General features: G+C 60.4%; 98 protein-coding genes and 1 tRNA gene (2 of these 99 running past the window's edge). 45 read left to right on the top strand and 54 right to left on the bottom strand.

The genetic code is table 11. From position 1 onward, the window contains the following. From RLW41_RS07020 to RLW41_RS07010, 3 genes are all read left to right on the top strand, one after another. A tRNA-Leu gene (locus RLW41_RS07020) sits at window positions 1–26 on the top strand (it extends 61 nt beyond the left edge of the window). 240 nt (window positions 27–266) lie between these two features. Then, window positions 267–1,127 carry a DMT family transporter gene (locus tag RLW41_RS07015; protein ID WP_414464041.1) on the top strand — a complete coding sequence of 287 codons (861 nt, stop codon included), beginning with the start codon at window positions 267–269 and terminating at the stop codon, window positions 1,125–1,127. 131 nt (window positions 1,128–1,258) lie between these two features. Next, window positions 1,259–3,094: a methyltransferase domain-containing protein gene (locus RLW41_RS07010; RefSeq protein WP_414464040.1), complete on the top strand. Its 1,836-nt coding sequence runs from the start codon at window positions 1,259–1,261 to the stop codon at window positions 3,092–3,094. 15 nt (window positions 3,095–3,109) lie between these two features. On the opposite strand, the gene RLW41_RS07005 is transcribed toward RLW41_RS07010, so the two are convergent. Beyond that, window positions 3,110–3,970: a DMT family transporter gene (locus RLW41_RS07005; protein WP_414464039.1), complete on the bottom strand. Its 861-nt coding sequence runs from the start codon at window positions 3,968–3,970 to the stop codon at window positions 3,110–3,112. A gap of 111 nt (window positions 3,971–4,081) precedes the next feature. Between RLW41_RS07005 and RLW41_RS07000 the strand changes: the two genes are divergently transcribed. The 3 genes from RLW41_RS07000 (at window position 4,082) to RLW41_RS06990 (ending at window position 10,121) form a co-directional block, all read left to right on the top strand. Continuing rightward, entirely contained in the window at window positions 4,082–5,503 is a 1,422-nt protein-coding gene (locus tag RLW41_RS07000) for a PLP-dependent aminotransferase family protein (protein ID WP_414464038.1), read from the top strand. Between the two features lie 273 nt (window positions 5,504–5,776). Continuing rightward, window positions 5,777–6,973 carry an efflux RND transporter periplasmic adaptor subunit gene (locus tag RLW41_RS06995; protein ID WP_414464037.1) on the top strand — a complete coding sequence of 399 codons (1,197 nt, stop codon included), beginning with the start codon at window positions 5,777–5,779 and terminating at the stop codon, window positions 6,971–6,973. Between the two features lies 1 nt (window position 6,974). Then, window positions 6,975–10,121 carry a multidrug efflux RND transporter permease subunit gene (locus tag RLW41_RS06990; RefSeq protein WP_414464036.1) on the top strand — a complete coding sequence of 1,049 codons (3,147 nt, stop codon included), beginning with the start codon at window positions 6,975–6,977 and terminating at the stop codon, window positions 10,119–10,121. Between the two features lie 9 nt (window positions 10,122–10,130). On the opposite strand, the gene RLW41_RS06985 is transcribed toward RLW41_RS06990, so the two are convergent. The 3 genes from RLW41_RS06985 to RLW41_RS06975 form a co-directional block, all read right to left on the bottom strand. Further along, on the bottom strand, window positions 10,131–11,036 hold the full coding sequence (locus tag RLW41_RS06985; protein WP_414464035.1) for a MipA/OmpV family protein: 906 nt from the start codon (window positions 11,034–11,036) through the stop codon (window positions 10,131–10,133). Window positions 11,037–11,238: 202 nt separating this feature from the next. Beyond that, the gene (locus RLW41_RS06980; protein WP_414464034.1) at window positions 11,239–12,498 is read right to left on the bottom strand and encodes an MFS transporter; all 1,260 of its coding nucleotides are present in this window, start codon (window positions 12,496–12,498) and stop codon (window positions 11,239–11,241) included. Between the two features lie 57 nt (window positions 12,499–12,555). Next, window positions 12,556–13,131: a PRC-barrel domain-containing protein gene (locus tag RLW41_RS06975; protein ID WP_409561174.1), complete on the bottom strand. Its 576-nt coding sequence runs from the start codon at window positions 13,129–13,131 to the stop codon at window positions 12,556–12,558. Window positions 13,132–13,375: 244 nt separating this feature from the next. On the opposite strand from RLW41_RS06975, the gene RLW41_RS06970 reads away from it, so the two are divergent. Beyond that, window positions 13,376–14,224, top strand: coding sequence for a fumarylacetoacetate hydrolase family protein (locus RLW41_RS06970; protein WP_414464033.1), 849 nt, complete (start codon window positions 13,376–13,378; stop codon window positions 14,222–14,224). Between the two features lie 235 nt (window positions 14,225–14,459). Here RLW41_RS06970 and RLW41_RS06965 read toward each other — a convergent pair whose 3' ends face one another. Further along, the gene (locus tag RLW41_RS06965) at window positions 14,460–17,804 is read right to left on the bottom strand and encodes a hypothetical protein (RefSeq protein ID WP_414464032.1); all 3,345 of its coding nucleotides are present in this window, start codon (window positions 17,802–17,804) and stop codon (window positions 14,460–14,462) included. Between the two features lie 300 nt (window positions 17,805–18,104). Here RLW41_RS06965 and RLW41_RS06960 point away from each other — a divergent pair, with 300 nt between their 5' ends. The 6 genes from RLW41_RS06960 to RLW41_RS06935 all read left to right on the top strand — a co-directional run bounded on the left by RLW41_RS06960 (window position 18,105) and on the right by RLW41_RS06935 (window position 24,029). Then, window positions 18,105–18,599, top strand: coding sequence for a Fur family transcriptional regulator (locus tag RLW41_RS06960; protein WP_013949693.1), 495 nt, complete (start codon window positions 18,105–18,107; stop codon window positions 18,597–18,599). 139 nt (window positions 18,600–18,738) lie between these two features. After that, window positions 18,739–19,509 carry an ATP-binding cassette domain-containing protein gene (locus tag RLW41_RS06955; RefSeq protein WP_414464031.1) on the top strand — a complete coding sequence of 257 codons (771 nt, stop codon included), beginning with the start codon at window positions 18,739–18,741 and terminating at the stop codon, window positions 19,507–19,509. Next, the gene (locus RLW41_RS06950) at window positions 19,510–20,313 is read left to right on the top strand and encodes a metal ABC transporter permease (protein WP_414464030.1); all 804 of its coding nucleotides are present in this window, start codon (window positions 19,510–19,512) and stop codon (window positions 20,311–20,313) included. Window positions 20,314–20,359: 46 nt separating this feature from the next. Next, entirely contained in the window at window positions 20,360–21,625 is a 1,266-nt protein-coding gene (gene ispG, locus RLW41_RS06945; RefSeq protein WP_013949690.1) for a flavodoxin-dependent (E)-4-hydroxy-3-methylbut-2-enyl-diphosphate synthase, read from the top strand. Between the two features lie 216 nt (window positions 21,626–21,841). Then, window positions 21,842–23,164 (top strand): flavin-containing monooxygenase, encoded by a 1,323-nt coding sequence (locus RLW41_RS06940; RefSeq protein ID WP_414464029.1) that lies wholly within the window; start codon window positions 21,842–21,844, stop codon window positions 23,162–23,164. 199 nt (window positions 23,165–23,363) lie between these two features. Beyond that, entirely contained in the window at window positions 23,364–24,029 is a 666-nt protein-coding gene (locus tag RLW41_RS06935) for an outer membrane protein (protein ID WP_013949688.1), read from the top strand. Between the two features lie 20 nt (window positions 24,030–24,049). Here the strand turns inward: RLW41_RS06935 and RLW41_RS06930 are convergent, their stop codons facing one another. Beyond that, window positions 24,050–24,955, bottom strand: coding sequence for a polyprenyl synthetase family protein (locus RLW41_RS06930; protein ID WP_414464028.1), 906 nt, complete (start codon window positions 24,953–24,955; stop codon window positions 24,050–24,052). A gap of 607 nt (window positions 24,956–25,562) precedes the next feature. Here RLW41_RS06930 and mtgA point away from each other — a divergent pair. From mtgA to RLW41_RS06910, 4 genes are all read left to right on the top strand, one after another. Beyond that, window positions 25,563–26,303: a monofunctional biosynthetic peptidoglycan transglycosylase gene (mtgA, locus tag RLW41_RS06925; RefSeq protein ID WP_409563311.1), complete on the top strand. Its 741-nt coding sequence runs from the start codon at window positions 25,563–25,565 to the stop codon at window positions 26,301–26,303. Between the two features lie 185 nt (window positions 26,304–26,488). Next, complete coding sequence (gene rpmF / locus RLW41_RS06920; RefSeq protein WP_013949685.1) at window positions 26,489–26,674, top strand: 50S ribosomal protein L32; 186 nt, start codon at window positions 26,489–26,491, stop codon at window positions 26,672–26,674. Window positions 26,675–26,868: 194 nt separating this feature from the next. After that, complete coding sequence (locus RLW41_RS06915) at window positions 26,869–27,282, top strand: hypothetical protein (protein WP_409561167.1); 414 nt, start codon at window positions 26,869–26,871, stop codon at window positions 27,280–27,282. 256 nt (window positions 27,283–27,538) lie between these two features. Beyond that, window positions 27,539–29,242, top strand: a complete 1,704-nt coding sequence (locus tag RLW41_RS06910) for an EAL domain-containing protein (RefSeq protein ID WP_414464027.1) — start codon at window positions 27,539–27,541, stop codon at window positions 29,240–29,242. A 28-nt stretch (window positions 29,243–29,270) separates the two neighbouring features. Here the strand turns inward: RLW41_RS06910 and phaR are convergent, their stop codons facing one another. Further along, a complete protein-coding gene (gene phaR / locus RLW41_RS06905; RefSeq protein ID WP_409561165.1) occupies window positions 29,271–29,912 on the bottom strand; it encodes a polyhydroxyalkanoate synthesis repressor PhaR in 642 nt (213 codons plus the stop codon). 278 nt (window positions 29,913–30,190) lie between these two features. Between phaR and RLW41_RS06900 the strand changes: the two genes are divergently transcribed. Then, complete coding sequence (locus tag RLW41_RS06900) at window positions 30,191–31,381, top strand: acetyl-CoA C-acetyltransferase (protein ID WP_409561164.1); 1,191 nt, start codon at window positions 30,191–30,193, stop codon at window positions 31,379–31,381. A 90-nt stretch (window positions 31,382–31,471) separates the two neighbouring features. Further along, entirely contained in the window at window positions 31,472–32,200 is a 729-nt protein-coding gene (gene phbB / locus RLW41_RS06895) for an acetoacetyl-CoA reductase (RefSeq protein WP_013949680.1), read from the top strand. Between the two features lie 361 nt (window positions 32,201–32,561). Here phbB and RLW41_RS06890 read toward each other — a convergent pair whose 3' ends face one another. The 3 genes from RLW41_RS06890 to gloB all read right to left on the bottom strand — a co-directional run bounded on the left by RLW41_RS06890 (window position 32,562) and on the right by gloB (window position 36,107). Then, the gene (locus RLW41_RS06890) at window positions 32,562–34,652 is read right to left on the bottom strand and encodes an NYN domain-containing protein (RefSeq protein WP_414464026.1); all 2,091 of its coding nucleotides are present in this window, start codon (window positions 34,650–34,652) and stop codon (window positions 32,562–32,564) included. A 207-nt stretch (window positions 34,653–34,859) separates the two neighbouring features. Continuing rightward, the gene (locus RLW41_RS06885; protein WP_414464025.1) at window positions 34,860–35,309 is read right to left on the bottom strand and encodes a cupin domain-containing protein; all 450 of its coding nucleotides are present in this window, start codon (window positions 35,307–35,309) and stop codon (window positions 34,860–34,862) included. 27 nt (window positions 35,310–35,336) lie between these two features. Beyond that, window positions 35,337–36,107, bottom strand: a complete 771-nt coding sequence (gene gloB, locus RLW41_RS06880; protein ID WP_414464024.1) for a hydroxyacylglutathione hydrolase — start codon at window positions 36,105–36,107, stop codon at window positions 35,337–35,339. A gap of 155 nt (window positions 36,108–36,262) precedes the next feature. Here gloB and RLW41_RS06875 point away from each other — a divergent pair, with 155 nt between their 5' ends. Beyond that, window positions 36,263–37,006 (top strand): methyltransferase domain-containing protein, encoded by a 744-nt coding sequence (locus tag RLW41_RS06875; protein ID WP_414464023.1) that lies wholly within the window; start codon window positions 36,263–36,265, stop codon window positions 37,004–37,006. Here the strand turns inward: RLW41_RS06875 and metW are convergent. Together metW and metX are read right to left on the bottom strand one after the other, a co-directional pair. Beyond that, on the bottom strand, window positions 36,999–37,670 hold the full coding sequence (gene metW / locus RLW41_RS06870; protein WP_414464022.1) for a methionine biosynthesis protein MetW: 672 nt from the start codon (window positions 37,668–37,670) through the stop codon (window positions 36,999–37,001). The two genes, RLW41_RS06875 and metW, sit on opposite strands and share 8 nt — an antisense overlap. After that, window positions 37,667–38,872: a homoserine O-acetyltransferase MetX gene (metX, locus tag RLW41_RS06865; protein ID WP_414464021.1), complete on the bottom strand. Its 1,206-nt coding sequence runs from the start codon at window positions 38,870–38,872 to the stop codon at window positions 37,667–37,669. The genes metW and metX overlap by 4 nt, the downstream gene beginning before the upstream one ends. A gap of 149 nt (window positions 38,873–39,021) precedes the next feature. Here metX and hisC point away from each other — a divergent pair, with 149 nt between their 5' ends. Next, a complete protein-coding gene (gene hisC / locus RLW41_RS06860; RefSeq protein ID WP_409561157.1) occupies window positions 39,022–40,125 on the top strand; it encodes a histidinol-phosphate transaminase in 1,104 nt (367 codons plus the stop codon). Beyond that, entirely contained in the window at window positions 40,125–41,081 is a 957-nt protein-coding gene (locus RLW41_RS06855; protein ID WP_414464020.1) for a prephenate/arogenate dehydrogenase family protein, read from the top strand. The genes hisC and RLW41_RS06855 overlap by 1 nt, the downstream gene beginning before the upstream one ends. A 24-nt stretch (window positions 41,082–41,105) precedes the next feature. On the opposite strand, the gene RLW41_RS06850 is transcribed toward RLW41_RS06855, so the two are convergent. From RLW41_RS06850 to ftsE, 8 genes are all read right to left on the bottom strand, one after another. Continuing rightward, window positions 41,106–41,528: a hypothetical protein gene (locus RLW41_RS06850; RefSeq protein WP_013949671.1), complete on the bottom strand. Its 423-nt coding sequence runs from the start codon at window positions 41,526–41,528 to the stop codon at window positions 41,106–41,108. A gap of 283 nt (window positions 41,529–41,811) precedes the next feature. After that, on the bottom strand, window positions 41,812–44,184 hold the full coding sequence (locus RLW41_RS06845) for an adenosylcobalamin-dependent ribonucleoside-diphosphate reductase (RefSeq protein ID WP_414464019.1): 2,373 nt from the start codon (window positions 44,182–44,184) through the stop codon (window positions 41,812–41,814). Between the two features lie 161 nt (window positions 44,185–44,345). Continuing rightward, complete coding sequence (locus RLW41_RS06840; protein WP_414464018.1) at window positions 44,346–44,564, bottom strand: hypothetical protein; 219 nt, start codon at window positions 44,562–44,564, stop codon at window positions 44,346–44,348. A 201-nt stretch (window positions 44,565–44,765) separates the two neighbouring features. After that, window positions 44,766–45,068: a hypothetical protein gene (locus RLW41_RS06835; RefSeq protein WP_013949667.1), complete on the bottom strand. Its 303-nt coding sequence runs from the start codon at window positions 45,066–45,068 to the stop codon at window positions 44,766–44,768. A 147-nt stretch (window positions 45,069–45,215) separates the two neighbouring features. Continuing rightward, window positions 45,216–46,016 carry a lysophospholipid acyltransferase family protein gene (locus RLW41_RS06830; RefSeq protein WP_414464017.1) on the bottom strand — a complete coding sequence of 267 codons (801 nt, stop codon included), beginning with the start codon at window positions 46,014–46,016 and terminating at the stop codon, window positions 45,216–45,218. After that, window positions 46,009–46,653, bottom strand: coding sequence for a YdcF family protein (locus RLW41_RS06825; RefSeq protein ID WP_013949665.1), 645 nt, complete (start codon window positions 46,651–46,653; stop codon window positions 46,009–46,011). The genes RLW41_RS06830 and RLW41_RS06825 overlap by 8 nt, the downstream gene beginning before the upstream one ends. A gap of 164 nt (window positions 46,654–46,817) precedes the next feature. Beyond that, on the bottom strand, window positions 46,818–47,924 hold the full coding sequence (locus RLW41_RS06820) for a cell division protein FtsX (protein ID WP_414464016.1): 1,107 nt from the start codon (window positions 47,922–47,924) through the stop codon (window positions 46,818–46,820). Then, entirely contained in the window at window positions 47,908–48,564 is a 657-nt protein-coding gene (gene ftsE / locus RLW41_RS06815) for a cell division ATP-binding protein FtsE (protein ID WP_013949663.1), read from the bottom strand. The genes RLW41_RS06820 and ftsE overlap by 17 nt, the downstream gene beginning before the upstream one ends. 166 nt (window positions 48,565–48,730) lie before the next feature. On the opposite strand from ftsE, the gene hpt reads away from it, so the two are divergent. After that, window positions 48,731–49,273: a hypoxanthine phosphoribosyltransferase gene (gene hpt / locus RLW41_RS06810; RefSeq protein ID WP_029671142.1), complete on the top strand. Its 543-nt coding sequence runs from the start codon at window positions 48,731–48,733 to the stop codon at window positions 49,271–49,273. Window positions 49,274–49,311: 38 nt separating this feature from the next. After that, a complete protein-coding gene (locus tag RLW41_RS06805; RefSeq protein WP_414464015.1) occupies window positions 49,312–49,674 on the top strand; it encodes a response regulator in 363 nt (120 codons plus the stop codon). On the opposite strand, the gene RLW41_RS06800 is transcribed toward RLW41_RS06805, so the two are convergent. The 5 genes from RLW41_RS06800 to mobA form a co-directional block, all read right to left on the bottom strand. Further along, window positions 49,643–51,205: a permease gene (locus tag RLW41_RS06800; RefSeq protein ID WP_414464014.1), complete on the bottom strand. Its 1,563-nt coding sequence runs from the start codon at window positions 51,203–51,205 to the stop codon at window positions 49,643–49,645. The two genes, RLW41_RS06805 and RLW41_RS06800, sit on opposite strands and share 32 nt — an antisense overlap. Beyond that, window positions 51,202–51,951 (bottom strand): ABC transporter ATP-binding protein, encoded by a 750-nt coding sequence (locus RLW41_RS06795; RefSeq protein ID WP_414464013.1) that lies wholly within the window; start codon window positions 51,949–51,951, stop codon window positions 51,202–51,204. The genes RLW41_RS06800 and RLW41_RS06795 overlap by 4 nt, the downstream gene beginning before the upstream one ends. Before the next feature lie 114 nt (window positions 51,952–52,065). Next, on the bottom strand, window positions 52,066–53,091 hold the full coding sequence (gene moaA, locus RLW41_RS06790; protein WP_409561149.1) for a GTP 3',8-cyclase MoaA: 1,026 nt from the start codon (window positions 53,089–53,091) through the stop codon (window positions 52,066–52,068). A gap of 243 nt (window positions 53,092–53,334) precedes the next feature. Continuing rightward, window positions 53,335–53,895 carry a molybdopterin-guanine dinucleotide biosynthesis protein B gene (mobB, locus tag RLW41_RS06785; RefSeq protein ID WP_013949657.1) on the bottom strand — a complete coding sequence of 187 codons (561 nt, stop codon included), beginning with the start codon at window positions 53,893–53,895 and terminating at the stop codon, window positions 53,335–53,337. Further along, window positions 53,892–54,524: a molybdenum cofactor guanylyltransferase MobA gene (gene mobA, locus RLW41_RS06780; RefSeq protein ID WP_414464012.1), complete on the bottom strand. Its 633-nt coding sequence runs from the start codon at window positions 54,522–54,524 to the stop codon at window positions 53,892–53,894. The genes mobB and mobA overlap by 4 nt, the downstream gene beginning before the upstream one ends. Before the next feature lie 155 nt (window positions 54,525–54,679). Between mobA and RLW41_RS06775 the strand changes: the two genes are divergently transcribed. Further along, the gene (locus tag RLW41_RS06775; RefSeq protein WP_414464011.1) at window positions 54,680–56,230 is read left to right on the top strand and encodes a P-loop NTPase; all 1,551 of its coding nucleotides are present in this window, start codon (window positions 54,680–54,682) and stop codon (window positions 56,228–56,230) included. Between the two features lie 99 nt (window positions 56,231–56,329). On the opposite strand, the gene RLW41_RS06770 is transcribed toward RLW41_RS06775, so the two are convergent. Together RLW41_RS06770 and RLW41_RS06765 are read right to left on the bottom strand one after the other, a co-directional pair. After that, complete coding sequence (locus tag RLW41_RS06770; RefSeq protein ID WP_414464010.1) at window positions 56,330–57,346, bottom strand: S1C family serine protease; 1,017 nt, start codon at window positions 57,344–57,346, stop codon at window positions 56,330–56,332. Between the two features lie 231 nt (window positions 57,347–57,577). Beyond that, window positions 57,578–59,521 carry an acyl CoA:acetate/3-ketoacid CoA transferase gene (locus tag RLW41_RS06765; protein WP_414464009.1) on the bottom strand — a complete coding sequence of 648 codons (1,944 nt, stop codon included), beginning with the start codon at window positions 59,519–59,521 and terminating at the stop codon, window positions 57,578–57,580. A gap of 286 nt (window positions 59,522–59,807) precedes the next feature. On the opposite strand from RLW41_RS06765, the gene RLW41_RS06760 reads away from it, so the two are divergent. Then, window positions 59,808–61,259, top strand: a complete 1,452-nt coding sequence (locus tag RLW41_RS06760) for a DHA2 family efflux MFS transporter permease subunit (RefSeq protein WP_409561144.1) — start codon at window positions 59,808–59,810, stop codon at window positions 61,257–61,259. A 21-nt stretch (window positions 61,260–61,280) separates the two neighbouring features. Here the strand turns inward: RLW41_RS06760 and RLW41_RS06755 are convergent, their stop codons facing one another. The 3 genes from RLW41_RS06755 to RLW41_RS06745 form a co-directional block, all read right to left on the bottom strand. Further along, window positions 61,281–61,865, bottom strand: a complete 585-nt coding sequence (locus RLW41_RS06755; protein ID WP_414464008.1) for a hypothetical protein — start codon at window positions 61,863–61,865, stop codon at window positions 61,281–61,283. Window positions 61,866–62,357: 492 nt separating this feature from the next. Next, on the bottom strand, window positions 62,358–62,867 hold the full coding sequence (locus RLW41_RS06750; RefSeq protein WP_414464572.1) for an S-adenosylmethionine decarboxylase family protein: 510 nt from the start codon (window positions 62,865–62,867) through the stop codon (window positions 62,358–62,360). Between the two features lie 293 nt (window positions 62,868–63,160). Beyond that, window positions 63,161–65,497 (bottom strand): AsmA family protein, encoded by a 2,337-nt coding sequence (locus RLW41_RS06745; protein ID WP_414464007.1) that lies wholly within the window; start codon window positions 65,495–65,497, stop codon window positions 63,161–63,163. A 301-nt stretch (window positions 65,498–65,798) separates the two neighbouring features. Between RLW41_RS06745 and RLW41_RS06740 the strand changes: the two genes are divergently transcribed. Then, on the top strand, window positions 65,799–66,518 hold the full coding sequence (locus RLW41_RS06740) for a thermonuclease family protein (protein WP_414464006.1): 720 nt from the start codon (window positions 65,799–65,801) through the stop codon (window positions 66,516–66,518). A gap of 65 nt (window positions 66,519–66,583) precedes the next feature. Here the strand turns inward: RLW41_RS06740 and RLW41_RS06735 are convergent, their stop codons facing one another. Further along, a complete protein-coding gene (locus RLW41_RS06735) occupies window positions 66,584–68,389 on the bottom strand; it encodes an OmpA family protein (RefSeq protein WP_409561140.1) in 1,806 nt (601 codons plus the stop codon). Window positions 68,390–69,013: 624 nt separating this feature from the next. On the opposite strand from RLW41_RS06735, the gene RLW41_RS06730 reads away from it, so the two are divergent. The 4 genes from RLW41_RS06730 (at window position 69,014) to RLW41_RS06715 (ending at window position 71,283) form a co-directional block, all read left to right on the top strand. Then, a complete protein-coding gene (locus RLW41_RS06730; RefSeq protein WP_409561139.1) occupies window positions 69,014–69,601 on the top strand; it encodes an HdeD family acid-resistance protein in 588 nt (195 codons plus the stop codon). A 163-nt stretch (window positions 69,602–69,764) separates the two neighbouring features. Beyond that, window positions 69,765–70,004 carry a lipoyl domain-containing protein gene (locus RLW41_RS06725; protein WP_013949644.1) on the top strand — a complete coding sequence of 80 codons (240 nt, stop codon included), beginning with the start codon at window positions 69,765–69,767 and terminating at the stop codon, window positions 70,002–70,004. Between the two features lie 13 nt (window positions 70,005–70,017). Beyond that, window positions 70,018–70,779 carry an enoyl-ACP reductase FabI gene (gene fabI / locus RLW41_RS06720; RefSeq protein ID WP_414464005.1) on the top strand — a complete coding sequence of 254 codons (762 nt, stop codon included), beginning with the start codon at window positions 70,018–70,020 and terminating at the stop codon, window positions 70,777–70,779. 15 nt (window positions 70,780–70,794) lie between these two features. Then, window positions 70,795–71,283 carry a MaoC/PaaZ C-terminal domain-containing protein gene (locus RLW41_RS06715; RefSeq protein ID WP_414464004.1) on the top strand — a complete coding sequence of 163 codons (489 nt, stop codon included), beginning with the start codon at window positions 70,795–70,797 and terminating at the stop codon, window positions 71,281–71,283. 3 nt (window positions 71,284–71,286) lie between these two features. Here the strand turns inward: RLW41_RS06715 and RLW41_RS06710 are convergent, their stop codons facing one another. The 4 genes from RLW41_RS06710 to RLW41_RS06695 form a co-directional block, all read right to left on the bottom strand. Beyond that, window positions 71,287–72,270: a zinc-dependent alcohol dehydrogenase family protein gene (locus RLW41_RS06710; protein WP_414464003.1), complete on the bottom strand. Its 984-nt coding sequence runs from the start codon at window positions 72,268–72,270 to the stop codon at window positions 71,287–71,289. 95 nt (window positions 72,271–72,365) lie between these two features. Next, a complete protein-coding gene (locus RLW41_RS06705; RefSeq protein WP_414464002.1) occupies window positions 72,366–73,094 on the bottom strand; it encodes a CBS domain-containing protein in 729 nt (242 codons plus the stop codon). Between the two features lie 10 nt (window positions 73,095–73,104). After that, on the bottom strand, window positions 73,105–73,518 hold the full coding sequence (locus RLW41_RS06700; RefSeq protein WP_409561134.1) for a phasin family protein: 414 nt from the start codon (window positions 73,516–73,518) through the stop codon (window positions 73,105–73,107). A 96-nt stretch (window positions 73,519–73,614) separates the two neighbouring features. Further along, window positions 73,615–75,507 carry a PHA/PHB synthase family protein gene (locus tag RLW41_RS06695; protein WP_414464001.1) on the bottom strand — a complete coding sequence of 631 codons (1,893 nt, stop codon included), beginning with the start codon at window positions 75,505–75,507 and terminating at the stop codon, window positions 73,615–73,617. Between the two features lie 125 nt (window positions 75,508–75,632). On the opposite strand from RLW41_RS06695, the gene RLW41_RS06690 reads away from it, so the two are divergent. Beyond that, entirely contained in the window at window positions 75,633–78,368 is a 2,736-nt protein-coding gene (locus RLW41_RS06690) for a bifunctional acetate--CoA ligase family protein/GNAT family N-acetyltransferase (protein WP_414464000.1), read from the top strand. Here the strand turns inward: RLW41_RS06690 and RLW41_RS06685 are convergent. Both RLW41_RS06685 and RLW41_RS06680 read right to left on the bottom strand, forming a co-directional pair. After that, the gene (locus RLW41_RS06685) at window positions 78,365–78,754 is read right to left on the bottom strand and encodes a host attachment protein (protein WP_414463999.1); all 390 of its coding nucleotides are present in this window, start codon (window positions 78,752–78,754) and stop codon (window positions 78,365–78,367) included. The two genes, RLW41_RS06690 and RLW41_RS06685, sit on opposite strands and share 4 nt — an antisense overlap. A gap of 63 nt (window positions 78,755–78,817) precedes the next feature. Next, a complete protein-coding gene (locus RLW41_RS06680) occupies window positions 78,818–79,384 on the bottom strand; it encodes a hypothetical protein (protein ID WP_414463998.1) in 567 nt (188 codons plus the stop codon). A gap of 182 nt (window positions 79,385–79,566) precedes the next feature. Between RLW41_RS06680 and RLW41_RS06675 the strand changes: the two genes are divergently transcribed. Next, window positions 79,567–81,459 carry a PAS domain S-box protein gene (locus tag RLW41_RS06675; protein WP_409561129.1) on the top strand — a complete coding sequence of 631 codons (1,893 nt, stop codon included), beginning with the start codon at window positions 79,567–79,569 and terminating at the stop codon, window positions 81,457–81,459. Between the two features lie 9 nt (window positions 81,460–81,468). Here the strand turns inward: RLW41_RS06675 and RLW41_RS06670 are convergent, their stop codons facing one another. Next, window positions 81,469–82,188 (bottom strand): response regulator, encoded by a 720-nt coding sequence (locus RLW41_RS06670; RefSeq protein WP_409561128.1) that lies wholly within the window; start codon window positions 82,186–82,188, stop codon window positions 81,469–81,471. A 205-nt stretch (window positions 82,189–82,393) separates the two neighbouring features. Continuing rightward, a complete protein-coding gene (gene mgtA / locus RLW41_RS06665; RefSeq protein ID WP_414463997.1) occupies window positions 82,394–84,988 on the bottom strand; it encodes a magnesium-translocating P-type ATPase in 2,595 nt (864 codons plus the stop codon). Window positions 84,989–85,337: 349 nt separating this feature from the next. On the opposite strand from mgtA, the gene RLW41_RS06660 reads away from it, so the two are divergent. Further along, window positions 85,338–85,586 (top strand): hypothetical protein, encoded by a 249-nt coding sequence (locus RLW41_RS06660; protein ID WP_414463996.1) that lies wholly within the window; start codon window positions 85,338–85,340, stop codon window positions 85,584–85,586. Between the two features lie 122 nt (window positions 85,587–85,708). After that, window positions 85,709–86,524 carry an outer membrane protein gene (locus tag RLW41_RS06655; RefSeq protein ID WP_414463995.1) on the top strand — a complete coding sequence of 272 codons (816 nt, stop codon included), beginning with the start codon at window positions 85,709–85,711 and terminating at the stop codon, window positions 86,522–86,524. A 229-nt stretch (window positions 86,525–86,753) separates the two neighbouring features. On the opposite strand, the gene RLW41_RS06650 is transcribed toward RLW41_RS06655, so the two are convergent. Then, window positions 86,754–86,969, bottom strand: coding sequence for a hypothetical protein (locus tag RLW41_RS06650; RefSeq protein ID WP_013949628.1), 216 nt, complete (start codon window positions 86,967–86,969; stop codon window positions 86,754–86,756). Between the two features lie 216 nt (window positions 86,970–87,185). Beyond that, window positions 87,186–87,656: an NUDIX domain-containing protein gene (locus RLW41_RS06645; RefSeq protein ID WP_414463994.1), complete on the bottom strand. Its 471-nt coding sequence runs from the start codon at window positions 87,654–87,656 to the stop codon at window positions 87,186–87,188. Window positions 87,657–87,686: 30 nt separating this feature from the next. Here RLW41_RS06645 and RLW41_RS06640 point away from each other — a divergent pair, with 30 nt between their 5' ends. The 6 genes from RLW41_RS06640 (at window position 87,687) to RLW41_RS06615 (ending at window position 94,745) form a co-directional block, all read left to right on the top strand. After that, window positions 87,687–88,094, top strand: coding sequence for an NUDIX domain-containing protein (locus RLW41_RS06640; protein ID WP_409561123.1), 408 nt, complete (start codon window positions 87,687–87,689; stop codon window positions 88,092–88,094). Window positions 88,095–88,105: 11 nt separating this feature from the next. After that, the gene (locus tag RLW41_RS06635; protein WP_414463993.1) at window positions 88,106–89,053 is read left to right on the top strand and encodes a DnaJ C-terminal domain-containing protein; all 948 of its coding nucleotides are present in this window, start codon (window positions 88,106–88,108) and stop codon (window positions 89,051–89,053) included. 3 nt (window positions 89,054–89,056) lie between these two features. Further along, window positions 89,057–89,413, top strand: coding sequence for a chaperone modulator CbpM (locus RLW41_RS06630; RefSeq protein ID WP_414463992.1), 357 nt, complete (start codon window positions 89,057–89,059; stop codon window positions 89,411–89,413). Between the two features lie 30 nt (window positions 89,414–89,443). Beyond that, window positions 89,444–90,364, top strand: coding sequence for a PfkB family carbohydrate kinase (locus tag RLW41_RS06625; RefSeq protein ID WP_414463991.1), 921 nt, complete (start codon window positions 89,444–89,446; stop codon window positions 90,362–90,364). Between the two features lie 2,519 nt (window positions 90,365–92,883). Continuing rightward, a complete protein-coding gene (locus RLW41_RS06620; RefSeq protein ID WP_414463990.1) occupies window positions 92,884–93,090 on the top strand; it encodes a hypothetical protein in 207 nt (68 codons plus the stop codon). A 281-nt stretch (window positions 93,091–93,371) separates the two neighbouring features. Then, entirely contained in the window at window positions 93,372–94,745 is a 1,374-nt protein-coding gene (locus RLW41_RS06615; RefSeq protein ID WP_414463989.1) for an FAD-dependent oxidoreductase, read from the top strand. 31 nt (window positions 94,746–94,776) lie between these two features. On the opposite strand, the gene RLW41_RS06610 is transcribed toward RLW41_RS06615, so the two are convergent. The 5 genes from RLW41_RS06610 to RLW41_RS06590 form a co-directional block, all read right to left on the bottom strand. Beyond that, a complete protein-coding gene (locus RLW41_RS06610) occupies window positions 94,777–96,741 on the bottom strand; it encodes a hypothetical protein (RefSeq protein WP_414463988.1) in 1,965 nt (654 codons plus the stop codon). Window positions 96,742–96,871: 130 nt separating this feature from the next. Beyond that, window positions 96,872–97,540 carry a sulfite oxidase-like oxidoreductase gene (locus RLW41_RS06605; RefSeq protein ID WP_414463987.1) on the bottom strand — a complete coding sequence of 223 codons (669 nt, stop codon included), beginning with the start codon at window positions 97,538–97,540 and terminating at the stop codon, window positions 96,872–96,874. 6 nt (window positions 97,541–97,546) lie between these two features. After that, window positions 97,547–98,560 (bottom strand): LLM class flavin-dependent oxidoreductase, encoded by a 1,014-nt coding sequence (locus RLW41_RS06600; protein ID WP_414463986.1) that lies wholly within the window; start codon window positions 98,558–98,560, stop codon window positions 97,547–97,549. A 65-nt stretch (window positions 98,561–98,625) separates the two neighbouring features. Beyond that, window positions 98,626–99,993 (bottom strand): NAD(P)/FAD-dependent oxidoreductase, encoded by a 1,368-nt coding sequence (locus RLW41_RS06595; protein WP_414463985.1) that lies wholly within the window; start codon window positions 99,991–99,993, stop codon window positions 98,626–98,628. Window positions 99,994–100,110: 117 nt separating this feature from the next. Beyond that, the gene (locus RLW41_RS06590) at window positions 100,111–100,395 is read right to left on the bottom strand and encodes a hypothetical protein (RefSeq protein WP_409561112.1); all 285 of its coding nucleotides are present in this window, start codon (window positions 100,393–100,395) and stop codon (window positions 100,111–100,113) included. A gap of 568 nt (window positions 100,396–100,963) precedes the next feature. On the opposite strand from RLW41_RS06590, the gene RLW41_RS06585 reads away from it, so the two are divergent. From RLW41_RS06585 to RLW41_RS06575, 3 genes are all read left to right on the top strand, one after another. After that, the gene (locus RLW41_RS06585; RefSeq protein WP_414463984.1) at window positions 100,964–102,598 is read left to right on the top strand and encodes an MASE1 domain-containing protein; all 1,635 of its coding nucleotides are present in this window, start codon (window positions 100,964–100,966) and stop codon (window positions 102,596–102,598) included. Further along, window positions 102,595–103,209, top strand: coding sequence for a response regulator transcription factor (locus RLW41_RS06580; protein ID WP_409561110.1), 615 nt, complete (start codon window positions 102,595–102,597; stop codon window positions 103,207–103,209). Before RLW41_RS06585 ends, RLW41_RS06580 begins: the two co-directional genes overlap by 4 nt. 306 nt (window positions 103,210–103,515) lie before the next feature. Continuing rightward, window positions 103,516–105,003: an amino acid permease gene (locus RLW41_RS06575; protein ID WP_414463983.1), complete on the top strand. Its 1,488-nt coding sequence runs from the start codon at window positions 103,516–103,518 to the stop codon at window positions 105,001–105,003. A 76-nt stretch (window positions 105,004–105,079) separates the two neighbouring features. Here RLW41_RS06575 and RLW41_RS06570 read toward each other — a convergent pair whose 3' ends face one another. The 4 genes from RLW41_RS06570 to RLW41_RS06555 form a co-directional block, all read right to left on the bottom strand. After that, window positions 105,080–106,504, bottom strand: coding sequence for an FGGY family carbohydrate kinase (locus RLW41_RS06570; protein ID WP_414463982.1), 1,425 nt, complete (start codon window positions 106,502–106,504; stop codon window positions 105,080–105,082). Next, entirely contained in the window at window positions 106,495–107,769 is a 1,275-nt protein-coding gene (locus RLW41_RS06565) for an NAD(P)/FAD-dependent oxidoreductase (RefSeq protein WP_414463981.1), read from the bottom strand. Before RLW41_RS06565 ends, RLW41_RS06570 begins: the two co-directional genes overlap by 10 nt. Further along, window positions 107,769–109,148, bottom strand: coding sequence for an NAD(P)/FAD-dependent oxidoreductase (locus tag RLW41_RS06560; RefSeq protein WP_414463980.1), 1,380 nt, complete (start codon window positions 109,146–109,148; stop codon window positions 107,769–107,771). The genes RLW41_RS06565 and RLW41_RS06560 overlap by 1 nt, the downstream gene beginning before the upstream one ends. A 92-nt stretch (window positions 109,149–109,240) precedes the next feature. Further along, complete coding sequence (locus RLW41_RS06555) at window positions 109,241–110,824, bottom strand: amino acid permease (protein ID WP_409561105.1); 1,584 nt, start codon at window positions 110,822–110,824, stop codon at window positions 109,241–109,243. A gap of 133 nt (window positions 110,825–110,957) precedes the next feature. Here RLW41_RS06555 and RLW41_RS06550 point away from each other — a divergent pair, with 133 nt between their 5' ends. Further along, a complete protein-coding gene (locus RLW41_RS06550) occupies window positions 110,958–111,731 on the top strand; it encodes a DeoR/GlpR family DNA-binding transcription regulator (RefSeq protein WP_414463979.1) in 774 nt (257 codons plus the stop codon). A 22-nt stretch (window positions 111,732–111,753) separates the two neighbouring features. Here RLW41_RS06550 and RLW41_RS06545 read toward each other — a convergent pair whose 3' ends face one another. The 4 genes from RLW41_RS06545 to RLW41_RS06530 form a co-directional block, all read right to left on the bottom strand. Continuing rightward, on the bottom strand, window positions 111,754–112,842 hold the full coding sequence (locus RLW41_RS06545) for an ABC transporter ATP-binding protein (protein WP_414463978.1): 1,089 nt from the start codon (window positions 112,840–112,842) through the stop codon (window positions 111,754–111,756). Next, window positions 112,832–113,449 carry a cupin domain-containing protein gene (locus RLW41_RS06540; protein ID WP_409563308.1) on the bottom strand — a complete coding sequence of 206 codons (618 nt, stop codon included), beginning with the start codon at window positions 113,447–113,449 and terminating at the stop codon, window positions 112,832–112,834. Before RLW41_RS06540 ends, RLW41_RS06545 begins: the two co-directional genes overlap by 11 nt. A 66-nt stretch (window positions 113,450–113,515) precedes the next feature. Then, window positions 113,516–114,580 (bottom strand): ABC transporter substrate-binding protein, encoded by a 1,065-nt coding sequence (locus RLW41_RS06535; protein ID WP_414463977.1) that lies wholly within the window; start codon window positions 114,578–114,580, stop codon window positions 113,516–113,518. A gap of 41 nt (window positions 114,581–114,621) precedes the next feature. Beyond that, window positions 114,622–115,343, bottom strand: partial view of an ABC transporter permease gene (locus RLW41_RS06530; protein WP_409561101.1) — the 3' portion only. It continues 103 nt past the right edge of the window; only the last 722 of its 825 coding nucleotides appear in the window; its start codon lies off the right edge, out of view; its stop codon occupies window positions 114,622–114,624.

Here is a 115,343-nt window from a genome sequence, read left to right as displayed (position 1 = left end):
GGGTTCGAGTCCCTCCGTCCGCACCAAATCCATCTGCGATGCAAACAGCAGACATGATGCGATGACCATGTTGTCCTGCGACTGACGCATTAGGACACTGCCCATCAACTCCCCGTTGACACTTGGGGGCGCTCCCGCGTCAACGACGTGTGCGCTTCGCAACTCGTAAGCACCCAAGCTCTGGTTCGCGTCGCCTTTGGGATAGTTTTGGTCCATCGGCGGAGCAAAGTGGATCCGGTTAGCCCGCTTAGCGAAAGAGGATCACAATGGCGAGCCGAACCTATGGAATGTTGCTCGTTATCTTGTCAGCTATTCTTTGGAGCACTGCCGGTGCCTTCGTGAGGATGGCAAACCTTGATTCGTGGACGCTTATTGGGTGGCGGTCCCTGTTTGCATTCGTGACGCTCGCCGGGTTTGCAGCCTACGAGCATCAGAATAATTTGATAAAAGCCGTAACGGGGGTGGGGTCTTCTGGAGTTGTTGCGATCACGCTCTCTGTTCTGTCAACGATCGCATACATCTTCGCATTGAACCTGACGACCGTTGCCAACGTCATGATTGTGTATGCGACGTTGCCATTCATCGCTGCACTCATCAGCTATGTCTGGATCAGCGAACGGGTGACCGTGCGTCTGCTCGGCGCGGGGATCACGGCCTTTATTGGCATCGCCATTATGGCCGGGTCAGCGGCAACGGCGAAAGATATCCTCGGTATCATCGCAGCTTTCGTCATGACGGCAACCTTTGCTTCGCAGATCGTTCACGCGAAAGTTTACCCCAAGCTTGACTTGAACGTTGTCATGGCATTGGCGGCTGGAGCGTGCGCCCTGATTGCCATTCCCTTCATGAATCCTGGGCTTCCATCGCCGAGGGCCCTTCTGGCCTGCGCTTTGTATGGTGGCTTGACGTCCGGGCTTGCTTACGTTCTAGCGCTCAACGGTGGTCGCTACATTACCGCCGGCGAATCCGGATTCATTCAAATGCTCGACGTCGTGCTCGGCCCAGTGCTGGTCTGGATTTTCTTTGCAGAGCAGCCCGAAAATGCCGTGCTGGCCGGGGGTGCCATCGTGCTCTCGGCGGTTGTTTGGTATCTTGCGCCCGCCGTCCGCGCACCGGCCATGCCGTAATGCTGAGTGCCGGGAAGGTAACGTCGTGAGGGTTCGAGTCCCTCCGTCCGCACCATTTTGTCGAATTGACAACGACCGCGGGTATGCACGCTGGTACCCGACCCGCATTTCTAAACAGAGTCGTAAGCGCCTTGCGAAAGCGTGAATCGATAGCCCAGCTTGCCGAACACGCTCTGCGCTTGGCGCAGGTCGGCGAATTCGAAGGCGCCGCCGCATTTTTCGAGCAAGCCATCGCGCTCGACGCTTGCAATCTCGATCTGCGATACAACCTCGCCGTGGTTGAAGAAAACTTGGGCCACATCGGTAAGGCCGCGTCGCTGCTCATTGAGGTGTTGCAACGCAAACCAGCGAGCCCGTTCGCGGCGGCTTCGCAGTTGTCGCGGCTGTTCACCCGCTATCGCGTCGACGACGGTGCCGTTTTGACGGCCGCCGGCTTGAGCACCGCGCTGCAAACCCGCGACATCGCGCTTCAGCCGCTCACCGAGGCGGGCCTGCAATGGCTGTCGACGCAGAACGCAGATTGGCGTGATGGCATTCGTCGTATTGCAAGCGGCGAAATGAGTGAGCTGGAAGTGGGCCGCGCGATCCTCGGTAAGCTACGCCACCTCGACCGCGCAGAACATGAAATGCTTTGCCTCTGCCTGCGCGAGGGCATCGTCAAGAGCATCGACAGCGAACGCCTGCTCACCGGCGTGCGCGCAGCGATCTTGCTCGATAGTGGCCGCACGTTGTTCGACGACCGCGATCATTTCAATCTTGCGCTGGCACTGGTGGTTCAAGGCTGGAACAACGACTTTGCCTGGGCCGAAACCTCGCAAGAGACGGACGCACTTTCCGCCTTGAAGATCGAGCGCACCGCGCTTCTAGCGGCCGACATGCCGACGACGCGCGCGTTCCTGTGCGCGGCCCTGTATCGACCGCTGGAGGAGATCGTGTCGCCGCCGCTCGGCGTGGACGATATGCGCGCCTTGAAGCCAAAAAGTTTCCGAGAAACGCTCAGCACACAAATTCTCGAACGCGCTGACAGAGACGCTGCCGCCAAGTCGATCCCGGCAGTCGGAGCGCTTTCCGATGCGACCTCGCTGAAGGTTGCGCGCCAGTACGAAGCCTCGCCCTATCCGCGCTGGAAAACGGTTCAGCGTTCCGCGCCCGGCGCGCTGCAACGCTACCTCGGCCGCTTGATGCCTGCAGATTGCTTTGCGTTCATGGACAAGGAATGTGACGTCCTGATTGCGGGCTGCGGCACCGGGCAACAGGCTTTGATGTCGGCGACGGCGCATGGCCCCAAGGCGCGGCTGCTCGCCATCGATATCTCGCGGGCGAGCCTCGCCTACGCCAGCGTCATGGCCGCGCGAGAGAAGATCACCAACGTCTCGTTCCTCCAGGCCGACATTCTCGATGTTGCACGCCTGGAACGTCGCTTCGATCTCATCTATTGCGTCGGTGTCCTGCACCACATGGCTGACTGGCGTGCAGGCTGGCGCGCATTGCTGTCGTGCTTGAAACCGTCGGGCCTAATGAACGTCGGGCTCTACAGCGCGACGGCGCGGCGAGGCCTTCGCGACTTGCGCGACGATAAGGATTATCCCGGCGCGGGTTGTACGGATTCCGCCGCGCGCATCTACCGCCGGTCGCTACTGCTGCGTGATGATGAAACTCCGGCGAGCTACGTCAAGCAAAGCCGCGATTTCTATGCGCTCAACACATTCCGCGATCTCGTCCTGCACGAAAGCGAAGCGACCGTGACGATCGAGGAGATAGCACAGTTCCTCGATGATGAAGGCCTTGTGTTTCGCGGTTTCGCATTGGACGTGAACGTGCTGCAGGAATTCACAACTCTGTTTCCCGCCGCCGCCCCCGCCGGCACACTTGCCGACTGGGCGGCTTTCGAGCGGCTGAAACCCCACACGTTCGACGGCATGTACTACTTCTGGGTCGAACGTCAGGACAAACCCGCTGCCGGATAAGGGAATTACGTCACGTCATGCAAAGCGCCTGGCGAACATGACGCAAACCACGACCACGCCCGTCGCCGCGATCATTGTCCAGGCGACGGGCTCGTGCAGCACAAGCCCTGCGAACGCGAGGCCGAGAAACGGCTGCAGCAACTGCAGCTGACCGACGCTTGCAGTGCCCCCGATTGCCAGTCCGCGATACCAGAAGACAAAACCGATAAGCATGCTGAAGACCGAGACATAGGCCAAGCCCATCCACGCGGCCGATCCAATGTCGGCCCACGACGACGGCAGCGTCGCAATGGCGATCAGCAACATTGCCGGCGCGGCAAAGACCAGCGCCCATGATATGACCTGCCATCCGCCGTACTGGCGAGCGAGTTTGGCGCCTTCGGCGTAGCCCAAGCCGCAAACGGTGATCGCGCTGATCATCAGAATATCACCGACCGGCGACGCATTTCCCTCGTGACCGAAGGCGAAGCCAGCAACCGTCGCGCTTCCCACGATTGAGAAGAGCCAGAACAAGGGCTTTGGTCGCTCGCCCCCGCGCACGACAGCGAAGATCGCAGTCGCAAGCGGCAAGAGACCGATAAACACGATCGAATGCGCCGACGTGATGTGTTGGAGCGCGATCGCTGTCAGCAACGGAAAGCCGATGACGACGCCCGCTGCCACGATGCCGAGCGGCAGAAGCTCGCTGCGGTCGGGCTTTTTCTGCCGCAGAGCGATCAGCAGCATCGCCGCCAGCAGGGCAGCGATGACGGCGCGGGCGGACGTCAAAAACAGCGGAGAAAATCCAGAAACGGCGACGCGCGTCGCCGGCAGGGACCCGCTGAAAATGATCACGCCGATCAGGCCGCTGATCCATCCGTCGGCCGAGGATTTCATATCGCCTCCCATAGTGCTGAAGGCCGATAGACTTAGATGGGGCTGACTGGCGCGCCCAGACACAATGCAGTACAATTTCAAGAAACTGTACTGATACAAAAAGCCATACACATGAAGAAGCCGAAAAATCCCGGCGCAAGCCGCACCGATGCCGTCATGCACGAGATCCGGGCCAAAGTCGCAAAACGCACTTTGGCGGTCGGAGACCGATTGCCGTCCGTCCGCCGGTTCGCGGCGTCAATGGGTGTCTCACCGTCGACCGTTGTCGAAGCCTACGACCGGCTGGCGGCCGAGGGCCTGATCCGGGCGCGGAGAGGTTCCGGCTTCTACGTGTCGGGAACGGCGCTGCCGCCGCTCGCCTTCAAGGAATCCGGCCCCAAGCTCGATCGCGCCGTCGATCCGTTTTGGGTTTCGCGTCAATCTCTCGAAGCGGATGCACGCGTCCTGAAGCCGGGCTGCGGTTGGCTACCGTCAGATTGGATGCCGGGCGAGGACTTGCGTCGGGCCTTTCGCAAGTTCGCACGCGCCGACGATCATCTGCTGACCGAATACGGCAGCACGCGTGGAGCGATAAATTTGCGCCGCCATCTGCTCGCGCGATTCGCAGAAGACGCGCTTGAATTGATGCCGGATCAGCTTCTGCTGACGGCATCGGGCACGCAGGCGATTGATCTGATTTGCCGCTTCCTGCTGCGTCCGGGCGATACGGCTTTGATTGACGATCCCTGCTACTTCAATTTTCGGGCGCTTTTGCGCGTGCATCAGGTGAAGATCGTCGGCGTACCCTATACGCCGTCGGGTCCAGACGTTGCACGTTTTGAAGCTATCCTCGCTTCCGAACGGCCGCGCCTCTACATCACCAACTCCGCGCTGCATAATCCGACCGGTGCAACGATGTCATTGCAAACCGCCCATCGCCTGTTGAGCGCAGCAGAGGCGCACGACCTGACGATCGTCGAGGATGACATTTTCGCCGATCTCGAACCCGACCCGTCTCCGCGCCTCGCCGCGTTGGACGGCTTGAGACGTGTCATTCGTATCGGCAGTTTTTCGAAAACACTTTCGGCGTCGCTACGCTGCGGGTACATCGCCACGCGGCCCGATTGGATCGAAGATCTCGTGGATCTCCAGGTCGCGACCAGTTTTGGCGGCCCGAGCCCCGTCGCAACCGAAGTGCTGGCCGACGTGCTCACCGGCGGCGGCTATCGCAAGCACATGGATGAGCTTCGAGCGAAGCTGGCAAGGTTGCGCCGCCGGACGGCGGATAAACTACGTGATTTGAACATCGAGCCGTGGGTGATGCCCCGCGGCGGCTTTCACCTCTGGTGCAAGCTGCCCAATGCGCGGGATTCCGCGGCTGTCGCGCGAGCGGCGCTTAAGGAAGACGTTGTGCTCGCTCCAGGAAACGTTTTCAGCGTATCGGATAATGCGTCGGAATTTCTGCGCATCAACGTCGCACAATCGACCGATACGCGGGTATGGGACGTTATGCGCCGCGCCATCGACGCCGGAAATCACGGGGCGGCAGAATGATATTTCCGAATGTCGCGTGCCCGATTACCCTCGCGACGCTGTTGCTAAAGAATTTTCAAATACGCACGCAAATCATACGCGTCATTCACTGTGGGAAAGAGTTCCGCTTGTATAAGCGATAGTCTGGGCCTCGGGCTGTCCCTTGCCACTTTGTAACGCGATTTGTCGGACAGGCAGCGACGGAACTGCCTTTCTGAACCGTCGTTAATCGGGGGCGACGACCGGCCTCGGATACTTTGCATAGAAACGCATTAGGAAACGGACGTGTCGCGGATGCGTGCCAAAAATTTTGTCCTGCCGATAATCATCGCGCTCGTTGCGGGCGCGGGTTATGCGGCGTGGATGCGCGAGCATCCTGCCAGCGCCGAAAAGAAGAAGCCGGAAGAAGCCGTTCCCGCCACCGTCGCGACCGCGGAACGAAAAGACTTTCCCGTTTACTATGACAGCTTAGGCAACGTGCAGGCGTGGAATACCGTGACCGTGCGTTCGCGAGTCGATGGCGAGATCGACAAGGTTGCGTTCCAAGAAGGCCAGTTCGTCAAGGCCGGAGATCTTCTGATCCAAATCGATCCGCGGCCGTTTCAAGCGACGCTCGATCAGGCCGTCGCTAAAAAGGCTCAGGACGAAGCCGACCTCGTCAATCTAAAACGCGATCTCGATCGTTTCGTGAATGCGGGACCGTTGGCGTCAACGCAACAGCAGATCGACACGCAGCGCTCGGCCGTGAAGCAGCAGGAAGCATTGATCGCTGCCGACGCCGGCGCCATCGACGACGCCAAAGTGCAGCTCATATATACGACGATCCGCGCGCCGATCTCGGGCCGCATGGGGTTTCGCCTCGTCGATCAAGGCAACATCATCCACGCGACCGACACCGGCGGCGTTGCGACCATCGTGCAGATCGAGCCGATTGCCGTGATCTTCACGGAGCCTGAGCAAAAGCTTTTGAGCATCCTCGATCAGTTGAAGAACGGAGCGCTGCAGGTCGCAGCCTATACTCCGGATGGTAAGCGCGAACTGGGCAAGGGCAAGTTGTCGCTCGTCGACAATCAGGTCGACATGACGACGGGCACGATCAAGCTCAAGGGAAAATTCGCCAACGCCGATCATGTGCTTTGGCCCGGCCTCTCGGTGTCGACGCGATTGCTCATCCGAACGGAAAAGAACGTCGTCGTCATTCCCGATGCAGCCGTCCAGCGCGGCCCTGAAAAATTGTTCGCCTACGTTGTGCGTCCCGACCATCGGATTGAGATGCGCAAGCTTGTGGTCGGTGAGATCCAGAATGGCGAAGCCGTTATCAAAAGTGGCGTCGAACCCGGCGAGCGCGTCGTCACATCCGGTTACTATCGCCTTGCGCCCGGAACGCTCGTTGACTTGACTGAGCAGAACGATCGCAAGGAAAAGGCCGCCCACGCCACTGCGTCAGATATGACCGCGCGCCCGAAGCGCTCATCCGGCGAGGCCGAGTAACATGGACAGCGGCGGCATTTCAGGTCCGTTCATTCGCTACCCGATCGCGACGTCGCTGATCATGGTCGGCATTCTTTTCGTCGGCGTGATCGCATTTATGAATCTGCCGGTCGCGCCGTTGCCGCAGATCGATTTTCCGACCATTCAGGTTTCGGCCAATCTTCCCGGAGCAAGCCCCGAGACGATGGCATCGAACGTCGCGCAGCCGCTTGAACGGCAATTCGCGCAGATTCCCGGCGTGACGCAAACGACGTCGACCAGCGGCCTCGGCGTCACGACCATCGTCGTGCAGTTCGATCTCGATCGCGATATCGACGGCGCGGCCAACGACATTCAGTCCGCGATAAACGCCGCTGGCGGGCAGTTGCCGCAAGACCTTCCGCAGCCGCCGATTTATCGCAAGGTCAATCCCGCCGACAGCCCGATCCTGCTGCTTTCCGCCACCTCCGACGCCATGCCGCTGACCGAGGTTGACGACAACGCCGATACGAAACTCGCGCAGCAAATCAGCCAGATCAACGGCGTCGGTCAGGTCGTGATCGGTGGCGAGCAAAAGCCTTCGATCCGCGTTCAGCTCGACCCCGCGAAGCTTTATGCCCGCGGGCTGACGCTCGAAGATGTGCGAACGCCGCTCTCGATCACCACGGTGAACAGCCCGAAGGGCTCAGTCCAATCCGCCAATCGCGGCTATACAATCTACACCAACGATCAGCTGACCGACGCGAAGTCCTGGGACGACGTCATCATCGCCTACCGCAACGGCGCCCCGATCCGCATCAAGGACGTCGGCAAGGCAATCGTTGGGCCGGAAAATGATCAGGAAGCGGCGTGGGCCAACAACAAGCGCGGTGTCTTCCTGATTATCTTCAAGGAGCCGGGCGCCAATGTCATCGAGACAGTCGATCGCATCAAGGCTGAGCTGCCGCGGCTTCAGGCGGCAATGCCCAAGGCGCTCAAGGTGCATATTCTGAGCGATCGCACTCAGACGATCCGCGCGTCCATCGAGGATGTCGAATTCACACTGCTGCTCTCGGTGGCGCTCGTTGTTGCCGTTATTTTTGTTTTCCTGCGCAGTCTCTGGGCGACGATCATTCCAAGCGTGACGGTACCGCTGGCGCTGTTCGGTGCCTGCGCGCTGATGTATGTCTTGGGCTATAGTCTCGATAACTTGTCGCTCATGGCCTTGACGATCGCCGTCGGCTTCGTCGTCGATGATGCCATCGTCGTTCTCGAAAACATCGTGCGCTACGTCGAAGACGGCGAAAAGCCGTTCGATGCGGCGATGAAGGGGGCGCGTGAAATCGGCTTCACCGTCGTCTCGATCAGCATTTCGCTCGTCGCCGTCTTCATCCCGTTGCTGATGATGGGCGGCATTATCGGCCGCCTGTTCCGCGAATTTGCGGTCACCGTCACAATGACGATTGCCGTCTCGGGCTTCGTCGCGCTGACGCTGACGCCGATGATGGCCTCGCGCTTCCTGAAAAGCGAAAAGGACGTGCAGCGCGGACGCCTTTACAAACTGAGCGAACGTGGCTTTGACGCGCTGCTCAATGGCTACGGCCGCGGCCTCGATTTCGTTCTTCGCCATCAGTTCCTGACGCTGATGACATTCTTCGCGACGTTGGGGTTGACCGCTTATCTCTTCGTCACCATCCCGAAAGGCTTCTTCCCGCAGCAGGATACCGGCCTCATTATCGGCATCTCCGAGGCGGCCGAAGACACCTCATTCGACGCCATGATGAAGTATCAGGAGGAAGTCGGCAAAGTTGTTTCCAGCGATCCGGCTGTCGCGACAGTGGCAATGGCAATCGGCGCCGGCGGAACGACGCCCGCGCTCAACAGCGGCCGCGTCTATATCACCTTGAAACCCAAGTCCGAGCGCGATGCGTCGGCATTCCAGGTCATCCGCCGTTTGCAGCCGAAGCTCGCAAAGCTCGAAGGCGTTCGCCTCTTCATGCAGGCGGCGCAGGATGTGAATGTCGGCGGCCGCGCGTCGCGCACGCAATTCCAGTACACGCTTGAGGACGCCGACACTAACGAGCTTAACACCTGGGCGCCGCGAATCCTCGAAAAACTGAAGACGCTGCCGACGCTCCGCGACGTCGCGACCGATCAGCAGATGGCAGGCACGACGCTGAAGGTCGAAGTCAATCGCGATCAGGCCTCGCGTTACGGCCTGACGCCCGACGAGGTCGATGCGACGCTTTATGATGCGTTCGGCCAGCGGCAGGTCGCGCAGTACTTCACCCAGCAGAACAGCTATCACGTCATCATGGAAGCATCGCCCGAGGTGCAGGCCGACCCCCACAGCCTCGACAAGCTTTACATCCACTCGCCGACGACCGGCGGCCTCATCCCGCTCGGAACGATCGCTTCGTGGACGACACGGAAGACCGAACCGCTGTCGATCTCGCATCAGGGGCAGTTTCCGGCGGTAACGATCAGCTTCAATCTCGCGCCCGGCGCTTCGCTCGGCACGGCGACCAACCAGATCAGGGCCGCAGAGCGCGAGCTGCGCCTGCCGGCCTCGATGCAGACGACATTCCAGGGCAACGCTCAAGCCTTCCAGGCATCACTGACGACGATCCCGCTGTTGATCGCGGCAGCACTTTTCGTCGTCTATCTGATCCTCGGTATCCTCTACGAGAGCTACATTCACCCGATCACTATCCTGTCCACGTTGCCATCGGCGGGTGCGGGTGCGCTCATCACCTTGATGCTATTCGGCTTCGACTTCAGCCTGGTCGCCATGATCGGCGTTATTCTGTTGATCGGCATCGTCAAGAAGAACGGCATCATGCTCGTCGACTTCGCCATTCACGCCGAGCGCAACGAGCACCTGTCGCCGGTCGAAGCCATCCGCAAGGCGGCGCTGCTGCGATTCCGCCCGATCATGATGACGACACTTGCGGCGCTGCTCGGCGGCGTCCCGCTGATGATCGGTGCTGGAACAGGCGCTGAAATCCGCCAGCCGCTTGGCTATGCGATGGTCGGTGGTCTTGCGATCAGCCAGATCCTGACGCTCTTCACGACGCCTGTTATTTTTCTGTACATGGATCGGTTGTCGAACTGGCTGACGAAATCGGCGGAGGACTCTAAGGCGCCGAGTGACAAGGCGGGTCCTGCGAACGCCGCGCCCTCGCCATAACCGAAGCCGCTAATGGCTCCAGACGAACCTATACTTCGCGCCGAACGAAACGGTGAACTGATCCGGCGATCCCGCTTCGCTGACCAGGGGCGAATCCCCGGCGCTGCCGACCAGCCGCTCGTATTCGAACGACGCCATCGTCGAGAACTGTTCGGTCCATTTGTATTCGCCGTAAAGGCCGGCCCCAGCCGAGCGCACGCCCGCAGACGCTTCGTATTTCGAAAGGTGGGCGCTTTCCGCCTGCGCCGCATTCAAACCGTAGTAGGCATTCATGTAGTCGCTGTCTGCGATCGACAGTCGCGGACCGGCGGCGACCGTCCATTGCGTGGTCGGATGCCACACAAAATCCGAGCTCAGATCGAAAACCCAGCCTTCAGCACCATAGACGGCGTTGCGCGCTTCCAGGCGGGTGCGGAGCCATTCCGCCGGCCAATATTCGACGAAAGCGCCGATCTCAAGCGAAAGGTCAACGCCCGTGTTGCCGATCTCTTTCAGGCCGCGATCGCGCGTATTGCCGAAGTCCCAGCGGATCTGACCGACGGGACCGGCGCGGAAATTATCGGTCGAGAACAGTTCGTAATCGATGCCGTCGTTCGGCAGGCTCAGCCATTCCTTATCGCCGACCCGATGAAAGTCGACGATGGGCGAGCCGCCCAGATCGTAATGGCTTGAACCGGAAAACTCCGGCGAGATATTTCCCCAGGCGCCGAGCGTCACAACCCAGTCGGACGATGCCGTTGCGATGGTCGGATTGGCGATTGAGTTGTCGAACGGGCCGTCGGCGACCGCCGCATGCGGAGCAATGCAGGAGACCACCGCCGCCAAGAAACCGCTGCAGGCAACGGACACCCGACGCTGAACGCGTGATGCCGCTAGGCCATCCAAAGCAACGGACTTGCCCCGATTATGGGCCATAAAACACTCCAACAGCGCCCATCGGGATATGGTGTGCGCGCCCTATTGGGAAAATTAAAGAACCATAAATTCGTAAAAAAGATGTTCTGACGACCGCGAGACGGCGGCGATGACACAGATCAAGAAGCAGGAAACGGCGGCTAACAACTTGAGCCATCGCGAAATTCCGTCCGTCCAATGAGGATGATCCCCTGGTTGCGGCTCAACGCGCGATAGGGCTTTCATGTTCCTTATTTTCTGCAGTCCGCGTTTCAGGCAGCAGCAGCACAACTGCCAGGAAAGCCGCCAGTCCGATGCACGCCAGCGTCAGGAAGGCCGTCGATGCTCCGAAATCGTAGGCGATGATACCCGCCAGCGTCGTGCTGATCGACGCGCCGACGCCCATCGCGATGCCGACAAATCCGAGCGCCAGATTGAAGTTCCCCGACGTTCGCGTGACGTCCGCGACGGCGCCCGAAACCAGCACGCCGAGTGCCGCCGCTGAGATGCCGTCGAGGCATTGGATCGCCACCATGACGACCGGGTCCGAACTCGATGCCAGCAGCGCGGCGCGTATGGGCAGCGCCGCGAAGCCCAGCATTAGCAACGGCCGCCGCCCATGCCGGTCGCCATAGCGCCCGATCCATGGCGAGATCATCGCCACGACGAATTGCGGAACGATGATGCACAACGCGACAAGGATCGTCGCGGCGTCGCTCGCACGCTGCGTGATGAGGTTGGCGACAAGCGGCATGATCGACGCATTGGAAAGGTGAAACAGCGATACCGTTCCGGCCAGGATCAGCAGCGGCCGGTTCGACGCCAGCGTCCGTACCGCGTCGAGAATATCGTAATGCGCTTTGGGCTTCGGCGTCACTTCCTCGCGATGAAAGTCGGCGGGCGAGATCAGATAAAGCGAAAGCACCGCCGGAACAGTCATCGCCGCCGCGACGAAGAACACAGCCTGGCTCGAAAGATAATAACCGCACGCGCCCATGCTCGCCGCCGCGATCATGCTGCCGAGCGACGCAAACCGCGCGTTTCGCCCGAGCCGCTCGCCGATCAGGTTATGCCCGACGAGCCCCAGGCTGATCGCCGCGAGCGCAGGCCCGGTCACGACGCTCGCGAGAGAATGAAAGACTTGCGCGAAGAAGACCGCAGTAAACTGCGGCCAGATCGCAATCGAAAACGCCGCCGCGCCGATCATCAGTGTCGAGGTGGCGGCAAGTGTCCGTTCCCTTCCCATCGCATCGACAAGTGCGCCGCCGGGCACCTGTCCGATGAGCGCGATGATGCTGCCGACCGTCAACACAAGGCCAATGTCGGCGCTCGTCCATTTTTCCGACGTCAGATAGACGGTGAGAAACGGGCCGAACCCGACCTGGGCATCGGCGAGGAAAAACGCAAAGCCGTCGACGCCGAGTTGGCTCCTGCCTGTCGGCCTGATACCCGCGCGCCGCCAAAACCGAGCGATGCCGCGCATGGCGTCAGTCCGGCGCGCAAAGCAGATGAATGTGACCCCCCGCGCTGACGGCCCTCATCATTTGACCGGAGCAGAAGTGGTAGACGGTCCTGAAGGTTGTGGCGGCCCGGGCTGCGCCGAGGGCGCCGGCTGTGCAGGGGGAGCAGAAGCGCCGACGATCACCACCGGCTCGCCCTGATGGTATTCGGGCGTCACGCGCAGTTCGTCCCGCGTCATGCTGAGCGTGATGCCCTTGGGCGAAAACTGCAGCGTTCTCCATGCAACCGCTATCTTCCGCGATCCTACGCCTAGGAAGCCGCCGAAATCGATCACCGCCGCCCGCACCTCGCCGCTGTGGCTGACGAGAATATCGGTTATCTGCCCGAGCTTCTCGCCCTTCGCACTCGTCACGTCCTTGCCAAGCAGGCTTTCGACTTTGTTGTCATCGACTACGACGGCGGGCATATCGCCGGGCGTCTGCTCGTCGGGCTTCTTGCCCGCATCGGCAGGGGCTGTCGCGTGCTGGTCCGGCGGGGCGGTGGACGGCGGCTGCGCTTCAGGAGATGCCGTGTCCGCGCGCGCTACGCCCGCTGCGGCCAATGCGAACATTGCCGCAAGCATCAAGGAAACACGCGCCGTAACCATAACACGCATCGGAAGGTCCCCATTCCATGCTGAAACGCGAGGCATTGCAGCCCCGCGCTCGATTTGCCCACACTCGGCGGCCAAGAGGAAACCGCTGAGCATGGCGCAAGTTCCGCCTTCGCTAACTTCACAAAGCGCAAAGCCGCGGACGCATGGTCGCTGGACCCGTGGCGACATGATTGGCAGGCCGGACTTTTTCTGCTTAGAAGCTGCCCCGGCGCCGCAAGGCGATGCTTTCTGGAGATATTCGCAAATGAAACTCGTTCGCTTTGGCGCCCCAGGTGCCGAAAGACCCGGCATTCTCGACACCAATGGCGAAATTCGCAATCTCTCGGAAGTCATCCCGGATTTTTCCGGCGAATATCTCTCGCCCGCATCGCTCGATGAAATTCGCAAGCTCAATCTCGCGTCCCTCCCGCTCGCACCGAAAGACGCACGCCTCGGCCCGCCGGTTGCCGACACGCACAACTTCATTGCCATCGGCCTCAACTTTGCCGACCACGCCAAAGAGACGGGGCAAGAGATTCCGACCGAGCCGATCCTGTTCAATAAGGCGACGACGTCGATCTGCGGCCCGGACGACGATGTGATGATCCCGCGCAATTCGCGCCATCTCGATTGGGAGGTCGAGATTGCGTTCGTCATCGGCACGCGTGCCCGTTACGTCGATGTGCAGGATTGGGCAAAATACATCGCGGGCTATTGCATCTGTAACGACGTTTCGGAGCGCCGCTTCCAGTCGAAGCGCGGCGGCCAGTGGGTGAAGGGCAAATCCGCCGAGACGTTCGGGCCGATCGGTCCGTGGCTCGTGACCCCCGACGAGATCACCGATCTCGACAACCTGACGATGACGCTCGACGTCAACGGTGAGCGCAAGCAGACCGGCTCGACCTCGACGATGATTTTCCGCATCCCGATGCTGCTCGCTTACATCACCGAATTCATGGTGCTTGAACCCGGTGATATCGTCACAACCGGCACGCCACCCGGCGTCGGCACGGCCCGCAATCCGAAAGAGTTCCTCAAAGCTGGCGACGTCATGGAATTGAAAATCGACGGCCTCGGCACGCAGCGCCAGAAAGTCGTCGAGTTCAAGCTCTGACGTTCAACAATTTTTTGCATCGACATCGCGGCGCCGGGCGGGCCCAGCCAACTCTCATCTCACCTGCTGATGCTTGCCCGGGTGCCGACCTTCGTCGGCATGACGGTGTTGAAGAACTTCGGTCGACGCCAACCACCGCACCGCGGCGAGCCCGCCCCACAACCGTCATCCCGGCGCAGGCCGGGATCCAGTCAAGCGTCCCCCGCGGATTCCCAACGAGGCCCCACGCCTGAGCTCACGCGTCGTCGTCGGGCTCGCCATCGCGGTCGGACGGCCGATGGAAGTTTCGGAAATCAGAGCCCGTCCGCATCGCGAGCCGCTGGCGAATTTCGTCCCACGACCGCGGATTGTCGAGATCCAATCGCCCGAGCGCTTCGCGCACGAACTTCAGCTGATCCTTGAGATCCTGCTCGCCGTGCGCGAGGCCGTCGTCCGGCTGTGCCGCGGTCTCGAGTTCGTCGATCAGATATGTGACGAGACTCATCTCGGGAAACAGCATGTAGAGCGAAAGGTCGTCGCGCACAGCCCCATCGATCCCTTCAAGGATCGACAGCTTGCGCTCGTCACCGCCGGTTTCGCTGCGGAGTCTCGAATAGGCTTCGCTCAAGAGCCGGTCTTGCTCGTTTTGGAAATCGCGCAAGAGGAAGCCGAGATTTTCATTTTTCTTGCTGTGCGCATTGAGCGCTTTCCACGCTTCCCGGATAGCATCGCGCGACTGCGGCTGACTGAACCGGTTATCGACAATGTCGGACCGTAGGTGAATGGCTTCGAGCAGCACTTCGCGGAAATGCGCCGCAAGCTCCTGCTTTTCTTCGCGCGTCAGAGGCAACAAGCCCGGCAGGGCAGGCGGCTCGCGGCGCCGTTCAATCTCGGGGACGCTGCCTTTGGGCTGTGGCGGCAATTCCGGCTTCGCTTCGCGCAAGATCCCGGCGTCAATGGCCGGACGCTCTTGAACGCCCTCGAACCGCGCCCGATCTCGCGCATAGGCTGCGCTTTCCGGTGCCGTCGCGCGGATGGTCAGCAGCGTCTCATAAAGCGCCGGGCGGATGTAATAGCGGTCGTCGATCTTGACGTCGGGCGCTACGGCCTTCACCGCCGCCCCCGCATTCATCACGCGGCGGACGACACGCGAGTCGTAGTCGTTGGTGATCTCCGACAGCGTCACCATCGACGTGAAGCCTTCCGTCTCCCGGATCGGCTCCAGCGTGTTCAGTACGATTTCGGAATGCTCGCGCGGATGCGGCGCCAGCGCGGCCGATACAAGCTGGTCGAGCCGCGCCTTGTCTTTCGCGGAAGCGTCGGTCTTGAACTGCTTGTCGCAGATCGACGAGAGATATTCGCGCAACTCGCTGCGCACGCGGTACCGCTCAGGGTTATGGCTGATCGTCTCGACCGCGCCGATATCGGCGCCCGCCGTCAGCACCATGCGCACGCGATCGGCCTGCGAGCGTTCCATCGCGCTCAGATCGGCGAGCGCCGAAAAGCCGTCTTGATTGGTGATCGGCCGTAGCGATGTCAGCGTCAGCCACGCCGTCTCATGCGGATGCGCGCCGAGCGCAGCGTTGATCGTTGCTTCAAGCTGCGCGCCGGATCGCGATCGATAGCTCGGAATATCCGACAGCGGCGAGCGCACGGCATTGGCGCCGAACAAGCCCGACATGAAAATCAAGCCGTCGAGCCCGATCGCGATCGCCAGCGCCAGGTAGGCGAGGTGGTTGCCGTCCTGGAATGCATTGAGCGTGACGACGAAGCGGTGCGCCTTGTCATCGCGCGAAAGCTCGATGCGGTTGATTTCGGTCCGCAGCGCATCGGTGTCGTGGCTCGGCAGCGCGCTATCGGACAGGCAGCGCCGCGCGAACGCGAACAGCGCGTCGGTCGACGTGTTGGCGTTGAGCTTGTCGCCGCCCGCGCAGGTGTTCTCGAAAACCTTTGTGCCCGCCTGCAGCGCGAACAGCGTGCCTGCCGCATCGGCCGTCGTCTTCGGATCGCAGTCGATGCCGGAGACGAGCGACTTTGTTTCTGGCGTCGCCTGCATCGCCGTATAGATGTCGCCGCACATCTGCTGCACGCTGTTGAGATGCGCGACCGTCGGATCGGCGCGAAACTCTGACCGGATGCGCTCGAACAACGGCAGGATCCGCGTCGGATCGACCTTCGGTCCGGCATCCGTTTGCACGCTGTCCTGGGCGAGCTTGATCCGCTGCTCCGCCGTCTGGGCTTCGCCCTTGTACTTGGCGAGATCGCCGTCAAGCGTTGCAAGCTCGGTGTCGATGGACGATAGCCGCGTTTCGACCGTGCTCAGACGTTTCTGCGCATTCGCCATGCGCTCTTGCGCGATTTGCGCCGCGCCTTGCAGTGTGGAGAGTTCCGCCATGCGCTGGCGATAAAGCGGTCCGCGTCCGGCCTTGCCGCTGCCTTCCACGCCCTTGTCTTCGGCCAACGCCTCGACGCGCTTGGCATCGACGTCTTTCAGCTTCTGGTCGTAGTCGGCTTTCTTGGTCTGATAATCAGCCGCCAGTTCGGGGCGCTGCGCCGCAAGGCTCGCTTTTTCGTCCGTCAGCGAAACCTTGCGATTGGCGAGGCCCGCTTGCCCTGCCTGCGCCGACGCCATCCGCTCCTGCTGCTCTTGCACGGCACGGCGACGCTCTTCGATCTGATCGTTGACGAACTTTTCGATCACGGCCTGCGATTGCGTCGCGGCCTGTGTGATCTTCTCAAGCTGCGCGTCGTAATCTTTCCACGCTTGCGTCTTGAACAGCTCATCAGCCAATGCCGCGTGCCGGGCCGCGATCGCCTGTTCGATATCGGTGATGATGCCTGAGACTTGGTTCTGCGCGCGCAGTTCGGCTGCGCGCACGCGCTCCGACTGCGGGAAGATCGATGTGAAGAAACTATCGAACGAGAAGAACACGCTCGTCGCCATGCAGGCGAGGAACATCAGCCACAGCATCGAATTGCGCAGTATGATGCGCACGACCTGGATGTAAGGGCGGACGATGTCGCTCGCCGCATAGAGCGCAAACAGCGCCACGAGCAAAAGCCCGGCCCCGAACATCAGGAACTTGTTGCCTGCCGTCGACCAGTCGATGTCGGACAGGCCAGTCGCCTGCCGGCCGTCGCCGCTTCCCGACCACTGCAGAAACAACACGAAACAGGTGAGGAACAGCAAAAGCCCGATGAAGGTGCCGATCCACGGCTGCGCCCCCGAGCTTGCGAGTGCTGATTGTCCCGGTCGCGATTGCCGGTTCATCCCCGTGGCGAAACTCTCGCCGATCAGCCACGCGACGATCAGCATGATGCCCTGGATGCCGAACGTCACCATGCCGGAGAGCAGGGGCTCGCCGGTGAAATTGTACATGCCTTCCCATGTGCGCCAGCCCGCCGCGGCAGAAAGCACGAGGCCGGTCGTACCGAGTAAGGCTAGGCGCCAATTGGAAAAAATCGTTTCTTCGATGGCGGTCCTCAGCCGTCGCGCAATCCGGCTGCGCAGCAGGAGGGTGAGGGTGCAGGCAATGACAACGGCAATACCGATCGGACGGGCATTCTCCGCCAGTCTGTCGATCAAAAACTTGACGTCCATCCTGAAGTCGTTCCCAGCCAGTGCGCCCGTCGAATCGCCGGCCGCGTTGGTTAAAATTGCGCGCCCCAGCGGGCTGATTGGCGGCGACATTAAGACGAAATGTGCTCATCGGATGAACTTCTTTTGAGAATCTCACCCATTCCGCCAGCCATCGGCGCATTTTACCTTGGTCGCGCCGCACGGGGATAAAATAAGGCATGCGGCCCTTGAACCGGATGGTCCGCCATCCCGACATGTTATATCGTCCGGAGAGGCATCAGTTCCACGGTTTGCCCTTCGGCCGGGCTCCAGAGGATGACCATGATAGCGAACGCAGCCGACGAGCAGAGGGCAAGGGACCGCTTGAAGACATCTCTTGAGCAGGCGACCGCGATTTTCGCTGAAAAGAATATCCGGTTCACCGACCTTCGCCGTAAGGTTTTCGAGGAGATCGCCTCGACCCAGGCCAGCGTCGGTGCTTACGAGGTCCTCGACCGGCTGGCCAAGAAGGGCACGCGCCTCGCCCCGATCTCGGTGTACCGCGCCCTTGATGCGCTGCTTGAAGCGGGCGTCGTCCATCGGCTTGAAAGCAAAAACGCTTATTTCGCCTGCCGGCGCATGGACAAGCCGCGCACCGGCCGGCCGCCGATCTTTCTGAGCTGCGAAAAGTGCGGCGCCGTGCAAGAGGTCGACGGCGACGAGATCTTCCGCGCCATCGACACGGCTGCGGCCAACACCGAATTTGAGACCCGCGTCCGCTTCGTCGAAGTCTCGGGCACGTGCCGCGAATGCGCCGCCGCCCGCCGCACGGCCTGACACGGAGACTGCCGTTTTGTCAGCTTTGGACGACGCACGAGGGAAGGCCCTCACGGAGGAGGCCGCAGCGTGTAGTTGCGGCCACCATCACGAGCACGCGCCTTTACAGGAAAAGGCTCGGCCCTTCGATAAGACAGCGTTGATCTCGGCACGCGGGCTGGCGATGACCCGCGGCAGCCGCGAGGTGCTCTGGAATATCGACCTCGATGTTCACCGCGGCGAGATCGTCACGCTTATCGGCCCCAACGGCGCGGGCAAAACGACACTCGTCCGGCTCCTGCTCGGCATCGAACGGCCGACCCGCGGCCACATCGAGAAGCCGGCTTCAACCCGCATTGGCTACGTCCCGCAACGCTTCGATGTTGATTCCACAATCCCGATGTCGGTCGCCTCGTTCCTGGCGCTCGGCGCGAACGTCACGACCGACGAGATCAAGCGCGCCTTGGAAGAGACGGGCGCTGCTCGCACGCTCGATCAGCAGCTTTCGAAGCTGTCCGGAGGCGAAACCCAACGCGTGCTGATCGCTCGCGCGCTGTTACGCCGTCCCGATCTTCTCATTCTCGATGAACCGGCCAGCGGCGTCGATTTCACCGGTGAAGCCGATCTCTACGACATGATCGGTCGCTTGCGTGACCGCCACAATCTGGGCGTCCTGCTCGTCTCTCACGACCTCCATGTTGTCATGGCGAAGAGCGATCGCGTCATTTGCCTCAACGGCCACGTCTGCTGTTCCGGCAAACCCGAGGATGTGTCCCAACACGCGTCATACGTCCGCATCTTCGGACCGCACGCCGCAACAGCGCTCGGTGTATATCGCCACCACCACGATCATCAGCATGGCTTGACCGGCGAAACCGAGCCGCTCATCGAACCGGCGACGCAAACGCCAATGCCGGGGCGAGGCACCTGAGTGATCGCTGGACTTGATCCTTTCATTTGGCGCGCCTTCTTCGCGGCAGTCGGCTTGGCTGTCATCGCGGCGCCGCTCGGCTGCATCGTCGTCTGGCGGCGCATGTCCTATGTCGGTGAAACGCTATCGCAGGCGAGCTTGCTCGGCGTGGCGCTGGGGCTCGCCGCCAACATCAATCTGACGCTCGCCGTCGTCATCGCCGCAGTCGCCGCTGCGGGCGTGCTGACGCTGCTCGGACGGCAGAAAACGGTGCCGCTCGATTCCGCGCTCGGCCTCACGCACCACGCGACGCTGGCGCTCGGCATCGCCGCGATCTCGCTCGTCAAGGGTCCGGGCATCGACCTGATGAGCTACCTCTTCGGCGACGTCTTCGCGGTCACGTCCGGCGATCTCGTCTGGATTTACGTCGGCGGCGGCGCCGTCATGGCCGTAACGCTCTATCTATGGAAGCCGCTCGTCCGCCTGTCGCTGCACGAGGACCTCGCGACCGCCGAGGGCATCAACCCGCGCGTCTCCCGCGCTGCCTTCGACCTCTTGCTGGCCATCGTCATAGCGGTCGCCATGAAAATCGTCGGCGTTCTGCTCGTCATGGCGTTTCTTGTCGTTCCGGCCGTGGCCGCCCGGCCACTATCCACAACCCCGGAGCGGATGGCCGTCCTGGCCGCCGCAATCGCGATTTTGGGCGTAATTCTGGGCCTTTGGCTGTCATTATCGAGCGACGTTCCCGGCGGCCCTTCAATCGTCATAGCGCTGTGCACAATCGCGGCCATATCGCTTCTGGCGGGAAGCGCGAGAGGGCGCTAGAACTCGGGGCCCCAGGAGCGGGACCAGGGACGGGAAAGGCAATTCGATGTTGCATAGCGACAGCATCACGATGAAACCGCGCCACAAGACCACAGCGGTGACGGTCGGCGGCGTGCAGGTCGGCGGCGGAGCGCCGGTCGTCGTGCAATCGATGACCAACACCGATACGGCGGACGTCGCCTCCACGGTGAAGCAGGTCGCAGACTTGGCGCGCGCCGGTTCGGAGCTTGTCCGCATCACGGTCGATCGCGACGAAGCCGCCAAAGCCGTCCCGCACATTCGCGATCAGCTGCGCAAGCGCGGCGTCAACGTTCCGCTCGTGGGTGATTTCCATTATATCGGCCACAAGCTTCTGGGCGAAAATCCGGACTGCGCCGAAGCCCTCGACAAGTACCGCATCAATCCCGGCAACGTCGGCTTCAAGGACAAGAAAGACAAGCAGTTCGGCGCCATTATCGACATGGCGATGACGTACAACAAACCGGTCCGCATCGGCGTCAACTGGGGCTCGCTCGACGCTGAACTGCTGACGCATTTGATGGACGAGAACGCCAAGTCCGCCGAGCCGAAACCCGCACGCAGCGTCATGCACGAAGCCATGGTGCAGTCGGCGTTGATGTCCGCGCAGCGTGCCGAGGAAATGGGCCTCAACGCCAACAAGATCATCGTTTCCGGCAAGGTCTCCTCGATCCAGGATCTCTTGGCCGTCTATGCCATGCTCGCCGACCGCTGCCGCTACGCGCTGCACCTGGGGCTGACAGAAGCCGGCATGGGCTCGAAGGGCATCGTTGCGTCTTCCGCTGCGCTGGGCATTCTCTTGCAGCAAGGCATCGGCGATACCATCCGCTTCTCGCTGACGCCCGAGCCCGGCGGCGACCGTACACAGGAAGTCCGCGCCGCGCAGGAGCTGCTGCAGACGATGGGTCTGCGCTCGTTTGTGCCGGTTGTCGCGGCATGCCCCGGCTGCGGCCGCACGACATCGACCGTATTCCAGGAACTGGCGCGCGACATCCAGGATATGATCCGCGATCGTATGCCCGACTGGAAGACCCAGTATCCCGGCGTCGAAACGCTGAACTTCGCCGTGATGGGCTGCATCGTGAACGGTCCCGGCGAGAGCAAGCACGCCGACGTCGGCATCTCCCTGCCGGGCACGGGAGAAAGTCCCGCCGCCCCAGTATTCATCGACGGAAAAAAGGCCATGACGCTCCGCGGTCCCAATATCGCCGGAGATTTCAAGGCCATCGTCGAGGACTACATTTCCCGCCGTTTCGGCGCAGGCGCCGTTGCTGGCGGAGAGGCTGCCGAATAGCTGCCCTTCCGATTAAGCAAGAAAGCGGCTATTTCTTAAGTAATTCTTGGAAAATCGCCTCCTAAGTGCGGCGTTTGCGACGTTGCTGCGCTCGCATTGCGGTCGGTCAATGATGTATCGAAGCGGACGATTACGACCGCTTCCCAGGGACCCTCCGCCTTGCGGACGCGTTGCTGATGGATGCATGAGCATCCGCCATCAAGGATATTTCAGAGAATGAGCGAAGGTATAAGCACGCTCGAGCGTCACATCATCATTGGCGCAGGCCCCGTGGGTTTGGCGATGGCCGCCGCCTTGAAGCACCGCGGCATTCCCTTCGATCTGATCGATGCCGCGCCAGGCGTGGGCGGCAACTGGCTACACGGCGTTTATCGCAATGCGCACATCGTTTCGTCCAAAAAGGCGACGGAATATACCGACTACCCGATGCCGGATGATTTTCCGGATTTTCCGTCGGCCGACCAGATGCTCAGCTATCTGACCAATTTTGCGAAGGATCGCGGACTTTACGCCAACGCCGAATTCAACAAGCAGGTCGTTCACGCCGCGCCGGACGACGCCGGTCATTGGACCGTGAAGTTCGCCGACGGTGAGGAGCGGACGTACAAGGGCGTCATCGTCTGCAACGGCCACCATTGGGATAAGCGCTATCCGACGTTCCAGGGCACCTACACAGGCGAGCTGCTGCACTCGAAGGATTATGTCGCTCCGCACCAGTTCGACGACAAGCGTGTGCTTGTCATCGGCGGCGGCAACTCTGGTGTCGATATGGCTGTCGATGCCGGGCGCTTTGGCAAATCGTGCGATATCAGTTTGCAGTCAGGCTATTGGTATTTGCCTAAAACGTTTCTCGGTCGTCCTCTGACGGACCTTCCGATCTGGGGCCTGCCGATCTTCCTGCAGCGCGCGATCTTGAAATCGATCATCGCCATCAGCATCGGCGACTATCGTCGTTACGGTTTGCAGCAGCCCAAACACAAAATTTTCGAGCGTCATCCCGCGTTCGGAACGGATCTGTTGAATGCCATTCGCTTGGGTCGCGTGAAGCCGCGTCCGGCTATCGATCACGTCGATGGCGACACGGTCACATTCGTCGATGGCACGACCGGCACCTACGACATGATCGTTGCGGCAACGGGCTTCAACACCACGTTCCCGTTTCTGCCCGAAGGCCTCGTCGATGTGAAGAATAACGTCGTGCAAGTTTACGGCGGCGCATTTCCGCCAGGATTGCGCGGTCTTTATCTCGTCGGTTGGGCGCAGGCGCGCAACGGTTTCGGTCGATTGATCACGCCGCTCTCTGAACTTTATGCACGTATGATCGCCTTACAGGACGAGCTTCAGCTTCCGCTGGGTACACTCATGGAGAGTTCATTCACGCAGAAACTGCCGACGTCCCATCTCGTCGATCCCGAGAAATCCCGGCGCGAAATTAGGCTCGCATACTGGATATTACCGCTTCTTAAACTGCGGGATAAGCGGATGGCTCGTAAAGAAAAGATCAATGCAGATAAAAGTGGATTAGCGGCGCGAGTCTAATTGCGTTTAATCAACGCGTTATTAGTATCCACCCGTTAATAGGGCATTTCAGAAATACCTAGGCCATTCGTGGCCGCTAGTTGATGCATACCAGCGTATCGGTTTGCGCATCGAAATTGTCCAACTGGAACCCCAAATGGGTTGTTGGCGTTAGTGCGTACGATTGGGCCGCTGGGCCTACTGTGACGGGGTTCTAAAAATGAAATCGCAAATCGCTAAGTCCCTCCTGGGCGGAGCTGTGCTCGCGTTGACTGCAAGCGGAAGCGCTTGGGCAGCCGATCTCGGTCCTTACCAGCCATACAATCCGCCTGCGGCTCCAGTTGTTCAGTACAGTGAGCCTTCGATCTGGCAGGGCGCTTACATCGGTATCAACGGCGGCTACGGCTGGTCGAACTCGACTTTCACGAAGCCCGAAGGCGGCTTTGGCGGTGGTCAGATCGGCTATAACTGGCAGCGTGGCAATTTCGTCTTCGGCTTTGAAGGCGATTTCCAGGGTGCGGATATCAGCGGCAGCGCGTTCGATCAGTTCGGTGACACGGCGCATAGCAGTGTGAACTGGTTTTCGACCGTGCGCGGACGTCTCGGATACGCGAGCGGACCGTTCCTGGTTTATGGCACGGCCGGTCTCGCCGTTGCGGACTTCGATACCAACGTCAATCTCGCAGGCATCGGAAACTTCCGCGACAACGACACGAAGGCTGGCTATGCAGCCGGCGGCGGTGTCGAGTGGGCGTTTGCTCCGAACTGGAGCATGAAGGCCGAGTATCTCTACATGGGCTTCGGCGACGATACGCTATCGAGCGGCGATCGCATAAACAACGACTTCCAGACCGTTCGCGTCGGCTTGAACTACAAGTTCTGGTAACGCGCCGATCTCGCCTCTCGCTAGCTGTCGCGGCGGCCCATAAGCCGCGCAGCGTCGGCGAGAGGCTCTGCCTTTTCTCCGAACACGTTGAGGGCTGCGATAGCTGCCGCGATCGAACGGTCGAGGTGGCTACGCGCCTCTTTGATTCCGAGCATGCCGATAAGCGTTGCTTTACCGGCGGCGGCATCCTTGCCGGTAGCTTTGCCCGTGTCGGCGCTTGAGCCTTCCGCATCGAGCAGATCGTCGCTGATCTGGAACGCAGCACCCAGGTGCTCGCCGTACGTCTTCAGCGCCGCGCGTTCCTCCGGCTTCGCACCACCGACGACGGCACCCATCTCGCACGCCGCCGTAATCAGCGCGCCGGTCTTCATCGCTTGCAATCGCATGATGCTTTCGATCGTCGGCGTCGGCTGATTGCTGAGTTTCCCCGCTTCGAGATCAAGCTGCTGGCCGCCGACCATGCCGATCGCGCCTGAGGCGACGGCAAGAATGTGCACGAGATCGGCTCTGATACTCGGATTGCTGTTGCTCTCCGGCCGCGCAACCAGCTCAAAAGCAAATGCCTGCAGCGCATCGCCAACGAGAATTGCGGTCCAGTCGTCGTACGCCTTCCACACCGTCGGGCGGCCGCGCCGAAGCTCGTCGTTGTCCATCGACGGCAGATCGTCGTGCACTAGAGAATAGCAATGGATGCATTCGATGGCCCCTGCCGCGGGAAGTGCCGCTTCCTCGGTCGCGCCGAATAGCGCAGCGCTGTGGAAAACCAGGAAGGGCCGGAAGCGTTTGCCGCCGCCCAGGACGGCATGGCGGATAGCATCGGCGAGGCGTGCAGGGGTGCCCTCGCTTTCCTGTCGGGCGAGAGCAGAGGTTAAATAGGCTTCGACGACTGTTGCGGAGTTGCCAAGCTGGACAAGAAACTGTGACACTGCCTTATGCTCTCCCCCGAGAATCCGACCACTGCTCAAACATGGCCATGGTTCGGCGATATGTGGCACGCGGTTAGCACAACGTGATCGATTGAAGCAAAGCATGGATCGGCCGGACGAGACATCGGGGTTATCTGCCGCGCCGCCTATGAACGTGCCGCAAAGGGCTCCCTCCCGGCCGGCGGAGGCCGAAATGTCGCTGCAGCCGCCGCGGCCACTGCCTGCGCGCGCCTTTCAGCCTGAGCCGAGCACATCGCCCGCGCCTGCTCCCGCGATGCCTGCAGGCAGCCATGCGCATGCTGCGGCTGGCACGCTCTCGGCAGACGCTATCTTTTCCGAGATTGACGCTGAAGCCTCGTCACGATCGCTCTCGGCAATCGAAGCGGCGGCCGCGGAGGCGCTCCGCGAAATCAAGCCCCACAAGCCCCTCGATATCGCCGAACTCGTGCTGCCGTCGCCCACAGCTGCCGCGAGCACCGATCTCGGCCATATGATCCCGCAGCGCATGTTCGAGCCGCATTTCCTGACGCCCCCTCAGGCAGCTTCGGGCGGCCTTCGCATCGACACGGCGACGCGCTCCGAACCGCTAAGGGCAGACGACGCGGGAATAGAGCCCCCCACCGCCGTAGATCGGCCTCCACAGCCTTCTGGAAGCATTTGGGGGCTCTTGAAGCGCGGATTGAAGCTGCTGGTCTGGATCGCCATCGGCTGGCTGGCGCTCGTTCTGGCGCTGATCGTGGCTTATCGTTTCGTCAATCCTCCGGCCTCGATGCTGATGCTGCAGCATTGGCTCACCGGCCAGCCCGTGGTCCAGGAATGGGTGCCGTTCGGTCAGATTTCGCCGAACATCGTTCGTGCCGTCATACTCAGTGAAGATGCTCGCTTCTGCCAGCATCCCGGAGTCGATCTCGAAGCCATCGAGGAAGCGATAGAAAACACGGATGGCCGCGCGCGGGGCGGCAGCACGATATCGATGCAGGTCGTGAAAAACCTGTTTCTGTGGCCGTCCAAGAGTTACGTCCGCAAGGCCATCGAGCTGCCGCTGACCTATCTAACGGAGGTGATCTGGTCGAAGCGCCGGATCATGGAAATTTACCTCAATATCGCCCAGTGGGGGCCGGGCATTTTCGGCATCGGCGCGGCGGCCGAACATCATTTCGATAAGCCAGCCCGAAGCCTGTCGGTCCGGGACGCGGCACGCTTGGCCGTGTCGCTGCCTAACCCATTGGAGCGAAACGCCGGCCGGCCGGGGCCGGGGCTTCAGCGCCTTGCCAATGCAATCCAAGTCCGGATGCGGCTCGCCCCATCGGGTCAGTTCGCTTGCGTCCTGCCCAGAAGGCCCTATTAAGATGGCTTCGCAGGGGACTGGCTTTTCTCCTCTAACTTGCGTATAAGCCCCGCCCGAGGTACTGAGCGCGCCCAGAACAAGGCGCCGCCGGTTCATCCAGCAATTAAGACGTTCGGCATTTCCGCCGCATGTTCGGCGGCCCGCCCGCATTTGTGGGGTGGGATGTCACTTTTGGAGCAACACTGATGGCAGTTCCACGCAAAAAAACGTCCCCGATGAAGCGGGGGCAGCGCCGTTCGCACGACGCCCTGACCGCCCGGGCTTACGTGGAAGACAAGGATAGCGGCGAACGCCGCCGTCCGCACCACATCGACCTCAAGTCGGGCAAGTACCGCGGCCGCCAGATTCTGCCGCCAGCCAACGAAGAGTAAGTCGTTTCAGCGACGAAAAGGGTTGTGTAGCGCCGGAGCCGAGGTTCCGGCGTGTGTTGCCTTGCGCCGGCCACCGTCGCTTGGCAAACGAGGCGGAGCGTGCCTATAAACCCCGGCCGCGCCCGAGAGTCTGGCTTGCAAAGTCCGGTCTGAGCGAGCTGGCCACGGGGTGATTGAAATCTCAGGAGAGCTTCATGTCGATCAGAGCCCTTCCGCTCTTGGTTCTCGCCTTCCTCCTTTACAACGCGGTCGTAATGACGATGGGACCCGAAGTTCTGACGGATCCCAATCACTACATTTTCCGGATCCATCTCCTGAGCGGCGGCGATTGGAAATTCGGTTGGGGTGACCTCATCCTGCTCGTGACGCTCATCCTGCTTTTCATCGAGATCGTGAAGTCCACCTTCACGACCACCTCGACGTTGATTGATCATGCTTTGTCGATGATCGTCTTTATGGCCGTCGGTGCGGAATTCCTGCTCGTTGCCCAGGCCGCGACGTCGGTGTTCTTCCTGATCCTCGTCGCAACACTGATCGACGTGATCGGCGGTTACACGATCGGCATCCGCGTCGCTCGCCGCGATCTCAACATCGGCGCCGACCACTAAGTTTTAGCAATCCGACGATGACGGCGGTACGGAAGGCGGCCCATGCACCCGCCTTCGGTCTGCCGCGCGCCAATGGCGGCCAGGTGTTCACGGCTCATTAACGAAACCGGAATAATTTCCCGATCGTTTCGGCACCTTCCATCTTCGACGAAAGTTGGAAGGCCTGCTGTGAGTAAACCGAGAACACGCCGTGGTTTCCGCGCCGAGTCCAGATGAATATCCTGCCGGCCTGACCTCAGACGCTCGGGCGCAATCGATGTCCGATGTGCCGGATACATTGACCGAAACGGAGGGGCTCGATCTCGTCGGCATCCTGTCGTCGATCGAGGAGACGGCCTACGTCTGGGATCTGACCACCGGCCGCGTCGAGTGGGAAAGCAATGCGTCTGACATCCTCGGCGTCAGAGACATGAGCAAGATCGCCACGGGTGCCGCCTATCACGCTCTGATTGCACCCGAGCATCTGAATTCCCGCCTGGAAGCTTTGTCACGCAGCGTCGGCGCCGACCGCGTACGCGGCGTGCCCTACCGTCTGCAATACCGGCTGCGTCCAAACGGCCAGCGTAGCGAACATGAGATCCGCGTGGAAGATCAGGGCCGCTGGTGGCCGGGCGCCGACGGCCACGCGGCGCGTGCGCGTGGCGTCATTCGCGTCATCTCCGAGGAATACCTCGAACAGCAGCGCCGGCTCGTTCGCGATGATCTCGACGAATTGACTGGTCAGCTCAACCGCACGCGCCTGACCGAAGCATTGGGTGCTATCCTCGCCCGCGCCGAGCGGCACTATCAGCCGTGCGCGTTCCTGATGATCTCGGTCAACAATCTGGCCGTTATCAACGAAACGTTCGGTATCGAGATCGGCGACCAGGTCATCGCCGAGGTTGGCCGCCGTATTCGCGAAAAGCTGCGCGGCGGCGACGTCATCGGGCGGTATTCGTCCAACAAGTTCGGGATCATTATGCTCGGCTGCGGACAAGGCGCGCTTCGCATTGCCGCCGACCGCTTCATCAAAGCCGTTCGCGAGACCACGATCAGAACCTCAGTCGCCCAATTGTCGGCGACGATCTCTCTGGGCGGCGTCATCATCCCCGACCAAGCGAAGTCGGTGCAGGACACGGTGAACTTCGCGCTGCGCGCCCTCGATGTCGCCAAATCGAAACGCTTCGATTGCTTTATCGCGCACGAGCCGTCGCCGTCGGCCGAAGGCAACCGCATGCGGAACAAATCGATCGCCGAGGGCGTCATTGCCGCGCTCGACGACAACCGCATGCGTCTCGTCCTGCAGCCGATGATTTCGACAAAAACCGGTAAGGCCGAAATCTACGAAGCATTGCTGCGCATGGAGCGTCCCGATGGCAGCCTCGTCTCGGCCGGCGAATTCGTGCCGATCGCCGAGCATCTCGGGCTCTCGCGTTTGATCGACCGCCGGACATTGGAGCTGACGGTCGATCTGCTGAAGCGGCACCGCGAACTGACGCTGTCCGTGAATGTCTCCGGCCTGACCTGTTCCGATCTCGAATGGGTGACGGCGCTGCGCCGTCTGACCCGAGATCGCCCCGACGTGTTGCCGCGGATGATCGTCGAGATCACGGAAACCGTTGCCCTTGAAGAACTCGATCAATCGGTGAATTTCGTCGATACGTTGAACGAGTTGGGCTGCCGCGTCGCCATCGACGATTTCGGCGCCGGTTACACGTCATTTAAGAATTTGAAGCGGCTCAACGTCGACATGGTCAAGATCGACGGCGCCTTCGTCAAAAACCTTGCCGACGACACCAGCGATCAGATCTTCGTCAAGACGATGATCGAACTCGCTAACACGTTCGGTATGGAGACGGTTGCCGAGTGGGTGGGAGACGAGCGCTCTGCCCGTTTTCTGAAGAGCGCCGGAATAACCTACATGCAAGGTTATTATTACGGCATGCCATTCGACAGCACCGACTACGTCGAAGCCGCCTGACGGTCTCGCCGCGCATTATCGCAGTCGCTTAGGGACGCGACTGCGAGAGCTTCTCGATCTTCTGCTGCATGGCTGAAAGCTGCGACTTGAGTTCGTCGAGCTCGTTGCGGTCTCCAGGAGATTCCGTCGTCGCGGCTGGTGCGGAAGACGGCTGACCTTCGCCAGGCTTGCCGCTGCCGGGCGACCCGAACGACGCCCACATCGACATGGCCTGCTCGAACATCGCCATGTTTTGGCGAGCCTGCTGCTGATAGAACTCGAAGGCCGCGGCCGGATTGGAAAACGCCGATGCGAACTGCTCGCGGAACCGCGATTGCTCTTTCACCAGATGCTCGAGGCTGAACTGCAGGTAGCTCGGCACCATCCGCGCGATGCTATCGTCGTAAAAACGAATGAGCTGGCGGAGGAACGGAATCGGCAGCAACGCCTGTCCGCCTTCGCGGCTTTCCTGCTCAACGATGATCTGCGTCAGAACGGCGTGAGTCAGATCATCGCCGTTCTTGGCATCGTAAACAACGAAGTCCCGATCGCCGCGAACCATCTTCGCGAGATCTTCGAGCGTCACGTAGGTGCTCGTCTCGGTGTTATAGAGCCGCCTGTTGGCGTACTTCTTAATAACGACCGCTTCTTTTTTAGGCGCCTGCGTTTGAGGATCTGGGTTGGTCAACATCGCGTTCGCGTTCTCTATCGACGGCTTATCAGCGGGTTGCTGCACTGCGGCAGCGTACCACACCCTGGGGGCCCTTCGCCAGACGTTTCTGTCACTCCTTTGGGCGGGCCTGAGCCAGCGCAATTGGGCAGTCTAGGCAAGAGGTCGCAATTGCTGAATATGGCCGCTCACTGCAAACTGTTTTCGTCTTCAGATTGACGCCGTAAAAACTGGCGCAGCAGCAAGGCTTTCGATAAATCTTCACGAAAAAGATTACTCTGCCCAGGGAGGGGCCGCAAATGAGCCAAGACGCTTCGACGATCGTTATTGCGGGTGCCGCGCGTACACCCGTCGGTTCCTTCAACGGAGCGCTGGCCTCGCTGCCGGCGTCGAAGCTTGGAGAAATTGCTATCAAAGCCGCGCTCCAGCGCGCGAACGTGCCGGCGGGCGACGTTTCCGAAGTGATCCTCGGTCAGGTTTTGACCGCCGCTCAGGGCCAGGGCCCGGCGCGTCAGGCGTCGGTTGGCGCTGGCATCCCGGTTGATTCCCCGGCTTGGGGCATCAATCAGATTTGCGGCTCGGGCCTGCGCGCCGTCGCTCTCGGCATGCAGCAGATCCAGACCGGCGCAGCGTCGATCGTCGTCGCGGGCGGACAGGAAAGCATGAGCCAGTCGACCCACGCCGCGCACATGCGCGACGGCACCAAGATGGGCGACATGAAATTGATCGACACGATGGTGAAGGACGGCCTCTGGGACGCCTTCAACAACTATCACATGGGCACGACGGCCGAGAACGTCGCGCGCCAGTGGCAGATTACGCGTGAAGAGCAGGACAAATTCGCCGTCGCCTCGCAGAACAAAGCTGAAGCCGCGCGCAAGGCCGGCAAGTTCAAGGACGAGATCATCCCCGTCACCATTAAGGGCCGCAAGGGCGACACGGTCGTCGAGCAGGACGAATACATCAAGGACGGCGTCACCTACGATAGCGTCGCCAAGCTGCGTCCGGCCTTCGATCCGAAAGAAGGCACCGTTACGGCCGCCAACGCGTCCGGCATCAACGACGGTGCTGCGGTCGTCGTGCTGATGAGCGCCGAGGAAGCGAAGAAGCGCGGGATCAAGCCGCTCGCTCGCATCGTCTCGTGGGCGACGACCGGTGTCGATCCGTCGATCATGGGCACCGGCCCGATCTCGGCGTCGAAGAAGGCGCTGGAGAAGGCCGGTTGGTCGATCAACGATCTCGACCTGATCGAAGCCAACGAAGCGTTCGCCGCGCAGGCGATTGCCGTGAACAAGGGCCTTGGCTGGGATACCGACAAGGTCAACGTCAACGGCGGCGCAATTGCCATCGGCCATCCGATCGGCGCTTCGGGTGCGCGCATCCTGAACACGCTCGTCTATGAGATGCAGCGCCGCGATGCCAAGAAGGGTCTCGCCACGCTGTGCATCGGCGGTGGCATGGGCGTCGCCATGTGCGTCGCCCGCGACTAAGCCTGATCAAATCCATCGCGCAGCCGCTTGTGTTCAAGCGGCTGCGTTTCCATCGACACCCACAATCAGAAAATCTAGGGAGAGACTGCTATGGCACGGGTTGCCCTCGTCACGGGAGGCACGCGCGGCATTGGCCACGCGATTTCGATCGCTCTGAAGAGCGCCGGTTATCGGGTGGCAGCGAGCTATGCTGGTAACGATCAGGCTGCACAAGCCTTTCAGATCGAAACCGGCATTCCCGTCTACAAGTTCGATGTCGGCAACTACGAAGCAACGGAGAAGGCCGTCGCGCAGATCGCGAAAGATGTCGGCCCCATCGACGTGCTCGTGAACAACGCTGGCATCACGCGTGACGTCATGTTCCACAAAATGACGAAGCAGCAGTGGGACGACGTCATCGGCACCAACCTGAACGGTCTTTTCAACGTCACGCGTCAGGTCTGGGAAGGCATGCGCGCGCGCAAGTTCGGCCGCGTCATCAACATTTCATCCATCAACGGCCAGAAAGGCCAAATGGGCCAAGTGAACTATTCGGCGTCGAAGGCAGGCGACATCGGCTTCACCAAGGCGCTCGCTCAGGAAGGCGCCCGCGCGGGCATTACGGTCAATGTTATCTGCCCCGGTTATATCGCGACCGAAATGGTCAAGGCTGTGCCGCAGGAAGTCCTGGAGAAAAGCATTCTTCCGCAGATTCCCGTCGGCCGTTTGGGCGAGCCGAACGAGATCGCGCGCTGCGTCGTGTTCCTGGCGTCCGACGATGCCGGCTTCATCACCGGCTCGACGCTGACAGCCAACGGCGGCCAGTACCTCGCGAGCTAATTCTCGTAGCTGCCCAAAAATACTCAGAGCGTACCACTTCGTCATGGCCGGGCGGTTTTGCGCCCGGCCATGATTTTTAAGAGCCGTCGTTTGCAAAGGGCTGTCGTCCCCGTCATCTTGACAAACTCGGGCATGAATTGAGGGAAAGCTGCTCCATTTCCCGTCGTCCCGGCGCAGGCCGAGAGCCAGCCAAGTTTCCAGCGTGCGCTGATCATTGCCGAGCACTGACCCTGTCGGCGCGACCGACGTACTTGATTGCAGCGAGCGTAAAAGAAAAAGGCCCTGGCAGGATGTCCTGCCAGAGCCTTTTTTCGTATCGGAGTTAAATCGGGCCGTTAGTCGCGGAAGCGCGCCCGCGGCGTTAGCCGCGAAACCTGGAACGCACGATACGCGGAAATTCATCTTCGCTTTCGCCCTGCTGCTGAGCGTAAGCGTTCGCCCCGCGCGGATCGACGCCACGCTGCTCGGGCATGTTCTGGCGGCTTCCTTCGACGTTCCACCAGCGCTCGCCGCCGGCCCCCGGCGCCCCCGGAAGCTGCCCGGACATCGGCTGTTGGGGAGCCGGAGCCGCTGGCCGCCCGCCGCCATAAGCCTGTTGTTGCTGACGTGCGGTCTGCTGCGGTTGGGCGTGCTGTTGTTGCTGCGGCGCCGAAAACCACGCTTCGATCAGATCGAGCTCATCGGCCGATAGACTGAGGCCCTGGCTGCGGCAGCGCGCGACAACGAAGTTCCGGAAGCGGCTTGCAAACAAGCCCGCTGACGTTCCCTGCTCGAACCACGGATCGCTCTCGCTCACCACGTCGTAGATGAAGCGCAGGTCGTCTCGCTTGATGTCGAGGCCGAACTCGCGCGCCCGCTGTGTGATGTTGACGAGCGTCTGCGCACCCTGCAGCCCGTTCGTCGAAATCTCTTGCGACATGACGTCGAAGAGCACGCGATATTCGGCAGGCGCCAGCGCCGGGGCCTGACACGCTTCGTGAATGCGCGCGATGGACTGCTGGATTTGCGTCGCCTGGTCGGCATTGCGCGGCGCAGCCGTCACGGGCGGCGGCGGTGCTGGCTGCTGAGCCTGAGCACGCGGCAACTCCCGCCTCGGCTCGGGCTGGTACGTCGGTGCCGGAGCTTGCGACACCGGCCGCTGCGGCATCAACGGGGCAGCCGCCTGCTGAGGAGCGGGGCGTGGTGCAGCCATCGGCGGCGCCGGAGGCGCCGAGGTCCGGTCGATGTAGCGCTGCTGCGGCGCGGGCGCCTGATAAGGGGTGAGCTGCAAGGCCGGAGCGGGTGCAGGAGCCGGCTGAGGCGCTGCAATTCGCGCTGCCGGCGCGAGTGCTGTCGGTTGCGGCTGGGCCTCTATGCGAGCGGGCTCTGGTGCGTATTCGCGGCGTTGAGGCTGTTGCGGCTGTGCCTCGATCCGGGAGGGTTCCGGCGTGTATTCGCGCCGCGGTGGTTGAGCCTGAACCTGCGACGGCTCGGCGCGAACCGGCTCTGGCGCATACTCGCGGCGCGGCGCCGGCTGTGGCTCGGCTGCCGGTGCTGCCAACTGCGGAGCAATAAGCCCGGTTGCCGAGATATGCCGGTTTGCGTCGAACACCGTATAGGGAGGTGTATCGCTCAAATGGATGTCGTCCGGCAGGTCGGCGAGCAGCAGATCGCGGAACGATCCATAGTTGCCCCAGTTCGTTCCGACCGTCTTGTCGCGACCGATGATGCGCACGGCGCGATCCGCAAGCGTTTCCAGCGGCACGGCCTGCGGCGCACTGCGCACGAAATCAACGACCTCAGCCAGGATCGCTTTGCGTGCAGCCTCGACGTCGATGGCCGGTGCAGGCGCCGGAATTTCCCGTGCAGTCTCGCCAGAGATGGCCCGGTTGCTCGTCAGCAGCGCGATGAGATCCGACTCGCGAATTTCGCCGTCGCTGATCGCCGTGTAGGGCTGCGCCGTATGATCGTTCGCGAAGACCACCGTTCGCCGCGCATGCGCACGCAGGCGATGCAGCAACGGCGTGAAATCCGCGTCGCCCGACAGGATGATGAACTCGTCGAAATACGTGTCGTGATTGAGAATATCGCGCACGTCCATCACGATGCGGATGTCGGCGGAGTTCTTGAGCTGAGCGGTCAGCGGCGGGCAGTCGATCACCTCGAAGCCCGAGCGCAGGAAATGGTGACGGATAAACGGAAACGAATTCATGTCCGTCGAATTGTCGTGCGTGTTTCGGCGCGGCACTGGATTGCCGTAGCAGCGGTTCATCACGATCCGGCGTTCGCCCGACAACGCAAATCCGTTCGTCGCGGTGATCAGCTCACCGGACACAATGCCTTGCAGCCACACGCCGCTGTCTTTGGCGAAGCGCTTTGCAGCATCTTCGTTCTTTCGCTTCAGCGACAGATAGATGTTGTCGTAATCGACGAACACCGTTGTAAGGACGGGCCCTAAGGACTCGCGTTTCATGGACTGCAACCCCCGTGAATCGGAACTTGATTCGCAGTCACTATTTGACGAGTCGAAGGCCCCCCACAAGAAGCGGCAGCCCGCTCCTGCACCAAAGAGACAATTAACCCGTGGATGGAGGTCGAGCGCGCCACGCGCTAGGCTAATTGCTCTGGGGATGGCGTGTGGAGATCGTTGAAACGCGTTTGGCTGTTGCCATTGCGCCGCTTAATCGACAGATGGACGCGACACGGGTGAGAAATCCGGAGCCGTCAACGTGAAGCCCTCGAACGTGAAAGCGGGCGCCACCGTGCAGCCGACGAGCGTCCATTTTCCGAGGCTGCGCGCTTGTTGCCAATGCCCTGCGGGAACAATCGCCTGTGGCCGCTCGCCGTCCGCGAGATTGCTGCCAAGATGGACCTTTTCGATCGGCCCGCCCGTTGGCGAGATTTCAAGCAACAATGGCGCACCGGCATAGAAATGCCAGCCTTCGGCTGCGTCCACCGCATGCCAATGCGAACGTTCTCCGGCTTTGAGTAGAAAGTAGATCGCCGTTGATGCCGAGCGCTTTCCCGGCTTGGCCTTGTCTCGAAAGGTTTCGCGGAAATGCCCGCCCTCGGGATGCGGAGAAAGCTCGAGCAGCGCAATGACGTCATCGCCGGAAAGGTCGGGGTTCATTGCGGTCTTCTCCCGAATGCGCGGGCCCTAGGCTTTATTTTTCAACTGCCGGATGCGCGAGAAAACCTCCCAGTCGGGAGCACCGAGCATTCCGAGCCGCGCCTGAATTGGGCGCGATTGCGGCCTGAGGAATGGGTTCGTTGCCATTTCGAGCCCGATTGTCGTGGGCAGCGTCGGCTTGCCACTTGCGCGCAAGGCTTCGACTTCCGCCGCTCTGACTTTCAGCGCCTCGTTTTCCGGTTCGATCGTCAGCGCAAAGCGGGCATTGTTCAGCGTGTATTCGTGCCCACAGTAGATGTTGGTCTCGCCGGGAAGGGCTGCAATTTTCGACAGCGATTCCCACATCATCCTCGGGTCGCCCTCGAAGATCTTGCCGCAACCGAGCGAGAACAGCGTGTCGCCGGTGAAGACAATTCCGTCGTTGGGGAAATAGTAGGTGATGTGGCCGAGCGTATGCCCAGGCGTTTCGAGCACTTGGATCGGATGACCGGCGAAAGACAATTCGCTTTTCGCAGTGACGCCTTGCGTCAAGCCCGGAATTCGGTCGGCCTCGGCCTCCGGCCCCGTGACGGGCATGCCGTAGAAAGCTTTCAGCTCTTCGATGCCGCCTGTGTGGTCGGTATGATGATGCGTGATGTAGAGGTGATTGAGCCGCCAGCCGCGCTCAGCCAATGCGGCTTTGATGGCAGCCGCGCTCGGCGCGTCGATTGCTGCTGTTTCACCGGTTTCCGGCTCATGCAGAATGACGCAGTAATTGTCCGTGAGACACGGCAGAAGAACGATATCAAGGGCTCCCATGGCGGGGGACTTTGGTTGGCTCGGAACGCCCTGTCAAACGCAGCGAAACGACGCAGTGAAAATCCGTTTGTTGCGTGTCCGGACTGTCTCTCGATGGTCGGATCGTCTAGAGAGGGTCCGATGCTCAGATTTGATCGAATTACTTAAGCGCCAAGATGCCTCTCGACGCCAAAACCTTGAGAGATTTCTACCGGACCCCGCTCGGGCGGGTTGCGCGGCGCCAGCTGACCTTGGCCATCCGGGAAAGATGGAAACGGGTTAACGGCCTCGCGATCGCGGGCGCCGGCTTTGCATCGCCGTTTCTTGGCACGTTTCGCACCGAAGCCCAGAGCCTTGCCTGCCTGATGCCCGCGCGCCAGGGCGCCATCGTGTGGCCGCGCTCGGGCCATTGTCATTCGGTGCTCGTCGGCGACAACCAGTGGCCGCTCCCTGATAATTCGATTGATCGGTTGCTGGCGGTCCATTGCCTGGAACAATCCGAACGGCCCGGCCCGCTGCTACGGGAAATCTGGCGGGTGCTGAAGCCTGACGGCCGCGCGCTGTTCGTCGTCCCCAACCGCCGCGGACTCTGGTCGCGTATGGACCGCACGCCCTTCGGTTACGGACTGCCGTTCAGTCGTGGCCAGCTCGAAACGCAATTGACGGATGCGCTCTTCACGCCCGTCGATTGGGGAGAATCGCTCTACTTCCCGCCGGTCAACCAACGTCTGATGCTACGCATGGCGCCTGCGCTGGAGCGCTTCGGCCCGAGTATGTCCATCGGCGTTGCCGGCGTCATACTGGTTGAAGCGACGAAAGAAGTGATGGCGCCGGTCGGCAGCGGCAAACGTGTCGCGCAGCCCGCGATCCTGAAGCCCGCCGACACGCGAACGACCGCCGGTATTCGCCCTTTCAGGTGAGTGTCGCCGCCGCTTCCGGCTTCGGACCACGCAGCAGGAACACAGCCTTTTCCCCAAACAGGTTTTGCATCGACAGCGACCAACGGATCGGAAGCCGCGCACCATAAGCGTTGAAGGCAACGGCCTGCTCGACGTCAGCGTTCACCAACGCACAGAGATCGGCAAAATCGCGGATCGTGCACAGATGCGCGTTTGGCGTCAGATACCAGGCGTCCGGCAGATTGTCGTTGACGGGCATGCGGCCGGTGAACAGCAGCTTCGTGCGCACCTGCCAGTGCCCGAAATTCGGGAACGACACGATGGCCCGCCGTCCGATGCGCAGCAGATTTTCGAGCACCGTCTTCGGTTGCCGTGTCGCCTGGATCGTCAGCGAAAGAATGGCGTAGTCGAACGCCTGATCCGGATAGTTATCGAGATCGCGGTCGGCGTCGCCCTGGATGACGGAAAGACCGCGCGCCACGCAGGCATTGACCTTATCGCGCTGCAATTCCACGCCACGACCGTCGACGCCTTTGCGCTCGGTCAGAAGCTGCAAAAGTTCGCCGTCGCCGCAACCCACATCGAGCACGCGCGAACCCGCTTCGACCATCTCGGTAATGAGAACGTGGTCGAGGCGCGGTGATTTCGGAGCGCCGACGATTTTGCCAAGATCCGGGGCATTCATCGCGACACCTCTTTCGGCGCGCTAAGGCCGCGCTTTACCGCGGCGGCATTGAGAAAACCGCGGATCGTCGCGAAGAACGTCGGCTCTTCGAGCAGGAACGCGTCATGCCCCTTGTCGCTCTCGATCTCGACGAACGACACGTTGGCGGCAACGGCGTTCAAGGCTTGCACGATCTCGCGGCTTTCCTTCGTCGGGTAAAGCCAGTCGGATGTGAACGAGACGACGCAAAAGCGCGTTTTGGTGCCGCGAAACGCATTCGCCAAAGTGCCGCCCGCGCTTTCGCGCATGTCGAAATAGTCCATCGCGCGCGTGATGTAGAGATAACTGTTGGCGTCGAAGCGATCAACGAACGTCGAGCCCTGATGCCGCAAATAGCTCTCGACCTGGAAGTCAGCGCTGAACGAAAACGTTTTCTCCGAGCGGTCTTGCAGAGAGCGGCCGAACTTGCGGTGCAAGGCCTCTTCCGAAAGATACGTGATGTGCGCAGCCATGCGCGCGACCGCGAGGCCGTTCTTCGGCACCGTGCCCGAGGCGTAATAGTTGCCGCTCTTCCATTCCGGGTCCGCCATCACGGCCTGCCGCCCGACCTCATGGAACGCGATGTTCTGCGACGAGTGCCAGGCGGCCGTTGCGATAGGCGCAGCTGCGAACACGCGATCCTTGTAGCGCGATGCCCATTCTAGCACCTGCATGCCGCCCATCGAGCCGCCGATAACAGCAAAGAGCTGATCGATGCCCAAAGAGTCGATGAGCCGGGCCTGAGCCTCCACCATGTCGCCAATGGTGATGACCGGAAAGTTCAAGCCATAGGGCTCGCCGGTTTTGGGATTGATCGAGGCCGGGCCGGTCGAGCCCATGCAGCCGCCGAGAATGTTCGAGCAGATGACAAAGAACCTGTCTGTGTCGATCGGCTTGCCCGGCCCGACAAGCGATTCCCACCAGCCGGGCTTGCCCGTGATCGGATGCTTGCTTGCGACGTACTGGTCGGCCGTCAGCGCATGGCAGAGCAGAATGGCATTTGATTTTGCGGCGTTGAGTTCGCCGTAAGTCTCATATGCAATTGAAAACGGGGCTAAATCTTGCTGACACGCCAGCCGCAACGGCGCGCTCGCGTCAAAGCGCGCGACCGGGCTCGAAGGCGAATGCACCTCCGAATAGCGCCGCGCAGCCGGAGCGATGAGATCTGGTGGAGCTGCGGTCATGGCTGCGAAAGAAGTCCCGGTGTTAAGGGCGTCGAAAGCGGTCTGGCTGAGCGGCCGATAAAGTCAACTTTAAACTTTGATTTCAAGTGGTGAAGCCCCTATCAATGCGCCCGAAATCCCCAGTTTCGGTCAACAATTTGAGATCTTATATGGTGGCGACTGCTCCAATTGCACGTTCGGGCATACTCGATATCGCAGCCTACGTGCCGGGCGAAAGCAAGGTGCCGGGCGGCCTGACCCCTGCCAAACTGTCGTCCAACGAGACGCCGCTCGGCCCGAGCCCCGCCGCGATCGAGGCCTTCAAGGCCGCTGCCGGCGAACTGGAGCGTTATCCCGACGGTCAGGCAACCCGCCTGCGCGAAGCCATCGCACGCCGCTACGGCCTCGATATGGCGCGCATCGTCTGCGGATCAGGGTCTGATGAGCTGCTGGGTCTTTTGGCGCGTGGCTATCTCGGCCCCGGCGACGAGGCGATTTACACCGCCCACGGATTTCTCGTCTATCGCATCGCCATTCTGACCAACGGCGCGACGCCTGTCGTCGTGCCCGAGCGCGACCTGAAAACCGATGTCGACGCTATTCTCGCTGCCGTCACGCCCAAGACGCGCATGGTCTTCCTCGCCAATCCGAACAATCCGACCGGAACCTACATTCCGATCGAAGAGGTGCGTCGACTGCGCGCTGGGCTGCGCGGCGACATCGTGCTCGTGCTTGACGCGGCGTACAGCGAATACGTCAGCCGCAACGACTACGAGGCTGGTATCGAACTTGTCGCGACCACCCCGAACACGGTGATGACGCGCACGTTCTCGAAAATTTATGGCCTCGCCGCGCTACGCATTGGCTGGGCTTATTGTCCGCCGGAAATCGCCGACGTGCTTAATCGCATCCGCGGCCCCTTCAATCTGTCGTCGCCCGCCATTGCAGCAGGCGCTGTCGCGATCGAAGACGTCGCACACATGGAGCGCGCCAAGCACCACAACGACGTCTGGCTACCATGGGTCGAAGGCGAGTTGAGAAAGCTCGGCCTCACCGTCACGCCGAGCGTCGCCAACTTCGTGCTGATGCATTTCCCCGAAGGCAGCGACAAGACCGCGGCAGGCGCCGATGAATTCTTGAAATCGCAAGGCGTCATCGTCCGCAAGGTGGGCGCCTACGGTTTCCCGAATGCGCTCCGCATGACGATCGGCTCCGAGAGCGACAACAAACGCGCTGTCGATGCGCTCGCGCGCTACATGAAGGGCGCTGCCTGATGGCATCCGGAGACAGTGAGACAAAGCCGATGTTCAAGCGCCTGGCGCTCATCGGTATCGGGTTGATCGGCTCCTCCATCAGCCACGCTGCGCGCCGTGCCGGGCTCGTGGGCGAGATCGTCTGCAGCGCGCTAACGCCTGAAGAACGCGAGCGGGCAGAGGCGCTGGGCCTTGTTACGAAGGCCTACGCCGATCCCGTTGAGGCCGTCAGAGATGCCGATCTCGTCATTCTGTGTACGCCGGTCGGCGCCTTCAAGGCTGTCGCCGAGGTGATCGGTCCGCACCTGGAGAAGGGTGCGATCGTCTCAGACGTCGGCTCGGTCAAAGGCGCGGCTATGCGTGACATCGCGCCGAGCATGCCCGATGGCGTGCATTTCATCGCCGGCCATCCGATTGCAGGAACCGAGCAGTCGGGTCCAGACGCGGGCTTTGCCGAACTGTTCGACGGTCGCTGGTGTATCCTGACGCCCGGTCCGGATGCCGACCCGGCCGCGCTCGCAAAGCTTGAAACGTTCTGGCGCAAGCTTGGCTCTAATGTCGAGCTGATGACGCCCGAGCACCACGACATGGTGCTGGCGATCACCAGTCACGTGCCGCACCTCATCGCCTACAATATCGTCAATACGGCAGCGCATCTGGAGCGCGTGACGGACAGCGAGGTCATCAAGTTCTCGGCGGCCGGTTTCCGTGACTTCACGCGCATTGCCGCATCGGATCCGGTGATGTGGCGCGACGTCTTTTTGAACAACAAAGAGGCTGTGCTCGAGATGCTCGGCCGCTTTTCGGAAGACCTCGTCGCGCTTCAGCGTGCAATCCGTTTCGGCGATGGGCCGACGCTGGAGAAGACATTCGCCAACGCCCGAGCCATTCGCCGTGGTATCATTCAGGCTGGCCAGGATACGGCACAGCCCGATTTCGGTAGAAATGCAGCGCGTACCGGCAAGGGATCGGCTTGAGGCCGATCCAAGCGTAATCGTGGCTTACGCCGAGTGCGGCGTGTTCATGAATTGCGCGGTGATGAGATCGGCTTCGACGGCCGCCGCTTCCTGATTGGACGACGCGAGCAGATGCACGTGGACCTCATCGGCGCCGAGCGCTGCCGCATGCTGACGGATCTCGGCCAGGTTCTCCGACGGGCAGTTGTTCGACAACCGGCCGATGGCGAGAACGGCGCGCGTCGAGCGATCGTTGCGGCGCACGAGGATGTAGTTGGCGTCTTCGAGCGTCGGGCAATCGAACAAGCTGTAGACCGTGTGGACGTAACGCTTGCCTGACGCGCCGGTCCAGAAGTGGAACCGCGGCGGCTGCTCCGGATACGTCCCGCTGATGCTCACCTGCTGCGCTTCGTCACCGCTCTGACGACGCGCCCGGAAATCGGCAAGCTGAATAATTTCGGCACTCATTACGCATGACCCCTGATCGGCGACTGTCGCCGAATATTGCTCTTGAGACGGTGATACCCCGCATCCCCGTGAAAAATGGTGAACTTTGGTTCGAAAATTTGACGTGCTCGCCCTGATCGCGCCTCGATGGTCAATGAGGTGTTGAGAACAGGAAGAATTGCAAACACTCTGCCTGAGCAGAGAGGCGTTTCGCGCGCAATTCTGAATAGGCGTTAGCGAATACGCAGCGCACCATTCCGGTGCGCGCAAAAAAGTCGTTCCGACATCGTTAATTCTGACGGCTTTAGCCGCAGCGCGAATAATCGCAATTCGTGCACGTCCAGCAGCCCTCGATATGGCGAAGAGCCCGCTCGCCGCACTTCGGGCAAATTCGCGCCGCCGCCACGGGTGATGCCGTGCCGTCATGCGCCGCTGTCTGCGGCCCGCTGCCCAATCGTTCGATGGCCGCAACGGGTAGGTGCACAGGCTTGGTGTCGCTGCCTTCCGCATTTTCGCGCGTGAGGAAACCGATGTGCAGCATATGCTGTTCGATGACGTTACCGATGGCAGCCAGCAGGCTAGGCACGTAGCGGCCACCCATCCAGCGCCCGCCTTCGGGATCGAACACCGCTTTTAACTCTTCAGCAACGAACGAAACATCGCCGCCGCGGCGGAATACGGCGCTAACCATGCGCGTCAGCGCCACCGTCCAGGCGTAGTGTTCGAGGTTCTTCGTATTGATGAAGATCTCAAACGGCCGCCGTCGCCCGTCGCGAACGATATCGTTGATCGTGACATAGAGCGCATGCGCGCTCGCCGGCCATTTGATCTTGTACGTTATGCCTTCGAGCGCTGCGTCGCGTTCGAGTGGCTTCGTCATGTAGACGACGTCACCGAATTTCGCCGGGTCTTCCGAAGCACTGACGCTGGAGGTCGGCGCGGGTTTCGCATCGTTTGCCCCTTCCGCTTTGGACAGCACCGCGCCCGTGACTGCATTCGGCCGATAGGTCGTGCAACCCTTGAGGCCAAGCGCAAACGCTTCCGCATAGATATCCCGGAAGTCTTCGAAGGATATGGCTTCAGGCGTGTTGATCGTCTTCGAGATGGCGCTGTCGACGTAGGGCTGCATCTCTGCCTGCATCGCCACGTGTTCGGCGGGCGACAATGTTTCAGTCGTGACGAACGCATGCGTCAGTGGCGCATTCTCGCCGAACTGGGCGCGGAACTTCCGGTAAGCAAAATCCTCAACGGTTTCTTCGTTCGCCGTCGCACCATCGCCGAGGATGCGCCGCCGGTAGACGAAATCGAACACCGGTTCGATGCCGCTCGAAACATTGCCCGCGAGCAGCGAGATCGTGCCGGTCGGCGCGATCGAGGTCAGGCAGCCGTTGCGGATGCCGTTGGCCGCAATCGCCGCGCGCACATCCTTGCCGAGACGCTCGACATTGGGCCGGGCGAGAAAAGCGCTGGCGTCGTACAGCGGAAACACGCCTTTCTCAGCAGCCAGCGCTGCACTGGCGCGATAGGCGGCATTCTGGATAATCGCCATCCATTCGGCCGCCTTCTCGCGAGCAGCCAAGCTGCCATACGAAAGGCCGAGGAAGATCAGCGCATCTGCAAGCCCCGTGATGCCGAGGCCGATGCGCCGTTTCGCGCGCGCCTCTTGCGCCTGGGCTTCGAGCGGATAGCGCGAGATGTCGATAACGTTGTCGAGAAAGCGAACGGCGGTTGCAACGCGGGCTTCGAGCTTTTGGTAATTGACGTGCGCTTCCGGCGAGAATGGTTTCTCCACGAAACGGGCAAGATTGATCGAACCGAGAAGGCACGCCCCATAAGGCGGCAGCGGCTGCTCACCGCACGGGTTCGTCGCCGAGATCGTCTCGCAATAAGCAAGATTGTTGGCCGCGTTTATCCGGTCGATGAAAATGACGCCGGGCTCTGCGTAATCGTACGTCGCCCGCATGATCTTGTCCCAGAGGCCCTTGGCGTCGATCGTCTTGTAGACCTTGCCTTCGAACACGAGTTCCCAAGGCGAGCCGCGTTTCACGGCCTCCATGAAGGCATCGGTCACAAGAACCGAAAGATTGAAATTCCTGAGCCGCAGCGGATCGGATTTCGCTGCGACGAAAGCTTCGATGTCGGGATGATCGCAGCGTAGTGTCGCCATCATCGCGCCGCGGCGCTGGCCCGCCGACATGATCGTGCGGCACATGGCGTCCCAGACGTCCATAAAGCTGATCGGTCCCGACGCGTCTGCGCCGATGCTTTTGACGGTTGCGCCGCGGGGACGAAGCGTCGAGAAATCATGCCCGATGCCGCCACCGGCCTGCATCGTCAGCGCGGCTTCTTTAACGCTTTCGAAAATGCCGGAAAGATCATCAGGGATTGCGCCGAGAACGAAGCAATTGAAGAGTGTAACGTTGCGGTCCGTACCGGCCCCGGCCAGGATGCGACCGGCCGGCTGAAAGCCGAAATCGGCCATCGCATCGTAAAAGGCAGCGCCCCACTTCGCTTGCGTGGCTTCGTCGGTTTCCGCCGATGCTGCAGCCTTGGCCACGCGCCGGAAGGTGTCTTCGATCGTCTCATCGCCAGCCGCTGTCGGCGACCCGGCAAAGCGGTACTTGCGCCGCCAAATGGCGTCGGAAATCGCGGGCAGAGCTGATAAAATCGCAGACATCGGGGACACCGGGATATAGGCGTTGCCAACCAATCTTCAATGCATGTTCACTATATGTTCCAGAGCTTGGCAAGTCAATCGCTCAAATAAAATAACCGCGGCCGAAGACAGCCGCGGTCCCATCTTTGGAATCGTTGCGCGCCCAACGAGGCGAGCCGACCTTAGTCTTTCATTTTGCGGTAGACGATGGCGCCGACGCTGATGAGCAAGGCGACAGCCGTGAGGCTAGCCGGCCCATCGATCTCGGGCGCAGGAGCCGGACCACCGCCTCCCCCGCCACCGTCGCCAAAGCACCACGGACCAATGCAGAAGGCGAACGCGCTGTTAGCCCAGAGCATCGCGACAGCAAACGTCGCGAGAGCTGCTTTGATTTTCAACATACGCACTCCTCAAAAATAAAACTCCCCGCCAGACCATTAGAAAGCATTTGCTTCCAATTGTAATGGTTAGCGGAAAAACAATTGGTCGTATGGTAACCACCGCCTTCGATGGGCCTGGAATTTGCGGTCAACGGCAATTGAAAAAGCCCGCCGATCTGGCGGGCTTTGCGGCGAGCGTTTATCTCGGGAAGGCTGATCGCCTCAAAGTTTGCAGAGCGTCGCTTCGCCGTAGCACGAATAGCCGATCGCCTCCGAGTTGCACTTATAGTGGCGGGGACCGAACGAATATCCCGGCGTACCGTTGCCCGAAACCCAGGTGAAGTAAATGTTCCAGTCGGTCGCTTGCAGAAGCGCGGCATCGACCTGGAAATGTGCAAGCCCTTCCGTGAGCGCAACGCCCTGGGCGGCTTTCTTGAAACACTGCTTGGCTTCGGCCGGAGCGGCGGCCATAGCGACGCCTCCGACGGCAAGAATGGCCCACATCAACCGGGCGGAAGTACGCATTGGATGGCTCCATGATTGCTGAAACGATCAGACGTAAGATCTGCCACAGCGATGCGAACACCGCGCATAACAAAGCGCAACCACACCGACGATTTTCACCGCGTTGCGGCATAGGCACATCAGGCGGTTGGATAAAATGTGGAAAACCTATGCGGCTTGAGCCGAATTCTGCGTCTTCGCCAGGGGCGGCGGCGAGGGACTGCGTGCCGCTTCCTCAATAAGTCGCATGCTCGCGGTTTCGATGGCCGTCTCGATTTTTTTGCGAAACTCCGCGCGTGGTAATCCCGGTGGCAGCGGCGGCAGGAATTCCACGACGATGGTGCCCGGATAGCGCCAAAGACTGCGGCGCGGCCAGAACAGCCCGGAATTGAGCGCCAGCGGCACGGTGACGACGCCGAGTGCTTCATAAAGAGCTACGTAGCCGGGCTTATAGTCGGGCGGTGCACCCGGAATGGTCCGTGTCCCCTCCGGGAAAATCACGACCTCGCGGCCGATGCTGATCCGCTGCCGGGCGTCCCGGATTAGGGCTTTGAGCGCCGCCGAGGCTTTCTCGCGCTTAACTAGGATGTGCTCGAACTTGATGCAAAACCAGCCGTAGAACGGAATCCACTTCAACTCGTCTTTCAACACGATCGCCGGATCGCGAAAGAGCGAGATGAGCCCGAACGTGTCCCATGCCGATTGATGCTTTGAAATGACGAGGCAGCCTGTCTTCGGCAGATTTTCATGTCCACGAACTTCGAGTTTCGTGCCGCAGATGAGGCGCAACAGCCAGACGCAGGTGCGCCCGTGAACTTCGAGACCTTTCATCGCCCATGGCCTTGGCCCGATGAGCAACCACGAGCCGAGCACGAGATAGAGCGCCGTCACGACGTAGAACACGACGAAATAGACCAGCGATCTGACGATAACCAAAGCGCCCGGCCCGGCTGCTACTGAATTAGCCATCGGCGCGCTTATCCGGCATGATCGCAACAGACCGCCCGTCGCTCCAGTTCATGATCCTCTGCGCGGTAAGGCGGGCGACGGCGGGAAGAAACTTTAAATATTCCGAAATGAGCACGCGCGTCGTGGTCGGATGCAGCCACCAGGCGGTTTCCGGAAACCGCCGCGGCGTTACTGCATAGGGAAGCAGCGTCACGCCCGGCATGGCGAGCGCCAGCTCGGCGAGACTACGGGGCATGTGGTAGCGTGACGTCACGATGATCAATCTCGTATAGCCGTTCGAGTTGGCCCAGGTTCGGGTTTCGTCGGCGTTGCCGACCGTGTCGAGCGCTTCATAGCCGAGATCGACGCAACAATTGAAGATCTGCTTATCGATACCGAGCAGCCGCTGCATCTCTTCGCGGCTGACCTTGCGGTTGACGCCGGAAATCAGCATCCGCTTGGCGCGGCCCTCGCTCATAAGCTTGGCGCCGGCCTCGATGCGATTGTCGCCGCCCGTCAGCACCACGATGCCGTCGGCCTTGTCCCAGCCCGTTGCGTCGTCACGCGTTACGGAAACCGCAAACAGCACGAACCCGAACACGAGCGCAGCCGTGCCGAGCGCCAGCATCAAAACGAAGGCCTTAGAAATCCTTGTCATGGTTGGAATGCTGGTTCGATCTCGCGCGCCCGCCTGCTGCTTGCCAAGGCGTCGGACTCTAGCCGATTTCGGACCGGATAGGCAGCCGTCTCCTCCGGCTGAGCCTGACGCTGTGCCAAGCAAATCACGGTAGTTCCCCCTGCAGATGTCTTATCGGACGGCGGCTAGTGCTTGCCGTTCAGGATGCGATAGACGCCGACGCGCGACGTCACCATGCATAGCCCCGCAATGGTGACGACGACAAACCCCAAAATGACGTAACCGAGCGCGTCGAGAGCGCCGGTCCCCATCAGCCTTTGCATCTCGACGGCGCTGACGGCCCCCCCGCCGAGCAGCTCCGTGATGGCCGGCATGCTCATGAAGACGAGCATGGCGAACGCGGCCCCGACGATGCCGGCCTTGATGCCGAGACGCAGGAAGTGCTTCTCGAATTCGCGGGCAATGAACTTGTCGGTGGCGCCGACGAAGTGCAGCACTTCGACGATTTCCCGGTTGGACGCCATGGCGCTGCGCGTTGCCGAGACGATGATCGCCGTCGTCGCCGCGCCGACGAGCGCCAGGATTGCCAGGCCGCCGAGCGCAAACGACCGCGTCACTGCCCGAATCTGTTGCTGCCAACGGCGATGGTCGTCGAGCGATGCGCCCTTGAAAGTCTTACCAAGGTCGTCGCTGATCTGACGGAAATCGGGCGGATCGGTGCGGTCGATCTCAACGGCGATCAGCCGCGGCACCGGCAACGCCTTGAGCGCATCCGAAGAGCCGAGCCACGGCTGCAGCAGGGCCGCCGACTGATCGAGGCTCAAGGGATTGACGTTGGCGATCCCTCGCTGCTTGCGCAGGAAGGTAACGACGTCGGAAACCGTTCGGTCGATATTGCCGGTCTCTTGCGGCACAACTTGCACCGTTACCTCGCTCGCGATGTCGCTGAGCCAGGCGTCGGACGATTCCTTGATCATCCAGACGGCGCCCGCGGTGAGACAGGCGAGAAAACACATGATCGCAATGACGAGCGTCAGCGAGCGTCCCGTGACCGAGCCGGGCGGGACGACCGGTGCCGTGACCTTCATTTTGCGTCCACGGTCGCGATCGCGGGACGGCGGCTTGAGATCGTGCGGCGTGTCTTCCGGAGTGATTGTGCGGTCAGCATGGAAAGCCGGATAACCGCCCGTATGTGCGGGCAGCCCCGTCACCGGTTCGTCATAAGGATCGTAGCCCGGCAGCGGCATCGCTGGGTCGGCCCGTCCGGTGAAGCGGCTAGATGATCCGGACATGGCCCTTATGCACCTCGATACGCGGCGCCTTGAACTGCCGCATGAGCTGATGATCGTGCGTCGCAATGACGACGGAGGTTCCAAGCCGGTTGAGTTCGACGAAGAGGCGCAGCAGACGTCGCGCCATTTGCGGGTCGACGTTGCCCGTCGGCTCGTCCGCCAGCAGCACCTCGGGCTTGCCGATAACGGCCCGCGCGATGGCGGCCCGCTGTTTCTCACCGCCTGACAGCACGGACGGGTTCGCATACATCCTGTCGCCGAGGCCCACCCACTGCAAAAGGTCTGTCACATCTTCCCGGTAGTCGGAGGGTTTCTTACCGATCACCTGCAGCGGCAACGCGACGTTCTCCCACACCGTCAAATGGTCTAAGAGGCGGAAATCCTGGAAAACGATGCCGATACGCCGCCGCATCTCGGCGCGCATCTGCGACTTCACCCGGGTGACGTCCTCGCTGAACATGCGCAGCTCGCCGCGCGTTGGATGCAACGACATAAACATCAGGCGCAGGAGAGAGGTCTTCCCCGCTCCCGATTCACCATGCAGAAAGTGGAAGGATCCGGGCCGCAGATGAAACGTCACATCTGACAGCACCTCTGGCCCGCCCTCGTATTTCAGTCCGACATTCGTCAAGCGAATCAAGAGGTACTCGCCTTGATAGTGGATATTTTGGGCTCTTTACGGGTCCCCGCGTCTATAGACACCTCGAAGACACAATGATCAATCGATTACGATTGTGGCGTGGTCGTGTACACAGGAACCTTTCCGGTCAGTGGACCCCGGCCGCCGCGAGTTGCAGGATAACGACATGCGCGATTTAGACATCTCTCCGACCATCGAAACGATCTTTTCAGCCGAGGATATTCAGGTCCGCCTGCGCGTGCTCGCCGCCGAGATCGCGGCCAAACAGCCGGAAAATCTGCTGGTCGTTCCGATCCTCAAGGGCAGTTTCGTTTTCGCCGCCGATCTGATCCGGGCGCTCCACGCTGCCGGACTGGCGCCTGAGGTCGATTTCTTGACGCTGTCCAGTTATCGCAAAAGCCGGGTTTCCTCCGGCCAGGTCTCCATCCTGCGTGACCTCGACCTCGACGTTGAGAACCGCCACGTCATCCTGATCGATGATGTGCTCGATTCCGGCCGCACGCTTGCTTTTGCGAAGGATTTGATCGCCGCTCGAGGCGCCAATCTCATTCAAACCTGCGTTTTGCTCGACAAGAAGGCCCCTCGCGCCGTATCGATCGAGCCGGACTATTGCGCTTTCGAGTGTCCCGACGTGTTCGTGGTCGGGTACGGCATGGACGTCGCGCATCGCTATCGTGAGTTGCCTTTCGTCGGCCGCATTGTCGACTAGGGCTACGCGCACCTGGTTCGGGAGAGGGAAGGGGCGGCATGGCAACGATCCTGCTTGCTGACGACGATGCGGCTGTGCGGGACCTCGTTCGCCGCGCGCTGACGTCCGACGGTCATAAGGTGCAAGTCACGCAAGACGGTCTGGAGGCGCTCGATATTCTCGGAGCCTCGGCGTCGGGCATCGATATCCTGATCTCCGACGTCGATATGCCTCAGCTCGATGGCATATCGCTGGCCGAACAGGCATTGGCGCTGAAACCGAGCCTCGCCATCGTCCTGATGTCTGGCTTCTCCGATCAGCTGGAACGCGCCGCACGCCTGCGCGCACGCAAGCTGCTGTCGATCACGAAGCCGTTCACGCTCGATCAGATCAAGCAGATCGTCCGGACGGTCCTGAGCTGAGAAGTCTGTCGCCCTGCGGCTTGACCAGTCGCGTCAGCCAAAGTGTCGCCAGCGCGAGCATAACAAACGCCAGGGCGAACCACGACGAAGCCGCAGCAAGGCCCGCGGCTGCCGCCCAGAACACCGACGAAAACGCTTCCGAAAACGTCGCGATCTTGGTTGCCGTCTGACGGCGGCGGAACTGGGCGCGCCGAGCTGTGCTCTTGAACCAGAGCTGGATGACGATTGCCGAAACGCTGGCTGCCGTGATGGCTGCCGCCGTCGCAACGGCGCCGGATAGCGACAGATACGCCATGCCGAGAACGAACGGCACCGCGACGCAGCCGATGACGAGGAGGACCGCTTCGATTTTGGCGCGGATCGCCGTGGTCGAAATAACTGGCGCTGTCGCGATGAGGTCAGGCGCGTCTTCGCCCGAGATGGTCAGCCACGCGAGGCCACCCGAAAGCTGGCCGAACGCCATGACCAGGACCGGCGCCAGAATGACCGCGCCGTGCGTGTCTGTGCCCATGTCGCGCCAAAGAAGAAGCGCCGGGGGAATGAGATAGAGGACCTGCATCAGCGTCTGCGATAACAGCCAAGGATCGCGCGCCAGCAGAATGAGTTCCTTGCGCCGAAGGGCGCTGACGCTCGAAGCGGCGCGGAATGACTTTCGGCTTGATCGGCGTTCGCTCTGATCCGTGCTGACGCCTGAAGCCGCAATCGCGTTCGCGCTGAATTGCGGCGAGAAAACAATGATGACGAGCGCCAGGAATGCGGCCCCCGCCGCGATGATGGCAACCGCAGCGTTGACGTCTCCGAGCGCGGCCCTGGCCGGCATCCAGATGAGATTGTCGAGCGCGGGAGCGGCGCGGCTCACGGCCTCGGAGTTCAGCACTGAGAAGCGCGATAACCGGCCGTAGGCGAAAACAGCCGCCGCCTGCAAGCCGATCAAAAGCGTCGCGCCGACGACCGCTGCAATGATCTGCGCGATGAAGCGCGTCTTTTGCGCTCCTGCAACTCGAAAAAGGCCGAGCGTGACGAGCACGGCGAGGCCTGTGGCGAAGGCGCTCAATCCGGCGATCACGGCATAAGCCGAAAGCCACCGCGGACCGTCGATCCAGGCGGCAACGTTGATCGCAGGCGCAATCATCGCTGCCGTCATGATCGCACCGGTGATCGCGATCGAACATATGCGCACAGCAAACAGGTTTCGCGACGATGCGGGCGACGACAAAATAAGATCAAGATCGGAGCGCGCATAAAATGCTCGCGTCACCTGCTCGACCGCCTGCGACAGCATCATCGAAAACGTCAATAGGATCGACGCCGTCAGCGTAATGAGCGTGCCCTTGCCGGCGAGATCGGCACCCGTGAGCACGCGCGACAGAACGATATAAGCAAGCCCGTGCAAGGCTGCGATGATAACGCCGACGCCGGCAAGCAGCGTGCGTTCGCGCCGGGTCCGGCCTCCTGCGAGCATCTGCGCGATGTCCCGCCACGCCAATCTGAATTCGTGGCGTGCGAACCATGAGACGCTTGCGACGGTCATGCGGCTGCGCTCTCGTCGGCGACGAGTGTCAGGAAAATATCTTCTAGGTTGCTGTCTTGGCGCCCGGCGCGCGCCCGCAACTCATCGAGTGTTCCTTCCGCGACGAGACGGCCGCGCGCGATCACGCCGATCCGTTCGGCCATGCGCTCGGCGACTTCGAGGATGTGCGTCGTCATCACGACGGTCGCGCCGTTGGCGACATGCTCTTTGAGCACGGTCTTGACCCTGCGCGCCGAGCCCGCATCGAGCCCGGTCAACGGTTCGTCAAGAATGATCAGGCTCGGCTCGTGAATGAGTGCGCCTGCGAGCGCCACCTTCTGGCGCATGCCTTTCGAAAGCCCCTGGCAGCGCATGCGTGCCTGCGTTTCAAGATCCAAGAGGTCGATCAGATGCTCGGCGCGGTCGGCTGCCTTGGCTTCGTCCATGCCCCAGAGCCCGGCGACGAATTCGAGATATTCGATCGGGTCGAGCTTGTCGTAGACCAGCGGCTCGTCCGGCACCCAGGCGGTGACGGCTTTCGCCGCGACCGGATCGTTGAGTGCGTCGAGGCCGACGATCTTGATCGACCCCCCATCCGGCCGCAGCAGTCCCGCCACCATGCGCAGCGTCGTCGTCTTGCCGGCGCCATTGGGGCCGAGAAGGGCGTAGAATTCGCCGCGCCTGATGGAAAGCGAAAGGTCGTCGACCGCCTTATGCGTGAATGACTTGGTCAAACCGCGGATTTCGAGTGCAGCAGCTTCGCTCATCGTCGATACGCACAACTTTAACGATCGGTAAAACCGGACCTACCGCTTTGGACGCTAAAGCAATGTGATTGAGTAAGAGTGAAGGCAGACCGGGGCGCGGCGACGCAGCCGGACTTAGCCGCCCGTGACGCTCATGTGCCGGCTGACGGCGGGCTGTTTGGTGCGCCGGTCGATGATGAAGTCGTGGCCACGCGGTTTGCGCGAGATCGCTTCGACAATCGCCGCATCAAGCAGGGTATCGTCAGAAGAAGCTCGTAGCGGTGCTCGGAGATCGGCGTCGTCTTCCTGACCGAGACACATGTAGAGTTGGCCGGTGCACGTCAGGCGCACGCGATTGCAGCTTTCGCAGAAATTGTGCGTCAGCGGCGTAATGAAGCCCAGACGGCCGCCGGTTTCCTTCACCGTCACGTAACGCGCCGGGCCGCCGGTGCGATACGGATTGTCTTCCAGTGTCAGCCGGTCCATGAGCCGCGCACGGACGAGCGACAACGGCAGATACTGATGCGTGCGGTCTTCGCCGATGTCGCCGAGCGGCATCGTCTCGATCAGCGTCAGGTCGGCGCCGCGGCCATGCGCGAAGCGAATGAGGTCTTCGATCTCATCTTCATTGATGCCCTTCAGCGCCACGGCATTGAACTTCACCTGGATGCCTGCGGCCTCCGCCGCATCGACACCGCGCAGCACGGTCGAAAGATCGCCCCAACGCGTGACCGTCCTGAACTTCTCAGGATCGAGCGTGTCGAGTGAGACGTTGATCCGGCGGACGCCAGCGGAATAAAGATCGGTGGCATGCTTTTCGAGTTGGCTGCCATTCGTCGTTAACGTCAGCTCATCGAGCGCACCGCTCTCGAGATGGCGGCCGAGCGACCGGAACAGCCACAAGATGTTGCGCCGCACAAGAGGTTCGCCGCCGGTAATCCGGAGCTTGCGCACGCCGCGCCGGACGAAGGCCGCGCAAACCCGGTCGAGTTCTTCGAGCGACAGCAGATCCTTCTTTGGAAGGAATGTCATATGCTCGGTCATGCAATAGACGCAGCGAAAATCGCAGCGGTCTGTCACCGAGACGCGCAAATACTCGATCGACCGCCCAAAGGGGTCGACGAGGGGCGTTTCGGCGTTCTGGGCGGTTGCGCCCTGCATGAACATTCTCCCGTAAAGGCCTTGAGTTCGTATATCGTGCCTTAGCCCGTCAAGGACAAGCGAAGCTCTCGCGTCACATTTTCCCGTATTGTAGAAAAAAATCGGCTGAGGGGAGGAAAAATCGATGAAAAGTCCGGCGGGTTATTTCGTATTGGGGGCGGTTGTGGCCTCGGTATTTTGGCTCATCGCCTTGACGGTGCTGGGAGACCAGCTCCTCAACGTCTTTTCCCACTTCAGCGGCCACTAGGCCAGCTGGCGGACGGGGTTGAACGGCCCCACGGTCCTGACGATCAGGGCCGCGATATTATCGATATCGTTAAGATCGAACACCGGCTTGCCGTGCGCATCGACCTCGTGATCCGCCGCGATGGCGACGACCAGTGGATCGGTCGTCGATAACAGCTTTTCGGCCGCGACCGCCGCCCTCCGAACCTCGATTTTAGGGATGTGCGCCGACTTGTAGCCCTCGACCAGGATAATGTCCGCCGGACGCAGCCGCGCGGCAATTTCTTCGAGCGTCGGCTCGCCGGCCCGGTCGATTTCCTCGATGAAAGCCACGCGAGAGCCCGAGACGATCGCGGTTTCAGCAGCGCCTGCCGAACGATGTCGTTCGGTGTCGCTCCCCGGTGCGTCGATATCGAATTTGTGGTGTGTGTGCTTGATCGTTGCCACCCGCAGCCCTTCGCCGGAAAAATGCGTGGCGAGCTTTTCGATCAGTGTTGTCTTGCCGGAATTCGACCAGCCGGCAATCCCGAACAGCGGCAGAGTGGCGTGCGAGAGAAAGGCTTTGCCCAAAACGGTCATCCTTTTTTTTGCGCGAGCACACGGGCAGCATCGAGATCGTCACGAGTATTGACGTTGAAGAACGGATCGATCTCATCGCCATCACTGTCGCGCATCGGAAAGGTCACTGCAACAGCATCGAGATCGGCCGCCAGCCGGTTGATGCTCAACGCCCGCCGGGCAAGGGCATTGGCTACGTCAGACCGTCTTTTCAGGGGCCATAGCCCGATGGTCGGATGACGCCGCCCCGCCGATTCAGCAATTGCAACGCTCTGGTCCTCATGACGGGCCGCGTCGAGGCGGGTGATGAGGTCGTCGGGCAGGAACGGGACGTCCGATGGCACAGTCGCGATTAGGGTAATGCCCGGCGCATGCACCTTGGCCCAATTCATGGCCGCAAGGATGCCGCTCAACGGCCCAAGCTCCGGGCTTTCATCATCGGTGATCGTTTCGACCCCGAAGTCGGCGAATCGCTGCGCATCGCCGTTGATGCTTAAGACCAGCCGCCCGACCTGCGGCCGAAACCGCGAAATCACGCGCGCAAGGATGGATTTCCCGTCAATCTCGGCAAGCGTCTTGTCGCCACCGCCGAAGCGCCGCGACCGTCCGCCCGCCAGGATGACGCCAAGAATGTGATCACTCGCCACCATGCGACACGATTAGGCTGGCTTCGCAGGCACCGCAACCCGCCGAATTTCGGGCTTTGCTTGCGATCAGACGCGCGAGGCGCTTCCCACCGGCCGCGGCGCGACTTATATCGCCCAGATAAAATGCGCCGTCGCTTCGGCGCCTCCGGGAGACGCTCATGCCAGTCGATAAGACACAGGTGCTCAATGCCCTGCGTCGGGTCAAAGGCCCAGATCTTGAAAGCAACATCGTTGACCTCGGCCTCGTGTCCGAGATCTTCATCAAGGACGATCATCCGTATTTTTCGATCACGATTCCGGCGAGCCGCGCGGAAGAGCTGGAGCAGCTTCGCCTTGCTGCTGAGAAGGTCGTCTCCGAGATCGGCGGCGTCTCGGGCGTCACCGCCGTCCTGACCGCCGATGCCCCTGCGGGCCAATCGAGGGAAACGCGCGTTGCTGGCGGCCCGGTGAAAGCCGTATCGGGTCCGCGGCCCGAGCACCCGCGCGTCCAGGCGGCGCGTGCGAAAGGCGCAACAGGGGATGGCGCCGGCCCGCGCCAGGCCGCAGCCGCGGCTCAGGCAGCTCCTAAGGCGCAGGCCATTCCAGGCGTTAAGCACGTCGTCGCGGTGGCGTCCGGCAAGGGCGGCGTCGGCAAATCGACGGTCGCCGTCAATCTCGCGCTCGGGCTGCAGGCGATTGGTTTGAAAGTCGGCATCGTCGACGCCGATATCTACGGTCCATCGCAACCGCGCCTGCTTGGCATCACTGGCAAGCCCAAGGTCGCAAACGGCAAGACCATCACGCCGCTCGAAGGCTGGGGCCTGAAAGTCATGTCGATGGGCTTCCTCGTTGACGAAGGCACCCCTGTCGTCTGGCGCGGACCTATGGTCGTCTCGGCGTTGAGCCAGATGCTGCGCGAAACCGATTGGGCCGGCACGACCGGCGATCTTGATGTGCTCATCATCGACATGCCGCCTGGCACCGGCGACGTGCAATTGACGATTTCACAAAGCGTGCCGCTGTCTGGCGCCGTTGTTGTTTCCACGCCGCAAGACCTGGCATTGATCGACGCCCGTAAGGGTATCGCCATGTTCAAGCGCGTCGAGGTCCCGATCCTCGGCATCGTCGAGAACATGAGCTTCTTCCTCTGTCCGAAGTGCGGCGAGCGGTCCGACGTCTTCGGCCACGGCGGCGCGCACGACGAGGCAAAGAAGCTCGGCGTCCCCTTCCTCGGTGAAGTACCCCTGCACATGGAAATCCGCGAGACGTCCGACAGCGGCAAGCCCGTCACGGTCGCCGCGCCGGAAAGCCAATACGCAGCGATTTTCCGTGACATCGCCGCACGCACATGGAGCGAGGTCGAGCGCGCCAAAGGTACGCTGACGCCGCCGCCCGTGCTCGAAATTATCGATGGCGGTAAGGTGTTGAAAGCCGCCTTCCCGGACGGCCGCACGTTCGAATTGCCCGCCGAATTCCTTCGCGTCGTCAGCCCGTCGGCGGAAGTGCAGGGCCATTCGCCGTCGCAGCGCATCACCGTCCCGCGCAAGAAGAACGTCAAGCTCACCGGCATGAATGCCGTCGGGAACTACGCGACGCGCCTCGCCTTCGATGATGGCCACAACACGGGCCTTTATACGTGGGGCTATCTCCACCTGATCGGCCGCGAGAAGGACCAGCGCTGGGGCCAATACCTCGAAGAACTCTCCGCCAAAGGACTGACGCGGGAATAAGCAATGCGCAGGCGGCCGGCTCGATGAAGGAGAGTCGCCTGCGCCAGCAAAAGCTACGGCCGGCTCGACGATGGAAAACCGCCCGCGCCAACAAAAAAACTAGCTCCGCTCCTCCGGAACGATCGCGTACTCCAGCTTCTCGCCGGAGCGAAGCACCGTCGCGATCACCTTCTGATTGATGTGCTTCGCGTCAAGCACGCGCGACACGTCATCGACACCCGCAATCGCCACGCCGTCGAGCGCAATCATGATGTCGCCCGCCTTCAGCCCCGCTGCGTCTGCCGGTCCATTCGCCTGCACGCTGCGAATGCCGATGGCTCCGGTTTGCGTCAGATGCAGCGCGTGACGAATGCGCTGTGGCAGCACGACATGTTCTGCCACGATGCCCATCACGCCCCGCCGCACGCGACCGTGACTGAGGATCTGCGTCAGCACATATTCGGCCGTGTTCGACGCAACGGCGAAGCAAAGCGCCTGCGCGCCCATGATCGTCGCCGTGTTGATGCCGATGACATGCCCAAACGAATTCACCAGCGGGCCTCCGGAGTTGCCGGGGTTCAGCGCCGCGTCGGTCTGGATAACATCGTCGATCAGGCGGCCGTTCTCCGCGCGCAGCGACCGCCCGACCGCGCTGATGATGCCGGCCGTCACTGTCGATTGAAAACCGAGCGGATTGCCGATTGCAATCGCGATCTGACCGGGGCGCAACTTCTTGGAGTCCGCGAGCTTTGCGAACTTCAATCGCTCCGTCGTCTCGGCCCGCAGCACGGCGATATCCGTATCGGGATCGCGTCCGACGAGGCTCGCACCGAAATGCTGACCATCGCCCTGCGCGAGCGTGATCGATTGTGCGCCGTCGATGACGTGGTTGTTCGTGAGGATGAGCCCGTCCGGCGAAACGATGACGCCGCTGCCGGAGCCCTGTCCGCTACGCCCACCGCGCGTGCTTTTCACCTGTACATGCACGACGGCAGGCGACACCGTATCGATGACGTCGACGACCGCGTTGCTGTAAGCGTCCATGAGCGCTGTGTCATCGCGGGCCACGCTTTCGGCCTGCGCAGGTTGGCGCTCGACGCCTGAGTCATCGAAGACTCGGAAAATGGTGTGTTCCATGATGCACCTGATGAGGATGAAGTCGCGGATAGATGGCGACTGTCATTAATCACATCAAGTCCCACGCGGAACGGCGGCACCGCAGGCAGCCGTCATCCCGGCGTAGGCCGGGAGCCATGCAAGTATCACCATGAACGGTATGGAGAATCGTCGAATGGCCGCCTTCGCGGCCATAACGGAAGTTGAAGCAAGCCGGCTCGACGAAGGAGAGCCGCCCGCGCCACCCAAAAACTATTCCGCGGCTTGGCGCTCGAGCGACTCGAAAGCCGCATCCGCGTTCTCGAACACGTGCGTATTGAGCCCGCGCCGACGCAACGCGTCTTGCAGCTTTTGCCGCGTGACCGCGCTCGTCGCATAGCGCGCGGAACGCGCGTAGTGGTTTTTGGTGACGTAGGCCACCATGTCAGCGTAATCGTCGTACAGGTCTTCGGCGATACGGCAACCATCCTGGTTGATCATCGCGTCGACGCGTTTGCCCGTTGCTTGGCAAGCCTCGACGATCGCCTTCTTGAGATCGGTGACGTCGGCTTTCTTGCGCACGCTCCACGCCCGCAGATCGATATTCAGGATGTTGCGGCCCGCATCATAGCTAATGCGATCTTTCAGATGCTGGTTCAAAAGGTCTGCCAGCAGATCCATCGGCTGATCGAGGAAGATCCGCGGGTTCATCGTCACCGGTTTGTGGATGTGCGGCTTGAACGCCATGTTGGGGAGAATGTCGCGCTCGATATCGATGCCGGGCGCCACTTCGATCAATTCAAGGCCGTGCTCGGTGAGTTGGAACACGCACCGCTCGGTGACGTAGATGACGGGCTGGCTTTTCTGCGCCGCGTATTTGCCTGAGAACGTCACCTGCTCGACCTGCTTTACGAATTTCTTCGCGCGGCCTTCCTGCAGGATGCGAACTTTGCCGTCTTCGATTGCAACTTTAAGACCGCCGGCTGTGAACGTGCCAGCAAACACCACAGCGCGCGCGTTCTGCGAAATGTCGATGAAGCCGCCGCAGCCGTTGAGCTTGCCGCCGAATTTGCTGGTGTTGACGTTGCCGATGCTGTCGCATTCCGCCATGCCGAGGCAGGTGAGGTCCAAGCCGCCGCCATGATAGAAGTCGAACATCTGGTTCTGGTCGAGGATCGAATGCGCATTCGCCGATGAGCCGAAGCTAGATCCGCCCGCCAGGACGCCGCCGACGGCACCCGCTTCCGTCGTCATGACGAGGTACGGCGTCACCTTTTCTTCGTTGGCGACGTTCGCAACGCCGTCCGGCGCGCCAACGCCAAGATTGATGACGCCATTCGGCGGCAGTTCAAAGGATGCACGTCGCGCGATGATCTTGCGCTCGTCCAGGTCCATCGTCGGCAGGCTGTCGACGGTCACACGCACCTCGCCAGCGAGACCCGGATCATACATCACGCCATAGTTCATGCGGTGCATTTCCGGCGGATCGGCGATGACAACGCAGTCGACGAGAATGCCTGGAACCTTCACGTCCTTCGGCTTGATCGAACCTTCCGCGACGATGCGCTCGACCTGCGCGATGACGATGCCGCCGTTGTTGTGCGCCGCCATGGCTTGCGCCAGGACGTCAAGCGTTAGCGCCTCGCGCTCCATGCTCAAGTTTCCGAGCGGATCGGCGCTCGTCGCGCGGATGAGGGCGACGTTGATCGGCGTGGCTTTGTAGAACAGCCATTCCTTGCCATCGACTTCGACGAGCTTGACGAGGTCTTCTTTTGTCTTGGTGTTGACTTTGCCGCCGCCGAGCCGCGGATCGACGTACGTGTGCAGACCGACGCGCGTGAAGAGGCCGGGGCTGCCCGACGCGCAGCTGCGATAGAGTTTTGAGATCACGCCTTGCGGCAGGTTGTAGCCCTGAATTTTGTCGTCCTGCGCCGCCTGTGCAACTTTCGGCATCCGTCCGAAGTTGGCGGCGATCACGCGTTTCAAAAGACCGTCGTGGTGCAGGCGTCCGGTGCCGAGGCCTTTGCTGTCGCCGGCGCCGGCGCACATGATCAACGTCAGGTCGCGCGGCGCACCGGTCTCGACGAACCGCTTCTCCAGCGCCGCGTGCAACGCTTCCGGAATGCAGCTCTGGACAAATCCCGTTGTCGTGACGACGGCGTTATCGCCGATCCGGGCGATGGCTTCATCAGCCGACATGACCTTGTTGGTAACCATGCGATGCGTTTCCCCAAGTCACAGCCTTGGATCAAGGAGGGCTTCGTCCGGCCCTCGCGAAACCCGCGCTGTTGTTTGTTTTATGTCGAACACCAGATTATGCGCCTGGCCGATGATCGCGCATAGCTTAGCTCTGTTAGGTCCGCACCACTCAACGGGGTAATGGCAGCCTATCCGAGGGTCAGCGGTGGTATATGCCGCACCCAATTTGCAATCGAGATCTGCATAAGTCGCGCGCCGGATTGCGACAGCGTTAATCGTTTGTACGCTTGCTAGACAACCCATCATGACTGAACTTTTTCGACGCAATTTCATACCTCTGGTCGTTGCGACAGGTCTCTTCATGGAGAACCTGGACGCGACCGTGCTTGCCACGTCGTTGCCGGCGATCGCCAAAGATCTCAATTCCAACCCCATTCACCTCAAACTCGCCGTCACCACGTATTTGCTGGCGTTGGCGGTTTTCATTCCGGCATCGGGCTGGATGGCCGACCGCTTCGGAGCGAAAAACGTCTTCCGCGCGGCTATGGTCGTGTTCTCCGTCGGCTCTATTGCCTGTGGATTGTCGTCGGATCTGGGTTCGCTCGTTGTCGCGCGCGTTGTGCAAGGCATCGGCGGCGCGATGATGGCGCCGGTCGGCAGGCTTATTGTGCTCCGCACAATTCCAAAGACCGATATGATCAATGCGATTGCGTGGCTCACGGTTCCGGCGCTCGTCGGTCCGGTGCTCGGTCCACCGCTTGGCGGCTTCCTCACGACCTACTTTAGCTGGCGCTGGATCTTCTGGATCAACATCCCAGTCGCGCTAGTCGGTATCGTGTTGGTCACGCGCCTGATTCCAGACACGCGCGAAAGCACCCCCAGCACCTTCGATATGCGCGGCTTCTTCCTGATCGGCCCCGGTTTGTCGCTGTTCCTGACGGGCGTCACCCTGATGGGGCTTGGCCTTCTCGATCGCGATCTGGTGGTTTTGATCACGCTCTCAGGCGCCGTGCTGCTGGGGCTCTACGTCTGGCACGCATTCCGCGTTCCCCAGCCGATCATCGACCTTCGTTTGCTTGCGATCCCAACGTATCGCGCGGGCGTGGTCGGCGGCTTCTTGTTTCGCACGGGGCTTGGCGCTGGACCGTTCCTACTGCCGCTGCTCTTTCAGACAGGCTTCGGTATGACCGCGTTTCAGTCTGGCCTGATGACCTTCGCGACCGGCATCGGCGCCATGTTCATGAAGACACAGGCGGCGGCTATCATCCGGCGTTACGGCTTCAAGCGCGTACTGCTCGCGAACGCAGTCATCTCGAGCCTGTTTGCCGCGCTGCCGTCGCTGTTTGTTTCAAGCACGCCCGCGCTGCTGATCGTCGGGCTGTTTCTCGTCGGGGGCCTATCGCGCTCCCTGCAGTTCACGAGCGTCAACACGCTGGCCTATGCCGACGTGCCGCCCGAGCGCCTGAGCCGCGCCACGAGTTTCGCCGCAGCCTTGCAAGAATTGTCGGGTTCGGTCGGCGTCACCATTGCTGCGATGGGACTTCAGGGCATGCAGTATCTGCGCGGCGGGAGTGCCATCGACGCGGCGCATTTTCCGCCCGTCTTCATCCTGATCGGCTTGGTGTCGCTGTCTTCGATTCTATTCTTCTCCCGGCTCTCACGCGGAGCGGGCGCATCGCTTCTGCCGACAGAAGCCATGAAAGCCGCCGAGCCCGCCAAGGAAGTCGCGCGCCAGCGCGAAGGGCATATGACTTAGACCGAAACAAACCATTGTCCGCTAAGCCAATCGTACTTTCTTAAGGGCCGCATTTAGGAGCACGGGTACAGCTTGCTTTATGCTCTGTAAGGCTTGCCTGCCGCTTCCTGGTTGAGACGAACCGTCTTGAAAATACGCGAGAAGGCCGTGATCGACGCGATCTAACTGATAAGCCGATGTCACGGGCGATAGAGAAGATGGGACTTTAGCCGGCTCGCAGAAAATTAGTATATTTTGCCTATACCAGCTTGCAACACGGGGATCTTGGAAGATAGCGGGGCGAATGCAATCAATCGCAACGTATCCGTGCGTAGCAAACTTCGACGCCCAATAGCTCTGCCATTGCTCATTGATATGATTGAGTCCGCCTTGCAGCGGTATTGCAGCCGAGAACAAAACGACCGGCGCAGCATTTACGATTGATTCAACGAATTCGTCAGCACTGCTCTCAGGTAGGTGCTCAGCAACTTCCAGGGAAATCGCCAAATCATATTTGCGCGAAAGCGAAAAGGAGCGTGACAAATCGGTGGGCGTAAAATGCTCGGCCGGAATTTGTAGCATCTCGGCGCTCACATAATCGCCATCGAGCCCTTGGTAGTCGCTCACGCCGTGCTGTGACAACGTCTTTAGCCACCCCCCGACACCCACATCCGATATCGACCGCCGAGTTCACCTTAAACAAACTAAGCACGATCGGAATGACGACCTCAGCCGAAGATAATGAACCTGCCTGCTGATTAGTATAAAACTTTGGCGAATATAGAGTTTCCATTTGAACAAATCCTCAGCGCAAACGGGTCTAAAACGCAAATTCACATTTAGTTGCCGACAGCTTGGAAAGTTGTCTCGCTAACGAAGCACAAAACAGCATTTCGAGCATACTTGATCTTAATTAGGATTATAGTGGACCATCCGCGTACGCCAAAAGCCGCGATCGAGACGTACCCGATCGCGGCAACCTATTGCTGGTAGAGTGTCAGTTTCAGCGAAGTCGGCAGCACCGACAGCCCGCTTCCGCGCTTGGCGGCCGGCTCCACGCAGGGGAGTCGCCAAGCGCAATCAACAAGCAGTCGCTCGGCGCAAAGACAAGAGTCCTTCTTAAGCCGCCTTCGCTTGGGCCTTCTGGCGCTGCGCGGGCCGTACGACTCGTACGGTCGGCATTTCAACGACCGAAGCCGCGCGCTTGCGCTGGATGACAGCCTCGCGCGCTCCGAAAGCGCCCGCGAGCGCGAGCAGCGCCTTTGACGGCGTCAGCCCATCGCATCCGCGCGCATCGACAGCGGCAAAGCCGGTCCGCGAGCAAGCCTGCAAGGACAGGTGCCCGGAGCTCAAGACCGCGACACCCGACACGTCGCCGCCAGCGGCGCGGTCAAGGTGGAGGCTCTTGAGCTTGAGGCCCAAGTTCTCGACGGCACGCTTCATCGCACGCTCGGCCGACTTGACGTCGCCGAGGCGCATGGCGCCATGGAGATCGATAAAGATCGTAGTCCCTGCACTAGGTACGCTTAGCTCAGCAATCGGACTCACAATTGAGTCCTCGACTTCCGCGTTGAACTCAGCGCGCGCGTGATCTTCCTCTTGGGCGGTGCTTGAACGAGTCAAGTCCATCCCCAATTGGAAGAGGGTGTCATTAAAGGCCATGTGACCCTCCCCAACCAGCAGATAGGTTTGACCCGCCCGCTCCTTACCTCATTGGTTCTGGGAAACCTCGACCATGTTGGCAGGTGGACAGACGAGAGAGCGTGCATATGAGGCCAATGCCCCCCCTACGCAAGAGCTTTTTGTGCCCTGCGCCAATTTTTTTTAGCCGTGGAGCGCCAGCGGCTTAACAACCGGTTTTGTGACGCCTCGCTCGATGGCTTTTACTGTCATCGAAGCGAAACTCAGCCGTGAAATTTCTGCTAATTTTGATCGTCTGCCTTGCCGAATAATTGGTTCAGCAGCTTCTTGGCTTTCTTCTTCGTCTTTTCGGTCTGCGGATCCTCGTCGCCCTTCTTTCCAAAAAGAGAGTCGACGATTTCGTCTGAATTCTTCCCTTTGAGTTTTTTACCGATGTTCTTGATGGCATCCATCGTCTTGTTCGGGTCGGCGAGCACCCCGTTGAGATCGGGATGATAGCTCGGATGATCCCAGGACCCGGTAATCCTTACCGGGACCTCAATGCCGGAGGCCTGTGCATTGCCGCCTTGGCCTTCGAGTGACGCGATGAGCTTCGGCTTCACGGTATAGTCGACGGTTCGTTGCGGCATGTGGATGACGCCGCTGCCGGTCGCTCGCAAAAGCGGACTGACAAGCTGCAGATCTTGGTTCTGCGCGACGCCATTCGTAACCGTAAACGTCGCGGCCAGCGCGCTGAAATCCGTTTTCTCCGTCGGCGACGTCCTAAGCGCCCCGAGGTTGCCCTGCGACAGTCCGCGCAGCGCGCCGGGCAGATTGAAGCCGACGATGGCGCCGTTCGAGAACTGGAACCCGGCGTTGCCGTTCAGGCTCTCGATCAATTGCAGCTGGCTGGCACCGTTCGCCGCGAGCTGCAGCTTGACGTTGGCGTTGCCCGACACCCAGCCGAAGTTGGCGGCATCCTTCAGGAACGGCAGCGCCGACACGCTGTCGAGATTGAAATTGGCGCCGATGTTTGCCGTATCGGCCGAACCGTTGAGCGTCAGCACGCCGCGACCATGGCCTTCGTAGAGTGCAACGTCGTTGAATGACGCCTGCATCGCCCGATTGTTGACCGTGACATCGACCGATGACTGCCCGATCGAAATATTCTTGAAATGCAGCTTGCCGACGGAAAGCCGCGCTTTACCGTCTGCAATGCCTAAGAGCGTAAGGTTGAGGCGCTCGCTTGACCAGCCGGCGCGCTGTTCGACGCCGTAAACCTTGGTGCCTTGCTTCTGCAGAAGCTTCTGAATCTCGTCGGGGCCGGCGGTAGGCGCGGCCGCCGGTCCCGGATGGGCCGGAGCATTCGCACTTTCAGTCGCCAGCGCGCCGACGACGGCGTTCGTTAGATACTTATTGAGATCGAGCGCGGAAATCGCAAGGTTCGCTTCAACGAATGGCCTCGCACCGCCCGTCGTCACCTTGATCGTGCCTTTCGCCGTTTCGCCGTCGAGCGCGAACGTCGCGTTCGAAAACTCAGTGACGTTGTCGGCCGTCTGCAGCTTGCCTTCGATTGACAGCGGCCCGAAGCCGGTGACGGGGGGCAGTCTGGAACCGAACCATTCGGCAAGCTGGCGAGCGGAATCCGCCTTGGCCGAAACTTGGCCGTCGAGAATCGCGCCATCCTGAACGGTCAGGTCGCCGCTATAGGAGGCATGGATCAGCCCGTTCGAGGTCGAGAATGTGAGATGTGCGGGTGCGTTCATCAGCAAGCCACGCACGTTTTCGATTTTGCCATCGAAATCGAGACGCTGGTCGCGCCAGACGAGATTGCCGTTTGCAACAAGCGGACTTTCCAGCGACGGCAAGCCGAGCTTCACGTTGATGCCTGACACCTGGGATTTGCGCCCAGTTCGGTCGTCGCTGAAGCGGATCGTTCCATCCTCGATGCGGACGTTATCGAGCTGCACATTCGAGACGGATGGAATGGCAACCGAATTGCCCTCGACCTCAGCGACGGCGACATCGAAAGCGCCTGCGTCGCGCAGTGTCCCCGCCCTCTGCAACTCGGCGACCTGCGTCGGCGCGCGATTGGTTGCGAATTTCCAGTTGTTCCGTCCGTTTTTGTCGACGTGAAAGTCGAACACCGGTTGGCGAAGCGTCACGGCATTGATTTTCGGCCGCTGCTGCAGAAGCGACATTGGCTCAACGCTCACCTGAAGCGCTTCGGCATGAAGCAGCGTGCCGTCCATTCCTGCAGGCGCCGACAACGACACTTCATGCAGCGACACGCCGAGTTCGGGGAAGAACGCAAATGTCGCCGGTCCAGCAATCACGAGGTCGCGGCCGGTTCGCGCTTTTACCTGTTCGGTGATTTTTTGCCGGATGAAGTCGCTCGGCGGATTGAGCACGAGATAGCCGACGCCAGCCCCACCGACGAACAGGACGACGAGAAGGAAATAGACGACGCCCATGAGCAAGCCACTGCGCCGGCGTGGCGGCGGCTTGCGCGGGCTCCCCGGCGGCGGTGGTCCGCGGCGCGGTCCTGAACCGAGGGGCGCGCGCTCGAACGCCGGCCGCTGGGCTGCAAACGGCGGCAGCGGCGGCGGAGCGGGCGGCTGCGGATATTGGGAAGTCATTCAAGTCCTCGTTGTCGTCGGCCTCGGGCGCCGCGCGCAAAGCACGCGAAATATCGCGGCGAATTATGTCACTTGCGGGCCGCTGGCTGCGGCGCAGGGTCTGTCGTCATTGTGCGCGATTCCCCACCGCGATGTCGAAGTCGCGCCCTTCATTCCATCGACACGCTGCGAAGTCCAACGGCCGAGGCGGAACGCTCCCGTCTCATGAGCATCCTCGCGCGGTTGTATCGACTCGTGAAACAGCAAGAAATCACCATAACGACGCCCATGTTGCGACACCGCCGAGCGCGATGTTCGCCAAATGTTCATTAAATCGCCTGTCCGGCACCCCTCGCGTACGAGCGTTGGCGTTGCGACGCTCGTTATCGCACTGTTTCCGCTCGTCGTGCATGCGTTGCCCGGCGACGACGGCCAACCCGCGATCATCTCGGGTATCGGCCATGTCGTCGATGGTGACACGCTCGATGTTGGCGCGACCCGCATCCGTCTCGAAGGCATCGACGCGCCTGAAATAGCGCAGACGTGCCAAACAGCATCGGGTGAGACGTGGAACTGCGGCGTTGCCGCCGCCGCGATGCTGCGCAAGCTCGCCGAACATCGGGACTTGATGTGCGAACGCAAAGGCACCGATCGTTATCGGCGCGTGCTCGCGACCTGCTTTGCGGATGGCGTCGATATCGATGAGGCCATGGTCCGCGTCGGACTTGCCTGGGCGTTCGTCCGCTACTCGAAAAGATACGTCGCCGTCGAAACGGAGGCGCGGAGCGCCAGGGTCGGCGTTTGGCAAGGTGCCGCGGAAGCACCTTGGGATTTCCGCCACAACGAATGGCAGGTCGCCGAAACGAGCGCGCCCAAAGGCTGCGCGATCAAGGGCAACGTCTCATCCCGCGGCCGCATCTTTCATATGCCGTGGGATCCTTGGTACGACCGGGTCAAGATGGAACCCGGCAAAGGCAAGCGTTGGTTCTGTTCTGAGCAGGAAGCCATCGAAGCGGGATGGCGGCCAGCCTCGGCGAATTAGCAACGGCGCGTCCAAAAGAAATCCCGCCGCTTTGCAGCGGCGGGAGCAGTGATCGTCGAGAACCTTTAGTTACGTCCGGGCGGTGGGCCATCGTAACCCTGGTCATCGGGACCGCCATCGTCCGGTCCGCCATCACCAGGACCGCCAGGGCCGTCGTCATATTGGCCAGAGCCCTGCGGCGGCGGAGGAGGCGCGCCAGCGTTTCCGCGAGCCAGAAGCGGCGTGATCCGGCGAACGGCGACACGACGATTGAGCCGCTCGGGAGCCTGGGTCGGCACCTTCAGATATTCTTCGCCATAGCCTTGCGTCGTCAGGTTCTCAAAGGGGATCTGGAACTGCTGCGTCAGCACTTCCGCAACGGATTCCGCGCGCCGGTCGGAGAGCGAAAGGTTGTCCTCCGGCGAGCCGACAGCATCCGTATAGCCTTCGATCATGAACACCTCATCGGGATGCCGATGGATGATCCGGAGCATGGCGCGCGCGATCCGGTCGAGCTTACCGTACTCGCTCGGATTGACCTCCCACGAGCCGAAATCGAACGTGATGTCGTCGAGGTCCACGCGGCGCATGCGGTCGCGAAGCGCAGCCGTCGCCCGGATTTCATCGAGGGTATATCCCCCACGGAAATCTTCGACCGGCGGTGCGCTCAGTGCCTCGTAAACGTCTTCGTCGCTCGCGCGTTCGTAATCGACGATGTACTCGTCGCGCGGAATGGTGACACGCGGCGGCGGCACGTCGAGCACCGAATTCAGGATGGCGGCCCCAGCAACGACGCCGACACCGATGCCGATTCCGGCCGCGAGATTTCTGCCGAAGTTGTCATGACGGCGGCGACGATTGTCGATGATGATGAAGTCGCGCCCGTCGGGTCCACGGCGATACCGGCGAATGAGCTGGCCGTTGGCATCCGTCTCCGAATAGATCTTATAACCGCCTGGGCGGTCGATCACGGCGACGTTCGTACCGCCTTTTCCGCGTTCGAAGCGGGCGTTCGGCGCGACACGCCGCAACCGCTCGGTATCGTCGTGTTGAATGAAGACGCGATTGTTCTCGCGGTAGATCCGGCGCTTACCCGGCTCTTCGATAACGACGCCTTTGCCGCCATCGAATTTCACCTCTTTGCGTTGGCCGCGCATCGCCTCGAAACGCCGCTTGGCTTCGGCTGCCGTTTGCGGTCGCTTGTTCGGCGCAGCGAAATTGGGCGTTACCGGCCTGTTCGGTTGTCCCGGATTGACCACCGGCGCGGGCTGCGTGCCCGGAGTGACGCGCTTCCAGCCCTGCTGGTTCTGCGGCTTGTTCGGCTGGCCTGGATTGACGACGGGTGCAGGCTGCGTGCCCGGCGTGACGCGCTTCCAGCCTTGCTGGTTCTGCGGCTTCTGCGGCGGCGCATTGTTCGGTGCTTTGTTTGGGCCGCCGAACTGGTTGTTGAAGTTCTGCTGGCCCGCGTTCTGATGCTTGGGGCGCTGTTGTGGCTGCTGCTGCGGTACCACCGCCTTATTCACGACCGGTGGCTGTGGCGGCTTCGGCTTGACGAACGCATTCGGATTTCCTCCAGCGCCGCCATTTCCGAAGTTCTTCTGCTGCGCGTTTGGCTGTTTCTGCTGCTGGCCGAATGCCGGGTTGCCGTGCTTCTCCGGACGCCCACCTTGCTGGCCGAAATTCTTCGGTTGCCCCTGAGGCTTTCCGGGTTGCCCCTGCGGCTTGCCCTGCTGCCATTGATTCTGGCCGCCGTTGCCTTCCTTTTCGTGCCTCTTGATTTTATCTTCTTTGTTAGGCGGCCGCTGATCGTCCGCCATGACGACTGCGGGCGTGACCGTCAGTGCCGTTAGAAGCGACGCAGCGGCGAGAGCAGCGTGTCGGCTGGAGTTCATGGCATTTCCTCGAATTTTGTCGCGTCCTGGTCGAACGCTGCGAATCGATTTCCGTTTAGTCGTTAGTACGTCGGCGTCGCGCTTTCACGGCAATTGTGCCGTCGGCAATCTATTCTCGAAGCCCAGGCGGATAAGGGCAGCCGTATGAAGCGAACGTGAATAGGTTGCGGCCAAATCATGGCGAATAAAAATCGGCAGCGGTTGGCGGCTTTAGCCGTCGCTAAAATCAGAGTGCGGATTAATGCACGGCGCGTAACTCGCTCACGGCTTCGACAAAAGCGGGCGATGGCCACGCCGACCACGGCTCGCTCGGTCCGGATTGGAGGGGGCTTGAGAAGGCATGAGAACGAACGCGACGCGCTGCTCGCGGGCATGCTTTGAAGCAGCAAAGCTGCGTCCGGCCTCTACAACTTTTCTTTCGCACCGTTTAACGATCATTAACGCCGTTCTTGCGCATCTGTGCGGTGCAGTGCGTTGCGGCGGATCAACGCCAAGTGCGGATTTTAATGTGCTCGGTCGTAAGACATTCACGACTTTGCACGCTTGGTACGGCACCAAGTCGCGAACTGTCGTAAGATTAGTGCCCGTGCTTGCTGCGTTACCCGCCCAGACAGGAGCTTGAAAATGTCATTCGATCCATCAGACGTCCGCCGTATGAGGCAGGCGCTCGTAACGTCGCTTCACGAGAATTGGAAAATGTTCCTTATCGAAGGGATTGTTCTCGTCGTTCTCGGCACGGCAGCGATCATAGTGCCGCCGATCGCGACCCTCACAGTCACGTTCTTTATCGGCTGGCTCCTTCTCTTCAGCGGAATCGCCGGCCTCTTTACGACATTTTCCATGCGCCCCATGCCAGGCTTCTGGTGGTCGTTGCTCTCGGCCATCATTGGCATCGGTGCCGGTCTCATTTTGCTCTTTTCGCCCGCCACAGGCGCCGTTTCGCTGACGATTGTGCTCGTCGCCTTCTTTATCCTTGAAGGCATCGCGTCAGTTATGTTCGCGCTCGAACATCGCAACGAGCTTCCCGGTGCCTGGGTCATGATGTTGTTGAGCGGCATCGTCGATCTGGTGCTCGGCGCCATGATCTTCTTCGGCCTGCCGTCATCGGCGGCATGGGCGATCGGTCTGCTCGTCGGCATCAACATGATCTTTGGCGGCTTCGCCCTGATCGCGATGGCGCTGCAGGCTCGCAAGATCGAGCCGGTCGCGTAACGCGGACAAATTCAGAAAAATATATTGTGCTTTTTCGCTGCATCGTCTTTCGCGATGCAGCGAATTTTTTTGACCAAGATCATTATAATTGTACGCAGGTGCAGCAAGAGTGCGCCCGCCCGGCGAAAAACAACATCATCGCCGAGGGGCAATCGGAGCTGACATGTCTGACATCAAAATTGACGAAGCCCTGTGGGCCTCAAGCATCTTCCCGGAAGGCACGCTCGTGCGCTGGCTTGTCCCCGACGGCGCAAGCGTCGCGGCCGGACACGGCATCGCGGTCGTCCGCATCGAGGATGCCCTGCACGAGATTACTGCGCCCTCGGATGGTCGTATCACCATCGTAGCCGGCGAAAATAGTGTCGTCGATCCAGGCGCTTTGATCGCAACTCTGTCCGAGTGAGGTGAGACACCGCATGTCGCTCACTGGAAAAAAGGGCCTTGTCGTCGGCATCGCCAACGAACACAGCATCGCCTACGGGTGCGCGAAAGCTTTTCGTAACGCCGGCGCCGATCTCGCAATCACCTATCTGAATGCCAAGGCCGAACCTTACGTTTGCCCGCTCGCCGAAGAGCTCAAAAGCCCGATTATCGTCCCTTGTGACGTGCGCGACCCCGGCCAGCTCGAAGCGGTGTTCGCGCGCATCGAAAAAGAGTGGGGCAAGCTCGACTTCCTGCTGCACTCCATCGCCTTTGCGCCGAAGGATGATCTCCACAGCCGCGTCGTCGATTGCTCGCAGGCCGGGTTCTCACTCGCGATGGACGTTTCCTGCCACTCCTTCATTCGCATGGCGCATCTCGCCGAGCCTCTGATGAAGGACGGCGGCTGTCTGCTGACCGTCACCTTCTACGGCTCGGAAAAGGTCGTCGACGAATACAATCTGATGGGGCCGGTGAAGGCCGCGCTCGAATCCTCGGTGCGTTATATGGCGGCCGAGCTTGGCAAAAAGAACATTCGCGTTCACGCCCTGTCGCCGGGACCGCTGAAAACCCGTGCTGCGTCCGGTATTGATCGCTTCGATGAGCTGCTGGATCGTACGCGCGAGCGCATGCCCGACCATCAACTCGTCTCGATCGACGATGTCGGCAACGTCGCTGCGTTCCTGGCGGACGATAACGCCAAAGCGCTCACCGGCAATCTCGAATACATCGACGGCGGCTATCACATTCTCGGATAGCGCCAAGGAGACTTCATGGAGACGTTGACCAATCGCACTTTCGACGAACTCAAGGTCGGCGATAGCGCCAGCCTCGTGCGGATGTTGACCCACCGCGATATCGAGCTGTTCGCTGCGGTGTCCGGAGACGTCAACCCCGCGCACGTCGACCCCGAATTCGCGAAGAGCGATATTTTTCATGGCGTCGTGGTGCACGGTATGCTCGGTGCGGCATTGATCTCGACGGTGTTGGGTACGAAGCTGCCTGGCCCTGGCACGATCTATCTCGACCAGACGCTGCAGTTTCGGCATCCGGTGCGCGTCGGCGATACCATAACGGTCACTCTGACGGTCGCCGATAAAAATGCGAAGAGCCACCGCGTCAATCTCGATTGTAAGGTGGTCAATCAGAAGGGCGACGAGGTTATCACCGGTGTCGCGACCGTCATGGCCCCGACTGAAAAGATCTCGCGCCCACGTGTCGCGCTCCCCCAAGTCGAGGTTCTAGACGGCCCGGCGCAATAAGCATCAGGGAACAAGAACGGCGGCGCCGGAGAAACGTCCGGCCCGCAAGTCGGCAAGCGCTTCATTGGCGCGGGCGAGTGGATAGACGGTCGTCGTCGTATGGACTCCAGCCTTCGGCGCAATGTCGAGAAACTCGTGCGCATCCTGGCGCGTGAGATTGGCCACCGACCGGATCTCCCGCTCTTCCCATAGAATATCGTAGGGAAACTGCGGAACGTCGCTCATGTGAATCCCGCCGCAGACGACGCGGCCGCCTTTGCGGACCGCCTTGAGTGCCGCTGGAACGAGGCTGCCGACAGGCGCAAAAATAATTGCGGCGTCCAGTTTGTTGGGCGGCACATCGTCTGAGCTGCCGGCCCATACCGCACCGAGCGAGCGCGCGAAGTCCTGCGCTTGGTTGTCGCCCGCTCTCGTGAATGCGTAAACCTCGCGTCCCTGCCAGATGATGACCTGCGCGATGATGTGCGCCGCCGCGCCGAATCCATAGAGTCCGATACGCTTGCCGTCGCCTGCCATGCGTAACGACCGCCAGCCGATCAGGCCCGCGCACATCAGCGGCGCTGCGGCAACGGGATCGCTGAAACCCGGCATCGCAAAGGCGAAGTCCGCATCGGCGATCACATGCGTGGCAAATCCGCCGTCACGCGTGTAACCGGTGAAAAGCGGAAAGTCGCACAGGTTCTCGCGCTCTGCGAGGCAATAGGGACAGTGCCCGCACGTATGGCCGAGCCACGGCACGCCGACACGCTCGCCGATTTTGTGGTCGTGAACGTCTGCGCCAAGTGCATCGACGATGCCGACGATCTCGTGCCCTGGAATAACGGGATGCTTGGGATCGGGAAGATCGCCATCGATGACGTGCAGGTCCGTCCTGCAAACCGCACATGCTTCGACTCGAACGCGGATCTCGCCTTTTCCGGGTTGCGGGTCAGGTCTTTCTTCGAGGGTCAGAGGCTCTCCGACGGCTCGGAAGACCATGGCTTTCATTAGCGAACTATCTTTCGGAAACGAATGAGCGATGATCGCAATTCTAGCGCGACCATCGCATGGGCATCAATCGCGCGGCACGCGGTCAACTCGATTTACGCGCGAGCCAGAGATGCCTTTTCGTCCGGCGAGTAGACGACTGTGCCGGACATCGGATCGACCCAGGACAGGTGATTGCGCACCTGTTTGACGCCGGGAACGTTCTCAGTGGCGACAACGGCCGCTTCGTCCTGTCGATAGGCTGTATAACAGCCCCAGAGATCGACGACGCCATCCTTGACGGTGACGTTCAGAAATTCGTTTGCAGCCCAGGGCAGGGTTCCGAGCGCCGTGATGACATTTTTGCGGATGTCTGTATCGCTGTCGTCGACGCTCGTATTGCGCACGAGGCCCGACAACGTCTGCAGCAAGTTCGCGCGGCTCAGAATGCCGACAACCGTGCCGTCTTTCACGACCGGCACGCGCTTGATCCGGTTCTTCTCCATGATATGGATGACTTCGCTGAGCTCCATATCGGGCGAAACACTGATCGGATCGCCAGTCATCACCTCTGAGACCTTGCGGCCGTGCGTGCGAATGTATTCGTTGGCAAGCGTCTCCGAGCCCGTCAGCAAATCGCGCCAGAACGAGCGCTTCACTTCCGTGCCGGTCTCGGCCCGGCGAAGACAATCGCCTTCGGTGACGACGCCGACGAGTTTGCCATCGTCGGAAACGACCGGCAGGCCGCTTATCCTGTGATCGAGCATCAGCTTGATCATCTCGGTGAGCGTTGCATCGGGGCGAATGGAGATGACCTTCGTCGTCATTACGTCGCTGGCTTTCATGACGCTTCTCCTACGCAGTGCCGGCCGGGTGAGACGCACATTTACCGGAACAACTGCAATCTTTCGAGGTAAATGTACCCGCGCCGTCGAACGCCGTCCGCGTGGCAGTCCACGTCAAATCGGCAAGCTGATTGAACTCAGACGAATAATCTTTCGACGCCTGTTGCCAGAACTCGGCAGCGGCGGCCACCACATCGTCTGCTGTCTTGCAGCCCGCGACTTGCTGCGGAAATCTCATGTCCTTCATCCAGCGGGAACCGAGAAAATGCAGCCAGCTTTGCGCCACTTGGCCACCGAGCTGAAGCGCGGGCCCTCCCCAGAAGGCCATATAGGCCGTCATCGGATTGAAGGCGTTGAGCATCGGCGCGATGCCGGGTGCCGGAACCTGTGTGTTCATGTCGTTTCTGGCAGGTCGATCAAGCATGCTCTTCACTCCTATGCTTGCGCCGTGAAATGATGGATTTTCGTCCTCGGCCATTCCAGCGCTTTGACGAAGGTCAAGACAGGAAACGCCTGGACATCACCTTTGCAGTACGTATGTGCCAGGGGCCGGGCACAGAGGCTTCAACCCATTCTCCAGCGAGCCCATCGATGGCGGATCGACTATTCCGGTCGACATGCGGGCCAGCCATTCGGCCCAGGCGGTCCACCACGATCCCTCTGTCTTCGGCGTCGTTGCAAACCATGTGTCGGGATCGACGAACTTGTCGTTTGCGAGCTTGGTCGCCATCCGGTAGCTGCGGTGCGGTGTGCCGGGCGGCGAGACGATGCCGGCATTGTGGCCCCCGCTTGTCAGCAGGAACGTCACGCTGGTATCGCTCAAGATGTTGAATTTATAAACCGACCGCCACGGTGCGACGTGGTCGGTCTCGGTGCCGATCGCGAAAATCGGCACACGGAGATCGGTCAGCGCAATGGTGCGGCCGTCGACCTTGAAACGTCCCTCGGCAAAATCGTTGTTGAGGAACAGCGATCGCAGATATTCCGAATGCATCCGGTACGGCATTCGCGTCGCGTCAGAATTCCACGCGAGCAGATCGAAAACCGGCTGCCGCTCGCCGAGCAGATAATCGTTGACGACGTGCGACCAGATCAGATCGTTCGATCGCAGCAACTGAAAAGCGCCAGCCATTTGCGCGCTATCGAGAAAGCCCTGCTCGGCCATCATGTCTTCGAGCAGCGTGATCTGGCTCTCGTCGATAAAGAGCGTCAATTCGCCGGCCTCGCGAAAATCGGCTTGCGCGGCGAGCAGCGTCAGGGTCGCGAGGCGATCGTCATTCTCGTTGGCCATGGCGGAAGCTGCAATGGAAAGCAGCGTGCCGCCGAGGCAATAACCCGTCGCATGGATTTTGCGATCGCCGACGATCCGTGTGATCGCATCGATTGCAGCCATCACGCCAAGGCGCCGATAATCAGCGAAGCCCAGATTGCGATCACCCGCGTCCGGATTGCGCCATGAAATAATAAAGACCGAGAAGCCTTGCGCGGTGAGATATTTGACCAGCGAGTTCTCAGGCCTGAGATCGAGAATATAATACTTCATGATCCACGCCGGTACGATCAGAACCGGCTCGGCATGTACGGTCTCCGTGGTCGGCTCATATTGGATCAGCTCAATGAGGTGGTTGCGATAGACGACCTTTCCGGGAGTCACGGCAACCGTTTCGCCGACCTTGAATTTCTCTGCTCCCGGGGGAGCCTCCCGCGAGCGCAGGCGCTTCACATCATCGAGATAGTTCGAATAGCCGCGAAGCAGATTGAGCCCGGCTTCCGACTGCGTGCGGGAAAGCACGTCCGGGTTGGTCGCGACGAAGTTTGCCGGAGCAAAAACGTCGAGCATCTGGCGTGTGATGAAATCGACGCGATTGAGGCTCTGCTTTTCAGCGCCGCGAACGCGTGTGGTTGCCGAATGCCACCATTCTTCACCAAGCAAAAAGGCTTCCGCGAAAACATTGAAGGGATACTGCTTCCAACCGTCAGAGACGAAGCGATGATCGTGCGGTTGCGGTTCGACACTCGGCGGCAAGGCCGCATTGCTGCCCATAGCTTGCTGCGTGAATGCTAGCAGCCGCATCCACTGGCGGATGCCTTCACCCATCAATTCGAGCTGCAGCCCTGGCGACACCGCCATGTGCGAGCCCCAGTCGACGAAAGCTTCGGCGCAAGCGGCGGGAGAGAGCCCGCCGGTCATTCGTGCGATCAGGTAATGGACGTAGCGATCAAGTTCTGGCTGCTCGGGCGTGGGCAGCGACGTGGGCTTAAATTTTGCCGCTTCGGATCGCGTTCCCGACTGGTCGGTTAGAAGTGCGGTTGCGGTCGAATGCGGCGGCGGAAGAGCATTTTGCACGTTGGTTGGCATATGCACGAAAATGCCCTCTTTGCTCGATTTGTCCCGCGGCTTTGATACGCTCATTGCATTAAATCTCATTGACGCAGCGCAAGTGAGCAATTGCGAGAGATTATTGATTCAGATCAGAACAGCAGGTGGCGCGGTCACTTATTGGACATGGGCATGACCTTGATTAAGGATTGGGGCTGATGACTGTTCGCAATTTGAACTACCTGTGCGCGCCGCGCTCGGTTGCATTAATTGGAGCCAGCAAGCGTCCAGGGTCAGTGGGCGCGACCGTTTTGAAGAACCTGCTTGAGGGTGGCTTCAAAGGTCCGATCAGCCTCGTAAACCCCAAATACCGCGATATCGTCGGCCACCGTTGCTACTCAACTGTTGCCGACCTGCCGGAGGTGCCCGATCTCGCTGTGCTGGCGACACCGCCCGCTACCATCACTGGCCTTATCGAGGAGCTGAGCGCCAAGGGAACGCGAGCTACAATCGCACTTGCGGCCGGTATGGGCGAGCAGAAAAAGGCGATGATTGCGGCTGCACAGCCGAATTGCCTGCGCATCCTCGGTCCGAACTGCATCGGACTGATGGTCCCGAACATTGGCCTGAATGCCAGTTTCGCTCATCGCGCGCCACTCGCCGGAGACTTGGCGTTCGTTTCGCAATCGGGTGCCCTGGTGACGGCAGTTATCGACTGGGCTGCCGGCCGCGGCATCGGCTTTTCTCACGTCGTCTCGCTCGGTGAGATGGCCGACATCGACCTGGGCGATATGCTGGACTATCTTGCAACCGCCGCCAACACCCGCGCCATTCTTCTCTACGTCGAAGCCGTTACCCACGCGCCGAAGTTCATTTCAGCCGCACGCCGGGCAGCGCGCATGAAGCCCGTCGTTGTCATCAAGACCGGCCGTCACGCTGGCGGCGCCCACGCTGCGCTATCGCACACCGGCGCCTTGGCCGGTTCCGACGCCGCTTACAATGCTGCTTTCCGCCGTTCAGGCATCCTGCGCGTCCTAACGCTCGACGATCTCTTCGCAGCAGCCGAGACTTTGTCGCATGTGCCGCGGCTCGGCGGCGACCGGTTGGCGATTCTGACGAACGGCGGCGGTGCAGGTGTCTTGGCCGCTGACGAACTGCAGGACTGGAAAGGCACGCTGGCGGTGTTCGGACCCGATACGATCGAAGCGCTCAACCGCGTACTCCCGCCGACGTGGTCGCGCGGGAACCCCGTAGATATCATCGGCGACGCCGGAACGAAGCGCTACGCAGACGCGCTTGAGGCACTGCTGCACGATCGCGATTCCGATGCGGTTCTCGTTCTTCACTGTCCGACGGCGACGGTATCTGCGACCGACGCGGCTAAGGCTGTCGTCGACACGGTTGCTGCACATTCGGAGCTGGTCGCGGATAAGCCAGTCATGGCGTGCTGGCTCGGCGACGGTGCCGTCCGCGAAGCACGTGCGCTTTTCAAAGCAAACAAGATCCCGACATTCGAATCGACATCCGCCGCCATCACCGGGTTCATGCAACTCGTCGATCACGCACGCTCGCAGACTGAGCTAATGCGGACGCCACAAATCGCGGCTGGCGACCACAAGTATCACTCGCGATCTGCCGGTCGGGAAATCCGAAAGATTCTCGAAAGCGGCAGAACTGTCGCGTCGGCGCTCGAAACCAAGACGATCCTGGCAGCGTATGGCATTCCGACGGACAAGGCAGTTCTGGCGTCCGATCCAGCGGCCGTTCGCTCTGTCGCGGCCGGCATTCTGAAAAACAACGACGCGTGCGTCATCAAGATCGCCTCGCCCGACATCTCGCATAAATCGGACGTCGGTGGCGTACACCTGAACCTTGAAAGCGAGGCAGCCGCCGAACAGGCGGCGGTCGATATGCTGGCGAAGATCAAGGCCAAATTGCCGAAAGCCCGGATCGACGGCTTCACGGTTGAGCCGATGGTCAAGCGGCCGGATGCGCTTGAGACGATTGTCGGTATGAGCGTCGACCAGACTTTCGGTCCGATGCTTCTCTTCGGTGCAGGCGGTGTTGCGGTCGAAGTGCTGCGCGATAGCGCAATGGCGTTGCCGCCGCTCGATATGCATCTCGCGCACCAGATGATCTGCGAAACGCGGATTTCTCGGCTGCTGAAGGGCTATCGCGATCACGCTCCTGCCGACATGGACGCCATCGCCGATACGCTCGTTCGCATTAGCGACCTCATCGTCGACCACCCGGAGATTCGCGAACTCGATATCAATCCGCTGCTCGTCGACAAAGACGGCGTGATCGCGATCGACGCGCGCATGAAGCTTGCAAACGAAGACGCGAACCCGCGTCTGCCGCTCGCCATAAGGCCTTATCCCGCTCACCTTGAACGAGAGATTTCAATCAATCCGGTGGGCAAAGTTCTCATTCGGCCCGTGCGCCCCGAAGATGAGCCGGCTTTTGCTAAGTTCTTTTCGCAGATCTCCGAGGAAGATGTCCGGCTACGGTTCTTTACCGGCCGTAAGACATTCCCGCACCCGTTCCTCGCGTCGTTGACGCAAATCGACTACGCCCGCGAAATGGCATTCGTCGCAATCGACGCGAAAACGAATGAAATGATCGGCGGTTCGCGCCTTGTCCTCGAACCGGATCAGACGCGTGGCGAATTCGGTATTCTGGTCCGGTCCGATCTCCACGGCCACGGCCTCGGCTGGCAATTGATGTCAGCCTTGTTGAGCTACGCCCAGCACGAAGGCGTCGAGCAGATCTACGGCCTCGTCAACGTGGCCAATACCCATATGCTCGACATGGCGAGGGACCTCGGTTTCGAAACGCGGCCCTACGATGGCGACTCGTCGATCCGCGAGGTCGTTTGGCATCCGGCGGCATCGGCGCTCAAAGTGCCAGCTGTCCAAGCTGCTCAAAAGACGCCTGAAAAGACGTCGTCCTAAAACAGGGAGACGTCGGCTAGGTGTTGTGCGATCTCACTAGTCGGGACGTCGGTCAAATCCATCTCGATCTCGGCGATGACGGTCTCGCGAACGGCGGGGCTGATCATTTTGCGAAGCTTGCCCAGCATCACCGTCGGAGCGACGAGAACCAGCCTGTCGAACGAGCGGCTTTTGAGTCGGTTTGCCAACATGGTGCTGAGCTGGCTAGCAAACAGCCCATCGAGCGCCTTGGTTAATCTCGGTCGCTCTTCCTGAGGCGCGGGGTCCGACCGGTATGGATAGCGTCCGTCCCCGACGGCGTGCTCGAAAAATGCACGACTGTTCCCGAGCGCTTCGAGAATCCGCGCGCCGCTGCTGTCCGCAATTAAGATCCAGGTACGTTTCACTATTGCTGCCCTTCCCCAGTCCCAATGATCAGGCGTCGGGGCGGCAGTCCGAATTGACCTCGATCAATTGAGGTTGCTCATAGTAAGGACTTTGAAACCTTCGTAGGGCCACGGATTGGCGGCCGCCCAGCCCCAATAAACTTGGCGCTCCGCGGGAGTTAAGGTCTTGGGCAGAAGAGGCCCGAGCAGGGTTTTTTCCCATTCGACATGCTCATGCCGCCGCTCTGCTGCGTTGCGGATTAAAAATCCCAGCATGCTGCTCTCGACCGGCTCGCCCTTAGCGATCATGTCGAAACATTCAGCCAGTTCGTCATTAATGCCCGAGATCTCGATATGCTGTCGGGTCAGCGGTGTGAAACATCTGCACACATCGGAAATAGCTTCATGGCGCCGGGCGATGAGCGGCACGATAACTTCGTCCTGCAGCTTTAGATGCGCTGCCCATGTCGATTGCAACAATTTCGACAGGATGTCGATTGTTGTTGTATTCAGCGATCCAGGTAGGCTATCGGCCACAGCTAGCAGGGACTTGCAGATGTCGAGCTGCAGAGCGCAATCTGCTTTAAAGCGCGCCGCCGGGTGCTCACTGTCTGTCGTTCCTGCCATGTAGGGGCGGTTGTTGGTAGCCATAACGTCTCCAATCGGATGTCTCGAATTTCGTGGAATTGTCACGAAACTGCTTTGACCGAGATCAGTCGATGGCTGGGACGCACGGGGACACGTCATCCCGATCCGCGGATCGCAACATCTGGATTGCAAGGCATTGAGGCATTAGAGTGGATCAGGAAGAACCAGTCATATCAAGGTCTGCCATGCTAAAGGCGATCCTGGAGTCGGCGGTCGCTGCGATCCTGGCAATCGACAGTTCAGGCCGCATCCAAAGCGTCAATCCGGCCGCCGAACAAATGTTTGGCTATTCCGCCGACGAGATGCTCAACAAGCCGATCAATATGCTGATGCCGGAGCCGTATCAGTCCCAACACGACAGTTATCTTCAGCGCCATTTGACGACCGGCGAAAAAAGGATCATCGGCGTCGGCCGCGAGGTGCAGGGTCTGCACAAGGACGGCACCGTTTTTCCGATCCATCTTTCGGTGGGCATGTTCGAGGTCGGTGGCCGGAAATTCTTCTCCGGTATCATCAACGATCTGAGTGCGCGTGCGCGATTGCAGGCCGAGATCGACCGTCAGTCTCTGCTATTTCAGGCTGTCTTCGATCACGTTCCGGAAGCGCTCGTCATTTCGTCCCCGGATGGAGAGATCATTCTCGTCAATCCGGCGGCGACACGCATGTTCGGGTACACGTCCGATGAAGCCATGATATCCGATCTGTCGAACCTTTTTGCCGATCCGCATGATTTTCACAAACTCGAGGATGATCAGGCCGACAGCACGGGCAGCCGGACCATCCTGACGTCGCTCCGGCGGCGCGACGGGACGAGGTTTCCAGGCCAAGGTCACGTGGCCGATATCGTTGGCGCCGATGGTTCGCGCGTCGCGGTCGTCGGTCTCTTTCGCGACATGACTTCGGACATCAAACAGAAAGAAGCCGCGCTGAAATCGCAGCGGCTGGAAGCCATCGGCCAGCTCAGCGGCGGCATCGCTCACGACTTCAACAATCTGCTGACCATCATCTCCGGAAATTTGGAGCTGCTTGAAGAGACAATCACCAATCCGCAGGATCACGAGCTTCTGACGCGCGCGGCGCGTGCCGCTGACTCTGGCGCGCGATTGACCAATCGTCTCTTGACGTTTGCGCGCCGCCGTCAGCTTGCCGCCGAGGTGATCAATCTCAACGAACAGGTTCGCGGCATGACCGAATTGCTGCGGCGAACGCTCGGCGACACGATCGAATTGCGAACCCATCTGGCGCCCGATCTGTGGCTGGCGCGCGTCGATGCCGGCGAGGTGGAAGCCGCTGTCATCAATCTCGCGATCAACGCTCGCGATGCGATGCCCGACGGCGGCAAGCTCACGATCCGGACTGACAACGCGACGCTCGAAGAGGGAGAAATCGGCTTTGAAGGCCCGCTGACCGCTGGCGAATACGTTCGCATTTCCGTCTCTGACAACGGCATCGGCATGACGAAAGAAACCTTGCACCGTGTGTTCGAGCCGTTCTTCACGACCAAGCCGCCAGGTCGTGGCACCGGCCTCGGTCTCAGCACCATCTATGGCTTTGTGAAGCAGTCGCAAGGCAACATCACGATCTACAGCGAGCCGGGCACCGGCACGACCATCAATCTCTATTTGCCGCGCAGCGTCGATGCCAAAAATGCCCAGCAGTCGTCGCCTGCTTCGGAGGCGCACGAAGCCACCGGCGAGACGGTGCTCGTCGTCGAGGACAATCGCGACGTCCGCGCCCTGACGGTGAAGCGGTTCGAACGCCTCGGCTACCGCGTCGTCGAATGCGTCACTGGCGCGGAGGCGAAGGAAGCGTTGAAGGGAGGCCTGGCCGTCGATCTGGTCTTCACCGACATCATGATGCCGGGCGGCATGACAGGGATCGACCTCGGCAAATGGATCGCAGCAAATCGTCCAGGACTGCCGGTTATCCTGACGACCGGGTTCGCCGAAGAGATCGCAGGGACCACAGCATCGGGCGATGAGACATGGGCGATTTTGCGCAAGCCATATGCTCAGAAGGATTTGGCAAACATCCTTCGCGCGGTCCTCGACAAGAAAGCTGCTGCGCCGTCGTCCTGAGCGTGATCCTCAGCCGCGCCGGACGTCTATCGCCAGCATATACCCGATGCCACGCACCGATTTGATCTGGGCGGACTTGGATCCGTCATCGTCGATTTTTTTGCGCAAACGGCTGACCAGCGCGTCGATGGAGCGATCGAGCGGCGAATAGTCGTGCCCTTTGAGCAAGTCCATGATCTCGTCCCGCGACAAGACCCGATGCGGCCGCCGGATGAATATTTCGAGTAGATTGAACTCGCCTGTCGTGAGCTCGCGCACGCCGCCGGTTGAATCCTTCAATTCGCGGCTGGTTATATCCAAGGCCCAGCAGCCGAAGTGATAGACCTCATGCTTCGCCTGCGGCGCCGGAGCGCCGGACGGGCTCGCATCATGGCGCCTCAGTACCGCGCGTACCCTGGCAAGGACCTCTCGTAAGTTGAACGGCTTCGATATGTAATCGTCGGCTCCGAGTTCTAGCCCAACGATACGATCGACGGCATCGCCTTTTCCAGAGACCATGACGATCGGAATGTCGCCGTTGGCGCGAATTTCACGCGCAAGACTAAGGCCGTCGTCCCGGCCGAGCGTCAGATCAAGTGTAACGAGGCTGACGCCGCCCTTTGCCAAGGCCGCCCGAGCGTCGGTAGCATCTCCGGCCTCGGAGACCAGATAACCTTCGCGCTCAAAGCACGTCCGCAACAGCAGCCTGATCTCCGGGTCATCATCGATAACGAGAATTTCAGTCGTCACGCCCGATCCCCGGATTTCTGTCGATCTTCCAAGCAGCGCCCGATCAGGGTTCAGGCGCCCCATCGCTATGATTGCGACGAGTAGATGTTGGATATACGCAAAAATTCCTCGAGCAGGAAGTGTCGCTTCGCCGCTTGGAGAGCCCTCGGGGCGCCCGTATCGGTCGCCGTCACCAGTCAATATGATCACCGCTAATGGCGGGTAACTATTTGAAATTCAGATGCGAGCGAACGCCGCCCACCTTTTTGCTTATTGACATTGCCCAGAAATTTTTAGGCGTCCACCTGAGCGCGTAGGGCTTCAGGGTTTCGGCGGCTGCCGAATAGGCAACGGTAATTCCCGCGATGGCCGCAAGGACCCCGCCAGGAAGCGGAACGAACCCTGCAAAATGTCCGAGCGGCGAGAGGGCGACGGCCATCGCCACGGCGAGCGCCCCGATCGAACTCGCCGCAAGAACGCTGTTTGGCCGGCTTGTCCAGAATGGCTTGGCCGTCCGGATGATGAAAATGACCAGGATCTGCGTCGTGATTGATTCGACGAACCACGCCGTCCGGAAGACATCGGCGTCGACTTTGAATACCAGCGACAGCATCAGAAAGGTCCCCAGATCGAACAGCGACGACAGTGGCCCCATGATCAGCGTGAAGCCGAGCACAGAGCCGACATCCCAGGTCTGCGGCCGCGACAGCGTCGTGTCGTCGGCGCTGTCGAATGGGATACCGATCTCGGAGAGGTCGTAGAGCAGGTTGTTGATGAGAATCTGCAGCGGCATCAGTGGCAGAAACGGCAGGATCAACGACGCGAGCGCCATCGACAGCATGTTGCCGAAGTTCGAACTCGTCCCCATGCGAACATATTTCATGATGTTGGCATAGGTCCTGCGGCCCTCGGCGACGCCATCAGCCAGAACGCCGAGATCGGGTTGAAGCAGGATGATATCGGCAGCATCGCGCGCGACGTCGGTTCCACCTTCAACCGATAGTCCGACGTCTGCGGCATGTATAGCGGTCGCATCATTGATGCCGTCGCCGAGAAAGCCGACCGTAAAACCCCGCATGCGCAGCGCTCTGACGATCCGCCCCTTTTGCTCGGGGGAAACACGTACGAAAAGATCATTGCTCGACACCTTCTCGATCAGTGCGACTTCGGAGGTGCCGTCGAGGTCTTCACCGGACATGATGCCCTGCGCCGGCAGATCGAGCTGCTTGACGAGATTGAGCACGACCGGCGCGGCATCTCCTGAAATGATTTTTACCGCGACGCCCGCGCCTCGGAGCTTTGCGACGGCCGCCGTCGCCGAGCTTTTGGGGGGATCCAGGAAGGACGCGCAGCCGACAAAGGTCAGGTCCGTTTCATTCTCAGGCCGGGTCGTCGTGCACTCTGGACCAACGTCGCGCCGGGCGACACCGAGCAATCGCAACCCTTGGTGAGACTTGGCTTCGAATAATCGATCAAGCTCGGACCGGCGCGCTGCGTCGAGCGGATGCACCGTGCCGTCCGCAAGCTCAACTTGCGAGCACCGCGCCAATAACATCTCGGGCGCGCCCTTGGCGATGATTTGAGGTTTGCCATCGTGCGCGACAAGCACCGATGAACGGCGGCGCTCGAAGTCGAATGGTGCATCATCCAGAAATGTCCAGCTTGCGTCGGCAGGCGGCAGAGCGGCTATCACCGCGTCGTCGAGATTGCTCCGAACGCCGCTGGCAAATTGGCTGTTGAGTCTGATGAGCTTCGCAGCAGCCTCGCTGTGGCTGCCATCGATTCCGATGCTCTCGACCAACGCGATCTTGGCTTCTGTCAGCGTCCCGGTCTTGTCCGTGCAAAGCACGTTCATGGCGCCGAGATCGTGGATGGCTGAAAGCCGCTTGACCACGACCTTTTGCTTCGCCATGCGCAAGGCACCGCGCGCGAGCGTTACCGTCATGATCATCGGCAGCAGTTCCGGCGTCAGCCCGACGGCGAGCGCTACCGCGAACATGAAGCTTTCGAGTGACAGCCCGTGCAGCACCAGCTGCGTCAGGAGCACGAAGAGCACCAGAAATGCCGTCAGTCGGAGAATGAGAGTCCCGAGCCGATGCACGCCGCGTTCGAACACCGTCATCGGTTCGCGTGCCTCGACCGAAGCTGCGATGGCGCCAAACATTGTCGCCCCGCCGGTTGCCATCACGAGCATTGTCGCCTCACCCGAGACAACACTGGTTCCGGCAAATAGCGCGTTATGCGCTTCCGCGATCAGCACGCTCGTACATGTGGCAGCGCACTTTTCACACGGATAGGGTTCTCCCGTCAGACTGGCTTCGTTCGTCAGAGCGTTGCGGCTGGCAATAACGATGCCGTCGGCCGGCACAAGGTCTCCAGCGCGCAGCTTCACGACATCGCCGCGAACGATATCCTTGACCGGCATCTCAATCGGCCGCCCGTCGCGCAGCACGGTCGCCGTGACGGCAACAGACTTCTTCAACGCGTCGATGGCCCTCTCGGCTTCGCGCTCTTGATAAAGGTCCAATGCAATCGACAGCGCGACAATCAGAACGATGATGAAAAAGCTTTGCCAATCGCCGGCCGTTCCGGAGACCGCCGCAGACAGCAACAGAATGGCCGCCATCGGTTCGCCGACGCGTCGGAGTGCTTTCACAAGGAGGCTTGGGTGGCCGCTGATGCCGATGAGATTTGGACCGTCCTTCGCCAAACGCTCTGCAGCTTCGCCAGTATGAAGACCTGTCGGCCTGCTCGCCAACGCTTGGATTGCCGTTTCGACCGGCTCTGTCCAGAAAGGATGAGGGCGAGTTGGAACGCTCATATTGGCGAAATTCTCACTGTGGCGCATCGCAGATCGCAAGCGGGCATGATGCAGAGCTTGCGGGTCTTACGCAGCACCGCCCATTCGCGCCGGACCGAGATCTACATCGTCAAACTTCGCGTTCGCCAACTTTGCGCCAGGTCAATGTCGCCTCATGCAACTAACGGCGATTGTGATTGTGCACCAAGCCGATCAGGGGCGAGTGCCTGCCGCTTTTAATAGTAGATAGCGGCAACTAACTTGAGAGTTTCACCCACAGCGACGCCGCCTCCGCGTCGGCTGACACTGAGCGGGCGCCTCGAAGCCCATCCCCCGGCCGAGGCGCCTGCATTTTTGCGAGGAGCAGGCAGTGACGCTCGACGAGTTGCAGAGAAATGAGCGTTTGCTGATGCGATTGGCCTTCGAGAGGGCCTGTGCGATCGCTGGCCTGTCTCTGAATGTGGACGAACTACTCGATGACGGCGCCTACGCCCGCGTGGCTGCGGCCGTCCAAATTCAAGTCGAGCGCGGCGTTTCCGATCTCGACGTCATCGCGGGCAATGCGGCTGTCGCTATGGCGGAAAATGATTCAGGAAGCGCCGCCCGGGCGGGGGATTGACGCCAGCGAGTTTCGACCCTGCTCGACGCAGCCTCGCGAATCACGTTTTGTGGCATGTGAACGGGACTCGGCGCAAAGCAGGGATTTTTGCGCGTTTCCGGACGGGGGAAGGGCGACGAATTATGAAGATATTTCAAATACTTATGGCGGGAATTTTTTGTCTTCTCGGCGCCTCTTCCGCCTATGCCGGCGGTGATCTGACGGACTATGCCTATACGCCGCCCCCGGCCGCAAACTCCTGTGGCGGGCCATTCTCTGGCTTCTATGCCGGCGGCCTGATTGGCTTTGGCGGTGCAAGCACGAAGACCAACGTGGGCATCGAGCTCAAGGACAACGATAGAGGTTTCACCGGCGGCGGCGTCGCCGGCTATAACTGGCAGTGCAACGGCTGGCTGCTCGGCGCTGAAACCGACATCAACTATTTCAACGCCGATATGACGACGGGCATTACGTGCCCGACGTGCGGTGGGGATGGTGGACCGTCGTCGCTAACGTTCGGTTCTGAAATCAATTGGTACGGTACGCTTCGGGCTCGCGTTGGGCTTGTCGGGACCGAGAACTTTTTGATTTTCGCCACGGGTGGCCTAGCCTACGGCGGAGTGGACCATTCGATTAACAGCATCAATGCGCCGACCAGCACTCCAGGTGGGTCAGTCACATATTCTGGCTCACACAGCGATACTGCGCTCGGTTGGACCGCCGGCGGCGGTATCGAATACCTTCTCAATGACAACTGGGCCTTTCGTGCCGACGCGATGTACGTCGATTTTGGCTCAAACGATGAGACGTTTACAGCGCCCTCGGGAAGCGGTTGCACAGAAAGCTGTACGGCGCGTATCGGTTACGACGACAGCTTCTGGGTTGCGCGCGTCGGTCTGACATATCTCTTCGGCGCTCCCGCAGCTGCTCCTGCGCCTGCTTACGAGCCGATGAAATAGGAATTCGCCGATCTTTCTTTTAGACGATCCCAGCCGGAGCCTCACACCCTGAGGCTCCGGTTTTGTTTTGCGAGCCGTACGGTTCCGCCAATTGCGCCGGCGCAAGATGGCACCAGCAAAACGCTCCGCTGCGGCTCAACTCTGAAACTGATGTGTCGCAAATACAAAACGAGCGGGTCACTCGTTGACCCGCTCATGTTCTTTTCGCGAACTTTCGGATATTGGGCGATTAAGCCGCCGTCGCCGGCGCTTCCGGAACTTCTTCTTCGCATTTGGCGACCGCGAAGGCGGCAGCTGAAAGGCTGCTCAGATACGTCGTCGACGCGTGCCCTGACTGGAACAGGGCATCGACCGCAGCGGCCTCTGCCATCATCTCGGCAATGTCGTCCGCCGAAAGATCTGCATAGATCTCGGCAGGTTTGATGTTCGAAAACTCGTTACTCATGACGCACTCAACCCCGATTGAGAAATGTGTTCGCCGTCCCTGCGTTTTCGCTTTTTGGGTGCCGACGCGTATCCAAGGGTATGCGCCTGAATTCCTAAAAATTGCGGAGTTTCAAAGCGCTGGCTGTTGTTCTGCTTAATATGCCGTTAGCGCCGGCTCGTATTGGAGCATTAACGCTGTTTCAACGTCCGATTCCGCGCGCGGGCCTGATCGGCGTCAGGCCGCTCCGACATCGAGTGCGGCTTCCAATCGGTTAAGGAAATCCATTTGGCTCTTGAGAATTTTTCGGCGCGCGGTCGCGAGATCGAACCAATTCGCGCGATCAATCTCCGGAAACGTTGCGGTCCGCCCCGAGCGCGGCGGCCATTCGATGCTGAATTGATTGCTAATGAGGAATGCCGGATCCCAGTCATTTTCCACGGCCCAGACGTGAACAAGCTTGCCGCCGCTCTGCCGCAGCGAGCCGAGCGAAAGTGTCTTGCCGTGGGGACGCAATCCGGTCTCTTCTTCGAATTCCCGGAGCGCCGTCGCGTATGGATCTTCCCCGCCCTGAATTTCACCTTTTGGAACGGTCCAGGCGCCATCGTCCTTGTTCCGCCAATAGGGACCGCCTGGATGTGCAAGAAGAACTTCGAGGTCTTGCTGGCGGCGATATAAAAGCAGCCCTGCGCTCTCCGGCGTTTTCACGTCGGCTCTTTCGACGTAAATGGAATTGTCATGTCGCCTCCGAAAACTCCTCTGCTCACCGTCGATTGCGTCGTTGTCGATCCCGCCCGCGGTGTGCTTATGGTTCGCCGGAAAAATCCGCCCTTCAAGGGGGAATACGCTTTGCCGGGAGGTTTCGTCGAAATCGGAGAGACTGTGGAGGACGCAGCCAAGCGCGAGTTGATGGAAGAAACCAGCATCAACGCCAAGACGCTGAGTTTGGTCGGCGTCTATTCCAAACCGGACCGCGACCCCCGCGGCCACACCTGTTCCATCGCCTTTCTCGTTCGTGCAGAAAACCAAGAAGCCAAAGCCGGAGACGACGCCGAGGTCGTGGCCTGGATAAAGAATTTCGACGGCATTGAAATCGCCTTCGACCATCGAAAGATTATCACTGACGCGCTGAACCTTATCCGATGATGTGAGAGCCAATGGAATTCAAGGACTACTACAAGATTCTCGGCGTCGAGCGCGGCGCAACACAGGACGACATCAAGAAGGCTTATCGTCAACTCGCGCGCAAGTTCCATCCCGACATCAACAAGGAAGCGGGCGCTGAGGCGAAGTTCAAGGAAATCGGCGAAGCCTATGAAGCGCTCGGCGATCCTGAAAAGCGCGCCGCATACGATCAGCTTGGTAAGGACTGGAAGGCGGGGCAGGAATTCAGACCGCCGCCGAATTGGGATGCCGGTTTCGAATATTCCGGCGCACCCGAAGGCGCGGACTTCAGCGATTTCTTCAGCAGCATCTTCGGCGCGGCGGCGCGCGGCGACAGAGCATCGCGAGGCGGCCGCACGCGCACCACTTTCAATATGCGCGGCGAGGATCACCACGCGTCGATCGTCATTGATTTGCGTGATGCTCTGGAAGGCGCCACACGGACGATCACGTTGCGCATGCCGGAGATGGACGACGGTGGACACGTTCTCGTTCGCGATAAAAACCTCACCGTGCAGATCCCGAAGGGCGTCACCGAAGGCCAGAGCATTCGCCTCAAGGGGCAAGGTTCTCCGGGCATGGGCGAAGCGCCGGCGGGAGACCTTTATCTAGAAGTCCGCTTCAAGCCTGACGCGCTTTATCGTGTCGTCGGCAAAGACTTATATCTTGAGCTTCCCGTTGCACCTTGGGAAGCCGCGCTGGGCGCGAGCGTCAAGATGCCGACGCCGTCCGGCGCCATTATGCTGAAGGTGCCCGCGGGTTCGGCCAACGGCCGCGAGCTTCGCATCCGCGGACGCGGCATTCCCGCCAAGGAACCGGGCGATTTGTACGCGGTACTCAAGATCGTCTGGCCTCCGGCGACGCATGAAAAGGCCCGCAAGATCTATGAAGAAATGGCGAAGGAATTGGCGTTCGATCCGCGTGCAGGTCTTGGAGTTTAAGCGATGATAGAGAAAAGCACCGGCGCGGTATCGGCAGAAGAAATCGGCACCGAACCCATCTATTCGCTCGAAGAGCTGACCGGCATCTGCAAAGTCGAAGCCGCCTGGGTCGTCGAGCTCGTTGAGCATGGCATCATCGAGGCACGCGGCGCCAGCGTCTCCGAATGGCGCTTTTCGAGCGTCAGCGTCGTGCAGTTGGCGAAAGCCAAACGCTTCGACCGTGATCTCGGCGTCAACCCGGCTGGCATCGCCGTAGTCTTCGACCTCTTGAATGAGATTGATCGGCTCAAAGCCCGTCTCCATGTCTTGACGAGCGCGCACTCCTCGCTCGTCGACCGTTCGAGCGACGATACCCGGTAGACCTGCTTCCATACACAGTGAGTGATGCACATGGCCGGCAAACACATCATTGCCGTCGGACACGCGGCGCTCGACTACGTCTACCGAATAGACGCATTTCCGAAGACGGCAACGAAACTGCGGGCGACCGATCATGTCGCGAGCGGGGGCGGCATGGCTGCGAATGCTGCCGCCACGATCGCGCGTCTCGGAGGAGAGGTATCGCTGTGGGCGCGGATCGGCGATGACGCGGCCGGGGGAATTATCCGGCATCAGCTTAGAACTGCCGGCGTCGGGATAAGCCACGTTCGTGCCTTCGAAGGCGTTTCGTCGGCGACGGCCGCGGTGATCGTCGACAAGCGTGGCGAACGTCTCGTCGTTAGCGAGGACGACCATGAATTTCCGCTCGCCGCCGATTGGTTGCCGGTCTCGCATGTCGAGACGGCACATGTGGTCCTCAGCGATTTGACGTGGCTTGAAGGCACGCTGGCGCTGTTCCAGGCCGCGCGAGATCGCGGCGTGCCGACCGTGCTCGATATCGACTTGAACGGCGGTCCACTGCTCGACAAGGTCATCGGCTTGGCCGATTACGCGATCTTCTCGGCCCCCGCATTTAAGCAGTTCACCCATGGCGGCAGCGACGAGGACCGCTTGGCACGGCTGATCCGATCGGGCATTCGCCACGCTGGCGTAACGAGCGGCGAACGCGGGTATCTCTGGGCATCGCAGAGCGGAGAGCATGGCCGGCAACCCGCCTATGCGGTCGACGTAGTCGATACGACGGGCGCGGGCGATGCCTTCCACGGAGCGTTTGCCTGGTGCGTCGCGCGGAACGAGACGGACGCCGACTGCGCCCGGATCGCTTCGGCCGTAGCCGCATTAAGCTGTACGGGTCTCGGGGCCCGCGCCGCTCTTCCGACGTATGATGAAGTGGAAAGCTTTCTTTCGCAGCGACCACGGCAGAGAAATTGAACGTCGCGAGCAATCGAGAGATTTCTTCCTTCAAACAGGGCTGTTTTGAGAAAATCCGCGTTTTCTGCTGCACCGCCGTAGGTGCAGCGCAAAGAAATCCTGATCGGCTGTCGATCAATCCTTGAGACAGCACGCTCCCCTAATGCCGTGTACGGACTGGTCGAATTGGCATCCACCCGCATGGCGGGCCAGCTGCTCCATTTTGTGCGGCGCGAACCCAGATGGAGATCAGACGTGTATTTGCTGCAGGCGGTACTGGCATTCCGGCGAATATCGGGGTCTCATTGAACAATAACAAATAAGAGGATGTGCAATGCCCGATTCTGCTTACACCATGATCTTCGCCCTTGAAGGGCTCCTCATTTTGGGAGCCGTTGGAACGGGGCTGCTGCTTTTCTATTCCAGCCGCCACCATCGCAATAACAGCAAGCTTACAAGTCGCAGCGAATAGCCTTCGCCGGAAGCAGAACCACACGAAGAAATGTGCGCCGATAGCTCTATCCGGCGCACCTCCTCACGCGCATCCTGTCATCTCTGGCGGGAAATTTTTGCGTGTGCCTAAACTTAGGTTTAGCCGGTTAACCGAACGCAGAGGCCCATAAATGGGCGCTGTTCGAAGTTCGCATCGCGGCTCGTTCCCGATTTCATCGGTTTGATCATACCCACAGATAATGGGGCCGGCCACGGCAGGCGCCTATCTTTGTGTTGCGGCTTTCAACAAGCGCCGCCCACACAAACGGGGGCTGCCGGCGCAAAGAGATGAATGGAGAATGACAATGAAGATCGCTGTCCTTGCCACGATGTTGCTGGTTTCTGGCGTCTCTGGCGCGTTCGCTGCTCCTGCCTGCACGGGCAACTTCAAGACTGCTGGCGCTGCTTGCGACGTCACGAAGTAAAATAATTCAATCGTAAAAAAGTTCGAAGAATGGGGCGCCTCGCGGCGCCCTTTTTTTGTGCCGAAAAACGAGCAGCGGATTTTGTGGGCAAGGCATCGAAATGACGTCACCCAGAACTGCGTTTCAATCACGACACATTTTCAAAACGCTCGAAACGCCAGGAAATACCGGCATTTTTCGATGTAACGAATGTCTTGCCCACAAACGGATTGGCCATCTCCTCATACCTAGAGATGAAATGTTTTGTGGGTCGAAGAGCGTATGTAGTGCAGGCGGCTTTCATTAAGCGCCGCCCTGAAAACCAGGGCTGCCGCCGGTGCAAACGAGATGAATGGAGAATGACAATGAAGATCGCTGTCCTTGCTACGATGCTGCTGGTCTCTGGCGTTTCGGGCGCGTTCGCTGCCCCGGCCTGCACCGGTAACTTCAAGACCGCTGGCGCCGCTTGCGACGTCACGAAGTAAAATAAATCAATCGTAAAAAAGTTCGAAGAATGGGGTGCCTTGCGGCACCCTTTTTTTTGGAAAACGCAAGCTGAAGAATTTTGCGAGATATCGAAATGATGTGTGACAGCTCTGCGTTTAAATCACGACATGTTTTCATGCCGCGCGAAACACCAGAAAATGCGCGTGTTTTTGATGGTTCGAGCGCCAAAGACGTAAACCGATAGGCCACGAAAACATACTTAGAGATGAAATGTTTTTCGGGTGAGAGAGCGTATCTACCTTGTGCGGCTTTCAATAAGCGCCGCCCACACAAACGGGGGCTGCCGGCGCAAAGAGATGAATGGAGAATCAAAATGAAGATTGCTGTCCTTGCTACGATGTTGCTGGTTTCCGGCGTTTCGGGCGCGTTCGCCGCTCCTGCCTGCACAGGCAACTTCAAGACCGCTGGCGCTGCTTGCGACGTCACGAAGTAATAAGTCGAGCGTTAAACACGCGAAGAATGGGCGCCCCGCGGCGCCCTTTTTTCGCAGCTATGGAAATAGTGACGTTCTGCTCTGCGTGCCGGTCAAGGTACGATGCGCGGTTGATCAGAAAGCGCCTGGTTTCCGGCGCACTTCAACAACGGAAGCGCCAAAACGTCCTGCCGGCAAACGGCAGATCATACTTTCAGATAATGTTTTCGCTCCGCGTTCTTCATATCTAACCGCTGCTATCCCTCGATGGAGAGCCTGCTTTCGCACATTTCGCCAAGTGGGCGCATGGAGATAAGTCATGAAACTCGTAGCTCTCAGCGCGCTGATTTTGGTGTCGGCCACCGCTTCGGCATTTGCCGCGCCTCACTGCAGCGGTGACTTCAAGTCTACCGGCGCCGCATCCAGCGTGGCGTGCGCGATAACGAAATAACGCCGACCACAATCGGCAAATTGAAAGAAAGGGCGTCCTGCAATGGGCGCCCTTTTTGTATTTGTTCTTCCCCACGGGCACGCCCACTCAGCAGAGCGTCGATACCGAGCCTTTTTCGTTTCGTTCGGCTGCACATCCATCAATCGATTGAAGCGATCGAAACCAATCGAACATCGCGTTGGAATGATAAGATGGCGGCGCCCATTCTCTTATCAGCTCTTCAAGACAAGCCGCTCACGGGAGCGGAGGTGAAGACGAGATAAGGAGAAGAAAAATGAGAAAGTCTGTAATGGCCCTGTCGGCGATCCTGCTCGCAACCGGCGCAACTGGCGCCCTGGCTGCTCGCTTGAGCACTCCCACACACAGTCGAGTGATGGAACGTGCTCAAACCGAGATGCAGACGGAAACACCGGCTGAATTCTGCCGCTGGCACGGTGCGGATACGAATTACGATATGTACTGTGCGCCGTATAATGATTAATCGGCGGTTGATACACGCAGCACGGAAAAGCGCGCCGGAAGCGGCGCGTTTTTGGCTTGTGGCGAGAGCATCCGTCAGGACAAAGCAGTATGCGTCTTATCTTCCCTACAAATCGTGCTTTGTACGTGTCTGCAGACCGGACATCTAAAGCGGCGTGACAAACATCGTATTTTTTATGCGGCGAATTGAACTCGCAAACCGGTTCGATGCAAATCTTCGATTGCGCTTGCATAAAATCTGGCTAAACACGCGCCCCAACGTGCACGCGGGAGGAAGAACCGATGTCTTCGAATTCATATGATGTCCTTATCATCGGAAGCGGCGAAGGCGGAAAATTTCTCGCCTGGCATCTGGGCCGATCTGGCAAGAAAGTCGCCGTCATCGAGCGCAAACTTATTGGCGGCTCTTGCCCCAACACGAATTGCCTCCCGAGCAAGAACGAGATCTGGAGCGCCAAGGTCGCCGATCTCACGCATCACGCTGAAGCATTCGGATCGATCACCGGCGCAGTCGCGACAGACATGAGAAAAGTCGTGGCGCGCAAAAGAGAAATGGTCGATGGCCTCATCAAGATGCATCTCGATTTTTATAAGGACAGCGGCGCGGAACTCATCATGGGAGAAGCTCGCTTCGTGGCGCCAAGAACAGTCGAGGTTAAGCTCAACGACGGCGGCAACGCCACGTTCAGCGGCGATAAGATGGTCATCAATATTGGCACGCACGCTTCTATTCCGAACATTCCGGGTCTCGTTGCGGTAAAGCCAATGACGAACATCGAACTGCTCGAGCTTGAATATTTGCCGAGGCATCTGATCGTACTTGGCGGCGGCTATGTCGGTCTGGAACTCGCGCAGAGTTTTCGTCGCTTCGGCTCGCAGGTCACCATTCTCGAAGCGAGCCCGCAGATTGCAGCTCAGGAAGACCCTGACGTCGCTGCCGAGATCGCCGATGCACTTCGCGCCGAAGGTATCGCCATCGAGACGGGTGTCACGATTGCAAACGTCGAGGGCCGCTCCGGCGCAACCGTTGTCGTGACGACGTCCGGCGGCCGCTTCGAAGGTACCGATCTGCTGGTGGCCGCCGGGCGCACGCCGAATACGAATGCCATCGGTCTCGATAGCGCGGGCGTAGAACTCGACGCACGCGGTTACATTGTCGTCAACGATCGGCTCGAAACGACCGCGCCGGATACGTGGGCGATCGGCGAATGCGCGGGCAGCCAGCAATTCACGCACGTGTCGTTCGACGATTTCCGTATCATTCGCGATAATTTGGCTGGCGGATCGCGCAGCAAAAAGGATCGCCTCGTTCCCTATTGCATGTTTACCGACCCTCAGCTTGGCCGCGTAGGGCTCAGCGAGAAACAGGCAAAAGCCAAGGGGATCAACTTGCGCATCGCAAAGCTGCCAATGGCAGGCGTTTTGAGGTCTCGCACAATTTCCGAGACGCGCGGATTCATGAAAGCTCTAGTGGGTGATGACGATCGCATCGTCGGTTTTGCGATGGTTGGCCCAGAGGCAGGAGAGGTTATGGCTGTCGTGCAGACGGCTATGCTTTCTGGCCTGCCCTATACAGCTTTGCGCGACGCCATCATCGCGCATCCGACAATGGCGGAAGGTCTAGGCCCGCTTTTTACACGTGTACCCGCGCGCTAAACGGTTCGGCAGTTACCGCCTACGATTGCGCTTACTGGCGCACAGGTCGGCGCCGGTCGTGGAACCACGAGCGATAGTCCTCCATTTTTGCTTGCTGAGCGGACGAAGCGCGCCGCTTGCACGTGGAGGCTTCATCGCTCTTGGGGTCAGCGCCCCAGCGAATCTCGACGCAGTCGTTGACGTTGTAGGCCATTTCCAGTCCTTTCGAACGGTCCAGGACGTCTTTGAGTGTCAGCGTCCATTGCGAGCCATCACTCCGAGTGTAAGAGAATTTCCGCGACGCGATTTCTGTCGTGAGAGTTTGGTTGAGCGCGGATTTCACGTCGGCGATGCTTTCGCCCTTCGGCATCGCATAACGATCGGCACGCCGAGCGACGCGATCCGGAAAACCGCGAACAACGTCGATTGCGATCAACAATCGCAAGTCGCGCGATGGCGTCGCAAAGTCTTCCCACGCGCCTGTCGTTTCGAATATCGACGGTCCCGACGGAATAGCGACGTCGGCGCCGCCGCTGTTCTGATATTTTCGTCCGTTTTCGACAGACGTAACGCGCGTCTTCACCTGTTCTTCGAGGGCGGTGATCGTTTCTTTCATGGCGCGCTCCGGATCGAGCGGCTCGGGCGACATCACGTCGTCCATGCGATCATAGAAATCTTCGACGCCGAGCTTCGATTGCTCGAGGGAGAAATCGCCGTAATCGGGACTTTTCGTGATTTCGGCGTTCGTCAATCGCCTCAGCGTACCATTATTGTCGGCGACGATCGGCCGAAAGCGCTTGAAGCCCGGACTGCCGAGCGAAGGATCTTGGGCGAACAGGAAATTACCGCGCCAGAAGCGCTTCCGGGCCACCGTTCCGTCCGGCTGACCGTCGACGGCAAGGAAGACACCCGCCGAATCGTTCGTCTGCGCAACGCGTTTAACGAGCACGAGAACGTGGCCATAAGGGTCGGCATAAATCGTCCCCGGTCGCAGCGTTTCGGCCGTCAAAGGTACGGGATAATAATCAGTGTTGTTGTCTGCTGCAGCGGTTCGCCCAGAACCGGAATGGACGGCGTTGGCGACGACAGTGCGGATGTAATATCCAAAGCCCGGCAGAAGCGCCTGAGGCCGGGATGAACTTCGCTGCGCCGACTCAGAAACGGACGCGGAGTCAAACACGCCGAAAAGTGAATTGCTCGCGCTCTGGATAGGCTTTTGCTTCGCCTCCGCTTGCGGACTGTCTTCTTTCTGAATGTTGAACCACTGCGGGCAGCGTGGCGCTTTCCCGCCACCGCCGCGCGTACATTTGGAATAGCCGAACGGCAACCCGGTCTTGAAGGCGAAGTACGCGCGCAGAAAATACGGAAGGTCCGCGCAGTCCGGCTTCATGATGAGTTTCTTGCTGTCTTCACCGAGCCCCATGGCGTTGAAGAGCATGTTGCGCGTCGGATCGCGCAAGACTTGGTGCAACGCAGGCCACGATGGCTGGGCGTCGATCGGATCGTCGAAGAGCTTTTCGATCCAGGCGGAATAGAGGTTTTCGGTCTCGCGGGTCCACGCGCCGCGGATCGGCCATACGCTCTTTGATGTCGCGCGTGGCGGAGCGCCGGCCGTCTTCGCCACGGCGAACGCTCGTTTTACGGTTGCACATTCTGCGCTCGCGCCATCGCGCGTCAGAGAAGCGGTCCAGGTGCCGGCCGACGGCGATTGCACATCCGCATACCAGAAGTAGGGCGGGCCGCCGTGCCGCTCCTTGGACGTGACTGCAACCTTGCCGTCGGGAGAGGTGAGGGAAAGCACTCCATCAAGCGGCTTCTCGGCCGTGAAGATGACCCGCAGCGGCATGCCCGTCCAGGGGGAGATCGGCGACGCGAGAACCGCGAGCCCCGCCTCCGCGTCACAGGCAGAAAAGGCATCCTTGGCGTGGGCGACAGACGGCGAGGCGGTAGCGGAGATCGCCACTGCCGCGAGGATTATCGCAGGCGCAATGCGGCGCAATCGGAATTGGGGAAACAAGCGACTAACCCCCGTTTTGTGCTCCCTAGATTTGGAACACTATCGCGAGAGCCTTGCCCAAACGATGGCAGAGCCGGAATTCTTTGCCGCCGACTGATAATAAAAATGCGGAGTTTGCCGAATGAACCGGTTAATCGTTCGAGTAGCGCTGCTCTTTCCACGGATCGGCTCGATTGTGATAGCCGTTCACTTCCCAAAATCCCCGCGCATCGCTCGCAACAAATTCAATGCGTTTCAGCCACTTCGCGCTTTTCCAGAAATAGAGATGCGGGACCACGAGGCGAACCGGCCCGCCATGCTCGCGCGTCAGCGGCTTGCCCTCCCAGCTATGCGCGACGATGGCATCCTCGGACGCGAAATCCGCGAGCGTAATGTTTGTCGTGTACCTGTCATAGCTATGCAGGATGACGAATTGCGCCTCAGGCGTCGGCATCACGAGATCCAGCAGGTCATGTGTCGAAACACCGGTCCAGCGGTTGTCGTAGCGCGACCAGGTCGTGACGCAATGGATGTCCGACGTCTTGACGCTGCTTGGTTCGCGCTGAAACTGTGCCCAGTCGAGTGTCGTCGGATGTTCGACGGCGCCGTCGATGATCAACCGCCACTGATCGAGCGCGATCTCCGGCTGTTGCCCGAGGTCAAGCACCGGCCAGTCGCGGACAAGATGCTGGCCTGGAGGTAACCTCTCCGAATTGGGCCGAGAGGTCTTTCCTGTCAGGAAGCGTCCTTCGCGCGCCCATTTCTGTTTCGTCCGCGTCAGCTTATTGGCTTCCGGCAGGTCGTTGCTGTCATCGCTCATCGAGGCTCAGGTCTCCGGGCACAATTGGCGCCGCGCGTCGGCATTCTGCGTATCGGCGATGATCTCGAACGAACGTAGCCGCAACGCGTGATCGTAGATGTCGGAGACAATCATAAGCTCGTCGGCCGCCGTTTCGTCAATGAGCGCCTTAAGGCCAGCACGAACGGTCTCGGGTGAGCCGACGACAGAGCGTGCGAGCATAGACGTCGCTTGCGCCTTTTCGCGTGGTGACCAGTAGGTCTCGATGTCGTCGATGGGGGGCTGGCTAAGCTGCCGCGCACCGCGGGCCAGATTGGCGAATGACATTTGCTGTGTCGTCGCGAGACGCTTAGCTTCGCGGTCGGTCTCCGCTGCAACGACATTGACGCCGACCATCGCATACGGGCGGTCGAGCTGCTGAGACGGCTTGAAGTGCGAGCGATAAATTTCAAGCGCGGACAGCAATTGTTCCGGCGCGAAGTGCGAGGCGAACGCGTAGGGCAGGCCAAGCTCGGCCGCAAGATAGGCGCCATACGTGCTGGAACCCAAGATCCACAGCGGCACGTTCGTTCCTGCCGCTGGCACCGCTTGGATTCGCTGTCCCGCCTGCGCCGGCGCGAAGTAGGATTGCAGTTCTACAACGTCTTGTGGGAACGTATCGGCGGCCGCAGGCTGTCGCCTCAAGGCTCGGACGGTGAGCGGGTCGGTGCCGGGAGCTCGGCCCAGCCCAAGATCGATTCGGCCCGGAAACAGCCGCGCCAGCGTTCCAAACTGTTCGGCGATAATCAGCGGCGCGTGGTTCGGAAGCATGATGCCGCCGGCCCCGACGCGGATCGTCTTCGAGCCAGCCGCGATGTGCCCGATCACCACCGACGTTGCTGCACTCGCAATGCCCGGCATATTGTGGTGTTCCGCCACCCAGAACCGGCGATAACCCCATTTTTCAGCATAAGCGGCAAGATCGCGGGCGTTATCAAGCGCAACGCGCGCATCCGTGTTTTCCGTAACGCGAACGAGATCGAGAATGGAAATGGCCGTCATGACGTCCTCCGGGCTGACGCATGATGTAGGTTCGCGCCTGCAAGAATGCCAATCCGGGGCGATTGCTAGAAATTCATAGTGTCGCGGATGCGATACCATGCCTCAACGAACGGCACCGCTCGCCGGGCAATCGGATGCGCCGGAAACGGCGGAAAAGCCAAATCGTCGAAGGCCGTGCGCCCCTCCGGCTTTTCGAGCATCTGCAACGCAATCCTATTGCCGAAATAGGTCGCGCGCGAAACGCCCGTACCGCAGTACCCGAGCGCATAATGGATGCCCTTCGGAGTCCGGCCGATGTGGGGGATCTCGTCGTAGGTGTAGCCGATCTTGCCATCCCAGGCATGCGTGATCGGCACGTCTTTGAGGTCCGGAAAGACACGCAGCATGTCGCGCGCCAGATGCCCGAACGCTGACGGCGAGGTATTCGACGCGAACCGCCCTACGCGTCCACCCCAGATAATGCGCCGCGCGTCCGGCGCTCCGCGAAAGTAATAGAACACGCGATTGCTGTTGCCGTAGACCCGGTTCTTCGGCAGCAGGCGGTCGTAAAGCTGCTGCGGAATCTCACCGGTTGCGATAATGCCAGAGCCGACGGGAACGATCCGTCGCCCAAGTTCTGGCACGAGACCCTCGGTATAGCCGTTGCTCGCAACAACAACGTTTCGGGCAATCGTCTCGCCGCGAGGCGTTCGCACGCGAAAACCGCCCGATACCGGCTCGATATGGGCGACCGCCGTCTGATCTAAAATCCTGCCGCCAGCCTCGGCCGTCCGCGCCGCCAAACCGGCATGGTAGAGCCCGGGATGCAGCGACGCATCGTTCGGCAAGACCGCACCGCCATAAAAAATATCGGAGCCGATTTCCGACGCTTGCTCTGATCGTGGCACCATGAAACTTTCGACGCTCGCGATCGCCTTGAGATCCTGCATGTCGGCAGCCATCGCATCATAGTGCTCAGGTCGGATGGCCGCGCGAAAGCGGCCGCAGCGGCGAAAATAACAGTTGATTTTCTCACTCTCGATCAGCGACGCGATATGGTCGAGCATACGGGTGCCCTCGCGCAGCATGTCCTCGGCCTTTCGCCGTCCCCGCAATGCGATGAGCGTCTTGACGCGGAATTTCTGGTTGCCGCTGCCGATTTGACCACCGTTGCGGGTGCTGGCGCCAAATCCGGTTCGTCCCCGTTCGAAAATCACGACGTCCCGCCCGGCGCGCGCCAAAGTCAGCGCCGCCGACAATCCCGTGAAGCCGGACCCGACGATTGCCACATCGCATTTTTCCGGAACAGGCTTTTCGCCGCCGTTATCTTCCGCCGGCAGCGCATCCCACCAATACGGTCGGAAGATCAGCGTATGTGATGAGCGAACTTTTCCTTTCGCCAGCGCCTCGGCTGAAGGAAAAGCCGGCGAAAGAGCATTGATAGACGGTGTCACGGGCGTCCTCATTTGAGAGCGAGGCGCCGTGTTTATCCTGCTTCCTGGCTTTTTGCACGAGCGCCTAAGCGCCCATCCCCCCCGGCTGCGGTTCCGTCGTCAAGCTAGGCGCTTAGGCTATTTGAAAATCGCCTCGAACCACGATTGCGGCAAATGCTCCATCCGATAGACGAGCCCCGGCTTCAGAATGAATTCTCCGGCTCCAAGAGCATCGAGATCAAAATCTCCGTTCGTCCGTCTCGGTGCCACGCCCGCAAAAGTATAGCGCCGGCCGAAATCGTCGGCGACGGAGGCAGGAATATCGCTGTTGGCGTAAATGCCGACGGATGGCCCTGTCGGTTTGGCATCATGCAATAAAAAATACTCGAGGTGCCGGATGCGTTTCGATCCCGCCGATGACATTACGTCCTCCCCATAAAGGATTTAATGCCGATAGCCCGGCTAACCACCGGCGCCCGGCTGTGCGTTTCACGTCTCCCTTGTGTGTGGTCCTCGGCGTCGTGCGGAATCGGCCTCGTTGCCGTTCGATGTCGCTGAATCAGACGACGTTTCTCCGGTGTGCTGGCCATCTCGGTGAATTGTGTCTGGCTGGTGGTCGGAGGCCGTAAGCCGTTGAAACTCGGCGGCGCTATCGCCGTTATCGGCGTCGAGATAATCCGAGAGGCTCACGGGACGCCGCCGAAGCGGCGATTTTTGTCCATCGCTTTTGACGCTTGAACGCATCGCGGCCTCGAGAGGAAAAGATAAACCGGATCACGAACCTTTGTGGCGACCACGAAAAATACGTGATCCGGGCATGGCTTGCCGCACATCCGTGGCTCGTCGGTGCACGGCTCCATGGGCCATAACGACACCGTAGTCGGCAGGATGATGCAATTCTGGGCAAGTGCGCGAGTAGTGAATCGCTGGCGATCGAACTAGAGTAACTCTACGGGGGCCGGCATGGGGTCGCTCCCAAAGGGTGCGCGGAATGCTTCAGGCGTTGACGCGAGATACGGTCATCGGCATGCCGCCGCCACGGTATGTCGCGCTGGGCGCCGCATATCTTGCAGCATACGTCGCACTGGACTGGTTGAGCTTCGTCGATCCCCTGAGCGCGTTCGGGATAACGCCCTGGAATCCGACGACAGGCGTCAGCATCGCGTTGGTGCTGATATTCGGTCGTTCGTTCATCCCCTGGCTGTTCCTTGCGCCTTTAGTGGCAGATGGTCTCTTGCGCCAATTTCCTCTGCCGCTCGGCGCCGAAGTCTCAGTGGTCCTCATCATTGGAGGCACCTATTCGGCCGCCGCTTGGTTTCTGACACGCGAGAACGGCCCATTTTCAGGTGCGCTTCAATTAAGGCAGGATCTGATTTGGCTGCTGGGGACGGCTGCGGTTGCGGCGGCGGTGGCCGCTACAGTCTGCGTGACACTCCTCGCGATGATGTCGATCATCAGCGTCGATCAGATCGGACGAGGAATTCTCGGCTGGTGGGTCGGCGACATGATCGGCATCACCGTGATGACGCCATTTCTGCTGTTTCTCTTTGCAGGCCGCACGATCCTCCCGCATTCGGCTGAGCTTTTACTGCCGTTTGCAGTCATGGTCGGTGCGCTCTTCCTGATTTTCGGAACTGCGACGAGCAATCCGTCTCAGCTTTTCTATCTCTTGTTTCTCCCGGTCATTTGGATTGCCGTGCGTTTTGGATTGGAGGCGGTAACGGGCGCACTGGTTGTGACGCAAGTGCTGCTGATTACCGCGATCCAGCTTACCGGACACAGCGGCGTGAGCATCACAGCGCTGCAGACAATGATGCTCGCATTGGCTTTGACGGGACTAATCGTCGGCGCGCTCGTCACCGAGCAGCGCAACACCCAGCGTGAGCTGTGGCTGCATCGCGAAGCCCTTGGCCGTGCGTCTCGCGTCGGAGCACTGGGTGCGCTGGCGGCGGCAATCGCACATGAAATCAATCAACCCTTGGCCGCCATCGGCAATTACGCGCGCGTGGGTCGTCAGAACCTGAAACGTGATGTCGTCGATCAGGCCGCCGCCGCCCGCACGACCGAACAAATTATTGAGCAGGTCGATCGCGCAGCTGCTGTCATCCGCTGGCTTCGCGATTTCATTGGTGCGGGCAGTTCGCGCTTCGAAGTTGTCTCGGTGCTCGATCTCGTCCGACGAGCGGAATCGGTTTGTCGCGCGGACCTGGAAGAGCACGGTATCACGTTAGCTACGATCATCCCGCGCGATTTGCCGAACGTTTGTGTGGATCGCCTACAGATCGAACAGGTCGTCACGAATCTCGTCAAGAACGCATCCGAGGCAATCATGGCCTCGTGCATTGCAGATGGTAAAATCCAGATAGAAGTCGCCGACGACGGACAGGTCTTCATCGTCATTTCCGTCATCGACAATGGCCCAGGTTTCGAGCCAGTTTTATTGGAACGCCCCATCTCACCCTTCACCACGACCAAGCCCGACGGCATGGGGCTTGGATTGTCGCTGAGCCGTTCGATCATTCAGTCGCACGGCGGACGGTTGAAGCTCGGCGGGAACACAGCAGGCGCACGCGTATCTTTCACGCTGCCGAAAGTCGGCAAGGAGGCAAAGAGCACGACGACATGAAGATCGCTATTATCGACGATGATTTTGCCGTTTTGGATTCGTTGGGTCAGCTCCTTCAAGGCGCGGGGCTTGACGTCTGTTCCTACCAGTCCGCCGAGGCCTTCATGTCGGAGGCTGATGAGGGCGACATCGGCTGCGTCGTCTCCGACGTGCGCTTGCCCAACATGACGGGGATCGAACTGCATCACGAGATCGCGCAGCGCTATCCGAGTCTGCCCGTCATTCTCATCACCGGTCACGGCGATATTTCTATGGCCGTGACGGCGGTCAAGAACGGGGCGCTCGATTTCATCGAAAAGCCGTTCTCGGACGAACGGATCGTCGCCAGCATCCGCCATGCCGTCGATGTTGGCGCGCGCAAAAAGGTTGACGCCGACATGCGCGCCGAATTTCAAAATCGCGTTGCCGAGCTTTCACCGCGACAGAAGCAAGTCATGGACCATCTTGTTCTCGGGCTCTCCAACAAGGAGATTGCGTTGAAGCTCGGCTTGAGCACCCGCACCGTCGAAAACTACCGTGCGTGGGTGATGGAAAGAATGCGCACGCGCAACCTCGCCGAACTCGTCAGACTTGCAACTTGGCTCGACGGCACCCATTTACAGGATCATTGAAATCGCTGACTTATGCGAACGGCCAGGCCCTTTTTCTGTGCCGATAGAGTAATTGTACTCTGGTATCCTCTCCCTGCTATCGCTCTCGGAACTCTGGTGCAAAGCTGCAATTGCTTCGGTGTTCAGTTTCGAACGCTGATCTGGCGCAGGGGGTGGCATGCAGAGGACGCGCATGCGTTTGAGCATTGACGGCGCAAGCCGGCAAGTTCCGCATCCTCGTGGCGCTCCATCACCCTCGCGGGGAGTTTCATCCAAAATTCGGCTCTCTTCCGCGCCTGGTCGGCAGCTTCATGTGGGGAGACAATCATGGACGATCAGAGTGCGTCAGGCGTCAGCTACGAACGCGTAGGTGACGAATACTTCAAGGCCCGCGGCCTTCAGCGATATGCGGGCATCTGGTCACTGTGGGCGCTCGGCGTCGGCGCGGTGATCTCGGGACACTTCTCCGGCTGGAACTTCGGCTTCGGCACCGGTGGCTGGGGCGGCATGCTGGTCGCTGGCGGCATCATCGCCGTCATGTACCTCGGCCTCGTGTTTTCCATCGCCGAAATGAGCCCGGCGCTGCCGCACACGGGCGCCGCCTACTCCTTCGCCCGCTCGTCGATGGGTCCATGGGGCGGCTTCATCACCGGCCTTTGCGAAAACGTCGAATACGTGGTCACGCCGACGGTCGTCTGCTACTTCATCGGCTCCTATCTGAATGGAATCCTTGAAACCGCGGGAATAGGTGCTCAGCCAGAGCCACTTTTATGGATAGCGACGTTTGTCGTCTTCCTCGCACTCAACATCTTCGGCGTCGCGCTGTCGTTCCGCGTGACCCTGATCGTCACGCTGCTCTCGCTCGCGATCCTGGTCGTGTTCTGGATCAGCGCCATTCCGAACATGGACTTCAACCGCTGGGCGCTTAACATCGCGCCTGACGGCACGGAGCTTCCGAACGGCAACGGCCCGATGTTCCCCTATGGTTGGGAAGGCGTTCTGAAAACTTTGCCGTTTGCGGTCTGGTTGTTCCTCGCCATCGAACAGCTTCCGCTCGCGGCTGAGGAATCGGTCGATCCGAAGCGCGACATGCCGAAGGGCATCATCCTTGGCATGTGTACGCTGATCGTCTCGGCCTTCATGATCGTGCTGCTGAACCCGTCGGTCATCGGCGTCGGCGCTTTCAAGCTGTCGACGTCGGGCGAACCTTTGCTCGATGGCTTCCGTGCGATCTACGGCAGCGGCGCCGTCGTGCTGCTCGGCATCATCGCATTGACCGGTCTGATCGCGAGCTTCCACACCATTCTCTACGCCATGGGCCGGCAGGTCTATTCGTTGAGCCGCGCGGGCTACTTCCCGACGGCCCTTTCGATCACGGGGCACAAGCTCAAGACGCCCTATGTCGCGATGCTTACGGGTTCGGCCGTCGGCCTGATCTTGATGACGATCATCTACTTCATCAACAAGGATCAGATCGGCACGACGCTGCTCAACATGGCGGTGTTCGGCGCCATGTGCTCCTACATGCTGCAGGCGATTTCGTTCATCCTGCTGCGCATCAACATGCCAAACATCGAGCGTCCGTATCGCAGTCCGCTCGGTATTCCCGGTGCCATTCTGACGATTATCATCGCCGCAGTTACGCTGTGGTACCAGCTTGGCGACAGCACCTATCAGCAGGGCATCTACGGCGTCATCGCCTGGTTCGCGGTCGGTATTCTCTACTTCGCTGTAATCGGCCGCCACAAACTCATCCTCTCACCTGAGGAAGAGTTCGCGCTTTCCAAAGGTACGGCCGAATATAAGACGCACTAATCGGCATCAACGGCAGAAATGCGTCGCGCCGCTCGGGATCGAGCGGCGCGATTTTCTATTGGGAACCGGCAGAAAATTATTCGCCGAGATCACGCCAACCCTTGCAGCGCGCAACTGCGTCATGAAAACGCCGCCGCGTCGCCGAGCTATCGGCAACTCGGGGATGGAAGCTTTGAGCGGTGCTCTTGGCATTCGGCAGCGATATGCCGGCGCCGAGCGCCGCGAGCTTAGCCGTTCCGAACGCCGTGCGCTCATCGAAATCCGCGACGATAACCTCGCGCCCAATCATGTCGGCCAGGAATTGTGCGAAGTACCGGCTGCGCGCAAGGCCGCCGTCGATTGCAATAGACCCGCCGATCGGGACGTGCGCGTGCATCGCTGCGATGACATCTGCAGCGCTCAAGGCGATACCTTCGAGCAGTGCCTGCTGCATGTCTGCCTGTGTCGTCGCCGCCGACATGCCCAGAAACAACGACGCCGCAGTCCGGTCCCAGTGCGGGCAAGCAAGGCCTGAAAGCGCCGGAACGAACACGACGTCACGGTCGATGGCGGGCTCGGCGTCGAACCATTCGAGATCCTTCTCGATGTCTGCGATCAGTCCGATACGCCGCGCCCACTCGACCGCCGAACCAGCGTCGTAAACGCCGCCGTCGATCGCATAGGTCATTGTCCCATTGATCGACCAGGCGACGGTCGGCAGTAGCCCCTTTTCAGGCGCATGAGCGATCTCTTTGCCCGTCACGGCCAGCGCAAACGCCCCCGTCCCGAATGTGATCTTCGCATCTCCCGGCTCGCGGCAACCGTGACCGAAAAGTGCAGCCTGCTGATCAACGACTGAGGCAGTGACGGGCACATCATTGATGCGGCCGAAATTTGCGACCGTCGGTCTTATCTCCGGCAACGCCGAGATCGGCACACCGAACAGATCGCAAAGATCGGTGTCCCACTTGCCGGTTTCGAGGTCCATCAATGACGTCCGCGATGCGGTCGTCACGTCGGTCGCGAAAGTTCCAGCGAGGCGATCGAGAAAAAATGCATCCGTCGTGCCGAGCCGCAAACGTCCCGCCGCCAGGGCATCCTTCGCCGCCGGGATATTGGCGACGATCCAGGAGAGCTTGGATGCAGAAAAATAGGCGTCGAGCGGCAACCCCGCACGCGAGAGTGTCAGTGACGCCGCGCCTTTATCTTTCAAGCGCCCGACGGCATCGGCGGTGCGATTGTCCTGCCATACGATAACGGGTGACAACGCCGCGCCGGTTTCGGCATCCCAGGCAAGGCAGCTTTCGCCTTGATTGTCGATCCCGATGGCATCGACTTTGCCTGCCGCATCGAGACAGCGCCGGATGTTTGTCAGCAGCTCCTCCGGATCGTGCTCGACCCAACCGGGATGCGGATGGAATTGCTGATGCGTCACCGAGGACGCAATCTCAAGTCTCCCATCCGTGTCGGCGACCAGCACACGCGTCGACGTTGTCCCTTGGTCGATCGCGGCTACTCGCATGTGGAACGGCTCCGAATGTCAGTGGCTTGCATTCCCTCGACACCGATGGTGATGTCGGAATTGGCATTCTCGAATGCCGAGATAGGCGCCAGGATTCGCCGCTCCGGCGACGAGGTCAACGGTTGCTTGCAGATGATCTGGCCGTCGGCCATCGCGACCAGCGATCCCGAAACGCTATCCGCCGCACGCAACTGAAGATGCGACAGGCCTTCGCCGCCGGGAACGATCCGTTGAGGCACGACATACCGAATGCCAGGGCCCGGTTTCAGGCGAATCGCTTGATCCGCCGCGGGCAGCCTGGCGTTGAGATCATCGGCGATGAAGCCGCCGACGCGCCGGCCCTCGCGCCACGACCAGCCGGCTGTTTCGACGGGATGCAATATATTCCCTGCCGCAAAGATGCGCGGCTCACTCGTGCGCGCGAATTGGTCGATGACAGGGCCACCTGTTCCCGCGTCGATATCCAAACCCACAGAACGGGCAAGCGAGGCTTCCGGCTTGAACGACCCCGTAAACAGCACACCGTCACATGCGATGTCTTCATGCGTCCCGTCCGGGCACAGCAGCGTGACGGCTTCCACGCGTGACCGACCCTTGATGTCGACGAGATGTGTTCCATAGCGAACGGGGATACCGAGCAACCTCGGCAGCCACATGGAAATAGGTCGCACGGTCGGTTGGTTCCGGCTCTCGATCATCGCCACGGGTTTCGCGCCGATGTTACGGCATGTCAGCAGACTAGAAACAGAGACGAGCTCCGTCCCGACGATCAACGGGCGTCGAAATGGAATGAGCTTCTGCAGATAGGCGTATTCCTGCAGCGCGCCAGTGTTGATGACGCCGATCGGCCGTTCGCCCGAAACCAGCCGCGCCGAGCGAGGCCGTTCGCGAACGCCCGTAGCGATAACGACACGTTTCGCAACGACTGTGAGCGGGCCGCGATTGCTGGCACATGTGACGACAAGATCGTCGGCATGGTCGATCGAGACGACCGTGCAGCCAAGCTGAAGCTCCACGCCGGATTTCACCGCCCGATCGACGAGCCGCCGCGCATAAGCAGGTCCTGTCATGACCCAACCAAATTCGCGAATGCCGAACGGCGGGTGGCCGCAGTGGCGCGGAATGCCGCCGCCCATCGGTTCGCGCTCTACCACCATGACGTTGGCGACGCCGAGCTTGCGAAGCTGTGTCGCTGCGGACAGTCCGGCTGGACCCGCGCCGATGATAAGAACATCGGCGCTTCGAACTCCGAATGGCGCCGACATCACCCTGCGTCTCCGACCGCGAGAGGCGATGCGAAACAGCCCGCCGTTAGAAGCGCGAGCTGCGCATTGCAGTAAAAGCCCTGGCAACGTCCCATGCCGCAACGCGTGCGCCGCCGCAGGCCGCCGAAATCGCCTGCCGGGATCGACCCTGACAAGGCTTTTTCGATTTCGCGCAACGTCACCATTTCGCAATGGCAGACGATCTCGCCGTATCCGGCGGTCTGCCAATCCCTCGGCCGATGCTCGGCGAGATTGGGCACGCGCGGCATTATGGGGTCGATAATGGCGGCGTGCTGATGTCCTATATCGCTATAAAGACCATAGACATGCCGCGCGATGCCGAGCGATGCCGTGAGCCCCGTCGAGCGGATGCCGCCGACCGTGATCCAATTGCGATCACCTCGCACGTTGATGCGATAGCCTTTCTCCTCGGTCGCCGGACGCAAGCCCGCATAAATCGCCGTGACGTCGACGGTTGCCAACGCGGGGACCATCTCTTCGGCTTTGGCGAGCAGGCCACGCAGCGCTTCCTCCTCGACGGTCGCGCGATCACGGTCGTCCTGTTCTTCCGCAGTCGGTCCGACGAGCACATTGCCGAACACGGTCCGCGTCAGCACGACGCCTTTGGTCCGCTCCGACGGAACGGGGAGAATGATCGTCTTCAAAAGCTTTGACGCCGCCTTGTCGAAGACAACGAATTGGCCTTTCCGCGGCTTGATCTGAAATGACGCCATCCCGAGCAGCGTGGCATCGAGCCGATCGCCGTAAAGACCCGCGCAATTGATTACGGTCCGAGCCCGGCGCGCGCCACGCGTGGTCTGAAGCGTCCAGGTCGTTCCATCGAAGGCGCCGGAAACGACCTCTGCTCCGAATACGATTTCAGCGCCGTGCGCTTCCGACTGTTTCAGATACGCCAGAAACGGCGACCAGGGGTCGATCACATGCTCGCCCGGCACCAGCAGCGCTTCGAGTGCGCGCGGAGAAAGTTCGGGTTCGCGGGCTCGAATTTCTGCTGCCGTCAGGCGGCGGACGTCATTGACGCCGTTTGTCTTCGCTTGTGCCTCGATGCCATCGAGTGCCGCGCGCTCGGCCTCTGACCAGGCGACGACCATCGCGCCCGTCTCCAGCAGCGGCAGGTTAAAATCATCACGGATTTGGAGATATTCGGCATAGCCGGCTTGCATACAACTCAGCTCGACGCTGCCCGGAGGCGCATCGAAGCCGGTATGTAGAATGGCGCTGTTTCCCTTGCTGGCGCCGGAAAGCAGGTCGGCACCACGCTCCAGAAGGATGACGCGCGCGCCTTCGAGAGTAAACCGCCGCGCCATCGCACAGCCTACGGCGCCCGCACCAACGATGGCGACGTCTGCGACCGACATGACCTTCGTCCTCTAAGCTTCGGCGTCCGCGCCGAAATGAAAATAGAAAAGCCGTGGGCAAAGCCATGCCCACGGCCGTTGTCGTGACGTAATTAGGACGACTCGCCCACAGCACGCTCGGCGGCTGCAATCTCCGCCTGACGCTTCGCGATTTCCGCACCGATCGGCGGGCCCTTGAAGCGGCGCGACTCGAGGCCGAACCACAGAACGACCAGCAGTACGATCAATCCGATCGCGTAGTTGATCAGGATGTCGAACGGAGGCTGGATACCGGCGTACATCAGGATAAATGTGCCGATTATGACCAGAACCGCCATTGGCTTCGAAAACACGCCGAGCCGAAACGGCCCAAACTCGGTCCACGTCTTTCCTTCAGCGAAGAGACCGGCGGCGACCGGCATAGCGTACGACACATAAAGGAAGAGGGCGCACCCGGCCGCGAGTGCAGCAAAGGCCGGAGAGTAGAGCGTGGCCGCAATAGACAAAATCGCAGCCAGCCAGATCGCCGGAACGGGCGTGCGCCATTGTGGACTGACCCGCTTCCACAAGCTTGAGCCGGGAAGGCCGCCGTCACGCGCAAACGCGTAGATCATGCGTGACGTCGAGGTGAGACCGGCAAGTGCGCAGATGAAGTTCGCCAGCACGATACAGATTGCGATGACGTCCTTAAGCGGCGTCGGAGCCGGAAGATTATTGAAGAGGTTGAACCACGCTGCGGCGCCATCCTTCGCCGTTGTTGCAAGGTCTGGGCTCGCCACGACAAATGACACGGCCATTACGAAACCGAACACCAGCGACCAGAATACCGAGTGAATCATCCCGCGCGGCACTGCACGTCGAGCGTCAGTGGTTTCTTCTGACGTATGTGCCGAAGCATCGAAGCCGGTGATTGTATAAAGCGGATAGAGCAAGCCGACCAAGAATGCGATAATCGCCGTCCGCGCCGCCGGAACGTATCCGCCACCGGCGTCGCCAGTGTTGTTCGTAAATGTGAATGCGTGCGAATAGTTACCCGCGCCCCAGACGAAGAACATGACAGTCAGCACCACCGCGACCACCAAGATGAGGTAGCCCGAAAAGTCGGTCAGCAAGGTCGTTAGCTTGATGCCGAAGTGGTTCACCAGCGCTTGCACGATGACGATGGCGCTCACCGCCGCCACCTGCACGTAGTAGGCATGAGCATTATTGGCGTTGACCTGATCGAGCGTCATTCCGGCAGGAAGCGGATCGGTCGACAACGCAGTCCACGACGTCACATCGACATGGAACACGCCAGCTACGACGAGGTCGCGGAAGAGCTGCCAAACGCCGACGTCGACAGACGCCACGACGAAGATGAGACCAAGCAGGTTGATCCAAGCCGTGGCCCACCCCCAGCCGCGCCCGCCGAGAATCGAAGACCAGTGATAAAGCGCGCCTGCCGTCGGATAGGCCGAAGCGATCTGGCCGAGACATGCTGCAACCAGCATCGCGAACAAGCCGCCGACGATCCAGCCGATCGTCGCCTGGAACGCACCGCCCGTTGCCATCGCGAGCGGAAACGACGTGATACCGCCCGCAAGGATACAAATGATCGAAAACGAGATAGCGAAGTTCGAAAACCCGCCCATACGCCGCGACAGTTCTTGCGCGTAGCCCATTGAGTGCAGGACCTTAGTGTCTTCGTCGTGAGTCATGCTCAACCCCCAGTTGCGAAGTGAATCGGGATCTATGCGAACCAAAATTTGCCCATTCGGGCACTTTATTTGTTTGTATGGTCCGACAGAATAGTTGAACAGTCAAATAGATTGACCGAACGGGCAAGGCGAAATGCGACCTACAATTAGACGGGAACGAATCGAACAGGTCGTTCGCGAGCGTGAGCGGGTAACGGTCGATGCTTTAGCCGAACTCCTTGGAACCTCACGGGAAACCATTCGCCGGGATCTGACCGATCTGGCCGAAAGGGGGCGTGTACGGAAGATTCACGGCGGCGCGACGATCTCGGAGCCACGACTTCCCGACGCTGACATCGAAGGATCGTTTCAGGGCAGACTGTTGGAAAATGCCGATGCCAAGCGCACCGTCGCCCGCCGTGCGATCCAGCTTTTTCAACCTGGAGATACGTTGTTCGTCGACACTGGAACGACGACGCTGTGGTTCGCCGAAGAGCTTTCGACGGCGACCGGACTGACGATCATCACCAACTCGGCAGCTATCGCTGCACTCGCGGCGCGAGGCCCATCGAGTTCGACGTTTCTGGTCGGCGGCGAATACCGCGCCGACGGAACCGAGAACCTTGGTCCGCTCGCGGTCGAACAGATCAGTCAGTTTCACGCGGTCCACGCGGTGTTGGCGGTCGGCTCCATCGAGACGGTGGGGATTCTCGATTATGATGTCCGGGAAGCGGATGTTGCCCGGGCGATGATCGCGCAAGCTAAATCCGTGACGGTGCTCGCCGACGCGACAAAATTCGGGCGCGGCGGCTTAATCAAGGTTGCGCCGCTCGATGCCGTCTCGCGGGTTGTGACCGAAGCGGAGCCACCCGACGATATAGCAGCTGCTCTGAAGGATGCCGGAGCCGAAATCATTGTGGCCTCGTAACCCAGCAGGCCCGTGCATAACGTTAGTCCTTGTCGAGAAGCCGCCCGGAGCCGCGAACGGGCCGGACGTGCACCGTCGCCCCGGCGTCGAACGTTTCGGTCGATCGGCGGCGCCCCATGTCGATCATCAGCTTCTGGCCGGCATTTGTTTCGACGAACAGCCGGAGCGTCGGACCATAGAAGACAGTCGATAGGATCTGCGCTGCGACCGTGTTGTCCATTGCATCCGGATGAGCGGTCAGCTCCTCCGGCCGCACACATACCAATACCGGCCCGCCTCGGCCTGGCGTAGCGCGAATGCATTCTGCTGGAACTTCGAGGATCATCGAACCCGCAGCGACGCGCACGCCTGTGGTTGTCGTTTCTACGATCTCGGCGTCAAGAACATTCATGCTTCCGATGAAATCCGCCACGAAGCGCGTCGCAGGCGCATCGTAAAGCTCCGACGGCGACGCAATCTGCTCGATCCTCCCGCGGTTCAAGACGACGATGCGGTCCGAGATCGACAGTGCTTCCGCTTGATCGTGCGTGACCATCACGAACGTCGTACCGAGACGTGATTGCAGCCGCTTCAATTCGATCTGCATCTGCTCGCGCAGGTTCGCATCGAGCGCCGACAGCGGTTCATCGAGAAGAAGCACGCGCGGCGAGCAAACCAGCGCGCGCGCCAGTGCAACGCGTTGGCGTTGACCGCCCGACAGCATCGAAACGCGTGCGCTGATTTTGTCGGCAAGCCCGACCAGATCCAGCGCCTCGGCGATTTTCTTTTTAGCATCACCGGCCGGAAGCTTTCGCAGCGATAACCCGAACCCGACGTTCTCCGCGACGTTCATATGCGGAAACAGGGCGTAGTCTTGGAAAACGGTATTAAGCGGCCTGTCATAGGGGCGAAGCGCCGTGATGTCTTTGCCATCGAGCAGGACGCGGCCACTGGTCGGCGCTTCAAAGCCCGCCATCACGCGCAGGCTTGTCGTCTTTCCGCACCCTGAGGGTCCGAGAAGGCTAATGAACTCGCCATGAGCGATGTCGAGCGTAACGTTATCGAGACCGACCGTGCCACTATCGAAAACTTTGGAAACCCCATCGAGGCGCAGCAGTGAATCAGTCGCCATTACGAATCTCTGTCGTCTTTGTCGTGTTGATCCAAACGATCTCGCACCGCTCTTTGCCGCCGTTGTGGAACGAATGTTTCAGCGTGCTCTTGAATGCGAAACTGTCGCCAGCCTTAAGAAGATAGACGACGCTATCGATCGTCAACTCGACCTGGCCTTTTTTGACGAGGCCGAACTCGTAGCCCGCATGACTGTAGGACTCCCCCGTCCCGCCGCCCGGTTCGACATGAACCAGAAGGCCCGTCAGCACCGAACCCGGAGGAGACAGCAACTCCTTACGCATGCCCTGCGATCGAACCGGCACTTCCTTTCTCTTCGTCGCACGGACGACGTATAGATCGCTGCTCTTGTTCTCGTCGTCGCCAAGCAGGCTGTGCGGCTCGACGCCGAGTGCAGCGGCCAACGGCCAGAGCACGCGAATCCTAAGCGAGGTCAAGCCGCGTTCAATTTGACTCAGCGCGCCGACGGAAATTCCGGCGCGCTGGGCAACGTCAGTGATGCCGAGCTTTCGTTCGAGTCGGAGCGCACGAATGCGGCGGCCGAGGCGAATGTCCGCCTCGGAGGGAGTCTGATCGGAAGCCTCGTCGCGTGCTTCTTTTACCTTCATCCGCGCCACAGTCGTGACCCTCTATCTGAAAAAGAGCTGCATCTTTCGTCTTCGATTGGCGCGCGATCAGCCGCCAGCCTTGATCTTCTCGAACATCTTGGCGAGCTCGTCGTTCTGCTTCATCGGTCCAGTGAAAACCGTGCTCTTCAGAACGACGTTCGGATCGGCCGGAAGCTGCAGACGGTCAAGCTCTTCCTTCGGAACGAGATCGAATGCCGCCTTCGAAGCGCTGCCGTAGCCGTACTGCGTGATGAGCTCTTTGCCTGAGTCGCCTTCTAGGCGGCTGTTGATGAAATCATAGGCCAGATCGACGTTCTTGGCGTCCTTCAGCATCACGAACCCGCATGCCCACGTCAGCATGCCTTCCTTCGGCTTCAAAAATTCGACCTTTACGCCCTGCTTTTTAAGAGCGGTCGCCGAAGCGTTCCACGTCATCGCCGCGACAAGCTCGCCGCTGGCGAGCGATTGCTCGACCGAGGTCATGTCCGTCGTGTAGGCGCGCAGCAGCGGTCGCTGTTCACGCAGCTTCGCAGCGACTTTTTCGAGGTCGGCTGGCGACATGTCGAACGGATTGACGCCGGCCATGATGGCCGCGACGACAGGCGTATCGTGAACCGCGTCGATCGTCGCAAGGCGTCCAGCGTATTGCTTGTCCCACAGCAGGTTCCACGATGGAGCGGGATCTTTCACGAGATCGGTACGGTAGAGGACAGAGGTATTGCCCCAATCCCAAGGTACCATCCAGACCTTGCCGTCACCGGCTTGAATATCGGGAAGGTCTTTGAAGACCGGGAAAATCGTATCCCAGTTCTTGATCCGCTTCGTATCGATCGGCTGCAGCAGGCCCTCCTTGTTCCAGCGCGCGATCTTGTCGTAGCAGGGATGCGCGAGATCGGGATGAAAACCGGCTTTCACTTTCGTGAAAGCTTCATCGTCATCGCTGAAGACCGACGTTTCGACGCCGTCCGGATGTTCTTTCAGGAAGCTCTTGTTGAAGGCGGGCAGTTCATAGCCCGACCATGTAAAATAGGTGAGCTTGTCGGCGGCAAGCGCCGGTGTTGCGATGGCCGCAACCAGAGACGCCAGGCCGACGGCCTTGCGCAGCGTGTTTCGTAACGTCAATCCCTGCATAACTTGATACTCCCTGTTCGCGTTCAAGAGCTCGGCACACTTCATTTGAAAGAGAGGGGAAGTTCGGTCGCGGATGCGCCGCGCCGCCGGATGATCTCGGCGGTTGTCGCAATGACGACCGAAGCCAAAAGAATGACGGAGCCGAGCGCCATGACGCTCGGAAGCGATTTCGGAAAGCGCAACTGCCCCCAGACGTAGAGCGGCAGCGTCGGCTCGGTTCCGGACAGAAAGAACGCGACGATGAATTCGTCGAACGACGTCAGAAACGACAGCATGAACGACGATGCGATGGCGGGGGCGGCGAGCGGCAGAATGATGCGCCGGAAGGTCGTCCATTCGTGCGCGCCGAGATCCATCGCGACTTCGCTGTAGCTTTTCGGCAGCGACAGGAACCGGCTCCGCATGATGACGACAGCGGTCGGGAGCGCCACGAGAGTATGCCCCAGCACGATGGCCGTGCGCGAAGGGCCAAGTCCGGCGAGATTGACCAGAATGAGCAGAGCAATGCCGACGATGACGCCTGGAATGAGAATGGGCAGCCGCGCCAGCGCCGATATCGCGCGCGAAACGCGATCGCCTGCCGAAATTTCCATGTAGGCGACCGTCATGCCAATAGACGTCGCCAGGAACGCCGCGGAAAATCCGACGATCAGACTCGTCTCGAAGGCGCGGTGAAGATTTTCGTTGTTGACGAGGCTGCGGTACCATTCGAGCGTGAAACCCGACAGCGGAAACGCCGCCTGGATCGAATTGTTGAACGAAA

It is taken from the genome of Hyphomicrobium sp. DY-1 (genome assembly GCF_047497105.1).
Taxonomy (GTDB): Bacteria; Pseudomonadota; Alphaproteobacteria; order Rhizobiales; family Hyphomicrobiaceae; genus Hyphomicrobium_B.
This window is presented reverse-complemented; position numbering and strand designations above follow the sequence as displayed.

Excerpts from the sequence above, each read along its gene's own strand:
- RLW41_RS06995 (WP_414464037.1), top strand. The coding sequence starts at position 5,777 with ATGCGTGCCAAAAATTTTGTCCTGCCGATAATCATCGCGCTCGTTGCG.
- RLW41_RS07005 (WP_414464039.1), bottom strand. The coding sequence starts at position 3,970 with ATGAAATCCTCGGCCGACGGATGGATCAGCGGCCTGATCGGCGTGATC.
- RLW41_RS06900 (WP_409561164.1), top strand. The coding sequence starts at position 30,191 with ATGAGCCAAGACGCTTCGACGATCGTTATTGCGGGTGCCGCGCGTACA.
- RLW41_RS06635 (WP_414463993.1), top strand. The coding sequence starts at position 88,106 with ATGGAATTCAAGGACTACTACAAGATTCTCGGCGTCGAGCGCGGCGCA.
- RLW41_RS07000 (WP_414464038.1), top strand. The coding sequence starts at position 4,082 with ATGAAGAAGCCGAAAAATCCCGGCGCAAGCCGCACCGATGCCGTCATG.
- RLW41_RS06965 (WP_414464032.1), bottom strand. The coding sequence starts at position 17,804 with ATGGACGTCAAGTTTTTGATCGACAGACTGGCGGAGAATGCCCGTCCG.
- RLW41_RS06915 (WP_409561167.1), top strand. The coding sequence starts at position 26,869 with ATGTCGATCAGAGCCCTTCCGCTCTTGGTTCTCGCCTTCCTCCTTTAC.
- RLW41_RS06740 (WP_414464006.1), top strand. The coding sequence starts at position 65,799 with ATGTTCATTAAATCGCCTGTCCGGCACCCCTCGCGTACGAGCGTTGGC.
- RLW41_RS06760 (WP_409561144.1), top strand. The coding sequence starts at position 59,808 with ATGACTGAACTTTTTCGACGCAATTTCATACCTCTGGTCGTTGCGACA.
- RLW41_RS06795 (WP_414464013.1), bottom strand. The coding sequence starts at position 51,951 with ATGAGCGAAGCTGCTGCACTCGAAATCCGCGGTTTGACCAAGTCATTC.
- RLW41_RS06640 (WP_409561123.1), top strand. The coding sequence starts at position 87,687 with ATGTCGCCTCCGAAAACTCCTCTGCTCACCGTCGATTGCGTCGTTGTC.
- RLW41_RS06730 (WP_409561139.1), top strand. The coding sequence starts at position 69,014 with ATGTCATTCGATCCATCAGACGTCCGCCGTATGAGGCAGGCGCTCGTA.
- RLW41_RS06885 (WP_414464025.1), bottom strand. The coding sequence starts at position 35,309 with ATGAACCCCGACCTTTCCGGCGATGACGTCATTGCGCTGCTCGAGCTT.
- RLW41_RS06960 (WP_013949693.1), top strand. The coding sequence starts at position 18,105 with ATGATAGCGAACGCAGCCGACGAGCAGAGGGCAAGGGACCGCTTGAAG.
- RLW41_RS06800 (WP_414464014.1), bottom strand. The coding sequence starts at position 51,205 with ATGACCGTCGCAAGCGTCTCATGGTTCGCACGCCACGAATTCAGATTG.
- RLW41_RS06775 (WP_414464011.1), top strand. The coding sequence starts at position 54,680 with ATGCCAGTCGATAAGACACAGGTGCTCAATGCCCTGCGTCGGGTCAAA.
- RLW41_RS06590 (WP_409561112.1), bottom strand. The coding sequence starts at position 100,395 with ATGTCATCGGCGGGATCGAAACGCATCCGGCACCTCGAGTATTTTTTA.
- RLW41_RS06570 (WP_414463982.1), bottom strand. The coding sequence starts at position 106,504 with ATGCGAGTAGCCGCGATCGACCAAGGGACAACGTCGACGCGTGTGCTG.
- RLW41_RS06705 (WP_414464002.1), bottom strand. The coding sequence starts at position 73,094 with ATGAAAGCCAGCGACGTAATGACGACGAAGGTCATCTCCATTCGCCCC.
- rpmF (WP_013949685.1), top strand. The coding sequence starts at position 26,489 with ATGGCAGTTCCACGCAAAAAAACGTCCCCGATGAAGCGGGGGCAGCGC.
- metW (WP_414464022.1), bottom strand. The coding sequence starts at position 37,670 with ATGAATGCCCCGGATCTTGGCAAAATCGTCGGCGCTCCGAAATCACCG.
- phbB (WP_013949680.1), top strand. The coding sequence starts at position 31,472 with ATGGCACGGGTTGCCCTCGTCACGGGAGGCACGCGCGGCATTGGCCAC.
- RLW41_RS06620 (WP_414463990.1), top strand. The coding sequence starts at position 92,884 with ATGAGAAAGTCTGTAATGGCCCTGTCGGCGATCCTGCTCGCAACCGGC.
- RLW41_RS06545 (WP_414463978.1), bottom strand. The coding sequence starts at position 112,842 with ATGGCGACTGATTCACTGCTGCGCCTCGATGGGGTTTCCAAAGTTTTC.
- metX (WP_414464021.1), bottom strand. The coding sequence starts at position 38,872 with ATGACCGCAGCTCCACCAGATCTCATCGCTCCGGCTGCGCGGCGCTAT.
- RLW41_RS06970 (WP_414464033.1), top strand. The coding sequence starts at position 13,376 with ATGAAACTCGTTCGCTTTGGCGCCCCAGGTGCCGAAAGACCCGGCATT.
- RLW41_RS06625 (WP_414463991.1), top strand. The coding sequence starts at position 89,444 with ATGGCCGGCAAACACATCATTGCCGTCGGACACGCGGCGCTCGACTAC.
- RLW41_RS06875 (WP_414464023.1), top strand. The coding sequence starts at position 36,263 with ATGCCTCTCGACGCCAAAACCTTGAGAGATTTCTACCGGACCCCGCTC.
- phaR (WP_409561165.1), bottom strand. The coding sequence starts at position 29,912 with ATGTTGACCAACCCAGATCCTCAAACGCAGGCGCCTAAAAAAGAAGCG.
- RLW41_RS06600 (WP_414463986.1), bottom strand. The coding sequence starts at position 98,560 with ATGACGGCCATTTCCATTCTCGATCTCGTTCGCGTTACGGAAAACACG.
- RLW41_RS06765 (WP_414464009.1), bottom strand. The coding sequence starts at position 59,521 with ATGGTTACCAACAAGGTCATGTCGGCTGATGAAGCCATCGCCCGGATC.
- RLW41_RS06940 (WP_414464029.1), top strand. The coding sequence starts at position 21,842 with ATGAGCGAAGGTATAAGCACGCTCGAGCGTCACATCATCATTGGCGCA.
- RLW41_RS06535 (WP_414463977.1), bottom strand. The coding sequence starts at position 114,580 with ATGCAGGGATTGACGTTACGAAACACGCTGCGCAAGGCCGTCGGCCTG.
- RLW41_RS06745 (WP_414464007.1), bottom strand. The coding sequence starts at position 65,497 with ATGACTTCCCAATATCCGCAGCCGCCCGCTCCGCCGCCGCTGCCGCCG.
- RLW41_RS06935 (WP_013949688.1), top strand. The coding sequence starts at position 23,364 with ATGAAATCGCAAATCGCTAAGTCCCTCCTGGGCGGAGCTGTGCTCGCG.
- RLW41_RS06735 (WP_409561140.1), bottom strand. The coding sequence starts at position 68,389 with ATGAACTCCAGCCGACACGCTGCTCTCGCCGCTGCGTCGCTTCTAACG.
- RLW41_RS06830 (WP_414464017.1), bottom strand. The coding sequence starts at position 46,016 with ATGGCTAATTCAGTAGCAGCCGGGCCGGGCGCTTTGGTTATCGTCAGA.
- ispG (WP_013949690.1), top strand. The coding sequence starts at position 20,360 with ATGTTGCATAGCGACAGCATCACGATGAAACCGCGCCACAAGACCACA.
- RLW41_RS06550 (WP_414463979.1), top strand. The coding sequence starts at position 110,958 with ATGCGACCTACAATTAGACGGGAACGAATCGAACAGGTCGTTCGCGAG.
- RLW41_RS06820 (WP_414464016.1), bottom strand. The coding sequence starts at position 47,924 with ATGTCCGGATCATCTAGCCGCTTCACCGGACGGGCCGACCCAGCGATG.
- RLW41_RS06985 (WP_414464035.1), bottom strand. The coding sequence starts at position 11,036 with ATGGCCCATAATCGGGGCAAGTCCGTTGCTTTGGATGGCCTAGCGGCA.
- RLW41_RS06690 (WP_414464000.1), top strand. The coding sequence starts at position 75,633 with ATGACTGTTCGCAATTTGAACTACCTGTGCGCGCCGCGCTCGGTTGCA.
- RLW41_RS06840 (WP_414464018.1), bottom strand. The coding sequence starts at position 44,564 with ATGTTGAAAATCAAAGCAGCTCTCGCGACGTTTGCTGTCGCGATGCTC.
- RLW41_RS06675 (WP_409561129.1), top strand. The coding sequence starts at position 79,567 with ATGCTAAAGGCGATCCTGGAGTCGGCGGTCGCTGCGATCCTGGCAATC.
- RLW41_RS06835 (WP_013949667.1), bottom strand. The coding sequence starts at position 45,068 with ATGCGTACTTCCGCCCGGTTGATGTGGGCCATTCTTGCCGTCGGAGGC.
- gloB (WP_414464024.1), bottom strand. The coding sequence starts at position 36,107 with ATGGGAGCCCTTGATATCGTTCTTCTGCCGTGTCTCACGGACAATTAC.
- RLW41_RS06565 (WP_414463981.1), bottom strand. The coding sequence starts at position 107,769 with ATGTCGGCGCCATTCGGAGTTCGAAGCGCCGATGTTCTTATCATCGGC.
- RLW41_RS06560 (WP_414463980.1), bottom strand. The coding sequence starts at position 109,148 with ATGTCGGTCGCAGACGTCGCCATCGTTGGTGCGGGCGCCGTAGGCTGT.
- hpt (WP_029671142.1), top strand. The coding sequence starts at position 48,731 with ATGCGCGATTTAGACATCTCTCCGACCATCGAAACGATCTTTTCAGCC.
- RLW41_RS06855 (WP_414464020.1), top strand. The coding sequence starts at position 40,125 with ATGGCATCCGGAGACAGTGAGACAAAGCCGATGTTCAAGCGCCTGGCG.
- RLW41_RS06630 (WP_414463992.1), top strand. The coding sequence starts at position 89,057 with ATGATAGAGAAAAGCACCGGCGCGGTATCGGCAGAAGAAATCGGCACC.
- RLW41_RS06990 (WP_414464036.1), top strand. The coding sequence starts at position 6,975 with ATGGACAGCGGCGGCATTTCAGGTCCGTTCATTCGCTACCCGATCGCG.
- RLW41_RS06585 (WP_414463984.1), top strand. The coding sequence starts at position 100,964 with ATGCTTCAGGCGTTGACGCGAGATACGGTCATCGGCATGCCGCCGCCA.
- RLW41_RS06580 (WP_409561110.1), top strand. The coding sequence starts at position 102,595 with ATGAAGATCGCTATTATCGACGATGATTTTGCCGTTTTGGATTCGTTG.
- RLW41_RS06850 (WP_013949671.1), bottom strand. The coding sequence starts at position 41,528 with ATGAGTGCCGAAATTATTCAGCTTGCCGATTTCCGGGCGCGTCGTCAG.
- RLW41_RS06710 (WP_414464003.1), bottom strand. The coding sequence starts at position 72,270 with ATGAAAGCCATGGTCTTCCGAGCCGTCGGAGAGCCTCTGACCCTCGAA.
- RLW41_RS06615 (WP_414463989.1), top strand. The coding sequence starts at position 93,372 with ATGTCTTCGAATTCATATGATGTCCTTATCATCGGAAGCGGCGAAGGC.
- RLW41_RS06715 (WP_414464004.1), top strand. The coding sequence starts at position 70,795 with ATGGAGACGTTGACCAATCGCACTTTCGACGAACTCAAGGTCGGCGAT.
- RLW41_RS06725 (WP_013949644.1), top strand. The coding sequence starts at position 69,765 with ATGTCTGACATCAAAATTGACGAAGCCCTGTGGGCCTCAAGCATCTTC.
- RLW41_RS06540 (WP_409563308.1), bottom strand. The coding sequence starts at position 113,449 with ATGAAGGTAAAAGAAGCACGCGACGAGGCTTCCGATCAGACTCCCTCC.
- RLW41_RS07015 (WP_414464041.1), top strand. The coding sequence starts at position 267 with ATGGCGAGCCGAACCTATGGAATGTTGCTCGTTATCTTGTCAGCTATT.
- mobA (WP_414464012.1), bottom strand. The coding sequence starts at position 54,524 with ATGGTGGCGAGTGATCACATTCTTGGCGTCATCCTGGCGGGCGGACGG.
- RLW41_RS06680 (WP_414463998.1), bottom strand. The coding sequence starts at position 79,384 with ATGGCTACCAACAACCGCCCCTACATGGCAGGAACGACAGACAGTGAG.
- RLW41_RS06750 (WP_414464572.1), bottom strand. The coding sequence starts at position 62,867 with ATGGACTTGACTCGTTCAAGCACCGCCCAAGAGGAAGATCACGCGCGC.
- RLW41_RS06605 (WP_414463987.1), bottom strand. The coding sequence starts at position 97,540 with ATGAGCGATGACAGCAACGACCTGCCGGAAGCCAATAAGCTGACGCGG.
- RLW41_RS06655 (WP_414463995.1), top strand. The coding sequence starts at position 85,709 with ATGAAGATATTTCAAATACTTATGGCGGGAATTTTTTGTCTTCTCGGC.
- mgtA (WP_414463997.1), bottom strand. The coding sequence starts at position 84,988 with ATGAGCGTTCCAACTCGCCCTCATCCTTTCTGGACAGAGCCGGTCGAA.
- RLW41_RS06700 (WP_409561134.1), bottom strand. The coding sequence starts at position 73,518 with ATGCTTGATCGACCTGCCAGAAACGACATGAACACACAGGTTCCGGCA.
- hisC (WP_409561157.1), top strand. The coding sequence starts at position 39,022 with ATGGTGGCGACTGCTCCAATTGCACGTTCGGGCATACTCGATATCGCA.
- RLW41_RS06825 (WP_013949665.1), bottom strand. The coding sequence starts at position 46,653 with ATGACAAGGATTTCTAAGGCCTTCGTTTTGATGCTGGCGCTCGGCACG.
- RLW41_RS06575 (WP_414463983.1), top strand. The coding sequence starts at position 103,516 with ATGGACGATCAGAGTGCGTCAGGCGTCAGCTACGAACGCGTAGGTGAC.
- RLW41_RS06650 (WP_013949628.1), bottom strand. The coding sequence starts at position 86,969 with ATGAGTAACGAGTTTTCGAACATCAAACCTGCCGAGATCTATGCAGAT.
- RLW41_RS06980 (WP_414464034.1), bottom strand. The coding sequence starts at position 12,498 with ATGCGCGGCATCGCTCGGTTTTGGCGGCGCGCGGGTATCAGGCCGACA.
- RLW41_RS06695 (WP_414464001.1), bottom strand. The coding sequence starts at position 75,507 with ATGAGCGTATCAAAGCCGCGGGACAAATCGAGCAAAGAGGGCATTTTC.
- RLW41_RS06890 (WP_414464026.1), bottom strand. The coding sequence starts at position 34,652 with ATGAAACGCGAGTCCTTAGGGCCCGTCCTTACAACGGTGTTCGTCGAT.
- RLW41_RS06910 (WP_414464027.1), top strand. The coding sequence starts at position 27,539 with ATGTCCGATGTGCCGGATACATTGACCGAAACGGAGGGGCTCGATCTC.
- moaA (WP_409561149.1), bottom strand. The coding sequence starts at position 53,091 with ATGCAGGGCGCAACCGCCCAGAACGCCGAAACGCCCCTCGTCGACCCC.
- RLW41_RS06845 (WP_414464019.1), bottom strand. The coding sequence starts at position 44,184 with ATGTCTGCGATTTTATCAGCTCTGCCCGCGATTTCCGACGCCATTTGG.
- RLW41_RS06805 (WP_414464015.1), top strand. The coding sequence starts at position 49,312 with ATGGCAACGATCCTGCTTGCTGACGACGATGCGGCTGTGCGGGACCTC.
- RLW41_RS06770 (WP_414464010.1), bottom strand. The coding sequence starts at position 57,346 with ATGGAACACACCATTTTCCGAGTCTTCGATGACTCAGGCGTCGAGCGC.
- RLW41_RS06975 (WP_409561174.1), bottom strand. The coding sequence starts at position 13,131 with ATGCGTGTTATGGTTACGGCGCGTGTTTCCTTGATGCTTGCGGCAATG.
- fabI (WP_414464005.1), top strand. The coding sequence starts at position 70,018 with ATGTCGCTCACTGGAAAAAAGGGCCTTGTCGTCGGCATCGCCAACGAA.
- mobB (WP_013949657.1), bottom strand. The coding sequence starts at position 53,895 with ATGACCGTTTTGGGCAAAGCCTTTCTCTCGCACGCCACTCTGCCGCTG.
- RLW41_RS06555 (WP_409561105.1), bottom strand. The coding sequence starts at position 110,824 with ATGACTCACGACGAAGACACTAAGGTCCTGCACTCAATGGGCTACGCG.